Annotated in this window: 104 protein-coding genes (2 of these 104 only partly in view); 51 read left to right on the top strand and 53 right to left on the bottom strand. The window is 51.4% G+C overall.

All coding sequences use genetic code 11. From position 1 onward, the window contains the following. A protein-coding gene (gene mfd / locus ACIDF8_RS07270) for a transcription-repair coupling factor (RefSeq protein WP_412009952.1) crosses the window boundary here: on the bottom strand, positions 1-1,049 show its beginning. The gene continues 2,344 nt to the left of window position 1, outside the view; only the first 1,049 of its 3,393 coding nucleotides appear in the window; its start codon is at positions 1,047-1,049; its stop codon lies beyond the left edge, outside the window. Positions 1,050-1,206: 157 nt separating this feature from the next. Here mfd and rpiA point away from each other — a divergent pair, with 157 nt between their 5' ends. Next, positions 1,207-1,878, top strand: coding sequence for a ribose-5-phosphate isomerase RpiA (gene rpiA / locus ACIDF8_RS07265; RefSeq protein ID WP_412009951.1), 672 nt, complete (start codon positions 1,207-1,209; stop codon positions 1,876-1,878). Between the two features lie 39 nt (positions 1,879-1,917). Next, on the top strand, positions 1,918-3,396 hold the full coding sequence (gene mltF / locus ACIDF8_RS07260) for a membrane-bound lytic murein transglycosylase MltF (RefSeq protein ID WP_412009950.1): 1,479 nt from the start codon (positions 1,918-1,920) through the stop codon (positions 3,394-3,396). Positions 3,397-3,569: 173 nt separating this feature from the next. Here the strand turns inward: mltF and ACIDF8_RS07255 are convergent, their stop codons facing one another. The 7 genes from ACIDF8_RS07255 to ACIDF8_RS07225 form a co-directional block, all read right to left on the bottom strand. Beyond that, positions 3,570-4,088, bottom strand: a complete 519-nt coding sequence (locus ACIDF8_RS07255; RefSeq protein ID WP_412009949.1) for a hypothetical protein — start codon at positions 4,086-4,088, stop codon at positions 3,570-3,572. A 448-nt stretch (positions 4,089-4,536) separates the two neighbouring features. Next, positions 4,537-5,811 carry a serine--tRNA ligase gene (gene serS / locus ACIDF8_RS07250; RefSeq protein WP_412009948.1) on the bottom strand — a complete coding sequence of 425 codons (1,275 nt, stop codon included), beginning with the start codon at positions 5,809-5,811 and terminating at the stop codon, positions 4,537-4,539. 40 nt (positions 5,812-5,851) lie between these two features. Next, complete coding sequence (locus ACIDF8_RS07245) at positions 5,852-6,103, bottom strand: GxxExxY protein (RefSeq protein ID WP_412009947.1); 252 nt, start codon at positions 6,101-6,103, stop codon at positions 5,852-5,854. Further along, complete coding sequence (locus ACIDF8_RS07240) at positions 6,043-6,219, bottom strand: GxxExxY protein (RefSeq protein ID WP_412009946.1); 177 nt, start codon at positions 6,217-6,219, stop codon at positions 6,043-6,045. Before ACIDF8_RS07240 ends, ACIDF8_RS07245 begins: the two co-directional genes overlap by 61 nt. 39 nt (positions 6,220-6,258) lie before the next feature. Then, complete coding sequence (locus ACIDF8_RS07235) at positions 6,259-7,569, bottom strand: replication-associated recombination protein A (RefSeq protein ID WP_412009945.1); 1,311 nt, start codon at positions 7,567-7,569, stop codon at positions 6,259-6,261. 25 nt (positions 7,570-7,594) lie between these two features. Next, entirely contained in the window at positions 7,595-8,218 is a 624-nt protein-coding gene (gene lolA, locus ACIDF8_RS07230) for an outer membrane lipoprotein chaperone LolA (protein ID WP_412009944.1), read from the bottom strand. Then, positions 8,211-10,526 carry a DNA translocase FtsK gene (locus tag ACIDF8_RS07225; protein WP_412009943.1) on the bottom strand — a complete coding sequence of 772 codons (2,316 nt, stop codon included), beginning with the start codon at positions 10,524-10,526 and terminating at the stop codon, positions 8,211-8,213. Before ACIDF8_RS07225 ends, lolA begins: the two co-directional genes overlap by 8 nt. Before the next feature lie 109 nt (positions 10,527-10,635). Here ACIDF8_RS07225 and ACIDF8_RS07220 point away from each other — a divergent pair, with 109 nt between their 5' ends. From ACIDF8_RS07220 to ACIDF8_RS07210, 3 genes are all read left to right on the top strand, one after another. After that, entirely contained in the window at positions 10,636-11,100 is a 465-nt protein-coding gene (locus ACIDF8_RS07220) for a Dps family protein (protein WP_275356895.1), read from the top strand. Between the two features lie 153 nt (positions 11,101-11,253). Continuing rightward, entirely contained in the window at positions 11,254-12,204 is a 951-nt protein-coding gene (trxB, locus tag ACIDF8_RS07215) for a thioredoxin-disulfide reductase (RefSeq protein WP_412009942.1), read from the top strand. Between the two features lie 60 nt (positions 12,205-12,264). Further along, positions 12,265-12,810 carry a Smr/MutS family protein gene (locus tag ACIDF8_RS07210; RefSeq protein WP_412009941.1) on the top strand — a complete coding sequence of 182 codons (546 nt, stop codon included), beginning with the start codon at positions 12,265-12,267 and terminating at the stop codon, positions 12,808-12,810. 45 nt (positions 12,811-12,855) lie between these two features. On the opposite strand, the gene ACIDF8_RS07205 is transcribed toward ACIDF8_RS07210, so the two are convergent. Together ACIDF8_RS07205 and ACIDF8_RS07200 are read right to left on the bottom strand one after the other, a co-directional pair. Beyond that, positions 12,856-13,452, bottom strand: coding sequence for a glycine zipper 2TM domain-containing protein (locus tag ACIDF8_RS07205; RefSeq protein ID WP_412009940.1), 597 nt, complete (start codon positions 13,450-13,452; stop codon positions 12,856-12,858). 128 nt (positions 13,453-13,580) lie between these two features. After that, the gene (locus ACIDF8_RS07200) at positions 13,581-14,246 is read right to left on the bottom strand and encodes a Crp/Fnr family transcriptional regulator (RefSeq protein WP_412009939.1); all 666 of its coding nucleotides are present in this window, start codon (positions 14,244-14,246) and stop codon (positions 13,581-13,583) included. Positions 14,247-14,491: 245 nt separating this feature from the next. Between ACIDF8_RS07200 and ACIDF8_RS07195 the strand changes: the two genes are divergently transcribed. Genes ACIDF8_RS07195 through ACIDF8_RS07185 form a run of 3 tightly spaced genes read left to right on the top strand, consistent with a single transcriptional unit; the run spans position 14,492 to position 16,541 of the window. After that, a complete protein-coding gene (locus ACIDF8_RS07195) occupies positions 14,492-14,809 on the top strand; it encodes a metalloregulator ArsR/SmtB family transcription factor (RefSeq protein ID WP_412009938.1) in 318 nt (105 codons plus the stop codon). A gap of 38 nt (positions 14,810-14,847) precedes the next feature. Then, the gene (locus tag ACIDF8_RS07190; protein WP_412009937.1) at positions 14,848-15,279 is read left to right on the top strand and encodes a beta-lactamase hydrolase domain-containing protein; all 432 of its coding nucleotides are present in this window, start codon (positions 14,848-14,850) and stop codon (positions 15,277-15,279) included. Between the two features lie 35 nt (positions 15,280-15,314). Beyond that, the gene (locus tag ACIDF8_RS07185; protein ID WP_412009936.1) at positions 15,315-16,541 is read left to right on the top strand and encodes an NAD(P)/FAD-dependent oxidoreductase; all 1,227 of its coding nucleotides are present in this window, start codon (positions 15,315-15,317) and stop codon (positions 16,539-16,541) included. 6 nt (positions 16,542-16,547) lie between these two features. On the opposite strand, the gene ACIDF8_RS07180 is transcribed toward ACIDF8_RS07185, so the two are convergent. Then, on the bottom strand, positions 16,548-18,014 hold the full coding sequence (locus ACIDF8_RS07180; protein WP_412009935.1) for a M17 family metallopeptidase: 1,467 nt from the start codon (positions 18,012-18,014) through the stop codon (positions 16,548-16,550). A 285-nt stretch (positions 18,015-18,299) separates the two neighbouring features. Here ACIDF8_RS07180 and aceE point away from each other — a divergent pair, with 285 nt between their 5' ends. Then, positions 18,300-20,969, top strand: a complete 2,670-nt coding sequence (gene aceE, locus ACIDF8_RS07175; RefSeq protein WP_412009934.1) for a pyruvate dehydrogenase (acetyl-transferring), homodimeric type — start codon at positions 18,300-18,302, stop codon at positions 20,967-20,969. Between the two features lie 27 nt (positions 20,970-20,996). Continuing rightward, complete coding sequence (gene aceF / locus ACIDF8_RS07170; protein WP_412009933.1) at positions 20,997-22,340, top strand: dihydrolipoyllysine-residue acetyltransferase; 1,344 nt, start codon at positions 20,997-20,999, stop codon at positions 22,338-22,340. 49 nt (positions 22,341-22,389) lie between these two features. Here aceF and ACIDF8_RS07165 read toward each other — a convergent pair whose 3' ends face one another. From ACIDF8_RS07165 to ACIDF8_RS07150, 4 genes are read right to left on the bottom strand one after another with little or no spacing between them, the layout of a single operon-like run. Beyond that, the gene (locus tag ACIDF8_RS07165) at positions 22,390-22,800 is read right to left on the bottom strand and encodes a gamma-glutamylcyclotransferase family protein (protein ID WP_412009932.1); all 411 of its coding nucleotides are present in this window, start codon (positions 22,798-22,800) and stop codon (positions 22,390-22,392) included. 5 nt (positions 22,801-22,805) lie between these two features. Then, positions 22,806-23,954, bottom strand: a complete 1,149-nt coding sequence (locus tag ACIDF8_RS07160) for a PA0069 family radical SAM protein (protein ID WP_412010050.1) — start codon at positions 23,952-23,954, stop codon at positions 22,806-22,808. Next, positions 23,933-26,494 (bottom strand): glycosyltransferase, encoded by a 2,562-nt coding sequence (locus ACIDF8_RS07155; RefSeq protein ID WP_412009931.1) that lies wholly within the window; start codon positions 26,492-26,494, stop codon positions 23,933-23,935. Before ACIDF8_RS07155 ends, ACIDF8_RS07160 begins: the two co-directional genes overlap by 22 nt. 33 nt (positions 26,495-26,527) lie before the next feature. After that, positions 26,528-28,135, bottom strand: coding sequence for a hypothetical protein (locus ACIDF8_RS07150; RefSeq protein ID WP_412009930.1), 1,608 nt, complete (start codon positions 28,133-28,135; stop codon positions 26,528-26,530). A gap of 208 nt (positions 28,136-28,343) precedes the next feature. Between ACIDF8_RS07150 and ACIDF8_RS07145 the strand changes: the two genes are divergently transcribed. Together ACIDF8_RS07145 and lpdA are read left to right on the top strand one after the other, a co-directional pair. After that, entirely contained in the window at positions 28,344-28,817 is a 474-nt protein-coding gene (locus ACIDF8_RS07145) for a hypothetical protein (RefSeq protein ID WP_412009929.1), read from the top strand. 93 nt (positions 28,818-28,910) lie between these two features. Beyond that, the gene (lpdA, locus tag ACIDF8_RS07140; RefSeq protein ID WP_412009928.1) at positions 28,911-30,701 is read left to right on the top strand and encodes a dihydrolipoyl dehydrogenase; all 1,791 of its coding nucleotides are present in this window, start codon (positions 28,911-28,913) and stop codon (positions 30,699-30,701) included. Positions 30,702-30,796: 95 nt separating this feature from the next. Here the strand turns inward: lpdA and ACIDF8_RS07135 are convergent, their stop codons facing one another. From ACIDF8_RS07135 to ACIDF8_RS07125, 3 genes are read right to left on the bottom strand one after another with little or no spacing between them, the layout of a single operon-like run. Continuing rightward, positions 30,797-31,696 (bottom strand): SPOR domain-containing protein, encoded by a 900-nt coding sequence (locus ACIDF8_RS07135; protein WP_412009927.1) that lies wholly within the window; start codon positions 31,694-31,696, stop codon positions 30,797-30,799. A gap of 13 nt (positions 31,697-31,709) precedes the next feature. Then, on the bottom strand, positions 31,710-32,486 hold the full coding sequence (locus ACIDF8_RS07130) for a type III pantothenate kinase (protein WP_412009926.1): 777 nt from the start codon (positions 32,484-32,486) through the stop codon (positions 31,710-31,712). Then, a complete protein-coding gene (locus ACIDF8_RS07125) occupies positions 32,483-33,472 on the bottom strand; it encodes a biotin--[acetyl-CoA-carboxylase] ligase (protein ID WP_412009925.1) in 990 nt (329 codons plus the stop codon). The genes ACIDF8_RS07130 and ACIDF8_RS07125 overlap by 4 nt, the downstream gene beginning before the upstream one ends. Before the next feature lie 167 nt (positions 33,473-33,639). Here ACIDF8_RS07125 and ACIDF8_RS07120 point away from each other — a divergent pair, with 167 nt between their 5' ends. The 8 genes from ACIDF8_RS07120 (at position 33,640) to ACIDF8_RS07085 (ending at position 43,008) form a co-directional block, all read left to right on the top strand. Further along, the gene (locus ACIDF8_RS07120; RefSeq protein ID WP_412009924.1) at positions 33,640-35,421 is read left to right on the top strand and encodes a glutamine--tRNA ligase/YqeY domain fusion protein; all 1,782 of its coding nucleotides are present in this window, start codon (positions 33,640-33,642) and stop codon (positions 35,419-35,421) included. 172 nt (positions 35,422-35,593) lie between these two features. Next, positions 35,594-36,109, top strand: a complete 516-nt coding sequence (locus tag ACIDF8_RS07115) for an AAA family ATPase (protein WP_412009923.1) — start codon at positions 35,594-35,596, stop codon at positions 36,107-36,109. After that, positions 36,106-36,279: a hypothetical protein gene (locus ACIDF8_RS07110; RefSeq protein ID WP_412009922.1), complete on the top strand. Its 174-nt coding sequence runs from the start codon at positions 36,106-36,108 to the stop codon at positions 36,277-36,279. The genes ACIDF8_RS07115 and ACIDF8_RS07110 overlap by 4 nt, the downstream gene beginning before the upstream one ends. A gap of 69 nt (positions 36,280-36,348) precedes the next feature. Then, the gene (locus ACIDF8_RS07105; protein WP_412009920.1) at positions 36,349-37,086 is read left to right on the top strand and encodes a hypothetical protein; all 738 of its coding nucleotides are present in this window, start codon (positions 36,349-36,351) and stop codon (positions 37,084-37,086) included. Next, complete coding sequence (locus ACIDF8_RS07100; protein ID WP_412009919.1) at positions 37,086-37,643, top strand: flavin reductase family protein; 558 nt, start codon at positions 37,086-37,088, stop codon at positions 37,641-37,643. Before ACIDF8_RS07105 ends, ACIDF8_RS07100 begins: the two co-directional genes overlap by 1 nt. A 300-nt stretch (positions 37,644-37,943) precedes the next feature. Further along, on the top strand, positions 37,944-40,112 hold the full coding sequence (locus ACIDF8_RS07095) for an HAD-IIB family hydrolase (RefSeq protein WP_412009918.1): 2,169 nt from the start codon (positions 37,944-37,946) through the stop codon (positions 40,110-40,112). Positions 40,113-40,156: 44 nt separating this feature from the next. After that, positions 40,157-42,106, top strand: a complete 1,950-nt coding sequence (locus ACIDF8_RS07090) for an alpha-amylase family protein (protein WP_412009917.1) — start codon at positions 40,157-40,159, stop codon at positions 42,104-42,106. A gap of 38 nt (positions 42,107-42,144) precedes the next feature. Then, positions 42,145-43,008 carry a mechanosensitive ion channel family protein gene (locus tag ACIDF8_RS07085; RefSeq protein ID WP_412009916.1) on the top strand — a complete coding sequence of 288 codons (864 nt, stop codon included), beginning with the start codon at positions 42,145-42,147 and terminating at the stop codon, positions 43,006-43,008. A 197-nt stretch (positions 43,009-43,205) separates the two neighbouring features. Here ACIDF8_RS07085 and glmM read toward each other — a convergent pair whose 3' ends face one another. The 4 genes from glmM to rlmE form a co-directional block, all read right to left on the bottom strand. Next, positions 43,206-44,558: a phosphoglucosamine mutase gene (gene glmM / locus ACIDF8_RS07080; protein ID WP_412009915.1), complete on the bottom strand. Its 1,353-nt coding sequence runs from the start codon at positions 44,556-44,558 to the stop codon at positions 43,206-43,208. A 76-nt stretch (positions 44,559-44,634) separates the two neighbouring features. After that, on the bottom strand, positions 44,635-45,459 hold the full coding sequence (gene folP / locus ACIDF8_RS07075) for a dihydropteroate synthase (RefSeq protein ID WP_412009914.1): 825 nt from the start codon (positions 45,457-45,459) through the stop codon (positions 44,635-44,637). Between the two features lie 103 nt (positions 45,460-45,562). Then, a complete protein-coding gene (gene ftsH, locus ACIDF8_RS07070) occupies positions 45,563-47,473 on the bottom strand; it encodes an ATP-dependent zinc metalloprotease FtsH (RefSeq protein ID WP_412009913.1) in 1,911 nt (636 codons plus the stop codon). 147 nt (positions 47,474-47,620) lie between these two features. Then, complete coding sequence (gene rlmE, locus ACIDF8_RS07065; RefSeq protein ID WP_412009912.1) at positions 47,621-48,241, bottom strand: 23S rRNA (uridine(2552)-2'-O)-methyltransferase RlmE; 621 nt, start codon at positions 48,239-48,241, stop codon at positions 47,621-47,623. Between the two features lie 55 nt (positions 48,242-48,296). Here rlmE and yhbY point away from each other — a divergent pair, with 55 nt between their 5' ends. After that, entirely contained in the window at positions 48,297-48,605 is a 309-nt protein-coding gene (yhbY, locus tag ACIDF8_RS07060) for a ribosome assembly RNA-binding protein YhbY (RefSeq protein WP_412009911.1), read from the top strand. 75 nt (positions 48,606-48,680) lie between these two features. Here the strand turns inward: yhbY and ACIDF8_RS07055 are convergent, their stop codons facing one another. The 6 genes from ACIDF8_RS07055 to ACIDF8_RS07030 form a co-directional block, all read right to left on the bottom strand. Further along, positions 48,681-49,136: a DUF4149 domain-containing protein gene (locus ACIDF8_RS07055; protein WP_412009910.1), complete on the bottom strand. Its 456-nt coding sequence runs from the start codon at positions 49,134-49,136 to the stop codon at positions 48,681-48,683. 58 nt (positions 49,137-49,194) lie between these two features. After that, a complete protein-coding gene (gene greA, locus ACIDF8_RS07050; protein ID WP_412009909.1) occupies positions 49,195-49,677 on the bottom strand; it encodes a transcription elongation factor GreA in 483 nt (160 codons plus the stop codon). A gap of 93 nt (positions 49,678-49,770) precedes the next feature. After that, entirely contained in the window at positions 49,771-52,986 is a 3,216-nt protein-coding gene (gene carB, locus ACIDF8_RS07045) for a carbamoyl-phosphate synthase large subunit (RefSeq protein WP_412009908.1), read from the bottom strand. Then, positions 52,986-54,125: a glutamine-hydrolyzing carbamoyl-phosphate synthase small subunit gene (gene carA, locus ACIDF8_RS07040; RefSeq protein ID WP_412009907.1), complete on the bottom strand. Its 1,140-nt coding sequence runs from the start codon at positions 54,123-54,125 to the stop codon at positions 52,986-52,988. Before carA ends, carB begins: the two co-directional genes overlap by 1 nt. Before the next feature lie 225 nt (positions 54,126-54,350). After that, entirely contained in the window at positions 54,351-55,157 is an 807-nt protein-coding gene (gene dapB, locus ACIDF8_RS07035) for a 4-hydroxy-tetrahydrodipicolinate reductase (RefSeq protein ID WP_412009906.1), read from the bottom strand. Between the two features lie 60 nt (positions 55,158-55,217). Continuing rightward, positions 55,218-57,671 carry an outer membrane protein assembly factor BamE domain-containing protein gene (locus ACIDF8_RS07030; RefSeq protein ID WP_412009905.1) on the bottom strand — a complete coding sequence of 818 codons (2,454 nt, stop codon included), beginning with the start codon at positions 57,669-57,671 and terminating at the stop codon, positions 55,218-55,220. A 100-nt stretch (positions 57,672-57,771) separates the two neighbouring features. Between ACIDF8_RS07030 and fur the strand changes: the two genes are divergently transcribed. Together fur and ACIDF8_RS07020 are read left to right on the top strand one after the other, a co-directional pair. After that, positions 57,772-58,194, top strand: coding sequence for a ferric iron uptake transcriptional regulator (gene fur / locus ACIDF8_RS07025; RefSeq protein ID WP_412009904.1), 423 nt, complete (start codon positions 57,772-57,774; stop codon positions 58,192-58,194). 89 nt (positions 58,195-58,283) lie between these two features. Next, positions 58,284-58,820: a DNA-deoxyinosine glycosylase gene (locus ACIDF8_RS07020; protein ID WP_412009903.1), complete on the top strand. Its 537-nt coding sequence runs from the start codon at positions 58,284-58,286 to the stop codon at positions 58,818-58,820. Here the strand turns inward: ACIDF8_RS07020 and recN are convergent. Both recN and ACIDF8_RS07010 read right to left on the bottom strand, forming a co-directional pair. Further along, positions 58,768-60,426: a DNA repair protein RecN gene (gene recN, locus ACIDF8_RS07015; RefSeq protein ID WP_412009902.1), complete on the bottom strand. Its 1,659-nt coding sequence runs from the start codon at positions 60,424-60,426 to the stop codon at positions 58,768-58,770. The two genes, ACIDF8_RS07020 and recN, sit on opposite strands and share 53 nt — an antisense overlap. A gap of 18 nt (positions 60,427-60,444) precedes the next feature. Beyond that, positions 60,445-61,314, bottom strand: a complete 870-nt coding sequence (locus tag ACIDF8_RS07010) for an NAD(+) kinase (RefSeq protein ID WP_412009901.1) — start codon at positions 61,312-61,314, stop codon at positions 60,445-60,447. A 103-nt stretch (positions 61,315-61,417) separates the two neighbouring features. On the opposite strand from ACIDF8_RS07010, the gene hrcA reads away from it, so the two are divergent. The 13 genes from hrcA to ACIDF8_RS06945 all read left to right on the top strand — a co-directional run bounded on the left by hrcA (position 61,418) and on the right by ACIDF8_RS06945 (position 73,985). Next, positions 61,418-62,431: a heat-inducible transcriptional repressor HrcA gene (gene hrcA / locus ACIDF8_RS07005; protein ID WP_412009900.1), complete on the top strand. Its 1,014-nt coding sequence runs from the start codon at positions 61,418-61,420 to the stop codon at positions 62,429-62,431. 177 nt (positions 62,432-62,608) lie between these two features. After that, a complete protein-coding gene (locus tag ACIDF8_RS07000) occupies positions 62,609-63,088 on the top strand; it encodes an FxDxF family PEP-CTERM protein (protein WP_412009899.1) in 480 nt (159 codons plus the stop codon). A gap of 205 nt (positions 63,089-63,293) precedes the next feature. Then, a complete protein-coding gene (locus ACIDF8_RS06995) occupies positions 63,294-63,527 on the top strand; it encodes a glycine zipper 2TM domain-containing protein (RefSeq protein WP_412009898.1) in 234 nt (77 codons plus the stop codon). 134 nt (positions 63,528-63,661) lie between these two features. Beyond that, positions 63,662-64,768, top strand: a complete 1,107-nt coding sequence (gene hemH, locus ACIDF8_RS06990; RefSeq protein ID WP_412009897.1) for a ferrochelatase — start codon at positions 63,662-63,664, stop codon at positions 64,766-64,768. Between the two features lie 257 nt (positions 64,769-65,025). Beyond that, positions 65,026-65,337, top strand: coding sequence for a nucleotidyltransferase family protein (locus ACIDF8_RS06985; protein WP_412009896.1), 312 nt, complete (start codon positions 65,026-65,028; stop codon positions 65,335-65,337). Between the two features lie 210 nt (positions 65,338-65,547). Beyond that, positions 65,548-66,537, top strand: coding sequence for an ADP-glyceromanno-heptose 6-epimerase (rfaD, locus tag ACIDF8_RS06980; protein WP_412009895.1), 990 nt, complete (start codon positions 65,548-65,550; stop codon positions 66,535-66,537). Positions 66,538-66,571: 34 nt separating this feature from the next. Further along, positions 66,572-67,132 (top strand): SIS domain-containing protein, encoded by a 561-nt coding sequence (locus ACIDF8_RS06975; protein WP_412009894.1) that lies wholly within the window; start codon positions 66,572-66,574, stop codon positions 67,130-67,132. A 5-nt stretch (positions 67,133-67,137) separates the two neighbouring features. Further along, a complete protein-coding gene (gene hldE / locus ACIDF8_RS06970) occupies positions 67,138-68,595 on the top strand; it encodes a bifunctional D-glycero-beta-D-manno-heptose-7-phosphate kinase/D-glycero-beta-D-manno-heptose 1-phosphate adenylyltransferase HldE (RefSeq protein WP_412009893.1) in 1,458 nt (485 codons plus the stop codon). Next, positions 68,592-69,623 carry a lipopolysaccharide heptosyltransferase II gene (waaF, locus tag ACIDF8_RS06965; RefSeq protein WP_412009892.1) on the top strand — a complete coding sequence of 344 codons (1,032 nt, stop codon included), beginning with the start codon at positions 68,592-68,594 and terminating at the stop codon, positions 69,621-69,623. The genes hldE and waaF overlap by 4 nt, the downstream gene beginning before the upstream one ends. Beyond that, positions 69,620-71,155 (top strand): hypothetical protein, encoded by a 1,536-nt coding sequence (locus tag ACIDF8_RS06960; protein WP_412009891.1) that lies wholly within the window; start codon positions 69,620-69,622, stop codon positions 71,153-71,155. Before waaF ends, ACIDF8_RS06960 begins: the two co-directional genes overlap by 4 nt. A gap of 52 nt (positions 71,156-71,207) precedes the next feature. After that, positions 71,208-72,338, top strand: a complete 1,131-nt coding sequence (locus tag ACIDF8_RS06955) for a hypothetical protein (protein WP_412009890.1) — start codon at positions 71,208-71,210, stop codon at positions 72,336-72,338. A 10-nt stretch (positions 72,339-72,348) separates the two neighbouring features. After that, positions 72,349-73,299 (top strand): 6-hydroxymethylpterin diphosphokinase MptE-like protein, encoded by a 951-nt coding sequence (locus ACIDF8_RS06950; protein ID WP_412009889.1) that lies wholly within the window; start codon positions 72,349-72,351, stop codon positions 73,297-73,299. Positions 73,300-73,322: 23 nt separating this feature from the next. After that, positions 73,323-73,985, top strand: coding sequence for a CMP-N-acetylneuraminic acid synthetase (locus tag ACIDF8_RS06945; protein ID WP_412009888.1), 663 nt, complete (start codon positions 73,323-73,325; stop codon positions 73,983-73,985). A 34-nt stretch (positions 73,986-74,019) separates the two neighbouring features. Here the strand turns inward: ACIDF8_RS06945 and rfaP are convergent, their stop codons facing one another. From rfaP to ACIDF8_RS06900, 9 genes are all read right to left on the bottom strand, one after another. Then, positions 74,020-74,844: a lipopolysaccharide core heptose(I) kinase RfaP gene (gene rfaP, locus ACIDF8_RS06940; protein WP_412009887.1), complete on the bottom strand. Its 825-nt coding sequence runs from the start codon at positions 74,842-74,844 to the stop codon at positions 74,020-74,022. Continuing rightward, positions 74,841-76,718, bottom strand: coding sequence for a sulfatase-like hydrolase/transferase (locus tag ACIDF8_RS06935; protein WP_412009886.1), 1,878 nt, complete (start codon positions 76,716-76,718; stop codon positions 74,841-74,843). Before ACIDF8_RS06935 ends, rfaP begins: the two co-directional genes overlap by 4 nt. A gap of 34 nt (positions 76,719-76,752) precedes the next feature. Further along, on the bottom strand, positions 76,753-77,439 hold the full coding sequence (locus tag ACIDF8_RS06930; protein ID WP_412009885.1) for an HAD family hydrolase: 687 nt from the start codon (positions 77,437-77,439) through the stop codon (positions 76,753-76,755). Between the two features lie 80 nt (positions 77,440-77,519). Next, positions 77,520-78,149, bottom strand: a complete 630-nt coding sequence (eda, locus tag ACIDF8_RS06925; protein WP_412009884.1) for a bifunctional 4-hydroxy-2-oxoglutarate aldolase/2-dehydro-3-deoxy-phosphogluconate aldolase — start codon at positions 78,147-78,149, stop codon at positions 77,520-77,522. A gap of 153 nt (positions 78,150-78,302) precedes the next feature. Beyond that, entirely contained in the window at positions 78,303-80,117 is a 1,815-nt protein-coding gene (gene edd / locus ACIDF8_RS06920) for a phosphogluconate dehydratase (RefSeq protein ID WP_412009883.1), read from the bottom strand. A gap of 256 nt (positions 80,118-80,373) precedes the next feature. Then, positions 80,374-82,095, bottom strand: coding sequence for a carbamoyltransferase (locus ACIDF8_RS06915; RefSeq protein WP_412009882.1), 1,722 nt, complete (start codon positions 82,093-82,095; stop codon positions 80,374-80,376). Between the two features lie 33 nt (positions 82,096-82,128). Beyond that, positions 82,129-83,577: a lipopolysaccharide kinase InaA family protein gene (locus ACIDF8_RS06910; RefSeq protein WP_412009881.1), complete on the bottom strand. Its 1,449-nt coding sequence runs from the start codon at positions 83,575-83,577 to the stop codon at positions 82,129-82,131. After that, positions 83,574-84,539 carry a glycosyltransferase family 9 protein gene (locus tag ACIDF8_RS06905; protein ID WP_412009880.1) on the bottom strand — a complete coding sequence of 322 codons (966 nt, stop codon included), beginning with the start codon at positions 84,537-84,539 and terminating at the stop codon, positions 83,574-83,576. The genes ACIDF8_RS06910 and ACIDF8_RS06905 overlap by 4 nt, the downstream gene beginning before the upstream one ends. A 7-nt stretch (positions 84,540-84,546) precedes the next feature. After that, positions 84,547-85,317 (bottom strand): lipopolysaccharide kinase InaA family protein, encoded by a 771-nt coding sequence (locus ACIDF8_RS06900; protein ID WP_412009879.1) that lies wholly within the window; start codon positions 85,315-85,317, stop codon positions 84,547-84,549. A 116-nt stretch (positions 85,318-85,433) separates the two neighbouring features. On the opposite strand from ACIDF8_RS06900, the gene ACIDF8_RS06895 reads away from it, so the two are divergent. After that, positions 85,434-86,303, top strand: a complete 870-nt coding sequence (locus ACIDF8_RS06895; protein ID WP_412009878.1) for a lysophospholipid acyltransferase family protein — start codon at positions 85,434-85,436, stop codon at positions 86,301-86,303. Positions 86,304-86,322: 19 nt separating this feature from the next. Here ACIDF8_RS06895 and ACIDF8_RS06890 read toward each other — a convergent pair whose 3' ends face one another. Both ACIDF8_RS06890 and ACIDF8_RS06885 read right to left on the bottom strand, forming a co-directional pair. Beyond that, complete coding sequence (locus ACIDF8_RS06890; protein WP_412009877.1) at positions 86,323-87,027, bottom strand: type 1 glutamine amidotransferase; 705 nt, start codon at positions 87,025-87,027, stop codon at positions 86,323-86,325. Positions 87,028-87,031: 4 nt separating this feature from the next. Continuing rightward, positions 87,032-87,574: a pseudouridine synthase gene (locus tag ACIDF8_RS06885; protein WP_412009876.1), complete on the bottom strand. Its 543-nt coding sequence runs from the start codon at positions 87,572-87,574 to the stop codon at positions 87,032-87,034. 10 nt (positions 87,575-87,584) lie between these two features. Here ACIDF8_RS06885 and icd point away from each other — a divergent pair, with 10 nt between their 5' ends. Further along, entirely contained in the window at positions 87,585-88,823 is a 1,239-nt protein-coding gene (gene icd / locus ACIDF8_RS06880; protein WP_412009875.1) for an NADP-dependent isocitrate dehydrogenase, read from the top strand. Between the two features lie 84 nt (positions 88,824-88,907). On the opposite strand, the gene ACIDF8_RS06875 is transcribed toward icd, so the two are convergent. Next, complete coding sequence (locus tag ACIDF8_RS06875) at positions 88,908-89,111, bottom strand: cold-shock protein (protein ID WP_013441419.1); 204 nt, start codon at positions 89,109-89,111, stop codon at positions 88,908-88,910. A gap of 347 nt (positions 89,112-89,458) precedes the next feature. Here ACIDF8_RS06875 and pilB point away from each other — a divergent pair, with 347 nt between their 5' ends. Both pilB and ACIDF8_RS06865 read left to right on the top strand, forming a co-directional pair. Next, the gene (pilB, locus tag ACIDF8_RS06870; RefSeq protein ID WP_412009874.1) at positions 89,459-91,180 is read left to right on the top strand and encodes a type IV-A pilus assembly ATPase PilB; all 1,722 of its coding nucleotides are present in this window, start codon (positions 89,459-89,461) and stop codon (positions 91,178-91,180) included. Between the two features lie 33 nt (positions 91,181-91,213). After that, positions 91,214-92,437 carry a type II secretion system F family protein gene (locus ACIDF8_RS06865; RefSeq protein ID WP_412009873.1) on the top strand — a complete coding sequence of 408 codons (1,224 nt, stop codon included), beginning with the start codon at positions 91,214-91,216 and terminating at the stop codon, positions 92,435-92,437. Between the two features lie 95 nt (positions 92,438-92,532). Here ACIDF8_RS06865 and ACIDF8_RS06860 read toward each other — a convergent pair whose 3' ends face one another. The 6 genes from ACIDF8_RS06860 to ACIDF8_RS06835 form a co-directional block, all read right to left on the bottom strand. Beyond that, on the bottom strand, positions 92,533-93,213 hold the full coding sequence (locus tag ACIDF8_RS06860) for a DsbC family protein (protein WP_412010049.1): 681 nt from the start codon (positions 93,211-93,213) through the stop codon (positions 92,533-92,535). A gap of 93 nt (positions 93,214-93,306) precedes the next feature. After that, positions 93,307-94,515, bottom strand: coding sequence for an FAD-dependent monooxygenase (locus ACIDF8_RS06855; RefSeq protein ID WP_412009872.1), 1,209 nt, complete (start codon positions 94,513-94,515; stop codon positions 93,307-93,309). Then, positions 94,505-95,674, bottom strand: a complete 1,170-nt coding sequence (locus ACIDF8_RS06850) for an FAD-dependent monooxygenase (protein ID WP_412009871.1) — start codon at positions 95,672-95,674, stop codon at positions 94,505-94,507. Before ACIDF8_RS06850 ends, ACIDF8_RS06855 begins: the two co-directional genes overlap by 11 nt. Positions 95,675-95,755: 81 nt before the next feature. After that, positions 95,756-97,054, bottom strand: a complete 1,299-nt coding sequence (gene pepP / locus ACIDF8_RS06845; protein WP_412009870.1) for a Xaa-Pro aminopeptidase — start codon at positions 97,052-97,054, stop codon at positions 95,756-95,758. A gap of 96 nt (positions 97,055-97,150) precedes the next feature. Next, on the bottom strand, positions 97,151-97,921 hold the full coding sequence (locus tag ACIDF8_RS06840) for a DUF2927 domain-containing protein (RefSeq protein ID WP_412009869.1): 771 nt from the start codon (positions 97,919-97,921) through the stop codon (positions 97,151-97,153). 40 nt (positions 97,922-97,961) lie between these two features. Next, positions 97,962-98,192, bottom strand: coding sequence for a DUF3820 family protein (locus ACIDF8_RS06835; protein ID WP_412009868.1), 231 nt, complete (start codon positions 98,190-98,192; stop codon positions 97,962-97,964). Between the two features lie 181 nt (positions 98,193-98,373). Between ACIDF8_RS06835 and ACIDF8_RS06830 the strand changes: the two genes are divergently transcribed. Beyond that, entirely contained in the window at positions 98,374-99,402 is a 1,029-nt protein-coding gene (locus ACIDF8_RS06830) for a GGDEF domain-containing protein (RefSeq protein ID WP_412009867.1), read from the top strand. A gap of 24 nt (positions 99,403-99,426) precedes the next feature. Here the strand turns inward: ACIDF8_RS06830 and ACIDF8_RS06825 are convergent, their stop codons facing one another. The 3 genes from ACIDF8_RS06825 to ACIDF8_RS06815 are packed head-to-tail and all read right to left on the bottom strand — an operon-like array spanning position 99,427 to position 101,513. Next, the gene (locus tag ACIDF8_RS06825) at positions 99,427-99,855 is read right to left on the bottom strand and encodes a phosphate-starvation-inducible protein PsiE (protein WP_412009866.1); all 429 of its coding nucleotides are present in this window, start codon (positions 99,853-99,855) and stop codon (positions 99,427-99,429) included. Between the two features lie 21 nt (positions 99,856-99,876). Next, positions 99,877-100,542, bottom strand: a complete 666-nt coding sequence (gene murU / locus ACIDF8_RS06820; RefSeq protein WP_412009865.1) for an N-acetylmuramate alpha-1-phosphate uridylyltransferase MurU — start codon at positions 100,540-100,542, stop codon at positions 99,877-99,879. A 2-nt stretch (positions 100,543-100,544) separates the two neighbouring features. Then, complete coding sequence (locus ACIDF8_RS06815; protein WP_412009864.1) at positions 100,545-101,513, bottom strand: aminoglycoside phosphotransferase family protein; 969 nt, start codon at positions 101,511-101,513, stop codon at positions 100,545-100,547. 422 nt (positions 101,514-101,935) lie between these two features. Here ACIDF8_RS06815 and ACIDF8_RS06810 point away from each other — a divergent pair, with 422 nt between their 5' ends. The 10 genes from ACIDF8_RS06810 to nadD all read left to right on the top strand — a co-directional run bounded on the left by ACIDF8_RS06810 (position 101,936) and on the right by nadD (position 114,558). Next, complete coding sequence (locus ACIDF8_RS06810) at positions 101,936-104,281, top strand: LPS-assembly protein LptD (protein WP_412009863.1); 2,346 nt, start codon at positions 101,936-101,938, stop codon at positions 104,279-104,281. Next, a complete protein-coding gene (locus tag ACIDF8_RS06805; protein WP_412009862.1) occupies positions 104,278-105,597 on the top strand; it encodes a peptidylprolyl isomerase in 1,320 nt (439 codons plus the stop codon). The genes ACIDF8_RS06810 and ACIDF8_RS06805 overlap by 4 nt, the downstream gene beginning before the upstream one ends. Positions 105,598-105,687: 90 nt before the next feature. Then, complete coding sequence (gene pdxA / locus ACIDF8_RS06800) at positions 105,688-106,686, top strand: 4-hydroxythreonine-4-phosphate dehydrogenase PdxA (RefSeq protein WP_412009861.1); 999 nt, start codon at positions 105,688-105,690, stop codon at positions 106,684-106,686. Next, positions 106,683-107,456, top strand: coding sequence for a 16S rRNA (adenine(1518)-N(6)/adenine(1519)-N(6))-dimethyltransferase RsmA (gene rsmA / locus ACIDF8_RS06795; protein WP_412009860.1), 774 nt, complete (start codon positions 106,683-106,685; stop codon positions 107,454-107,456). Before pdxA ends, rsmA begins: the two co-directional genes overlap by 4 nt. Positions 107,457-107,542: 86 nt before the next feature. Then, entirely contained in the window at positions 107,543-108,196 is a 654-nt protein-coding gene (adk, locus tag ACIDF8_RS06790; RefSeq protein WP_412009859.1) for an adenylate kinase, read from the top strand. A gap of 124 nt (positions 108,197-108,320) precedes the next feature. Next, a complete protein-coding gene (leuS, locus tag ACIDF8_RS06785) occupies positions 108,321-110,936 on the top strand; it encodes a leucine--tRNA ligase (protein WP_412009858.1) in 2,616 nt (871 codons plus the stop codon). 35 nt (positions 110,937-110,971) lie between these two features. Then, complete coding sequence (lptE, locus tag ACIDF8_RS06780) at positions 110,972-111,490, top strand: LPS assembly lipoprotein LptE (protein ID WP_412009857.1); 519 nt, start codon at positions 110,972-110,974, stop codon at positions 111,488-111,490. A gap of 2 nt (positions 111,491-111,492) precedes the next feature. Further along, positions 111,493-112,527, top strand: a complete 1,035-nt coding sequence (holA, locus tag ACIDF8_RS06775; protein ID WP_412009856.1) for a DNA polymerase III subunit delta — start codon at positions 111,493-111,495, stop codon at positions 112,525-112,527. Positions 112,528-112,575: 48 nt separating this feature from the next. Next, positions 112,576-113,832, top strand: coding sequence for a glutamate-5-semialdehyde dehydrogenase (locus tag ACIDF8_RS06770; RefSeq protein ID WP_412009855.1), 1,257 nt, complete (start codon positions 112,576-112,578; stop codon positions 113,830-113,832). Positions 113,833-113,901: 69 nt separating this feature from the next. Further along, entirely contained in the window at positions 113,902-114,558 is a 657-nt protein-coding gene (gene nadD, locus ACIDF8_RS06765; protein WP_412009854.1) for a nicotinate-nucleotide adenylyltransferase, read from the top strand. 63 nt (positions 114,559-114,621) lie between these two features. Here nadD and ACIDF8_RS06760 read toward each other — a convergent pair whose 3' ends face one another. Beyond that, the gene (locus ACIDF8_RS06760) at positions 114,622-115,074 is read right to left on the bottom strand and encodes a YaiI/YqxD family protein (RefSeq protein ID WP_412009853.1); all 453 of its coding nucleotides are present in this window, start codon (positions 115,072-115,074) and stop codon (positions 114,622-114,624) included. Next, a protein-coding gene (locus tag ACIDF8_RS06755) for a DEAD/DEAH box helicase (RefSeq protein WP_412009852.1) crosses the window boundary here: on the bottom strand, positions 115,074-115,343 show its end. It continues 1,212 nt past the right edge of the window; the window shows 270 of its 1,482 coding nt (coding positions 1,213-1,482); its start codon lies beyond the right edge, outside the window; the stop codon is at positions 115,074-115,076. The genes ACIDF8_RS06760 and ACIDF8_RS06755 overlap by 1 nt, the downstream gene beginning before the upstream one ends.

The following is a 115,343-nucleotide window of genomic DNA, read 5'->3' as shown; positions in this document are numbered from 1 at the left end:
ACATCCACAGGCGGTAAAACGGTTTGCTGGGCAATTTGCTGCGTGACCAAGGCGAAGTCATGCGTGCGCTTAAAAAATTCATCGACTTTTTGCAGCAGTGTTTCCGGGCGCAAGATGGGCTTTTCCGCATCATTTGCCATCAGGCGGTAACGCGTACTGGCATCGGCCCAGAATGTTTGTGCGGCCTTGTCCAGGTCTCCATGCAAACACAGCACTGTTTGCGCAGGCAAATAATCAAATAACGTAGCCGTCTGCTCAAAAAACAGCGGCAAATACCATTCGACCCCGCCGCTTGGCGTGCCTTTGCTCACATCCTTGTATATTTTGGCGCGCTGCGGATCGCCCTCAAAATATTCGCGGAACTGGCTACGGAAGCGCGTAATCGCCGCTTCATCCATCGGGAACTCGCGTGCGGGCAACATGCGGATTTCGGGCACCGGATAGACGCTGCGCTGGGTGTCGATATCAAACGTGCGTATGGTTTCGATTTCGTCATCGAACAGATCGATGCGGTAGGGAAAGGCGCTGCCCATGGGAAACAAATCCACCAATCCGCCGCGTACGCTGAACTCACCCGGTGCCATCACCTGGCTCACATGGTGGTAACCGGCCTGCGCACACTGATTGCGCAAGGCTTCCACATCCAGCTTTTGGCCTTTTTTGATCATAAACGAATGCGCTGCCAGGTATGCCACTGGCGGCAGGCGCAATAATGCGGTCGCCATTGGCACAATCACTACATTGCTTTGGTTCTGGCTCAGTTGATACAAGGTTGCCAGGCGCTCGGAGGTCAAGTCAGGATGCGGGGAAAACACGTCATACGGCAGCGTTTCCCAGTCTGGCAACAGATGCACGGCAATCTCTTTGCCGAAAAATGGGATTTCATCCATCAGCCGCTGTGCTTCAAACGCACTCGCCGTTAAGACCACCAAAGGCGTGTTTGTTGCTTTTAAACCACAAGCCAGCTCGGCTAATGCCTGACTATCCAGGCCCTGACTTTGAAAAGAAAAGCGCTGCGGATGCCCGATGACGGGGAATGAAACTGCCATAAAAAATTAGACTCTTATTGCTCAGGTTAGATGAGTATTTGTTGGCGAATCTGCCGAGTTTGCTATTATAACTGCAAGCGTCGATTGGCTGTCATGCAATGACACCCTAGGCGCCCGAGCGATTAAAATGTATGACCCCAGCACGGAGATGATAAAGATGAATGACAAACAAGCCGTCGCGCTGGAAGCTGCCAGCTACGTCAAAGACGATATGATCGTAGGCCTGGGCACAGGATCTACCGCTAATTACTTTATTGAAGCATTGGCGCAACGCCAGCAGCAAGGCCTGCGCATTACCACCGTGGCCAGCTCTACGGTCAGCATGATCAAGGCGCAAAGTGCTGGCTTGACTGTGCTCGGCCTGCAACAGCTCAGCCAAATTGACTTATATGTAGATGGCGCAGATGAAATCACGCCCGACAATACCCTGCTCAAAGGCCGTGGCTACGACCTGGTGATGGAAAAACTGCTGGCCAAGGCGGCCAAACAGTTTATTGTGGTGGCAGATAAGAGCAAGCTGGTGCCGCATATTGGCCAGAATTACCCGATCCCGATTGAAGTCATGCCGTTTGCCTGGCAAACCGCCAAGCGTAGCATTGAAGCCATAGGCGGCACGGGAGAGTTACGTCAAAACGTGGCCAAAGACGGCTTGTGCATGACCAGCCATGGGAGCCTGGTGCTCGATATGCGGTTTGAGGCTGGCACAGATGCACACCAGCTCAATGCCATGCTGAATAATATTCCCGGTGTCGTAGAACACGGTATTTTTGCCAAACTGGCGACCACCATCCTGATTGCAGATCAAGGCCAGATCGCCACGCGGGTTTAATTGGCCGGCGATTTCTGATCCAGCTGCTTGTTAATCCACATGCTGCCCTCTCCTTTGGTTCGCGCCATGTGCCTGAAAGCCTTGCTGTGTGTGGCTAGCCTATGTCTGCTCTGCTTAGGCCTGACCGCCTGTAGCGACCACAGCGACACCAAACCCGCTGCACGCACCAAAACCAAACCAGACCCATACACTATCCGGTTTGTCACCATCAATAGTCCAAGCACCTATTTTATCGACAGCCAGAACAATTACGCTGGCCTCGAATACGACCTGGCCAAACGCTTTGTCGAGTTTTTAGGGCCGCCATATAAACTCGAATTCGTGGTCGTAGACAGCTTCTCCAAAGTATTCCCTACCCTACTCAAAGGCGATGCCGACATTGCCGCCGCTGACATTAGCATCACCCCTGCACGCAAACGGCAGGTGTTGTTTGGCCCCGCATTTAACCAGGTGCAGTCGATGGTGGTATTTAACCGTGACAAAAACGGCGAACCGAATCAAGCCAACGCGCTATTAAACAAACGCATTGTGCTGCCTAAAAGCACCAGCTTTGTTGAGCGCATGCGCGAGTTGCAAGCCAAACATCCAGGCCTGACCTGGAAAGAATCCGACAAGATGAGCTCGGAGCAACTGATCGAAGCGGTAGCCCGCAATGAGATCGACTTTACCGTGGCAGATAACCACCTGCTAGCGATCTTGCAATACAACTATCCGCAACTGGATGCCGGCATGATGCTAGGCCAGGCCGACAAAATTGCCTGGGCGCTCAATAAACTGCATGGCGAAGCACGGCTCAAACAAGTACAGGCTTTTTTCAAGCAGATCGAAAAAAATGGCGTATTGCGTAACCTGATAGACCGCTACCACGGTCATACCAAACGCTTAAAACCGGTCGACGTCGTCACCTTCCTCACCAAATCGCAGACCTTGCTACCAAGATATATCCGGCTGTTTAAAAATGCCCAGGAAATCACTGACATTGACTGGCGCCTGCTGGCTGCACTCAGCTACCAGGAATCGCATTGGGACAACTACAGCACCTCACCCACCAATGTGCGCGGACTCATGATGCTCACCGAGCAAACCTCCAACATGATGAACGTCACCGATCGGCTGGATCCCAAGCAAAGCGTCATGGCGGGCGCCAAGTTTTTCCTGTGGATGAAAGACCGCCTGCCTACCCGCATTCCTGAACCTGACCGTACGTTTATGACGTTGGCTGCCTACAATAACGGTGTCGGCCACCTGGAAGATGCACGCATCATCGCGCAACGCCTGGGCCTCAACCCCGACAGCTGGGCGGATGTTAAACGCGGCTACCAACTGCTCAATGACCCGAATCACTATGTCAATGCCAAACACGGCTATTGCAGCTGCGGCGCCCCGGTCATTTATACCGAGCTGGTCAGAAGTTACTACCAGATCATGCAAAAATACTTTCCGCCTTACGATCCTGGCGTAGACCCATACAAAATTGCAGACATAAAAATGCCCTGGTTGTTGGCCAGGGCATCTTAAGTTTGCGAAACTAGACGGATTACAACGCCAGCAAGGTTTTACCACCCATATACGGTTGCAGTGCTTTAGGAATATTCACCATACCATCGGGTTATTTTCAAGTGCCGTTACTAAACATGGAAACATGGTCCAGCTACTTCCTGAGAACGCTAAACAAGACCTAAGTGCTATGCCTATCCCCTTTGAAAATATTTCAGTAAATCAGGAAAAAGAATTAATGGAAAAAAGAAAGTAAAAATAATTATCGAGAATAGATATCGCGTCCAAAAAGCGTTCATATGCTTCGCCATCTCATTAGTTGTGTAACCTGGCAATGGCTGCCCATCTCTTTTAATCTCTACAACAATGTCACTTTTATTCAGTGCATTTCCAACATTTGGAGCAAAAGTCAGCTCAATCGGAGTTCTGCCATCTTCAACATTTTTAAGCTCATTATTTCTTCTGAATCCAGATTCACAGCCTATTGCAGTCATGGCCTCACATACCGCTTTACCATTAAACAAGTGATATGATCCATTGCGAGAACCTGACAGTACTAAATAACCTGTTTTTACGTATGAATGTTGCAGGTCTAACCGCACCTCAGGAACGTAGCAAAACCACAGCAAAAATATTGTCCAGATCAATTTTTGGATAATTACATTACCCTTAACATAGTTTATCAATTTTGATAAATTTGGATTTTCTTTCATCACCTATTCCAGTTTTTGAGTTTGCTCTAAGCGCCCCCTCGTTTGCAATTAACTAGCATTATCCGTGATCGTTTTCTGTGGTTTGGCATTTATTTTTAATACGGTGCGACAGTCCAAGAATCTCGAAAACTATTATCAGGTTTCTTTATTATCGGTTTACGACGATACTTTAGCGTCAGCTACTACCCAATAATGCCAATAGATTGGGTTAATTAGCAATCCTAATGACAACAAAAGATTTCATGTTAAAAATACTAATTCGTATATACCTTACAACACAATCGCTTATAGCCTATTTTCAAAAAAACTTCACGCGCCTCTGAACTAAAGCAAGCCTTACTAATAGAAACCAGATGATGATAAAAAAGGCCCGCATTTCTGCGAGCCTTTAATTTATACATCTGTTATGCCATTGTCGTTTAGGAGTGACAGATTAGCCCTCTCAAAACTAAAGACTCAGTAAAGTTTTGCCGCCCATATAAGGTTGCAGCGCTTTAGGAATATTCACTGTGCCATCGGCATTTTGGTTATTTTCCAGCACTGCCACCAAAGTACGGCCAACGGCCAGTCCAGATCCATTCAAGGTATGCAACAACTCAGGCTTGCCATTGGCATTGCGGAAGCGCGCTTGTAAGCGGCGCGCCTGGAAGGCTTCGCAGTTAGAAACAGATGAAATCTCGCGGTAGGTATTTTGTGCGGGCAGCCAGACTTCGAGGTCGTATGTTTTCGCGGCACCAAAGCCCATGTCACCAGTACATAATGAGACCACGCGGTATGGCAGTTCCAACGCTTGCAAAATCGCCTCGGCGTGGCCGACCATTTCTTCCAGCGCTTGGTAGCTGTTGTCGGGGTGGACAATCTGCACCATCTCGACTTTATCAAACTGGTGTTGACGGATCATGCCTTTGGTATCTTTACCATAAGACCCTGCTTCTGATCTGAAACAGGGCGTATGCGCTGTCAGTTTGATCGGCAGGCTGTCTTGCGCCACGATCTCGTCACGCACAGTGTTGGTCAGCGTGACTTCAGAAGTCGGGATCAAATAGAGCTTGCTGTCATTGTGTGGCGTAGAAAACAAATCTTCTTCAAACTTGGGCAATTGACCGGTCCCGACTAAGGTCTCGCGGTTGACCATGTACGGTGTATAGCACTCGGTATAACCATGTTTCTCGGTTTGCGTATCCAGCATAAATTGCGCGATGGCGCGATGCAGTTTAGCAATCTGGCCCTTCATAAAGGTAAAACGCGCACCTGAGAGTTTGGCACCAGTATCAAAATCCAGTCCTAATGGCGCACCGACATCCGCGTGGTCTTTGACGGCAAAGTCAAACTGGCGTGGCGTACCCCAGCGGCGAACCTCGATATTTTGGCTTTCATCCTGACCAACAGGCACGCTCTCGTGCGGCAGGTTCGGCACGTTTTGCATGAGCGCGAGCATGCTCGCTTGCACTTCGCTGAGTTGCGCCTCAGCCGCTTTCAGCTCATCGCCTAAACCAGCAACCTCGGCCAAAATTGCGCTGGCATCTTCGCCTTTGGATTTGGCGATGCCGATTTGCTTGGAAGCCGCATTGCGTTTGGCTTGCAGATTCTCGGTATTGGTTTGAATGGTTTTGCGCTGGGCTTCAAGCGCTTTAAATTCTTCTGCCGGAAAAGCAAATTTGCGTGCCGCCAAACGGGCAACAATATTATCCAAATCATTTCTAAGTTGTTGTATGTCTAACATAAGTTCTTTCTTAATTTTTTAGCCACAGAGGACACTGAGTTCACAGAGAAACCCGCTTAACTCCGTTGACCAGTTTAGGCTCTGCAAAATTAATCAACAGGCCACGCTTCAAGCCTGTCGATTTTAAATATGAAATCAGTTGAGCATAGGCAAAATCAGGCAGCTTTGTTTGCGCTTTCAGCTCTACCACAACCTCGCCTTGTACCAGTAAATCAAGCCGCTGGCCTTGAATCACCACATCTTTATAGCGCACATCCACTTCAACCTGACGTTGATATGCAATGCTACGCAACGCAACGCAAGCTCATAACAAAGTGCACTTTCATAAACAGACTCTAGCAACCCTACACCTAGTTCACGGTGCACCTCAATGGCCGCCCCAATAATCTGTCCCGTCAAATCGTCCATTCGATTTTCTCTGTGCCCTCAGTGTCCTCTGTGGCTAAATTATTTTTTAGCCTTTTTATCGAGTTCCTTCAAGTGCTGTAATTTTTCGCCTATTTTACCTTCCAAACCGCGTGGCGTGGGTTGGTAAAACTGTTGCGGTGCTAAATCGTCGGGGAAATAGTTTTCACCCGCGGCATAAGCCTCAGGCTCATTGTGGGCGTAACGGTATTCTTTGCCGTAATCCAGTGACTTCATGAGTTTTGTGGGGGCATTACGCAAATGTAGCGGCACGGTGCGGGACTTATCTTGCGCAACAAAGGCTTTGGCCTGGTTATAAGCCATATAGCCGGCGTTACTTTTGGCCGCCACCGCCAGGTAAATCACGGCTTGAGCCAGGGCCAGTTCACCCTCAGGGCTACCCAGGCGCTCAAATGTTAAAGCAGCATCATTGGCAATCTGCATAGCGCGTGGGTCTGCCAGGCCAATGTCTTCCCACGCCATACGGATAATACGTCTGGCTAGGTAGAGCGGTTCAGCGCCGCCATCGAGCATTCGCATGAGCCAATACAAAGCGGCATCTGGATTAGAGCCGCGTACGGATTTATGCAGCGCCGAGATCTGGTCATAAAAGGCCTCGCCGCCTTTATCAAAGCGGCGCAGCTTACTGGCCATGGTGGACTGCAAGAACGATTCATCGATGCGATCGACTTTGGCTGCGATGGCGCCGTTAAACAGGCCTTCGGCAAAATTCAGCAGGCGCCTAGCGTCGCCATCGGCGTAGGCGAGTACCTGTTCTTGCACCGTTTCGTCTATCGCAACAGCTGGGGCGACTTTTAAGCGGGCACGCTCTAGGAGTTGCGCCAGTTCTGTCTCATTTAACGCATTAAGTACAAACACCTGCGCCCGGCTCAGTAAGGCGCTATTGACTTCAAACGAGGGGTTTTCAGTGGTAGCGCCAATAAAGGTGATCAGGCCACTTTCGACATAAGGTAAAAAAGCATCCTGCTGCCCTTTGTTAAAACGGTGAACCTCATCGACAAACAGGATGGTGTTGCGCCCGGTTTGTTGCAAGGTGAGTTCAGCGCGCTCAACCGCTTCACGGATATCTTTAATGCCTGACAACACAGCAGACAACGGGACAAACTCTGCATCCGCTGTTTGCGCAATCAGCCGGGCGAGCGTGGTTTTACCGACCCCAGGTGGCCCCCATAAAATCATGGAAGGCAACTTGCCGGATTCAAACGCGCGCCGCAACGGCTTACCCTCGCCGAGCAAATGTGTTTGCCCGACCACTTCGTCCAGTGTTTTGGGGCGCAACTGCTCGGCGAGCGGGATACTGGAAGGGGTTTGTGGTTCAAACAGCGATGACATGTCGACTCATGGAAGGGGCCACTGGCTATTCGCCAACGACATCCACCCCTTTGGGAACAGTAAATAGAAACTGGCTGGCGTTGAGGTTGGGGTTCACTTCCACATTTGAAAACACGATATGCGTGCTTTGCCCGAAAGAATCAACCAGCCGCATCTCTGCCAGTTTGCCTTGGCTGAATGAAATGATCACTACCTGAAAACCGCTATCTTTTTGTATCGGCTTGGCCTGTACGCGTTGCATGCCCTCAAAGTCGAGTAAACGGCTGAGACGGAAGCTTTCTTCTACATTGGGCCCGCCTGCGAGCAAGGCTGCGGGGCTCGTGCCTAATACTTTATCGACCGTACGCACCGTGACTTGCTGCAAATCCACATCAAACAAAAATACCTGGCGGCCATCGCTGATGATTTGCTGCTCATAGGGCTTTTGATAATCCCAACGGAATTTATTGGGGCGCTGCAGCAGCATGACGCCATTCACTTCCTGCAACTTGCGGCCTTTCTGGTCGAACACGGTCTGCTTGAAGTTAGCACGCATGGCGTGCGTACTCTGGTAGAACTGTTTTAAATCCTCGACTCCATCTGCGAATGCAGTTGAAATCACACACAGGGTAAATAATGCCAGCAGCAGGCTGGTAAAGCGTTTATTCATGGTCTCCTCCGGCTTTCACGAGTACTTCACGGTTGCCATTGGTTTGCATGGCAGAGACCAGTCCGGCACGTTCCATATCTTCTATCAGGCGCGCCGCGCGGTTATAGCCAATACGCAATTGACGCTGCACCGATGAAATAGAAGCGCGGCGGGTTTTGAGTACAATCGCGACCGCTTCGTCATACAGCGGGTCTTTTTCACCGCCTGCGCTCACATCGCCCCCACCCAGGCTATCCATGTCGCCGCCTTCGGTCTCATTGGTGAGAATGCCTTCAATGTAGTTTGGTTCGCCTTGCGCTTTGAGGAAGTTAACCACATTATGCACTTCACCATCACTGACAAAGGCACCGTGAATCCGTTGCGGGTAACCGCTGCCGGGTGGCAGGTAAAGCATATCCCCTTGGCCGAGCAAGGTTTCCGCCCCCATCTGGTCAAGGATGGTACGCGAGTCGATCTTGCTTGATACCTGGAAAGCGACACGTGTCGGCACGTTGGCTTTAATCAGGCCGGTAATCACATCCACAGAAGGCCGCTGGGTCGCCAGCACCAGGTGAATCCCGGATGCACGCGCTTTTTGGGCCAGACGCGCAATCAGCTCTTCGACTTTTTTGCCTACCACCATCATCAGGTCAGCCAGCTCGTCGATGACGACGACAATCAAAGGCATTTCATCGAGCGGCTCCGGCTCATCCGGGGTTAGGCTAAACGGATGCGGAATAGAAGTCCCTTGTTTTTTCGCTTCCTGAATTTTCTGGTTATACCCGGCCAAGTTACGTACGCCCAGTGTGGACATCAGCTTGTAGCGACGCTCCATCTCGGCCACACACCAGTTCAATGCGTTGGCAGCCTGCCGCATATCAGTCACCACCGGCGCTAACAAGTGCGGAATGCCTTCATACACAGACAATTCCAGCATCTTAGGGTCAATCAGGATCATGCGGACGCGGCTGGCTTCAGACTTATACAACAAGCTCAAAATCAACGCATTAATCGCCACGGATTTACCAGAGCCGGTCGTACCAGCGACCAGCACGTGCGGCATTTTTGCCAGGTCGGCCACAATCGGTTTACCCGCAATGTCCTTGCCCATGGCAATTGCCAGCGGCGAGTTCAAATCGGCATAAGCCTGGCTACCCATGATTTCGGTGAGTGACACGATCTGCCGTTTTGGATTAGGGATCTCCAGCCCCATATAGCTCTTGCCAGGAATCGTCTCGACCACCCGCACGCTAATCACGGACAAGGCTCGCGCCAAATCTTTAGACAAGTTAGTGATCTGGCTGCCTTTGACACCGGGCGCCGGATCCAGCTCATACCGTGTAATCACCGGCCCGGGTTGCGCGGTGACCACCTTAACCTCAATGCCAAAATCCATCAGCTTGCGCTCAATCAGGCGCGAGGTGAAATCCAGTGTTTCGGCCGACTGCAACTCCACCGACTGGTTAGGGGCATCCAGCAAATGCAGCGGCGGCAGGCCTTCCTGCTCTATGACCTCAAACAACACCGCCTGTTTCTCTTTGACCACGCGCTCACTTGGCGCGATGGCAACCTCAGGCACAGTAATCTCCACCGGCTTGCGGTCTTCGATGCGTTTGCGTTCCGCCTCGACAAACTCTTCACGCGCCTGCAACACCTGGCGGCCAACTTGACGGTCTTGCCAGTCCTGATATTTCAATACGCTCCATTGATAACACTGGATCACCCACTCACCGAGCCGCTCACTCATGGTGATCAGCGACCAGCCAGTAAACAGGCTAAAGGCCGTGGCGAACAACACCAGCAACAACATGGTCGAGCCGGCAAAACCAAACATATTGCGCAGCAAATGGTCGATGCCACTGCCGATCACCCCACCCTGCTTCAGTGGAAAATCAGCAGGCAAACTCACCAGATGCCCAGACTCCAATGCTGCAGAGGCGAGCAGCATCAAGGCAAAGCCGACGGCATTGAGCCACCAATCCTGTTTTTCGGCCGCATTCTGGTGCAGGCGCTGATACATCAGCCACACCACAAAAAAGGCCAACACCACAAACCACCAGGAGGAAAATCCAAACAGAGACAGAAAAATATCAGCCATCCAAGCGCCTACTGTACCACCCGCATTATGGATACGGTCGCTCTCGCCCACCGCATGTGTCCAACCTGGATCTTCATGTGAGTAAGTGAGCAAAATCACCGCTAAAAAAACGCCGAGCGCGGCCAGCGCAATCCAGGCCACCTCACGGATGAGCTTGGCGTCACGCAGCTGTTTTTCTGTCGAGACTTTTTCCAGACGGACATTCGCGGCTTTTTTCTTATTAAAAAACAATATGTTGTCTCTTTCTCTGCAAGAGTGAACTTAAATGATTATAGCAAAATCAAATTGCAGACAGGGGAACGAGGTTCTAAAATACCCTAATCACTCACAAGGAGAGCTCATGGATATCGGAATTAACAATGAAAACCGCCAGGAAATCGCGCAAGGCTTGTCCAAGCTGCTGGCAGATACCTACACGCTATATCTCAAAACGCATTATTTTCATTGGAACGTCACCGGTCCGATGTTCAATACCTTGCATTTGATGTTTGAAACACAGTACACAGAGCTGGCATTGGCTGTCGACCTGGTCGCTGAGCGTATCCGCTCATTAGGTGTGTATGCGCCAGGTACTTACGCTCAATTCTCCAAGTTGACTTCGATTGAAGAAACCGTGGACGTGCCGAAAGCCAACGACATGATCAGTGAACTGGTCGCGGGTCACGAAGCAGTTTGCCGTACAGCACGTAGCGTCTTCCCGGCTGCCGACAAAGCCTCTGATGAAGCCACTGCTGATCTGCTGACCCAGCGCCTGCAAGTGCATGAAAAGACTGCATGGATGCTGCGTAGCTTATTAGAAAAATAATTTGAGGAGCGTGCTGGGAAAATAATCCCTAGCATTCTTTCAAACATCAGTAAAATTCTTTTAGATTTTGCTCGTGCCTGGGCGATGGCCATTTAAAAACGCATGGTCATCCCCATCTAAGTAAAAATAACTTTCCTGAATGGAATTCTCACCATGGCAACAAAACACGCCCGATTAATGATTCTTGGCTCTGGCCCGGCTGGCTACACGGCAGCTGTCTATGCGGCCCGCGCCAACCTGAACCCGGTATTAATTACCGGCCTCGCCCAAGGTGGTCAACTGATGACCACGACCGAAGTTGATAACTGGCCTGCGGATGCCAACGGCGTGATGGGGCCAGAACTGATGGCGCGTTTTCAACAGCACGCCGAACGCTTTAACACCGAGATGATCTTTGACCACATTCATACCACGCACCTCAAAGAAAAACCGATCCGGTTGGTGGGTGACAGCGGTGAATACACCTGTGACGCATTGATTATTGCCACCGGTGCTTCTGCTAAATACCTGGGCCTGCCCAGCGAGGAAGCCTTTGCCGGTAAGGGCGTCTCTGCCTGCGCCACGTGTGACGGTTTTTTCTACCGTAACCAGGAAGTGGCTGTGGTCGGCGGCGGCAATACGGCCGTGGAAGAAACGCTGTATTTAGCTAATATTGCCAGCAAGGTCACGCTGGTTCACCGCCGCGATAAATTCAAGGCCGAAGCCATTTTGGTGGATAAACTGATGGAACGCGTCAAAGAAGGCAAGGTCGTCCTGGAAACTTTCCAGACGCTGGACGAAGTGCTTGGTGACAACACGGGTGTGACGGGCATGCGCCTGAAAGACGTCAATTCTGGCACCACCAAGGACATCACCCTTAAAGGCGTGTTTATTGCCATTGGTCACCAACCGAATACGCAAATCTTTGAAGGCCAGCTGGAGATGGAAGGCGGTTATATCGTCACCCAGGCAGGCCGCCAAGGCAATTTCACGGCCACCAGCATCCCCGGTGTATTTGCCGCGGGCGATGTGCAAGACCATATTTACCGCCAGGCAGTCACCAGTGCCGGCACTGGTTGTATGGCCGCCCTGGATGCTGAGCGCTACCTGACCAGCTTGGAATAAATCCATCGCTAATCTTAAAGAAGCGCACCCCGGTGCGCTTTTTTATTTTAAAATCGGCCTATGTCGCAAGAACTCCCGGACAATGACGAAAATGACGTCTCCCTGTTTTACGAAGCAGTGAAAGGTGCGCGTCCGGTCAAAACCAACCGGGTCTCGTATTCCCCCAAAAAACCCAAACCCATTCCACGCCAACTGATCCGCGATGAAAAACAGGCGCTGATTGATTCGCTAAGCGACCATTACATCCCGGCCTACGAACTCGAAAGCGGCGAAGAATTACTGTATTTGCGCGAAGGCCAGTCCCCCATTGTGTTAAGCAAGCTGCGCCGCGGTCATTGGGTGGTGCAAGCGCATATCGACTTACATGGCCTGGTCAGTGATGAGGCCAGGGTCACAGTCTCGGAATTTATTGCCGGTTGTAAAAAGCGGGGGCTGCGTTGCGTGCGCATCGTGCATGGCAAAGGCCTGGGCTCACGCAATAAAGAACCTGTGCTTAAACACAAATTACGCAATTGGCTGATGCAAAAAGATGAAGTGATTGCCTATGCGCAAGCACGAGCCAACGATGGCGGCAGCGGCGCAGTGATTGTGCTGCTCAAAGCATAAACGCGCTGCCATTTCTGGCAACGCGTGATGGTTCTCAATCAAAAATTACCAATATTGTGGGTGGTGGCGCGGGCCATGCCCTCTCATGGCAGCCGGACTGTAGACAGCGGCTGGCATAGTCTGCACCTGTGCGATATTTGGCCTGATCAGGACGGCCACTTCCAGAGTGGGTCCGGGGTCGCGGTCCATCATCGTAGAGTACTGGCGACCCTGATATTCATAATTCACCAAATAACCTGTGGTCACGGTTTGCCATTGGTCTACCATGACACATTGTTGCACTGGTCGTGTGACTACACGTTCATTCCCATAGGGAGCCTGGTTATCCACGCGGTCACCGACAATCGCGCCCACACCTGCACCCACAGCGGCGGCAGCCACCCGACCACTGCCTTGGCCGATGGTGCTGCCCAGTAAACCACCCGCCACGCCCCCAATAATAGCGCCCGTGTTTGATCGCGCAGGGGCCTGGTAAACGCTTTCACTGATATATTCAGTGCGGCATTCCTGATGCGGTTGATTCACTTGCTGCACCTGGGGGGCAACCGATAGTACTCGCGCCCGGTCAATATACTCGGCATCGGCAAACGCAGCCTGGCTTGCCAGCAACATCACAACACTTAACCCTATCGTTTTACGCACGTTATTTCCTCTCTATCATTCACACTGCATGTGGCAGTTGATGAGATTAACGTGCAGCTTTGCGGCCACGATGACGTACTGTCGCTGTCCCGCGCGCGAAATTTTGTATCCGTGCCGATACAGAACGCTTATTGATTGCTATTGGCCAGCTTGAGCAATTCGCCGCGTTGCTGGATTTCAATCACGCCGCGGCCCATGGTCAACCAGCCTTTTTGCTCAAGGCGCTTGAGTTGGCGGCTGATCACTTCGCGTGCCGTGCCCAATTCGTCTGCGATCTGCTGGTGTGTCCGCTGTATGGTGTTATTACCCATATCCAGCAACCATTTGGCCAGGCGTGCATCCAGCGTCTGAAAGGCGACTTCATCCAGCAACACAATCAGGTCGCTGATCAACGCGCCATAGTTTTGCATGACGTATTGCCTGAATACTGGCGAATCGATCATGAGTTTATGAAAAACGGCTTCCGGGATAATCACATCCTGGATCTCATCTTCGACCACCGTAGAAGCAGGATATTGACTGTTGCCTAACAGGCAGGTCGTTGTAATGACACAGGTTTCCCCGGCACCGACCCGGTAAAGCACAATTTCACGGCCACTGGCTGACATTTTGTATACCCGTGAGCGGCCTTTTAGTCGTAACACATAGCCGCCACAATGGTCACCTTCGCGGTAACCGATCGTCCCCACTGGCGCCTCTACAATACGCGCGTATTGCGAAACCAGCTTTTTAGCAGCATCTTCCAGTGCTTCCAGTTCTGGAAACTGACTGATCCAAGCCAATGATTGCATCATCCAACTATCCCCATTCGTTCATTTTGTTTGTCCTGACTGCATAGCAGCCAGCATTTTTTATTTTGTGCGCTTCACTTTATCATAGTTTGATTTTAATGCCATTTTTAGGCTGCTGAACCGCCACATCCCTCTTCTACTGCATGCACAGATAAGTGTTAAAGCGTACACAATCTGTGACAACAGGTTTATGATTGAATTTCAACGTACAAAGAAAATAAAAAATTGATGCTTATGCAAGGGGTAATATGCAAACTTCAGAGATTGCGGTGGATCTGTTTGATCAGCTAAGGGCTTCGGCCGATCAAGCCAGTCAGTTAATGAAGGCCATGGCCAATACCGACCGATTAATGCTGCTCTGCCAACTGTCCCAGGGCGAAAAATCGGTCAGCGAATTGGAGTCTTGCCTGAATCTCAGGCAACCCAGCTTGTCACAACAATTAACCGTGTTGCGCGAAGCGCAACTGGTGAGCACCCGCCGCGAAGGTAAAAATGTGTTTTACCGCATAGGAAGCCCTGCCGCACTCGCCGTCATCCTGGTACTACACCGCGAGTTTTGCAAATAATCCGGCAGGCTGCCTGCATCATTGCCAAGGAATGAATCATGAATCTCAAACAGATCGACCAACGTTACACCATTAGCGACCAACTCACGCCTAAGGATTTAAATGCGCTAGCCGCACAGGGCACGGCACTGGTAGTCAACTTTAGGCCTGATGGCGAGGGCGGCGACGCCCAGCCCACCAGCGAGTCATTGGCGTCACATGCAGCAGCACTGGGCATGGCTTACGCGCATATTCCCGTCTTGCCCAATCAAGTCAATGCCCAGCATGTCGCACAATTGCAAGCCTTGCTGATTGCCCACCCCGGACCAGTGGTGGGATTTTGCCGTACCGGCAACCGTGCCAATACCGTCTATCAGCAGGCTTTACAATCCCCGGTAACGAATACAGCAGGCAAACCTGCGTGTTGTTGTGGCCCAGCAGAAACCAAAGAAGGATTGCTGGACAAAGTTAAAGGCTGGTTCAAAGAGTAAGCATACAAATCCATCTGGGAAGACTGTTTCATACCATGCAAAAAACCAACTTTGATATTGTGATTGTCGGTGGCGGCGCGGCGGGTTGCGCCATTGCCGCCAGCCTGAAAAAACGCGATGCCGCTTTGGCAATCGCCATCATAGAGCCCGCAGAGCACCATTATTACCAGCCTGCCTGGACCCTGGTAGGCGCGGGGGAGTTTGATGTGGCGAAGACAGTCAGACCCATGGCGGACTGTATCCCCAACGGTGTCACCTGGCTGCATGCAGCCGTGACCGGCTTTGAACCTGAACAGAAACAAGTCAGCACTGACCGCCTGGGCAAGATTCAATATCAGCAACTAGTGGTTGCCGCTGGCCTTAAACTCAATTGGGAGGGTATCAAAGGCTTACCCGAAACTTTGGGTAAACATGGCGTGACCTCCAACTACCGCTTTGACCTCGCCCCTTATACATGGCAATTGGTACAGCAACTACAGTCCGGCAAAGCCCTCTTCACCCAGCCTCCCATGCCGATCAAGTGTGCAGGAGCCCCGCAAAAAGCGCTTTATCTTTCTTGTGCCGAATGGTTAGCCCAGGGACGGCTAGGCAACATCAAAGCCTCTTTTTACAGCGCCACACCGGCTTTGTTTGGCGTGAAAGAATATGTAGAACCCCTCATGCAGTATATCCGCCGCTATCAGGTTGATTTGCATCTAAGCAGCACGCTGGTAGAGGTAGATGGCGCCAGCAAAACCGCATGGTTCAACATCAAGGATGCCGAGGGTAATGTGCAACGCATTAGCGAACAGTTTGATATGCTGCATGTAGTCCCCCCACAAACCGCCCCGGACTTTATCAAGCAAAGTCCTTTGGCGAATGCGGATGGCTGGGTGGAAGTGGATCAGCACAGCTTGCAACATGTGCGCTACCCGGAGATTTTTGGCGTGGGCGACTGCACCAGCACCCCGAATGCCAAAACCGCTGCGGCAGCCCGCAAACAAGTGGTGATTGCGGCCGAAAACTTGTTGGCAGCACGCGCAGGCGTGGGCTTGCCTTCGCGGTATGACGGTTATGGCTCATGCCCGTTGACCGTTGAGAAAGGCAAAATCATCCTTGCCGAATTTGGCTATGGAGGCAAGATCGTACCGACCTTCCCCTGGGACTCTACCCAACCCCGACGCTCAGCCTGGTGGCTCAAGAAATACCTGTTACCTCAAGTCTATTGGCACTTGATGCTCAAAGGCCGCGAATGGCTGGCGAGATGCGGGGCCTGTGGCTAGGGCTTGTTAACGTTTGGATTTGCTGGTGAGGTAGCGCTTTAACCACTGCAAGGTCAAAGCGACACCAAAGCCGTTGACCTCACTGGCTACCGCCCCCAAGCCCTCTTTGTGTGTATAAGATGACAGGTCTACGTGGCACCAGTCCACATTGTGTTCGATAAACTTGCCTAAAAAACGTGCGGCAAGGATATGGTCCGCATCACTGTCCAGAGTGCATTGCTTGATGTCAGCAATATCGCTATCCAGCTCGCTGTCATAATCCTCGGCATAAGGGAATGCGACCACACGCTCGCCACACTCAGTCCCCGCCTCAGTCATTTGCTGCGCCAGGCTGGCCTGGTTGGCAATGATGCCACTCATGCGGGAGCCCAGTGCGATTTGCATGCTACCCGTCAGTGTGGCGTAATCAAGCATGACATCCGGTTGACTACGGCTGGCCATGGTCAAAGTATCCGCCAGCACCATGCGGCCCTCGGCGTCAGTATGCACAATCTCGATGGTCATCCCATTGAGCGCCGTCACAACATCATTTTGCTTGTAAGCGTTGGGACCGATATGGTTTTGCGCCAAGGCTAGCCAGCAATCCACATTGACGGGTAATTGTTGTGCGCTGATGGCTTGTAACACCCCGACAGCGACGGCACTGCCATTCATGTCCTGATGCATGCCTTGCATGTATTTGGCCGATTTCAAATTATGGCCGCCGGTATCAAAGCAAATCCCCTTCCCTACCAGCGCCAGGGTTTTCCGCGCCTGCGGATGGCGGTAGCTCAATTTAACAATGGCCGCATCTTGCGGCTCTGAGCCTTGTGCAACAGCGACAAAAGCACCTGCGCCCATTTCCCTGAGGGTCTCTACTGAAAAAACATAATATTGCCAGCCTTTTTCACTGGCCATGGATTGCAAGCACTGCTGATATAACGCCGGTGTCAGCATATTGGGCGGCGTCATCGTCAACGCCCGGCACACAGTGTTGCCAGCGACTGTGGCCATGATTTCATCAGTCCAATCCATGGCATCCACCCCAAACAGGCCAATTTCACGTAACTTTTGGCCGGTATGCTTTTTCTTCAGCACGGGCAAGGCTTGCGCATTAATCAGTGTCACATAGGCCGCTTGCCTGGCGAGTTTATCAGCCTGCTTTTTGGCGTAGATGCCAATCGCAATCCGCGCTGGACACTCCTCCAGCAACGGTTTGACCGCAGTGCGTAACAAGCTATTGATCGCAAAATTTGAACTGCTGGCATCCACTTGCACCAGACTAACCAATTGCCCGTCCGGCCATTCCAGCGTCAGCGGTTTTTGCGCTAAATCGGCTGCGGTCAGGCCTGCCCTTGCCAGTTTGGCGCTTAACACTTCGGCAAATGGCAACGCAGAAAAGGACTTTTCTTCAAACACCAGCAAAATATGCTGCGCAAATGCTGACAACACAGTTGAATTGACTTCAGGATTTTGGGACCACTCGATGCGCATACAGTTAAAAAACACTCTTATATAAAACATTAAATAAACGTAGCAAAAGCCAGTAGACAAGCGTGTCTAGCACATGCAAAACTTGACCAAAAGCGTCAAAAAAGAGACACTTACAGCTAATTGATAGCTTGCTGAGACTCATCACTTGAGTGCAGCAACGTGATACCATAAAAGCAGTGTCCAATTTCGGAATCCCTTCTTGGTAATCAACACTTTCTCAGCTCTAGGCATTGCTCGAAGCTAGATTATACGCATAGCGACTTAAAACTCGGAGAATCCTCACGCATGGCAACGCATTCGCAAGCACACCTCAATGAAACCGACGCACAAGAAACGCAAGAATGGTTAGAAGCCCTCAGTGCTGTCATTGAGAATGAAGGGCCAGAACGTGCCCACTTCCTGCTGGAAGCAATGATTGATCAGGCCCGCCGCTCAGGCGGGCATTTGCCTTACAAAGCGACCACCGCTTATGTGAACACCATCCCCACCCATTTGCAGGCAAAACTGCAAGGTGACCCTGAGATGGAGCGCCGTATCCGTGCCTTGATCCGCTGGAATGCGATCATGACGGTGTTACGTGCCAATGAAAAATCACCAGGGATCGGCGGCCACATCGCCAGCTTCCAGTCTGCCGCGACTTTATATGACGTCGGTTTTAACCATTTTTTCCGTGCTGCGAATGAGAGTTTTGGTGGTGACTGCGTCTACTTCCAAGGCCACTCCTCACCAGGTGTGTACGCTCGCGCTTTCCTCGAAGGCCGAATCAGCGAAGAGCAAATGGATAACTTCCGCCAGGAAACGGGCGGCAATGGTCTTTCCAGCTACCCTCACCCATGGTTGATGCCAGATTTTTGGCAGTTCCCAACCGTGTCTATGGGCTTAGGCCCATTGGCCGGGATTTACCAAGCCCGCTTCCTCAAGTACCTGCACAACCGCGGTATTGCCGACACCTCTGACCGCAAAGTTTGGGTATTCTGCGGTGACGGCGAAATGGACGAGCCTGAATCACAAGGTGCGATCTCACTGGCGGCGCGTGAAGGCCTGGACAACCTGATTTTCGTCATTAACTGTAACTTGCAGCGTCTGGACGGCCCGGTGCGTGGCAATGGCAAGATCATCCAGGAACTCGAATCCAACTTCCGCGGTGCGGGCTGGAATGCAATCAAGGTCATCTGGGGTTCTTACTGGGATCCACTGCTGGCCATGGATAAAGACGGTATTTTGCGTAAACGCATGGAAGAATGCGTAGACGGCGAATACCAGAACTTTAAACAAAAAGGTGGCGCCTACACGCGTGAGCACTTCTTTGGCAAATATCCTGAGCTGCGTGAAATGGTGGCTGCAATGTCCGATGCGGATATCTGGCGCTTGAACCGTGGCGGTCATGATCCACACAAAGTATTTGCAGCCTACCAGGCAGCCGTGACGCATAAAGGCCAGCCGACTGTCATCCTGGCCAAAACCGTTAAAGGGTATGGCATGGGCGAAGCCGGTGAAGGCCAGAACACCACCCACCAGCAAAAGAGCATGGATATCGCCTCATTGAAAGCTTTCCGTGACCGTTTTGACCTGCCATTGACTGACGAGCAGGTAGAAAACCTGTCTTACTACCGTCCGGCTGAAGATAGCCCGGAAATCAAATACATGATGGAACGCCGCGCAGCATTGGGTGGCTTTGTGCCAGCCCGTCGCCGCAAAGGCAACGAGCTGACCGTGCCAGAACTGTCAGCGTTTGAAAACATGCTGGGTGCCACCGGCGACCGTGAAATTTCCACCACCATGGCGTTCGTGCGTATCCTGTCTACGCTGGTACGTGACAAGCAAGTCGGTAAATATGTAGTGCCGATTGTGCCGGACGAAGCCCGCACTTTCGGGATGGAAGGCATGTTCCGCCAACTGGGTATTTACTCTTCCGTCGGCCAGTTGTACGAGCCACAGGATTCTGACCAGGTGATGTTCTACAAAGAATCACAAAGCGGCCAGATTCTCGAAGAAGGCATCAACGAGGCCGGTTCATTTGCCAGCTGGCTGGCTGCAGCGACGTCTTACAGCGTCACCGGCACCCAGATGATTCCGTTCTACATCTACTACTCCATGTTCGGTTTCCAGCGTATTGGTGACTTTGCCTGGGCCGCTGGTGACAGCCGCGCACGTGGTTTCTTGCTGGGTGCGACCGCAGGCCGCACGACATTGAATGGTGAAGGTTTGCAACATGAAGATGGCCACAGCCATTTGATGTCTGCCACCATCCCGAACTGCATCTCATACGATCCGACCTTTGCTTACGAGCTGGCCGTGATCATTCAAGAAGGCATGCGCCGTATGGTGCAAAACCAGGAAGATGTGTACTACTACATCACTCTGATGAACGAGAACTACAGCCATCCTGCCATGCCGGAAGGCAGTGCAGAAGGCATTCTCAAAGGCATGTACAACTTCAGCAAGTCCAAAGCTAAAGGTCCGAAAGTGCAATTGATGGGCTCAGGCGTGATCCTGCGTGAAGTGATTGCTGCCGCTGAGTTGCTCGAAAAAGACTGGGGCGTGTCTGCCGACGTATGGAGTGTCACCAGCTTTACCGAACTGCGCCGCGACGGCATTGATGCAGAGCGTCACAACCTGTTGCATCCAGAAGCGAAGCCTAAATTGAGCTTTGTTGAAGCTTCCCTGCAAAAAGCCGAAGGCCCAGTGATTGCTTCCACCGACTACATGCGTAGCTTTGCTGACCAAATCCGCCCATTTGTCCCTAACCGGTTTGTGGCCTTGGGTACCGATGGTTATGGCCGTTCAGATTCACGTGAAGCCCTACGTAGCTTCTTTGAAGTTGACCGCTACTATGTTGTACTGGCTGCCCTCAAAGCACTGGTTGACGACGGTAAGTTGCCTGCTGCCAAAGCCTCTGAAGCCATTAAAAAATACAATATCGACGTTACTCGTGCCAACCCGGCCACAATTTAACGTCACGACATAAGGAATAGATACAATATGTCTATCAAAGAAGTATTGGTGCCGGATATCGGCAACTTTGACAGTGTGGATGTCATTGAAGTCCTGGTGAATGTAGGCGATACCATCGCCAAAGAAGACTCTCTGATTACGGTCGAGTCTGATAAAGCCTCTATGGACATTCCCTCATCATTGTCTGGCGTGGTCAAGGAAATCCACATCAAAGTGGGTGACAAAACCAAGCAAGGTGCACTGATTCTGACGCTGGATACCGCGGGCGAAGCCGCACCCGCAGAGAAAGTGGCGCCACAACCCACCGCAACGCCAGTCGTCGCGACGGTGACAGTGGATGAAGCCAAGGTAGCCATTCCAGAACCTACCCGCCCGGTCGCTGAGGTTCCGCAAGTGATACAGCCACAAGCGACCCCTAACCCGGTGGCGGCCAGCACGGTAGCCAGCAGTGGCAAACTGGCGCATGCCAGCCCTTCGGTACGCAAATTTGCGCGCGAGTTAGGGGTAAATCTGTCACTGGTGAAAGCCAGCGGCCCTAAAAACCGTATTCTGCAAGCCGATGTACAGGCGTATGTCAAAGGTGAGTTGTCCAAACCACGTACTGAAAGCATCAGCACTGGTGGTGGTTTAAGCACCTTGCCTATGCCTGTGATCGATTTCAGCCAGTTTGGCAGTATCGAAACCAAGCCGCTGTCACGCATCAAGAAACTGTCTGGCGCCAACCTGCACCGTAACTGGGTCACTGCACCACATGTGACACAGTTTGATGAAGCGGACATCACCGACCTCGAAGACTTCCGTAAGTCCATGCTGGCTGAGGCGGAAAAGCGTGGCGTGAAATTGACGTTGCTGGCTTTCCTGATGAAAGCTGTCGTCAATGCATTGCGTACCTACCCTAACTTTAACGCTTCCCTGTCACCTGAAGGCGATAGCCTGATCCTCAAGCAGTATTACAACATCGGCTTTGCCTGCGATACGCCAGATGGTCTGGTCGTGCCTGTGGTGCGTGATGTGAACCAGAAAGACGTGATGGACATTGCCCGCGATCTGGCTGACCTCTCAGCTAAAGCCCGTGAGCGCAAGTTGAAGGTTGAAGAAATGCAAGGCGGCTGCTTTACCATTTCCAGCTTGGGTGGGATCGGCGGCACCATGTTCACGCCTATCATCAATTGCCCTGAAGTGGCGATTCTGGGTGTTTCCCGTGCAGCCATGCAGCCGGTGTACAACAAAGACAGTGGCGGCTTCGATCCCCGCCTGATCATGCCATTGTCACTGTCATACGATCACCGCGTGATCGATGGGGCTGACGGCGCCCGCTTCACCAGCCACCTGCGTGTGATGTTGAGTGATGTGAGACGTTTGTTACTCTAATTTTTGGACGAGTAAAAACACAAAGGGCGCTGAATGCGCCCTTTGTGTTTTAAGCGATCTGCGTCGGTTGCATAAAGTCGCCAGTCACTATCCTGGCCTTATCCACGACAAGCCATTGGTAGCTGTAAATCCATACCGGCTCAAGCAGACGACCATCTACCGTAAGAATTTGTGTTTGAACCCGTTGATATTCTGCTGGCTGTGGATACCGGACACTGCATTCTTCATACTCATCAAGCTTAGCAAGTACACTATCCGCCTCATGCAAGTGATAAACCTCGCCATAAACGCGCTCCTCAGTATCGTCAGAAGCGATCACACCGGGATAGTCCCTGATCATATACATCTTGCCTTGATACCAGCCGTAGCCGATAAAGGTGGCATTTTCTGCAAGAAAATCGGCCATGGCGTTTTGATTTCCACGGCGCAAAGTGCCATATACAAATAAAAGAGTAGACATGCTGGTTAAAATAACCTCAGTTGATGGGTATCCAGTGATTGCTGCCATCTGCCAGGCACACTGAACAAATCCGTACGCAAATCCAGGCGCTCGCCTGACAGGCCCAGCTTGTGGCAGGTCAGCTTAAAACGATGCGCCAGTAAATCGGCAAAAACCCCTTCGCCACGCATACGCTGGCCAAAACCACTTTGATAGGTTTTGCCGCCACGGCTTTGTTTGATAATGCTCATGACATGGTCAGCCTTGAGGGGGAAATACTGTTGCAGCCAAGCCTGGAAAAGATCACTTAACTCATGCGGCAAGCGCAAAAAGACATAGCCTGCCTTGCGCGCGCCTGACTGATGCGCCTGCTCCAGAATTTTCTCCATATCGCAATCCGTCAGTGCAGGAATCACCGGGGCGACCATCACACCGGTAGGGATGCCTGCAGCACTCAGTCTACGCAAAGTCTCAAAGCGTCGTTCAGGTGCGGCGGCTCTCGGTTCTAATCGCCGCGCAATCTGCCGGTCCAAGGTGGTGATGCTCAAATAAATACTGGCCAGGCCTTTGGCAGCCATAGGCGCAATCAGGTCAATATCGCGCTCGATCAGTGAAGATTTAGTCACCAGGCTAAAAGGATGATTGGCCTCACTGAGTACCTGAATCAATTGCCGCGTCAGTTGATACTCGCGTTCAATCGGCTGGTAACTATCGGTATTCATGCCAATGGCAATGGGTGCGCACTGGTATTTGGGATGCGACAGTTCTTTTTTGAGTAACGCAGCAGCATCGGCTTTCATCAGCAAACGCGATTCAAAATCCAGCCCGGGTGATAACCCTAAATAAGCATGCATAGGTCGGGCATAACAGTAAATGCATCCGTGCTCACAGCCCCGGTAATGATTCAAGGTGCGGTCAAACGGCAGGTCTGGGGATTGAATGTAATTGATGACGCTTTTAGCAGCATCCAGCATGACTTCAGTCCGTAAGGCTGGCACTTCTTCATCCAGGCTGCTCCAGCCATCGTCTATGCTTTCGCGGGTGTGCGGGTCAAAGCGGCTGACTTGATTGCTACTGGCAGCACGTCCTTTGTAGACCAAGGGCTTTTCCACCCGCGCGGGCGGAAAAGCGTCCATATCAACTTGCGCGTCGTCTATTTGCGTTCCGAGATCCACTGGCATGCTACGGCACTCCAGTAAGGTAATGATTGCAACGCCAGCATAGAGACCCATAATTGCGCATCAAGGTTGCTAAAACCGCGTGCATACAACATCGCTGCTGCGCAGAGCATTAGAGAGGCAAGAATCGTTAACTCTTCTTTGATTGGCGCGATGAGCTGCCAACTGCTGAGTTTGGCTTTGGTTTTGTTGGTGACCACAAACACGCCTGCCTTATGTGTCAGGCCGCTGATGATGCCCCTGGCAATCGCATGCGATAGGCCTAAGCTAGCCAGTGACGCGCCAAAGATATCCATCCAGCTACAATGCATGGTCTTGCGGTAGAGCACTGGCCCCAAAATCGCCTTAATTACCAGGAAACACAAGATAGGGACAATCATGACCACCACAGGTAAGCTGAAGTGTTTTGGGAAGGCCAACATGGCAATCGTCCAACCAATAGATCCGAGCGTAAAGATCAGTTGCAAAGCCTCACCAAACCAGCCAAACCAACCGGTCAGGAAGTGGTAGCGCTGGCTGAAATTCAAGGTCGATTTACCAACCAGTTTAGGCATGTGATGCTTGAGAATCTGCATCGCGCCAAATGCCCAGCGGTTACGCTGCGATTTAAGCGCCTTGAAGTTAGCTGGCGTCAGGCCACGGCCAAAAGTCTCATCAATGTAGCGCAACTCCATATTATTCTCGAGTAAACGCAGGCCAAGTTCGGTGTCTTCACAAATACACCACTCTGACCAGCCGCCAAAGCCTTTTAGAGACTCTGCACGAATGAGCGTCATGGTGCCGTGCTGGATCAAGGCGTTACGTTCATGGCGGTGATGCATCCCAATGCGGAAAAAGCCCTCAAACTCCCAGTTACACATGCGGTGAAAGAAGCTATGCTCCCACTCGCGGTGTGCCTGAGGGGCCTGCACCACAGCCACTTGTGGCTCGAGGAAATGCGGTATCAGGTCAGACAGCCAGTCAGGGGTAACCACGTAATCAGCATCGACCACGCCAACCACCTGCGCATCGGGATGCGTTTTATCCAGCGCAAAATTCAGTGCCCCCGCTTTAAACCCTGGCCAGGATGGCAAATGATAGAAATGGAAGTTATCCGGCATGGTGGCCATATAAGTTTCCAATGGTTTCCATTTCGCTTCATCTTTGGTGTTGTTATCTACCACAATCACTTCATAGCGTGTGTAGTTAAGCTTGCGCAGGCTATCAATGGTGGCGATCACCATTTCTGGCGGCTCGTTATAGCACGCCAGGTGGATAGACACGAACAACTCTTGATCTGCCGGTAACGGTTTGGCGCGATTGAACAAACGGCGCCATTGCGGTTTGAACATCACTTCACTGAACTCCGCCGCGTAAATCATCAGCACCATTGAAGTCAGCGCAATGCCTAAAATCAGGCCGATGAGCACCACAAAGTCCCGGATCGTGTAATAGTAGTCACCCGGCAGGTTCCAGGCGATGGTCAACGTGGTGATACATGCCTGAAACAACACGGCCATAGAGAGCACGCCACCGATGCCCCAATGCTTGAAGCGCCAGGCAATAAACATCATGGGGATAAACGCCAGTACCGTAGACCAGGTGGCTTTGGCAATCCAGCGCGTATTCGGGGGCACCGCACCTTGCAGTGAGTATTTCTGATGACGGTCGGCGTTATACATGCCCCAATAAGCGCCCGCCCAGCCTTCGAGCGCGACCTTCCAGGGCTGGTCAAATGCTTCCATCAAGTAATAATCCAGGTCTTCAATCGAGTTTCTGGCCATAAACTCGCGGATGAACCTGGCCTGGTTAACCTCACTGGCCACCGATGCACCAATGGCGGGGCCACGGCTAGGCCAGCCCACCTCGGTAATCACGATTTTTTTACGTGGATAGGCCTGCATGAGCTGGTTGTAGCGCTCTATCGTGTATTGCACCGCTTTTTCAACGGGCACGCCTTCGTGGTAAGGCAACAGGTGAACGGCAATGTAATCGACATGCTTAACCAATTCGGGATGCTTGAGCCACACGTGCCAAGGCTCTGCGGTGGATACCGGCACATTGCTATGTTCACGGACAAAATCCAGGTAACCAATCAATGCCTGGACCGGTAAATCGTTACGCAACAGCGATTCGTTACCGACAATGACACGGTCAATATTGCTGTAGTTTTCCAGCTTTTCAAGCAGGGCAGATACTTCACGCGTGTTTTTCATGTTGTCGGTGTCTATCCAGGCACCAGCAATGACATTCATGTTACGTTTGGCTGCCAGCGGAATCACCTCGTTCAAATCCAGCGAGGAATACATACGGATATGGCGCGTATGCTTGTGCATCAAATCCAAATCTTGCGCCAGTTCAGCCGTATTTGGATAATGGCCCTCAAGCGGACTTTGATTGGCCCGGTAGCCGGTATAAGCAAAGCCATTGACTGCAGGCTTGACGCTAATCAGTGGCAACGCCCGGTTGGCCAGTGCCCATAGGCCGAAATGCAAAGCCGAAAACACGATGGCAAACGCCAACCCGGGCAATAACCTTTTAAACCATGAAACGATCACTTCTCACTCTTCCCGTTATTTTGTACGATTGTTTTAAACTGAATGATACGCCGAATCAGCCTGGCTGGATGTCAGCGGCATACCTACGTGCAAACTTCTGATGGGCAACACCAGTAAGGCGGCGCCGCACATGCCAGTCCACCACCAGGCCATGGTGTTGCCTGGTTCCATAATCGCCACTGCCACCGCACAATTAGCCGCCATCACCAGCAAAGCGGCGACCAGCCAGAAGGTCGTGTTCGCTGTCTGTAACGGGGTTGTACGACGCATCAACAAAGAAATTGTGATGGCCACCATCGGTAAGCAAACCAGAATAATCGGGAAATCCAAATAACGGCCATTGACGGCCAAGGCAGCACTGGTCAGCAAAAATGCCAGTGCCAGTAACCGTAGCGCCACCTGTTCCAGGCAAGCGTTTGGCGTCATTCCCAGCCATTGTCTGACTTGCAAGCCAAGCAATCCCCAACCTAGCACGGCCAGCCCCGCCAGCATGCTCAGCTCCAGGCCATTACGGGCAGCCATATGCACATAGTCAAGTTGCAGATACCCATGTAAGCCCAAGAGCATACCGCTTAGGGCAAGCACCGCTAATTGGCTGGCACTCCGCCGGCGATAGTATCCATAAGCCAGGCACACAATACCTATTACCAAACCGGCCAAGTAAGGTTTAAGACCATCAGCCCGCTCGGCCATCGCGCCCTGCAAACTGAATTTTTGATTCAGGTCGGTATCCAGCACGCCCCAATAGCCGCCAACGGTCCCTTCCAGTTCACGCTTCCAGGGTTGGTCCACTGCCTCAATCACATTGTATTGCCATTGACTTTGTTTGGCCACCTGCAAAAAGCCACGCATGTATTTGGCCTGGTTGATCGCGCTAGGTTTGGCCCAGAAGCGCTGACGTCCCTGGGAAGGCCAGCCGGTTTCACCAATCAGAATCGGCTTTTTAAACACGGTGCCCAAGTGACCCATGACCGAGGCGGTATGCGCCACCGCCTGCTCAATGGCAACCGGTTTATCTTCCCAATAGGGCAAGATATGCACCGTGACAAAATCCACCTCCTGCTCCAGCGTGGGATGCTTGAGCCAGAACTCCCAGACATCGGCATAGGTGACCGGCACTTTGGTATTGGCCTTGACCCACTGCAAATAACCATGCATTTTAGGTTCTGATTGCTCACCGCGTAGCAATACTTCATTGCCAACCACCATCCCCCGTACGGTTTCTGGATACTGGTTAGCCTGTTGTACTGCAAGTTTGAGCTCCGCTTGGTTCAAATCCTCCAGCCAACCTATCCAGGCCCCAAGAATCACTTTCATCCCCAGCTTTTGCGCGGCCTTGGGCACGTAGTCCATGCCCTGCCCCACTGAATAGGTGCGCACACAGCGTGTCACCTTGGACAGTGCCTGTAAGTCCTGTTCGATCTGCAGCGGATCAACAAACATATCCTTTACCAGCGGACTCATGCCAGGCTTGTAATAAGGCGAGTAGGAAATACATTGCAGCGGCAGTGCATCCGCATCGACCTCGAGCAAGGCTTGCGGTTGCTGCAGACGCCAGACGTAGTAGACAGACCCCATGAGGAACAAGGTCAGCCAGACGATGGGTGAAATTTTTGATAACAAACGCTGCAATATGGTCACCTTGTCACGGAGTTGCTAAAAATAGCGGCTATTCTCTCATAAATAGCCCCTGCTTGCGCCCTGCTTTTACAAGCCACAAGCGACAAAAACACGAAAAGAGACTTGGTAAAATATGTAATTGCAATTATGATGAAACGTATTCAAAAGTCTCGCAAAAAACCCAGACTTTTAAACCTAAACTCACGCCAAAATTTATTTCAGAAGTCATATGAACGTTAAATCCTGTTTAATCACACTCGGCCTATGCGCTGCATTTTCATCGACTGCGTTTTCAGCCACAGCGGTCTCGCCCGACTACAGCGGTGAATACCTGTGCAAAGGCAACAATATCGCGGTCGGCGATTATGAAGTTACCATTTACCTCAAAAAGAACCGCCGTAACAGCACGGCACAGGTCTCGGTCTACGAGTTGGCCACACACACTGAAAACAAGCAAAGCTACACAGGCCAGGCGATTACGCGTGGCAAACAATTAGCCATGACGTTTAAATTGTCTGATGCCAAATATGCTGAATTTTCAACTGGCATGGGCCAGTTCAGCAAGGTAGGGAAAAGCGGCTGGACCTTTAAAAACGACTATTACGAACCTGATGATACCGGCGGCAATTACGGCCACGAGACCTGCACCATGAAAGCAGCCCCTGCGGTTAAGCCCACCCTCACCACACCCGCCAAACGCTAATTTATCAGTGATAGTCACTCAAATAGACAAGCCAAAAGTGCGCTTGTTCTTTTGGTGATAAAATAGCAGAACTAACGCATAGATAAGGTTTTAATGAGTCAAATGGTTGAAATCATAGTGCCGGATATCGGCAATTTTGACAGCGTCGATGTGATTGAAGTGCTGGTCGCCGTCGGCGATACCGTGGCGAAAGAAGATTCCCTGATTACAGTGGAATCCGACAAAGCCTCCATGGATATTCCTTCCTCGCACGCAGGGGTCGTAAAGGAATTAAAAGTCAAGGTTGGTGACAAAGTTGCCAAAGGCAGCCTGATCCTGTTGCTTGAAAGTGCTGCAAGCACGACTGCCGAAACCGCATCCGCTGCAACTGCGGCCGCCCCTGCAACACCAGCCACGACTGCCACACCACTTGCGTCGAGCAATACAACCAGTGCGCCAGTTGCACCAGCAGTCGCCAGTGGCAATTCTGATATCACCTGCCAGGTGATGGTGTTGGGTTCAGGGCCTGGCGGCTACACCGCCGCCTTCCGCGCTGCTGACCTGGGCCTGAAAGTGGTTTTGGTCGAGCGCTACCCTACCCTGGGAGGCGTCTGTCTCAACGTCGGCTGCATCCCGTCCAAAGCCCTGTTACACACGGCCAAAGTAATCACCGAAGCCCAAGAAACTGAACACCATGGCTTGAGTTTTGGCAAACCGAATATTGATCTCGACAAACTGCGCAACTGGAAAGCCAACGACGTGGTCGGCAAACTCACCGGTGGTTTGGCACAGATGGCCAAAGCGCGTGGCGTCACTGTCGTCAACGGTGTGGGCAATTTCACCAGCCCTAACCAGATTGCCGTGACTGATACGGATGGCAAGGTCACCCTGGTTGGTTTTGACAATGCGATTATTGCCGCAGGCTCACAAGCGACCAAATTTCCTGGCGCTCCAGAAGATGAACGCATCATGGACTCCACAGGCGCGCTTGCGCTCGCGGATATTCCTGGCCGCATGCTGGTCATCGGCGGCGGCATTATCGGCCTCGAAATGGGCACCGTGTATGACGCACTAGGCAGTAAAGTCAGCGTGGTTGAGTTTATGGATGGCCTGATTCCAGGTGCAGACCGTGATTTGATCCGTCCCCTGCAAAAACGCATGGAGAAACGCTTTGAAAGTATTATGGTGTCGACCAAAGTCACCAAGATTGAAGCCAAAGCTGATGGCATCTATGTAGGCTTTGAAGGTGCAAATGCCCCTGCAGAAACACAAAAATATGACCGTGTACTGGTTTCTATCGGCCGTCGCCCGAATGGCAAAAATATTGGCGCCGAAAATGCCGGGGTCGCGGTAGATGACCGCGGCTTTATTGCGGTCGACAAACAAATGCGCACCAATGTACCGCATATTTTTGCCATTGGGGATATTGTGGGCCAGCCTATGCTTGCCCACAAAGCCACGCATGAAGCCAAAGTGGCTGCTGAAGTCATTGCCGGACATAAAGTGGAATTTGTCGCCAATGTCATTCCATCCGTTGCGTACACAGATCCTGAAGTGGCCTGGGTCGGCCTCACCGAAACCGAAGCCAAAGCCAAAGGCATCGAGATCGACAAAGCTAGCTTTCCGTGGGCAGCGAGCGGCCGTGCGTTATCTATCGCACGCACCGAAGGGGCAACCAAACTGATTTTTGACAAAGAGACCCACCGCGTGATCGGGGCTGGTATCGTTGGCGTCAACGCAGGTGAATTGCTCGCAGAAGCTGTGCTTGCCATTGAGATGGGGGCAGATGCGCATGATCTTGGCCTAACCATCCATGCCCACCCGACCCTGTCTGAAACAGTCTGTTTTGCAGCTGAGCTAAAAGAAGGCACTATTACCGATATGTTGCCGCCTAAAAAGCGATAAGCGAGCGTACTTCCAGAACTGCAAGAATAAGCAACAGACATTAAAAAACCCGCGAATGCGGGTTTTTTAATGTCTGTTTTCACGCCTTGTAAGCGCTAATTACAGGGCATTTCTTTGAGCACAGCATCAGGAAATTGCGAACGCGCCTTTTGCAAACTGGCAAATTGTTGTGGCGACACCTGTTGTAGTTTGATCACGGCTTGACCTCCATTACGCGTGGCTTTAATCAACAGTTTCACGCCTTTGTTTTTGAGGTCCAGCATCAGTTTATCGGCTAGCTTCTCATCGCGGAACACACCAAACGAGATGGCATTACGCCATTTGGGGTCATCTTGCACGATGAAAAAGTCTTCTACCCCAAGCTTGCGTAATTCATCCGCTTTGACTTGTGCCGCCTCGGCAGTTGGCAGCGGTGGTTTATAAATCCAGTAACGCACATTGTCTTGTGGACTGCCAATCAAATTGGTATGCGACTTGATATTCAGTTGCTGCGTCAGGCTCAGCGCTTCATTCAAGCGTGCCGTGTTAAAGCTGCTCCATTCGTAGCATGCGGCAGCCGTTGCGGCATGGGGCTCAGCAGGTTTAGCTGCTGGCGCAGTTTTTTCTGCCAGTTTGGATTCATTTGGTTTTACTTCCACAGGCTTGGATTCAGCACTCTTATTGGTCATCACCTTGTTTGGTTCAACCGGCTTGACTTCAGGGCCTGCCGTTTCAGGGCTTTTGGTTTCTGGGGCTTTGGGCTCTGCCTTTGTAAGTGGCTCACTGGCTGGAGCGCTGCTTTCAGCAGATGACTCTACTTCACCGGAAGCCTCATTTGGGCTCGACTCTGGATGACGCAGGGGGTAAGACGCTAATGCTTGCTCGGTAAGGATTTTAATTTGCTGCGGCTGCAATTCTGGCTTGAGGCTGCTGACCGCAGGTGACAGAGCATCGCGCTTAAAATAAGCAAACACCACCACATTCAGCAACAGCAATATCCAGAATATTTTTTTCATCCACGTCTACTTTTCATTTGTCTGAACACTTAGCCAGCCAGGCCAACCCCTCTAATACCAGATTATCCACAATAATCGCCTGTGCTGACAATGTATGCGGTAAATATCTGGCGATTAAATCTGCATCGCCACCACTGATATGCAATAAAGGCGCATGGTCCAGGCACTGGCACAAGCGGTCATACTGCGCAGCCACTGAGGCAGCGAGCGCCTGCACACAACCCAGCCACATGGCTTGCTGGCTATTATTGGCAAAACCACTTTCAGCCGTCTGCCCTGATGGATATGCATAATCGAGTTGCGCCGCGCCTTGTTGCAGGCTTTGCCACATCAGTCTTAAACCGGGCTGGATGCTTCCTCCAGCAAAAATGGCCTCCCCCTGCTTGACCATCAGTGCATCCATGGTCATGGCCGTACCAGCGCTGACGACCAACGCAGACTTTTCCTCACGGTGCCATACCGCCAAGAGGCTACACCAGCGGTCGCTGCCAAGTTGCGCAGGCTGGCTGTAAGTGTTTTGCAAACCCATCGCTGATTGCGTAGCGACAATACGCTGCAAACGCTGGCCCAGCTCGGGCAATCTTTGTAGCCAGCGCTCGCCCGCCACATTGCTTAAATAAACCTGGTCCGCAACAGCCATCGCGGACTGTAACGCCTGGGCAGACGCTGCCCCCTCAAACCAGTCCTGATTGTCGAATGTATTGATCTGCAACGCTGCCAACTGGAGCAAGTCGTCCGGGCACCAAGCCCATTTGGTACGGCTATTGCCTGCATCAATCAGCAGTTTCATGCCGCACTCCGCACACTGATTTCACCGGCATTAAACCGTTGAATACCGTTAGCCGTTTCAACCAGCAAACTGCCCTCTTCGGCTACGCCAACCACGCGACCGGGAACGGCCTGGCCATTAGCCAGCAACAGGTTGACGGCTTGCTGGTCAAACGCATGGTAAGCCGTCCACTCGCCTTGAAAGTAAGCAAAGCCATGTTCAGCAAATAGCGTGAGATGTTGTGCCAGCTGGCTCAGGCAACGGCCAAGCAACTGGTTAGGGTCCAGCGCTTTGCCTGCCAGCTGGTTTAATCCCATTGCTGCCTGGTCAATCTGCTGTTGTAGTGCAGACTCCAACTCCAGATTCAAGCCTATGCCTATCACCGCCGCACTCGGGCCTTCCATGTCGCCCTGCAATTCGATCAAGATGCCGCCTAGCTTGTGCCAACTCCCCGCCTGCAATACCAGCAAATCATTAGGCCACTTTAAACGCACGCTGCTCAGCCCCATGCCATGCAAGGCACGCACCAACGCCAGCCCCACGACCAGGCTGAGGCCAGACAGGCCCGCCGCACCACATTGAAATCGCCACAGCAATGAAAAAGTCAGGCTGCCACCGAGCTGAGAATGCCAGGTGCGGCCACGCCTGCCACGTCCTGCAGTCTGCACTTGTGCTGCCACACAGGTGCCATGGGCAATGCCGCGCGCACTCTCTTGCATTAAATAACGGTTGGTCGAATCCACCTGCGCCAGCACCTGCAAATGAAACCAGGGCGCATACTCGCCACAGGCCTGGGTAATCTGATCCGCATCCAGCAAGGTCACCGGCTTAGGCAAGCGGTAGCCACGGCCACGCACTGAAAACACTTGGATCCCTAGCAGCTCAGCGGATTGAATCGCGTTATACACCGTTGCCCGCGTGACGCCAAAGCGCTGCGCCAAGGCCTCACCGGAGTGAAATTTGCCATCGGCCAATACAGCCAGGATAGGAAATGCCAGCTTATTCATGACACGCTTTGATTGGCGATAATGATGCAGATCTTCATAGCCCGCAGTGTAGCATACCCGCCCCGCCAGGCCGGGCGATAAAAGCCCGAAACGCCCTGTATTAAGCGTTTTGGGTCAGGTCGCTAACCGTGTAAAATAAGCACACTTTAGCAACTTCAAGAACCGCCATGTCGACAGAAAAAGAACCCATCCCCGCCGCCTCCAATTTTATCCGTGCTATTGTTGATAGAGACCTTACCGAAGAAAAATATGCCGAAAAGAAATGGGCTGGTACGCCAGGCGATGCCGCGCATCACGCCAGCGGACAAACCGATTTTGCTAAGATTCGCACCCGTTTTCCACCCGAGCCGAATGGCTATTTGCACATCGGCCATGCCAAGTCGGTGTTTCTCAACTTTGGGTTAGCGCGTGATTATGGCGGCATCTGTCATATGCGTTTTGACGACACCAACCCGGAAAAAGAAAGCCAGGAATATGTAGATAGCATCACTGAGATGGTGCGGTGGCTGGGCTTTGACTGGGACAATACTCGCCCGGATGGCAGCAAAGAAGACAATCTCTACTTTGCCAGCGATTATTTTGACTTTATGTATGCCGCTGCCGAAGCCTTGATTCAACGCGGACAAGCCTATGTCGATGCGCAAAGCGCCGATGAAATGCGTATCAACCGCGGCACGCTGACCGAGCCAGGTAAAAACTCGCCATTCCGCGACCGCAGTGCAGAAGAAAATCTGCGCATCTTCAGAGAAATGCGTGATGGTAAACACGCCGATGGCAGCATGGTGTTACGTGCCAAAATTGACATGGCCTCGCCCAACATCAATATGCGTGACCCCGCGATTTACCGTATCCGCCGCGCCCATCACCACAACACCGGTGACAAATGGTGCATCTACCCTATGTACACCTTCGCGCATCCGATTGAGGATGCCCTGGAAACCATCACCCACTCCATCTGTACGCTAGAATTTGAAGACCAGCGCCCTTTCTACGACTGGCTGATGGACAATCTGGCCGATGCCGGGATGATTAACAAACCGGTACCTTACCAGTACGAGTTTGCGCGCCTCAACCTGACCTATGTTGTGCTCTCCAAACGCAAGCTGATTCAACTGGTCGAAGAAAAACACGTCAGTGGCTGGGACGACCCTCGCTTGCCGACGCTGGCGGGCGCGCGTCGCCGTGGCTATGCCCCTGAAGGCTTCAAACTGTTCACTGACCGCATCGGCGTATCTAAAGCCGACTCATGGATAGAGTACAGCATCCTCGAAGACTGCATGCGCGAAGTACTTAACGAATCTGCTCCACGCAAAATTGGCGTGCTCGACCCGATCAAACTAGTCATTGATAACTACCCAGAGGGCCAAGACGAAGATTGCTACGCCCCTAACCACCCGCAAAAGCCTGAACTCGGCAAACGCGTGGTCAAACTCTCCAAAGAGCTGTGGATAGAGCGCGAAGACTTTATGGAAGAGCCCTCAAAAGGCTACTTCCGCCTGTTCCCAGGCAATATGGTGCGCCTGCGTTACGGCTACGTGGTCAAATGCCTCAGCTGCGAAAAAGATGCGGCTGGCAACGTGACCACCGTGCACTGCGAATATCTGCCAGACACCAAGTCAGGCACGCCAGGTGCGGATAGCGTCAAGGTCAAAGGCAATATTCACTGGGTTAGCGCAGCGCATGCTTATGAAACTGAAATCCGCCTGTACGACCGATTGTTTAAAGACCCACATCCAGGTAGCGGCGATAAAGACTTTTTAGAAGACATTAACCCGAATTCTGTCAAAGTGATCACTGCCCAACTGGAACAAAGCGCACAAGAGGCACAACCAGGTGATAGTTACCAGTTTGAGCGTCACGGGTATTTTGTCGCCGACAGAAAAGACAGTGTGGCTGGCAAGCCAGTGTTTAATAGAACGGTGACATTGAAGGATACTTGGCAGAAATAATGGATATGAGCCACGCCGATCATTCATCTTTGACTGATAATCGGGAACTCAGCTTGAATGAGCAAGCGTGGCTAAATGTTGCTAATCAACATCTGGACGACATCCTTTACAAAAAGGTAAAAACCCTCCCAGCAGAAGTCGTTTTTGAAAGAATTGATCAACTTCTAGACCAATGAAAAAAGTCATCATGATTGCAGGTCCAAACGGCGCTGGTAAAACCACCTTTGCCCGTGAATACTTGCCTAATGAGGCCAATTGTCCAATCTTTATCAATGCCGACCTAATTGCTGCCGGGTTGGCCCCCTTCTCTCCTGAAACGGCTGCGGTAAAAGCGGCAAGACTCATGCTGAAAGAAATTGAGTCTAATGTGAAAGCTGGCAAAAGTTTTGCGATTGAAACAACGCTTTCAGGCAAAACCTATGCAAAAGATATTCTTGCATGGAAAAAACTTGGCTATCACATCACACTAACTTTCCTCAGCCTGCCTGACCCAGAAATAGCAATCGCCAGGGTTGCCGCAAGAGTTTCCGCTGGTGGGCACAATATCCCAGAAGCAACCATTAGGCGTAGATTCAAATCTGGCTTAAATAACTTTCATCAGCTTTACAGTCCCCTGGCAAACTCATGGTCTTTGTATGACAATTCTGGCAATGAACCAAAATTAATCTCACGAGGCGTAAATCTATGACTGAAAAAGAAAAGTTGATAGAGAAAGAGTTTAAGGATATTGATCAAGCACTACGTCGCGCAGCTAAAGCTGCAAAAAAACTGGCAGAGCAAACTGGTACACCTTATGTAGTTTCACTAGACACTGGTAGAAATAAGTTTAAGCAAAATATTATTACTAATAAAAAATAATTTGCTCCTGTCTCTGAATTAGTGCGCCCAAACAAGCACTTACAAATCAACTTATTTGGCATAAATAAATTGAACAATATTCTCAAAATTGGCACAAGCTTTCTACTTGGTGTTGGAGCTGGCCTTATGATACGAAATAAAGATTGGCATAACTTTATTACTTCGTATATACCTGCTTTGGCAACATTAGTTGCTGCCTATTACGGCGCTAAATTTGCATTTGAATTTCAGAATCAGAAAGAATTAGAAATTGAGAAAAAACATAATTTAATTGCCATTAATAAAGCAATTTTTACTTTATCTAGGATGGCAAATGATCTATTCGTATATCAAAGAGATTACATTAATCTTGTACGTGATGAAAAAGAAGCCTTCTTAAAATTAAGGCCAACAAGCCAATATGACAAAGAACTCTTTAAACTTGATATTGAGAGTCTAAGCTTTCTTCTGAATACTGACTTTAGAAATCTCTTGAGTGAAATAGCCATTGAAGGTGAACGTTACATTGCTGCAATTGAGGCTATTAATATGAGATCTAACATACACTTAAATGAAATTCAGCCAAAACTAGAAAACGCGGGCTTTAAAAATGGACTTTCGATAACAATCAGTGATGCAGATTTAGAGCTTATCTTGGGCAACCGCCTTTTGTCGATGCTTAAAGAAACGACTGAGCAAGTAATTACTCATGTCGATAGCACGATTGAAAGTCTAAAATTGGTCGCTGACAGACTCAAAGATAGTATGAAGACTATTTATCCTGATCAAAAAATAATCACCTTTAATTTACCTAAGAGCTCAAAATAATGCTCCATAGTGTCAACCCCTCAACTGCCTATCGTTTACTCAACCACGGTCCCACAACTTTAATAACCTCTTCTCACGCTGGTCAGCGTAATATCATGGCCGCCGCCTGGGTCTGCGCTTTAGACTTTAACCCATCCAAAGTTACCGTCGTGATAGACAGCAAAACCTACACCCGCGAGCTAATGGAAGCGGAAGGCACGTTTGCGATTAACCTGCCTTGCGTACAGCAAATCGAGATGGTGAAAAAGGTGGGCAGTATAAGCGGCCGTGATTTGCCAGGCGCAGACAAGTTTGCGGAATACGGCATCGAGACCTTTTCCGCACATGAGATCAGCGCGCCGCTGGTAAAGGATTGTGTGGCGTGGCTAGAGTGCAAGCTCATCCCCGAGCCGCATAACCAGAACACTTATGATTTATTTATTGCTGAAGTGGTGGCCGCACATGCTGATGAGCGGGTATTTAGCGATGGCAGATGGCATTTTGAGGGGCATGACGAGTTACGTACCATCCACCATATTGCTGGCGGCGTATTCTTTGCCACGGGCCAAGCCTACTAGCCTCTACCACGTGCCAAAAATCAGCCCTGCCCTGTTGGTCAGGGCTTTTTTATTGCCTGCAATCTTGTTAAAAGTTGAAACTTTTTATTTTCAATTGATGTCAATTTAATAGCCTGTAGTTGAAATAGGGGTATTACAGGCCTGATATCCCGCTTATTTCCCTTGCGGAAAACATGGATGCGAACAGCATCTTTCAATCTAATGGACGTAAAGTCCTGCAGCATTTTTCATCATAAACAGTGGCAGTTGCCAGGCCTGAGTTGCAGTTGCCTTGCTGGATGGTGAGTCAGTGGAGGTCGCATGCGTGTGAATAAAAAAGAATCCTCAGAATCTTTGTATGTGCTGTTAATCAGCGTACATGGCTTGATCCGTGGCCAGCAGCTTGAGCTGGGCGTGGATGCCGATACCGGCGGGCAATGCACTTATGTGCTGGATTTGGCGCATGCGCTGGCTGAACATCCGCAAGTGGGCAAAGTCGACCTGATGACGCGGTTGATTGATGACCCGCACGTGGCAGGCGATTATGCCCAGCCAGAAGAGACACTTAGTGATAAAGCCAGGATTATCCGTTTTCCATGCGGGCCCAAGCGTTACATGCGCAAAGAGTTGTTATGGCCGCACTTGGACCAAATGGTGGACCGTTGCCTGCATTATTTGCGCCAGCAAGGACGCTTGCCGGATGTGATCCACTCTCATTATGCCGATGCCGGCTATGTGGGCCGCCAACTCTCTATGTTATTGGGTATTCCGCTGATTCATACTGGACATTCACTGGGCAAACCTAAACAGGAGCGCTTGCTTTCGAGTGGCCGCAAGGCAGAGAAAATTGAAAAGCAGTTTAATTTTGAGCGCCGCATTGCCGAGGAGGATGCACTGATCCAGCATGCCTCATTAATTGTTACCAGTACGCGCCAAGAGGTTGAGCTGCAATATGGCATGTATGCGCAGCCCGATAGCCGCAGGTTTCGCGTGATCCCGCCGGGTACGGATACTTCACGTTTTTCGCCGCCAGGCCGCCGCGCGTTACCTGTCGCGCTGCAACAAAGTATAGACCGGTTTTTGCATGATCCGAAAAAGCCGATGATTTTATGTATTTGCCGGCCCGAGGTGCGCAAAAACATCAAAGGCTTGCTGGCCGCGTATGGCAACCACCCAGAGCTGCAAAAGAAGGCGAATCTGGTCCTGGTTGCTGGTAGCCGTGAGCGCATCCGTGACCTGGAAAAATCGCAGGCACAGGTGTTGAACGAATTGCTGCTGGATATTGACGCCTATGATTTGTGGGGCAAGGTTGCGATTCCCAAAAGCCATGCCCAGGAAGATATCCCTGAGCTGTATCGCATGGCGGCCAAAAGCCGGGGTGTGTTTATCAATGCCGCTTTTACCGAGCCGTTTGGGCTCACTTTACTGGAAGCAGCCGCTTGTGGCCTGCCGGTAATTGCGCCGGATGATGGTGGCCCGCGCGATATCCTGGCCAATTGCCATCATGGCTTGTTGGTAGACACCCTCAATAGCGATGCCATTGCCGATGCGCTGCTTTCTGCACTCACTGATAGGGCGCGCTGGCGCAAATGGGCCAAGAGCGGGGTCTTAAACGTCAAACGCCATTACACTTGGGCCGGACATGTCGATAAATATGTGAAAGAGCTGCGCCAGCTGTTGAGAAAACAACGCAAAAACCTGCGCAAGCAGCAGATTGCGCTACATAGCGGTAAATCCCCTATTCCACTGGCGAAATTTGCCTTTATCACCGACATCGACAATACCTTGCTGGGTAACCGGCAAGGGGAAGCGGACCTGGTGGAATGGCTGGTGGCGAATGTGGGTTATAACATTTTTGGCATTGCCACCGGGCGCCCACTGGAAAGCGCAATTGAGATTTTGCGTAAAAACCATATTCCTATCCCGGACGTCCTGATTACCTCTGTTGGCTCGGAAATCCATTATGGGGTTAACCGCATCCCTGATGTGGGCTGGGCCAACCATATCCGTCATTTATGGCGGCGGGATGACTTGCTCAAGGCGCTGGCAGAGCTGCCTGGGTTACGCCTGCAATCTGCGGAAAACCAGCGCGAATTCAAGATTTCTTACCTGGTTGATGCTAGCCAGATGCCTCCGGTCAAAAAAATCCGCCAGCATTTGCGCAAACAAGGGCTGCATGCGCAAATCATTTATTCGCATGGCGAGTTTTTAGATATCTTGCCGATTCGTGCCTCCAAAGGTCATGCCATCCGCTACTTGTCTTATAAATGGGACTTGCCGCTGGCCAACTTTTTGGTAGCCGGTGATTCGGGCAATGACATCGAGATGCTAATGGGCGACACCATGGCCGTCGTCGTCGGCAACCACAGTCAGGAGCTGGCCCACCTTAAAGGCATGCCGCGTATCTTTTTTGCTGAGGCTACCCATGCGCATGGCATCCTTGAAGGCATGCGTCATTACAAATTCGGCACGCCCGCGCAGGTGGTTTAGGTGACAGGCCTTAAAAAATAACAACAACCAAAGGAGTTTGATGCATGTATGAGCAAATTTCCCACTCAGTGCTTAACGAGATACTGTCGTCGTACAAACAACCGGCAGGCAAGGATTGGCAGTATTTTTACACGCGGTTGGGCGCAAACTTTTATGCCATACACTCCTTGTTTCAGCATCTGTATGGCCACCGCGAGGACTTCAAAGCCCAGCTTGGGCGGTTGGTGGAGGTGCTGGCTAAACAGTATGCGCAACGGGCACCGCATTTGCGCAAAAAGGATCTCGAGCGCGAAAAAAACCATGACTGGTTTATGCACCAGAAATGGGTGGGCATGGCGCTCTATTGCCAGGGCTTTGCCGGTAGCCTGGCAAACATGCGTGACAAGCTGACCTACCTGCAAGACCTGGGCGTCAATATGATTCATATCATGCCGATTTGTGACTGCCCGGAACATGAAAACGATGGCGGCTACGCGGTACGCGATTTCAGGAAGGTTGACGCGCGCTATGGCACCATGGACGACCTGGAGCAACTCATTAGCGCGCTGCAACAATGCGACATTTTGTTGACGCTGGATGTGGTGGTGAACCATACCTCCGATGAGCATGCCTGGGCACAACAGGCCAAACAAGGTGACCCGACTTATCAGGACTATTACTACATGTATCCTGACCGCACCGTGCCAGATTTATTTGAGCAGGCGATGCCGGAAGTGTTTCCTGAACAGGCGCCTGGCAGTTTTACCTTTAATCCGGACACTGGCAAATGGGTGATGACGGTATTCAACCATTACCAGTGGGACCTGAATTACACCAACCCCGCTGTGTTTATCGAGATGGTAGACATCATCCTGTTCTGGGCGAATAAAGGTGTCGATATCTTGCGGCTGGATGCGGTGGCTTTTTTATGGAAAAAAATCGGCAGCACCTGCCAGAACGAGCGCGAAGCCCACTTAATCTTGCAACTGCTCAAGGATTGTTGCCAGATTGCGGCGCCTGGGGTAATTTTTATTGCCGAGGCGATCGTCGCACCAACAGAAATTATCAAATATTTTGGCGAAGATGCGATTAACGCCAAAGAGTGCGAAATCGCTTATAACGCCACCTTCATGGCTTTGTTGTGGGATGCGGTGGCCACCAAGCGTACCGTCTTGTTGACCAAGGGCGTGGATGACTTGCCGGAGAAACTGGACCGTGCCACCTGGTTGAATTATGTGCGCTGCCACGATGATATTGGCCTGGGCTTTAGTGATCAGGCGATTATCGAAGCCGGCTTTGACCCGGTCTCACACCGGCGCTTTTTGGTGGATTATTACACCGGGCATTTCGCCGAATCCAACGCGCGCGGCTTTGCTTTTGGCGTCAATAAAAAAACTGGCGATGCGCGCATCTCGGGGGCGCTGGCCTCGTTGGCTGGGCTGGAGATGGCTTTACAGACCCAAGACCCGCTGGCGATTGAAAACGCCATCTACACCATTGTTTTGCTGCATAACCTGATCTTGTCATTTGGCGGGATTCCGCTGGTGTACTACGGCGATGCAGTCGGCACCCTCAATAACGACAGCTATTTGCAAGACGAAAACAAAATGCATGACAACCGCTGGGTGCACAGACCCACGCTGGACTGGGAGGTGATGGCACGCCGCCACGAGCCAGGCACGGTAGAACAACGGATTTTCAACCCGATCAAGCAACTGATTGCCATCCGTAAGGAGATTTCTGCGTTTGCCGATTTAAATAACCGTGCACTGATTGTCCAGGACAACCCACACCTGTTTGCCTTTCATCGCTATGTGCCGACCGGCATGCATGCCAATGTGGTGGTGATTGCCAACTTTGATACGCAACCACAACCGGTGCAACTACAGGCGTTTAAACAACGGGGCTTGTTTAAAGCCAAAACAGTGACAGATTTATGTAGTGGCGCAACGCTGTCCACCGAGCAGGAAAGTCTGGAAATCCCGGCGCTGACGGCTTATTGGTTATCCAGTTAATGTATTTACTTCATCAAGCGAAAGGAGCTTTTGACACAATGTCTTGGTTTACATATTTAGGAATAGAACAACCTGCAGAAATGCTGGCGCTGGTAAAAACCTTGCTGCGTATTTTTTTCATTATTGGCGTCGCTTATTTTCTTAACCGGCTGAGCAAGAGCCTGATTGTGAAACTCAGGGATAAACTCAATGCCAGACAGGCTGAAAACCTCGAAGAAATCAAACGCCTGAATACCCTCAGCATGGTACTGCGCTATATTGTCACCACCGTGATTATGGCGATTACCGTGGTTGAAATCCTGCATGAGCTTGGCATCTCCATTGCACCGGTGCTGGCGGCGGCAGGGGTGGTCGGTCTGGCAGTCGGTTTTGGCGCACAAAGCCTGGTCAAAGATTACTTTAATGGTTTTTTTCTGCTACTGGAAAACCAGATTCGTAAAGATGATGTCGTGGAAATTGCCAACAAGGCAGGCCTGGTAGAGGAAATTACGCTACGCTACATCAAGATGCGCGATTACGAAGGCAATGTACATTTTGTGCCAAATGGCCAGATCACTACGGTGACTAACCGCTCACGCGATTTTGCTTATGCCGTGATGGATATCAGGGTGGCATACGATGAAAACCTCAGCAAAGTCATGCAAATCATGCATGAGGTGGGGGCTAGTATTGTGCAGGATGCCGAGTTGGGCAGTAAGGTGCTGGATAAGCTGGAAATTGCCGGAGTGGATAACCTGGCCGAATCCGCCGTCATTATCCGCTGCCGCATCAAGGTACGGCCACTGGAGCAATGGACCGTGAAACGCGCTTATTTACAACGCATTAAAAATGCCTTTGATGCACAGCAGATAGAAATTCCGTTCCCGCAACTCACGGTCTATCAAAATCAGTTGGCCGCTTAAAGCTTCAGGCTGTCAGAGGGTCCAGATCCGCTCAACAGATCTACCGCCGTCTGGCATTTTTGCCAGACGGCGGTAGCTAATAATATGTCTGGTAATATATCTAGCGCAGCCACGCTGACCTTTTGAAGGTTAAGGCGCGCTATCCTTGTGCAGGCTACACCTGGAAATCGCACATCCGGCAATTGCCCACATTCCAATCAGGCGGCCAGTTGACGGATGACGGCGGCCAATTGCTCGGCTTGTGCTTGTACCAAGGTTTGGTTCAACCCTTCTACCATCACACGGATTTTCGGCTCAGTGCCAGAGGCGCGTAACAGCACCCTGCCCTCACCATTAAGCGCAGACTCCGCTTGTTGCACGGCAGCTTGCACAGCGTCCTGATTCAAGTCCAGTTTTTGTTTGGTGGTCACGTTAATCAATACTTGCGGATACAGCGTCAGGGCTGCGCCCAGCTGTTGCAAGGACTTACCACTCTCGCGCAAGGATTGCAGCACCTGGAGCGAGGCAATAATCGCATCGCCACTGGAGTGTTTATCCAGCGTGAGGATATGCCCGGAATTTTCACCGCCCAGTTTCCAGTTCTTTTCCTGCAAAAGCTCCAGCACATAGCGGTCGCCAACATTGGCACGGCCAAACGGAATCTGATGCTTTTGCAAGGCATGCTCCAACGCCAGATTGGTCATGAGCGTGCCAGCCACCCCGCCCTTGAGCTTGCCTTTGGCATACAGCCCCATGGCAATGATATACAGCAACTGATCGCCGTCTAGCAGGTTACCTGCACCGTCCACCATCATCACACGGTCGCCATCCCCATCAAAAGCGATGCCCAGATCGGCATGATGCTCGACCACCGCTTTTTGCAAGGCTTGTGGATGTGTAGAGCCAACATTCTCATTGATATTCAAACCATCAGGATGATTACCGATGGCGATGACTTCTGCCCCTAATTCATGGAATACAGGTGGCGCCACGTGATAGGTGGCCCCATGCGCACAATCCAAGACAATCTTGAGGCCGCGCAGGTCAAGATGGTTAGGAAATGTACTTTTACAAAATTCCACATAGCGGCCTGCGGCGTCATCGACGCGCTTGGCTTTGCCCAGTTGTGCGGAATCCATGACCTGCATGGGTTTGCCCAGCTCGGCCTCAATCGCAAACTCGATCTCATCCGGCAGTTTGGTGCCCAGGGCAGAGAAAAATTTAATGCCGTTATCGTAATACGGGTTATGCGAAGCAGAAATCACAATGCCCGCCTGTGCACGCAAGGCACGGGTCAGATAAGCCACCGCGGGCGTAGGCATGGGGCCAGTGAGCAACACATCAACGCCTGCGGCAGAGAGGCCTGCCTCTAAGGAGGCTTCCAGCATATAGCCAGAAATGCGCGTATCTTTGCCGATCAACACACTGGGCCGTTTACCGGCTGGCAAGTGTTCATGGCTCGCTAATACACGTCCGGCGGCATAGCCCAAGCGCATGACAAACTCTGGCGTAATGACAGACTCGCCTACCCGTCCGCGGATGCCATCTGTGCCAAAATATTGCTTACTCATGTATGTATCCTTTTATCCTCGTTCTGATGTACGTTCTGATTTATGTGTTCAACTAAATGGTGATCGAATCCAGCCACTATTTAAGCGCCGCAACCACCTTGAGTGCTTCAACAGTGGCTTTCACATCATGCACCCGTAGCAAATGGGCGCCTTGCATGGCGCTGATCACCGCCGCCGCGACACTGGCATGCAAGCGGGCATCCACATCATTGCCGGTCATTTGTCCCAGCACCGATTTACGTGATAGACCGACCAGCAAGGGGCAACCCAACTCAGTGAATGCAGGCAAAGCCTTCGCCAAAGCAATGTTATGCGCACGCGTTTTACCAAAACCAAACCCTGGGTCTAGCATAATCCTCTCTTGGGCGATCCCTGCTGCCAGACACGCATCACGCTGCGTCTGCAGAAACTGTTTTACTTCCGCCACCACATCCTCATAGTGTGGCGCCTGCTGCATGGTTTGTGGTGTGCCCTGCATATGCATAATACACACACCAGCATCACTGGCAGCCACCACCTCTAGCGCACCGACCTCTTGCAAGCCTCTGACATCATTCACGATGCTGGCACCGGCTTCAATCGCCGCACGCATCACCGCTGGCTTATAAGTATCAATCGAAATGGGCACTGGAATATCCCGCGCCACCAAAGCTTCAATCACCGGAATGACGCGCGCTAGCTCGTCAGTAAGTGAGACAGGCGTTGCATTTGGCCGGGTGGACTCACCACCAATATCCAGTACGGCCGCGCCTTGATCTATCAGGGACATGGCATGGCTGACTGCGGCATCAAGCTGGTTAAATTGCCCGCCATCCGAAAAGGAGTCGGGCGTGACATTGACGATCCCCATCACTTGGGGTTGATCAAAATTGAGACGGAAACGTCCGCAATGAAAGAGCATAGGTCCTTGATTTCCAAAAAACAAAGGCTGGCAAAAGCCAGCCTTGTTATTTTAACTGAAAGCCAGGCTGTCACAAACCCGGCACTCTGTATCTAAATGTGCTCTAGACTAAAGTATCAGTATCATCGCCTTTTGCGGTGGGTTGCGGTGCCGGGTTCACCAATGTGCCTGTACCGCTACCACCAGAACTAATGGTCGGGCCATTTTTCTGCTTGGGTGCACGCACAGGCAAGCCAGCCATAATGTCATTGACCTGGTCAGCATCAATGGTTTCAAACTCCATTAACGCCTTGGTCATCGCTTCCACCTTGTCGCGGTTATCTTCGAGCAATTTACGTGCGATTGCATATTGCTCGTCGAGAATACGACGGATTTCAGCATCGACCTTTTGCTGGGTCGCTTCTGAAACTGTCCGTGACGACATGCTACCCATCCATGAATCCTGCTCGCTGCCCGCATACACCATGGTACCCAGCGTATCAGACATGCCGAACTTGGTGACCATGTCACGCGCCATTTTCGTTGCACGCTCAAAGTCATTCGAAGCACCGGTAGACATCTGATGCATGAAGATTTCCTCGGCAATCCGGCCGCCGAACAGAATGGAAATATCTTCCAGCATTTTGTCTTTGTAGTTACTAATCCGGTCATGCTCCGGTAACTGCCAGGTCAAGCCCAACGCCCAGCCACGCGGCATAATCGTCACCTTGTGCACAGGATCCGCTTTAGGCAACAGCTTAGCAACCACGGCGTGACCAGACTCATGATAGGCCGTATTCAAACGTTCCTCTTCACGCATGACCATAGACTTACGTTCTGGACCCATGAAGATTTTGTCTTTGGCATCTTCAAAATCCTGCATGTCTACCGTACGTTTGTTACGGCGCGCAGCAAACAAAGCGGCTTCGTTCACCAGGTTAGCCAGGTCAGCACCACTGAAACCAGGGGTACCACGGGCCAGAATATCTGCTTTAACATCTGGATCAATCGGCACTTTGCGCATGTGCACATTAAGGATTTGCTCACGGCCCTTGATATCTGGCAAGCCAACCATTACTTGGCGGTCAAAACGGCCAGGACGTAGCAAGGCTTTATCCAGCACATCCGCACGGTTAGTCGCTGCAATCACGATGACGCCCGAATTAGCTTCAAAACCATCCATTTCGACCAGCATCTGGTTCAAGGTTTGCTCGCGCTCATCATTACCACCGCCTGTACCCGCACCCCGATGACGACCCACAGCATCAATCTCATCAATAAACACGATACAAGGTGAGTTTTTCTTGGCGGTTTCAAACATGTCACGCACACGCGCAGCACCCACACCAACAAACATTTCCACAAAGTCAGAGCCTGAAATGCTAAAGAAGGGGACTTTAGCTTCGCCGGCAATCGCACGGGCCAGCAAAGTTTTACCTGTCCCTGGCGGACCTACCATCAACACGCCACGTGGAATGCGGCCACCCAGCTTCTGAAACTTGCTAGGATCTTTCAAAAACTCCACCAGTTCTGCCACTTCTTCTTTGGCTTCGTCGCAACCGGCCACATCGGCAAAGGTAGTGCTGTTGTTAGACTCGTCCAATTGACGTGCCTTACTCTTACCAAACGAGAAGGGACCGCCACCTTTGCCACCGCCTTGCATCTGGCGCATGAAGAAAATCCAGACGCCAATCAGCAAGATCATTGGGAACCAGGAGACAAAAATGCTCATCAGCATGGACTCATGCTCTTCTGGCTTGGCTTCAACAATCACGTTATTTTTGAGCAGGTCAGACACTAACCATGGATCGGAAGGGGAGAAAGTTTCATAACTTTTGCCTTCGTTGGTGGTGACATGCAATGAGCGTCCATCAATCTGCACCTTGGCCACCCGGCCATCTTTAACCTCTTGCATGAACTGGGAGTAAACCACCTGGCCACTGCTTCTGCCCGTGCCGCTAAATTGATTAAATACCGTCATCAGCAACAAGGCAATTGCTACCCAAATCGCGATATTCTTCAGTAGATTATTCAAAGTGGTTCCTTAACTTTAAAAACGAAAGGCAGGGAAAATCCCTAAGAAAACAATGGAGGCAAAGCCCAAAATTTCAAGCCTTTAATGGCATTGTATACCCATTTTTTTGCTTGTGCGATCAAACTAAACGCTAAAAAGCATTGCAATTCAAGCTTTTCGCTGCAATCCCAGCAAATACACTTCACTGCTACGGTCCCGGGAAGCTTTCGGTTTCCGTGTGACCACTTTGCCAAATTGGCCACGCATTTGTTTTACAATTTCCTCAAAACCGCTGCCAATAAACACTTTGACCAGAAAGCTGCCGCCCGGTTTCAACCAATGCTGACAAAAATCCAAGGCGAGTTCTGTCAGATACGCCGCACCGGCCTGGTCCACATCTTTTAGTCCACTCATATTGGGCGCCATGTCAGCAATCACCAGATCAACCAGCTTGCCATTGAGCGAGGCTTCCAATTGCTGCAGCACCGCTTCTTCACGGAAGTCCCCGCAAATAAATTCCACACCAGGAATCGGATGCATTTCCAAAATATCCAGTGCGATCACCCGTCCCTGGCCTTTAATGCGCTGCACAGCAACCTGTGACCAGCTGCCCGGCGTGGATCCCAGGTCTACCACAGTCATCCCCGGCTTAATCAACTTGTCTTTATCATCGATTTCCAGCAATTTATACGCCGCGCGCGCACGGTAGCCATCTTTTTGTGCCCGTTTAACAAATTCGTCGTTCAGATGCTCTTGCATCCAGGCTTTACTGGTTTTAGAGGGTTTCATAGGGGGAATTCCTGCTTCATGCTAAAATGCGGTCTGTTTACAAGGAATATTTTGCATGCAATTAAACAGCAAACAAATCGCTTACTTACGTGGCCTGGCACATAATTTAAATCCGGTGGTCATGATCGGCAACAATGGCCTGACCGACGCAGTGTTAAAGGAAATTGACGTCAGCCTCAATGCGCACGAGCTCATCAAAGTACAAGTCGCTGGCGATGACCGCGACTTGCGCAAATCATTGCTGGAAGAGATTGCCGACAAGGCGGGTGCGATTGCCGTGCACCATATCGGCAAACAATTAGTGTTTTACCGCGCCAGTGAAACGGTAAAAGCCTCAGCCAAAATTGTGATCCCCAAGCTGTAATAGTTTACAAAACATCGGTAAAACATACCCGTGTGAATAAAAAACGCGCAATTCGTTGCGCGTTTTTTATGGTCTTCAGTTGGACTTCACCACCAACCAGACGCCAAGCAAACACTCTACCATATAAGCAATACTGGCGATGCCGTGCCAGGTTTTAAATCGGCTTGCAAAGACACTTTGCATCACATCGTTTGGTAGCGCACTGGCTTTAAGCTGGGCCAATAATGGCTGGATGCCAAACTCGCCAATCAGTACCAGGATCCACATGATAAGGATCACCCAGAACAGCCCCTGCTTGAATGCTGAAAAACCCTCATTCGCCAGCCGCTGGATGAGCAGCCACACGCCGCTCACGAGGCCAATATAGCTGACAATGCTGAATAATCTACCCGCCACATTTCCCGCCAGCATGTGGTCAGGAATGGTTTTAAACAGCACACTGGCAGTAATGGCGGTCATCCACAAAGCCCCCACCCACAGCGTGAGTAAAACCGGATTTAACCAGCCGGTGAATCCTGATTGCTTGGCCATCGCTGCTACGCTCCTATCTTCTGCTACTACCGCATCCTGAATGATTCAATCGCAAGGACTAAACGTAGAGCACCTCAATGATTTCATACTCTTTTACGCCGCCTGGTGACTGAATTTCAACCACTTCGCCCTCAGACTTGCCAATCAGGCCACGGGCAATCGGCGAACTGACCGAGATTTTGCCATTTTTGATATCGGCTTCATCTTCACCGACAATCTGGTACGTTTTGGCATCGCCAGAATCCAGGTCTTCAAACCTGACAGTGGCGCCAAATACGACCCGGCCTTCGGCATTGAGCGTGGTTGGGTCAATAATCTGCAAGTTAGACAGTTTCGCCTCAAGCTCGGCAATGCGGCCTTCGATAAAGCTCTGGCGCTCTTTGGCAGACTCATACTCTGCGTTCTCAGACAAGTCGCCCTGTGCACGCGCTTCAGCAATGGCCTGGATAATATTGGGTCTATCCACCGCGCGCAAACGTTGTAATTCTTCTTTGAGCAATTCTGCACCTTTCACGGTGACAGGAATCTGATTGACTGCCATGATGAAAATACCTTCAAAAAAATGAGTATAAAAAAAATAAACCACACCCAAATGAGCGTGGCTTATTTAAATATCAACTAAGCCTAGTGTATGTTAAGCAAGGCGTTTGTGCAAGTCTTGCACAGAGTAGACATCCATGTCCTTGCTTTGCGCCATGCCGATACAAGCCGCGCGTGCACCAGCCAATGTCGTGTAATAAGTCACCTTATTCTGCAGGGCACTGCGACGGATTTCATATGAATCAGTGATGGCTTTTTTGTCTTCCGTCACATTGACAATCAAACTGATCTCATCGTTCTTGATCATGTCGACAATATGTGGGCGGCCTTCAGCAACCTTGTTGACCGGCGTCACTTCCAGGCCTTGCTCAGACAATGCCCGTGCGGTCCCTTTGGTAGCTACCAGGGTAAATCCAAGCTTCACCAGATCTTGCGCAATATCGATCACTTTTTTATGGTCTTCGTTGCGCACGCTGATAAAGGCTTTACCACCCGTAGGCATCTTAACTGAAGCCCCCAGTTGCGACTTCACAAACGCTTCTGCAAAGGTGTTACCTACACCCATCACTTCGCCAGTGGACTTCATTTCAGGCCCCAGGATGGTATCCACGCCTGGGAACTTGATGAAGGGGAACACCGCTTCTTTAACAGAGTAATAAGGCGGAATCACTTCTTTGGTCACGCCTTGGGATTTCAGGGTCTGACCCGCCATGCAACGCGCAGCAATCTTCGCCAGTTGCAAGCCACAGGCTTTAGAAACGAACGGTACGGTACGGGATGCACGCGGGTTAACTTCCAGCACATACACCACTTCGCCCTGCTCGGTATTCTGCACGGCAAACTGTACGTTCATCAGGCCTTTAACGCCTAATGCTTTTGCCATTTGCACGGTTTGTCTGCGTAATTCATCTTGCAGGCTATCGCTGAGGCTGTAAGGTGGCAATGAACAGGCAGAGTCACCGGAGTGCACGCCCGCTTGTTCCACGTGTTGCATGATGCCGCCGATCAATACCTCTTCGCCATCGCTGAGCGCATCCACGTCGACTTCAATCGCATCATTCAGGAAGCGGTCCAGCAGAACCGGAGACTCGTTAGACACCTTCACCGCTTCACGCATGTAGCGCTCCAACTGGCTCTGCTCATGCACGATTTCCATCGCGCGGCCACCCAGTACATAGGAAGGACGCACCACTAATGGATAGCCAATTTCAGTCGCCAGGCGGATGGCTTCCTCAGGCGCGCGCGCCGTACGGTTTGGTGGCTGCTTCAAGTTCAAGCTGTGCAGCATCTGTTGGAAACGCTCGCGGTCTTCCGCACGGTCAATCGCATCAGGCGTGGTGCCGATGATAGGCACACCGGCTTTTTCCAGGTCACGCGCCAGTTTGAGTGGCGTTTGACCACCGTACTGCACGATCACACCAACCGGTTTCTCGATATTGACAATTTCCAGTACATCTTCCAACGTCACTGGCTCAAAGTACAAGCGGTCAGAAGTATCGTAGTCGGTCGACACGGTTTCCGGGTTACAGTTAACCATAATGGTTTCGTAACCGTCTTCACGCATGGCAAACGCCGCATGCACGCAGCAATAGTCAAACTCAATACCTTGGCCAATGCGGTTAGGCCCACCGCCCAACACCATGATTTTTTTCTTGTCTGACGGATTCGACTCGCACTCTTCTTCATAGGTGGAGTACATATAGGCCGTATTGGTGGCAAATTCAGCCGCACAGGTATCCACACGCTTGTAGACCGGACGAACATTCAGCGCCTGACGGAAAGCACGCACTGCATGCTGGTCTGTGCTCAGCAACTTGGCAAGACGACGATCCGAGAAGCCTTTGCGCTTGAGGCGGAACAAGGTCTCTTTGGTCAAATCCCCCAGCGACTTGCCAGATAATGACAACTCAAGCTTGATGATCTCTTCAATCTGCACCAGGAACCAGCGGTCAATTTTGGTGATGTCAAACACTTCGTCCAGGCTCATGCCCAAACGGAAGGCATCCGCCACATACCAGATACGTTCAGGGCCAGGCTCGCCCATTTCCTTGACGATACGGTCTTTGTCATTGGTGACTGAATCCAGACCATCGACCCCGACTTCCAGGCCACGTAGTGCTTTGTGGAAGGACTCCTGGAAACTACGGCCCATCGCCATGACTTCGCCTACAGATTTCATCTGGGTCGTCAAGCGGCTATCGGCCTGCGGGAATTTTTCAAAAGCAAACCGTGGTACTTTGGTCACAACGTAGTCAATCGATGGCTCGAAAGAAGCTGGCGTCTGGCCACCGGTAATTTCATTACGCAACTCGTCCAGCGTAAAGCCTACCGCCAGTTTGGCCGCCACTTTGGCAATTGGGAAACCCGTTGCCTTGGAAGCCAGCGCAGAAGAACGGGACACCCGCGGGTTCATCTCGATCACAATCATGCGGCCATCGTTCGGGTTGATGGCAAACTGTACGTTTGAACCACCGGTATCGACACCAATTTCACGTAATACCGCCAGAGAGGCGTTACGCATGATCTGATACTCTTTATCCGTCAGTGTTTGTGCTGGCGCAACGGTAATGCTGTCGCCGGTGTGCACACCCATAGGGTCCAGGTTTTCAATCGAACAGATAATGATGCAGTTGTCCGCTTTGTCACGCACCACTTCCATCTCATATTCTTTCCAACCCAACAATGACTCTTCAATCAGTAATTCATTGGTGGGTGAGGCATCCAGACCGCGCTCGCAAATGGCGATAAACTCTTCGCGGTTATAAGCAATGCCGCCGCCACTACCGCCCATGGTAAATGAAGGACGGATAATCGCCGGGTAACCAATCGTCGCCTGCACTTGCAAGGCTTCTTCCAGGCTATGCGCGATGGCAGAGCGTGCAGAGCCCAGACCAATTTTGGTCATGGCTTCTTTAAACTTCTGGCGATCTTCGGCTTTATCAATGGCCTCTTTGGTCGCGCCAATCAGTTCTACATTGTATTTTTGCAAGACACCATGTTTGTCCAAATCTAATGCGCAGTTCAATGCAGTCTGACCACCCATGGTTGGCAGCAAGGCATCAGGACGCTCTTTTTCAATAATTTTTTCGACCATCTGCCAGGTAATTGGCTCGATGTAAGTGGCATCCGCCATTTCCGGGTCGGTCATGATGGTGGCCGGGTTGGAGTTCACCAAAATGACGCGGTAACCCTCTTCACGCAAGGCTTTACAGGCTTGTGCGCCAGAGTAGTCAAACTCACAGGCCTGGCCAATGACAATCGGACCTGCACCGATGATCAGGATACTTTTAATGTCGGTTCTTTTTGCCATTAGATGGACTTTCTTTCTTGCATTAACTGGATAAAGCGGTCAAACAACACGCTCATTTCTTGCGGACCTGGGCTGGCCTCAGGGTGACCCTGGAAGCTGAAAGCAGGTTTGTCAGTGCGTGCGATGCCTTGCAGGCTGCCATCAAACAATGACACATGCGTGACTTTGACATTGGCTGGCAAGGTCGCTGGATCAGCGGCAAAACCATGGTTCTGGCTGGTGATATAGACACGCTTGCTCTCGACGTCCTGAACCGGATGGTTGGCACCATGATGCCCAAATTTCATTTTCAGGGTTTTTGCCCCACTCGCCAGGGCCAACAACTGATGACCCAGACAAATACCAAATGTGGGGATGCCTGTGTCTACCAAGGTTTTGATGGCAGTAATTGCGTAATCACATGGCTCAGGATCGCCAGGGCCGTTGGAGAGGAAAATGCCATCTGGCTGATAAGCCAGGGCTTGCTCAGCGGTCGCTTGTGCAGGCAACACGGTGACTTTACAGCCACGGGAGACCAGCATGCGCAGAATATTACGCTTCACACCGTAGTCAAACGCGACTACATGGAATTGCGCATCAGCTGTTTTGCTAAAGCCTGAGCCCAATTGCCATTCAGCTTCTGTAAACTCATACGGCTGAGTACAGCTCACGACTTTGGCCAAGTCCATGCCGGCCAGGCCAGGAAAACCATTCGCCAAGGCCAAGGCTTGTGCTTCATCGACAGACTCACCGGCCATAATACAGCCCGCCTGCGCACCCTTTTCACGCAAAATACGGGTCAACTTGCGGGTATCGATATCGGCAATCGCTACTACATTGTTGGCCTTGAGATAATCGGAGAGATTTTGTTCACTGCGGAAATTGCTTTCCAATAAGGGCAGGTCACGAATAATCAGACCCGCAGCATAGACTTTGCCTGACTCGACATCTTCGTTATTGGTCCCGTAGTTACCAATGTGCGGATAAGTCAGTGTGACAATTTGTTCGGTATAGGAAGGATCGGTAAGGATTTCCTGATAACCGGTAATGGAGGTATTGAATACCACCTCACCGACCGTATGACCGGAAGCGCCAATGCTCATGCCCTTAAAAACAGTTCCATCTGCTAACACTATAATCGCTGGAATTGTTTTTGACACCTTTAGCTCCTTAAGTTTGAATCGAAACACATCTCTTGAAGGTCGCCACCTGCCTGCAAGGCCCGTTGTAGCGGTGAGTAGATGTGCAAAACGGGAAAAGTTTTTTGGACTCTTCCCGTTCAGAATTGCGGCATTATAGCTCAGATTGGAGCCTCACTCAAGGGCGAGCTGTCGTGCGGTGAGGTTGAAACTTTGTTTTATCACGTGAAATAGATGGGGCAACAATTAGCTTTTTTCAAAACCAAGCACATCCCGCATATCAAACAAACCGGACTGTTTTGACGCCAGAAACTTGGCTGCACGCAAAGCGCCTTGTGCGAACGTCGCCCGGCTGGAAGCCTTGTGAGTCAATTCAACCCGTTCACCGGTACCGGCCAGCACGACCGTATGATCACCCACGACATCGCCACCGCGCATGGTTGCAAAACCAATGGTGCCTGCCTCGCGCTCGCCAGTGACGCCTTCGCGTGCGTAGACTGCGCAATCCTTAAGGGCCTTATCAATCCCTTTGGCAGCAGCCTCCCCTAAACGCAGGGCCGTGCCAGAAGGAGCATCAACCTTGTGCCGATGATGCATCTCAACCACCTCAATGTCATACCCTTCATTGAGCACGCGCGCGGCCTGCTCCACCAGGTTAATCAGGAGTGTGACGCCTACGCTCATATTGGGCGCAAATACGATACCAGTATTTTTGGATGCCGCTTCGATACTGGCTTTCTCAGCTTCATTGAAACCGGTGGTGCCAATCACCAATTTGACGCTTGCCTGCTGACAGGCTTGCAAATATTGCATGGAAGCTTCTGGTCGCGTGAAGTCTACTAACACATCAGCTCCACTAAGTGCGGCATGGATATCGGACGTAATTTTCACCCCACTGACCTTGCCAAACTGCTCACCAGCATCCCGGCCTATCATGGCGCTTTCAGCGCGATCCAGGGCTGCATGTAATTGCAAACCAGCGTCAGAAAAAACACCTTCCAGCAGGGCATGGCCCATACGGCCAGAAACACCTGCAATGACTACTTTCAACATAACTCGCTCAACTTATTAAGTTTATTTAATGTATTTTTTGTTTAATGATTAAACAGCACATCAAAATCCGATTGGCTCCGCCGCTTCATCTGGCTGCTCAGCGCTACCCTCCGGGGCAGTGACCTGCTGTTTCGCGGCAGGTACATCTGCAGCACTGGCAACGGTTTCGCGGACAATCAGCCAGCGTTTGCTGGCACTATCCAGCTTGAACTGCAGCCGCTTCACCATCTCGTCACGATAGGCTTTAGAGGCATATTTCTGGCTAAAGATGACCACTGCAGTATCGCCTTCACGCGCCACACTCAACTCGCCAAGTTCCAGCGTAATTTTACCCTGTTGTGGTGACAGACGCTTCTTACGCTGCGCTTCCCAGGCACTACGGCTAGGCAACCCTTCTGGCACAAATTCAGGCGAATAAGCAGCAAGATAAGTATTCACATTTTTGTTACGCCACGCCTGCGCCCATGCATCCACAGCTGCTTCAACACTCACTTCTGGGGTAGCAGCAAGCGCTTGTGTCTCTCCTTCAACTTGAGCGGCGGCAACCGGCGACGCTGTTAACTCAACTTTGGGCGTCGCCTCCACTGCGGCAGCCGCTGGAATAGAAGCCACCCGCTCGCGTGTAATTAACCAGCGCTTTTGCATAGGCTCATAACGCATTTCCAGTGTCTTATTCAACGCATCTTTATAGGCCTTGGCAGCATATTTTTGCTCGAATTGCACCGTTGCGACGCTGCCGTCACGCTGCACCTGAATATTATTCAAAACCAATGTAATCGGACCTTGACTGGGAGAAAGACGCTGTTTCCGTTGCGCTTCCCAAGCCGCTTTGTTAGGCAATGCTTCTGGCACAAAATCAGGCGCATAAGCAGCCAGGTAGGTTTTAATATTTTTGCTTCGCCATGCTTGCGCCCAATTGGCCACCGCCTGCTTGATCTCCGCGTCCGTTGATAACGCAGGAGATTCGGCTGCAGTATTGGTCAAGCTTGCCGCGGCTGACGCAACAGGTTGGGCAGGCTCTGTTTCGGCTGGCAAGGCAGGTGCGACTGGCGTCGCTGCCGGACTTTCAGCCAAAGTATCTGTTGCTGCAATCGGCGCAGCTGCGATAGCTGGCTCAGGCGTTGCGGGGGCTTGTACCACAGATTCTTTTGCTAGCGTTTCTTTTACGATAGGCTTGGCGACTGGTGGCGGTGGTGGCGGCAACTCTGGTTCGGGCTCAGGCTCAGGAAGTTGCTCAGCAATAAAAGTTGGTGCAGGTTCACTGGCAGCTTCAGCTTTTGGCGCAACGCCTTTTTCAGTCACCTGATGGGCTTGCGCATCCGTGGCAGGCACATTGGCCTCAGCCATATTGCCGTTGATCATTTCCTGCTCGGTAGGAATGACAGGTGCCTGATACTCGCCTTCTGGAATATAAGGGATCACCTCATCATCTTCAGCCATGTTAACTGTAGCAGGCGGCGAGACAGGCTTGGTCACCGGTGTGGCAGCAACGGGTTTGCTCTGAGCCTTGGCAGCAGGCGACTTTTTGCTGTTTTTTGATTTTGCTGTCGTCTCAGCTGCAGCAACCGTTGCTGTCGCAGCTGCAACCGTTGCCACCGGTACGCTGGCCGCAGGTACATTAGTTGTTGTGGCGCGACTGGTGGCCGCCACAGGGGCTGCTGGTTGTAGTGCAGGCAATTCTGCAACCGGCTCAGCCACTGCAGGCGCCACCGCATCCTGCTCAAAGACTGGTGGCGGCTCAACAGTATCTGCAATTTGGGCAGCCATGGTTTTTTCATTCACCGCTTGTGCGCTCGCGGCAACGCTGGGGGTGTTTGCCTCTGCCGGATTCGCTTGCACCATTTCTTGCGGGCTTGGAGACGCCTTGTACTCCCCTTCCGGGATGTGCGGCACGATTTCTTCTTCAGCCACGGCTGTTGGCACGGCTTGGGTTGCAACTGGAGTCACCTGGGTGGCTTCAGGCTGGTTATTGGCAGACGTGACTGGCTCAACCTTGCCTGAAGTGCCAGCAGGCACCAACGCGTTAGCACCATCGGTCTGCACCGGCGCGGCAGGCTTGGCAGCGTCATCCCCCTGCCAGAATTTCAATTTATCCGTCCACGACTCCTCTTTCTGATCCGCTTTCTGCTCTACGGTTTTTTTGGCAGGTGCTTCAGCAATTGTTTTGATCTCTGGATTCTCTTCTGATGGAATCACGTCTCCACGCACAGCCACCAGACTATCTTTATCAAAGTCCAGGATCACCCTACGTTTTTCAACCACCTGCCCCTGCTCACGCATCTCATAAAAATAATCCCAACGGTTATCCCGGAAACTATCTACGATCAACGGTGTCCCCATAATGTAGCGAACTTGCGAACGCGTCATCCCCGGCCGCAACTGCATGAGCATTTTCGAGGTCACCACATTCCCTTGTTGGATATCCATCTTGAATGGTTTCATTGATGGAAGTTTGGCGCCGCACCCACTCTCCAGAGATGCGACAACCAATACAAATAAGATAGAATTACGCATTGGATTCACTTTATAATCGGTATATTCATAACATACATAAATATACCACGTAGTTTCGCGAATCAAGTACGCCATACTACTTAACCCTCGGACAAAACTTATGCATGATCCTAAAGACCTCAAAAATGCTGGCCTCAAAGCAACACTGCCCCGTTTAAAAATCCTTGAGCTATTTGAAAAAAGCGAGCAGCGCCATCTGTCAGCCGAGGACATCTACAAGATCATGATTACCAATGGCGAAGACGTCGGCCTGGCAACGGTTTACCGCGTATTGACGCAATTTGAACAAGCCGGCTTATTGGTTCGCCACCACTTCGAGAGCGGTAAAGCCGTGTTCGAAATGAATGAAGGTAGCCACCATGACCATATTGTTTGTATCAAATGTGGGCGGGTAGAAGAGTTTTACGATGAGGAAATCGAAAAACGGCAGAAGGCTGCCGCTGAAAAATATGGCTTCAGCATGCAGGACCATTCCCTAACCATTTATGGGACTTGCACAAAACCGTCTTGTGACGAATCCTAAGGCGGGAATTGACTTTTCAGGCCTCACAACAGGCCTGGAGACCCGTTACCGCAGTGCCTGTGGGGCACATGTTAAACGCATCACATAACATGTCGATCTCTACCAGTTTCCCACCTATCGCAAGTCCCGGTGCCCGAATCCTGATCCTGGGATCCTTGCCGGGCGTGACGTCGCTCAAGCAACACCAATACTACGCCCACCCACAAAATGCGTTTTGGAAAATCATGGAAACGCTATTTGAGATTCCCAGGCACGCGCCTTATGCCGAACGTTGTGAACGGCTGCAATTGCTTAAATTAGCGCTATGGGATGTCTGCCATTCAGCCAGCAGGCCCGGCAGCCTGGATAGTGCCATAGTGGCGGAGTCGGTGATTGCGAATGATATCCCCGGTTTATTGAAAAGGATTCCATCCATTGAGTGCATTGCCTTCAACGGACAAGCCGCCGCCAAACTGTTTCAAAAGCATATTGATTTGAAGGCTATGCCAACCACGCTTCTGTTGCCTTCCACCAGCCCTGCGCATGCCAGCCAGCGCTTTGAACAAAAACTTGCGCAATGGCAAGCGCTGCAACTCAAGCTGTCACGCCCAACATCTCTTTTGCATGCTGCCGCGTCGCCTCAGTAATTTGTAAACCACCCAACATACGTGCAATTTCCTCAATCCGCTCTGGAGGATTGAGTGCGTGAATACGACTCAAAGTCACCCCATGCTGTTCGGACTTGCTGACTTGCAGGTGTTGTTGCGCCTGGGAGGCGACTTGCGCCAAGTGGGTAATGACCAGCACTTGCCTGTGCTGGCCCAGCTCCCTTAACAAGCGCCCGACCACCTCGGCAACCCCACCACCAATGCCGACATCGACTTCATCAAAAATCATGCATGGCACGGTACCAAGCGAGGCAGTAGTCACTTGCAAGGCCAGACTGATACGCGACAATTCACCGCCAGATGCGACTTTATTGAGCGGACGCGGCTCTACGCCAGCATGCCCTGCAACCAGAAACTCCACCTGCTCAAGGCCGTAGGCAGCAGGCTCCCCTGCAGTGAGGCTGACTGCAAACCGCCCGCCTTTCAATGACAGTGCTTGCATTTGTCCGGTAATCGTCGCTGACAAAGCCTTCGCAGCCTTTTGCCTGGCAGCAGACAGTTCATTCGCCTGTCTTTGATAGGCCTGCCAGGCTGCCTGCACTTGTTTGGCTAACGCCCCATCATCGGCAAAGCTTTCCAGTTCAGCCATCCGGCGTTTCTGTTGCGCTAACTGCGCTGGTAACTCATCCGGTTTCACACGGTATTTGCGGGCAGCATTATGGATGGCTTGGATACGAGATTCCACCTCGGCCAAACGCTCGGGATCAAGCTCACTCTTTTGCAGATGACGATTTAAGGCACGGCTGGCCTCTTCGAGCTGAATGACCGCTGAATCAAGTGTTTCGGCAATCGGTTGTAGCCCAGCATCTATGGCCTGCAATTCTGCCAATTTGCTTTGTACTTGCGACAATAACTCCAGCGCATTCACTTCCTCGCCTTCACTCATTAGCTGCAAGCTGGCTTCCATGCCGGTCAGCAGGCTAGCCCCGTGACTGAGCCTGACATGCTCCTGCTGCAAGGCCTGCCACTCTTCAGCCGCAAATCCCAGTTGCGATAGTTCCCGTGTGCTATCGCGTAATAAAGCCAATTCCTCCGCATACTCACTAGCATTTTTCTCGACGGCCAACTGTTGTTGGTGACACTGGAACCAGGTTTTATAGTTTTTAGCTACGGCTTTAGCCAGCGGCTCCACCTGTGCATAAGCATCCAGAATCTCGCGCTGTGTCGCAATCTTTAACAAGGAGTGATGAGCGTTCTGGCTATAAATATCAATCAGGGTCTCGCCTATCTCACGTAACTGGCTGATGGTGGCAGTCACACCATTGATAAATGCACGGCTACGACCGTCGGCATAAATCACGCGCCGCAAAATCAGCGTGTCATCGACTTCCATTTCCTGCCCACGCAACCAGTCCGCCGCCGCGGTGTTACGGGCGATATCAAAAGTGGTGGCGATTTCGGCTTTTTCAGCCCCTTTACGGGTTACATCGCCTTCATTGCGAGCACCCAGACTCAATGAAAGCGCGTCAATCAGTATCGATTTCCCGGCACCGGTCTCACCGGTTAATGCGGTATACCCTGCCGAAAACTCGAGTTCCAGGGCATCGACAATCACAAAATCTCGAATAGATAGGGCTTGTAACATAAGTGATCAGAGGGAGTATCAACCCCAGTTGAGTTTGTTGCGTAACATATCAAAATAACAATAATCTTCAGGATGGACTAGCTGGATAGACTGCTGGGCGCGCGCTATACGCACATGATCCCCTGCTGACAGTGGATACTGGCCTTGGCCATCATAACTAATCTGGGCATCAGCCGCGTGCACCACTATCACTTCGATCACACTGTCCGCCGGTACGGTAATCGGGCGGTAACTCAAGGTATGGGGGCTGATAGGCACAATCGAAATCGCTTCGAGGTCTGGATGCATGATCGGGCCGCCCGCGGATAAGCCATAAGCGGTGGTACCGGTCGGAGTGGTTAAAATCAGGCCATCCGAGCGCTGGCGCGACACGAACAGGCCATCCACATGCACCTCCAGCTCTATCAAGCGGAAAGCGCTTTTGATCACCACGTCATTCAAGGCCACAGTATTGAGTAGCAGCGTATTGTCCCGCGTCGTCTCCGAATGCAACAACATGCGGGATTCCAGCTGAAAATGTCCTTGCAGGATCTTGTCAATTTCATCCAGCATGTGCTCGGTTTGCAAATCGGTTAAAAAACCAAGCCGCCCGCGGTTAATCCCGATCAAAGGCACCGCCGTGTCACGCAAGGCGCGGCCCACGCTCAGCATGGTGCCATCTCCGCCCATCACAATCACCAAATCGGCTTTATTGCCTATCGTTTCCAGGCTGGCTTGCTCAAAACCCTCATGCTCGACAAACGCGGCAGTGTTAGACTCTACACAGACATGAAGACCTTGCGCCAGCAAATGATGTGCTAAACGTGTCAAGTCACTTCGCATTTGCTGCAAGGCAGCGGCGTCCATGTATTTGCCGACAATGGCAACAGAGCGGAATGTAGATTGCATGGCCGCATTAAAGCATAGAAGCCTTGAACTGAAAAGCACAGGGGGCTGTTATCACAAGCGCAAATGATGCAAAATCTAGCTGATTGTGATTAGGTAGTCTAAAGTGGATAAACGCGCGCAAATTTTGCTCAAGACCTTGGTGGAACATTACATCAGTGAAGGGCAACCCATCGGTTCAAGAACCCTGCTCCAGCATTCGGGGCTGGATGTCAGTCCCGCAACCATCCGCAACGTCATGAGCGACCTCGAACAATTAGGGTTTATCGCCAGCCCGCACACCTCGGCAGGCAGGATCCCCACCAAAAAAGGCTACCGCCTCTTTGTAGACTCACTGATGACTGTACAGCCCTTGGACCAGCGGGCATTGGCCCAACTCAAAACGGGGCTCTCTTCGCCGGACCCACAAGCGCTGATTAATAATGCCGCCGACATGCTGTCGCAATTAACGCAATTTGCCGGGCTGGTCATGACGCCCAAGCGTACCCGCAATGTGCTAAAACACCTGGAGTTTTTGCATATCAATGACAAAAAAATCCTGGTGATTCTGGTGACCGAAGATGGCCAGGTGCAAAACCGGATTCTGCTCACTGACCGCGCGTTTAGCGCCAGTGAGCTCACGACCGCCAGCAATTACGTCAATAGCCATTGCCAGGGATTGACCCTGGAAGAATTACAACTCAAACTCAAACAGGAACTGCAGCAAATGCAGGCGGATATCAACCGGCTGATGTCCGCAGCGTTAGATGCCGCCAGCCAACCAGACACCTCTGAAAAAGAAGCGGTAGTCATTGCAGGCGAACGCAACCTGCTAGAAGTCAATGAGCTCTCAACCAACGTCAGTAGCCTGCGAAAATTGTTTGAGATTTTTGAACGCCGCACCGCACTCATGCAATTGCTTGACCAAAGCCAACGAGCCGATGGCGTACAAATTTTTATCGGTGGCGAAAGTGGTTACCTGCCGCTGGATGAATGCAGCCTGGTCACCGCGCCTTATGAGGTCGATGGGCAGGTCGTGGGAACACTCGGCGTCATCGGCCCGACGCGGATGGCTTATGAACGGATTATTCCAATTGTGGACATCACGGCAAAACTCTTATCTAACGCCCTTTCCAATTAAGCTCATTTGGTGACCCTTACAGATTCTGACAGCAATATCAGCAAAGTCCCGATAACGTCCTACACGCGCGTTTAAACACAATCCTGACGTACATGCTTGTTTTTCTTTCAACTGTCTGGCAGTTCCTTTTCGCCTGATGACAAGCAGGTGTACTTTCAAATCACTCAGGAGCCTGTCATGAAAAAATCTGCTTTAGCCCTTACAATCGGCCTTAGTTTGTTATTTAACTCTGCTTATGGGGACACTTACGACGCCACTCGAGCGGGAGGTGGTTATGTATTTAGCAATACCTTTTCCGGCGACACCAACTTTAATGATTACATTTCGTTTAGTACAGATGGCCTGCAACAAATTCTTGCCAGTATTTCCGGCACTGGCACCACCATGAATTTTCAGGAATTTAACCTACTTGATAACAACAAAAACTGGCTGATGGCGGGCACCGTATTTAATACGGACGACCAGATTTCATTCGGTTTTGCAAAAAGTGTTCAGCAAGGCAATTACTACCTGCAGATTATTGGGCAAAGCACGGGTACAAATGCGGGCTACGCTGGCACGATCAGCTTAGCAAATGCCGTACCCGAGCCCGAAACGGCTGCACTATTACTAGCCGGCTTGGGAGTGATCGCCTTGCGTCGCAAAACACTCGTGTAGCACACAACCTTTCACGACTCTTAAATCTCCCGCATCCTTAACCTAGGTGCGGGAGATTTTATACTGTCAGATCCTTTTAAAAGCACTTCGTAGCATCCTCCCCCCGTCAGATTCTTCTGACACGCAAATCAGCTTAGATTGACTCCCTGTGTTCTATCCCAATGCTTAAAATGCAACCATGTTTAATTCCTTTGGAGAGGAAGTCATGAAAAAACCATCCCGTATCACCTTTCAAAAATCATTGGTCTGGACAGCATTACTGGTATTAACTCTAAGCACTACGGCGTGTGGCTCTATGAGTACACGTGGCAAAAACACGGCTATTGGTGCTGGTGTGGGTGCCGTAGCTGGCGCGGTTTTAACTGGTGGTAGCTCAATCGGTACGGTAGGTGGCGCAGCTGTAGGTGGCGTCATTGGTAACCAGATTCACAAAAAATAATCTCAGCTTGTAACTAGCTGATGTGGCAAATCGCGCCAATGGTTTGCCACTGATTTAAATACCGCAATAACAAACCTTGGCACTTTTCAAAGGCAGGTGAGTCATAAGGGCAGTTTTTCACTTAAAATGCACTTATGACTTACTACCAGCCAGAACCTGCTTACACCCACGGCAGCCAACCTAAAGTGGGCATCTTATTAGCCAACCTGGGCACACCTGACGCTCCCACTTCAAAAGCTTTACGGCCCTACCTCCAGCAGTTTTTGATGGACAGGCGCGTAGTCGAAATTCCGCGCTTTATCTGGTGCTGGATTCTGCATGGCATCATTCTTGTGTTCCGTCCAAAAAAATCTGCTGAGAAATACGCCAGTATCTGGCGCAAAGACGGCTCACCTTTGATGGTATATGCCCAACAGCAAAAAAGCTTACTGCAAGCCCAGCTAGCCAGCAAAATCAATTCGCCATTTGCAGTAGAGCTAGGCATGACTTACGGCAACCCCAGCATGAAAAGCGCCATTGAATCCCTCAAAGCGCAAGGCTGTGACCGCATCCTGGTATTTCCGCTCTACCCGCAATATGCTGCCAGTAGCACGGCCGCAGCGTTGGATGCTGTCTGGCGCGTTCTGCTAAAAATGCGCAACGTGCCTGCTATCCGCACCATCAAGCATTACCATGACCATCCACTTTATATTCAGGCACTGGCGACCCATATCAAAGCTTACTGGAAACAACATGGCCAGCCAGAAAAGCTCCTCATGAGTTTTCACGGCGTACCTAAATTTCATCTGCTCAAAGGCGACCCTTACCACTGTGAATGTCACAAAACCGGACGCTTGCTGGCCGAAGCATTAGGGTTGAGTAAAGAACAATATCAGGTCGCTTTTCAATCCCGCTTTGGCCGTCAGGAATGGCTGCAACCCTACCTCGCCAACACACTGGATGCTCTGGGCAAACAACAAGTCAAACGAATAGATATCGTTTGTCCCGGCTTTAGCAGCGACTGCTTGGAAACGCTGGAAGAAATTGCCATGGAAGGCAAACATTTGTTCCAGTCTGTTGGCGGTGGGGATTATCACTATATTTCAGCGCTTAACAGCGAGGCTGTGTGGATTGAAGCCATGCGTGACATTGCGCTGGAGCATTTGCAGGGGTGGGTGAGTAGTGAGTTTCACGTAGTGAAAGCAGAGGCTGAAACAACAGCGAGCCGCCAACGAGCGTTAGAGATGGGTGCAGAAAAGTAAAAAGCGACTTTCTGTGAGTCTTTTGAGGCTTCACGGACTAAAAAAATATTGCTGCCAAACACAGCTTTGATAGCGTTATATTTAATTTTGAAAAGCCCCAAAAGATTACAACCTACGGAATAGGTTGAGTAGAACAACTCTTTGCTTTTTTAAAACCGCATCCATGAAACAAAAAAATTCATGGATGCATACTGTAACCTAGGTTTCTAAATCATTGCTATCCACGCATTTGATTAGATTTAAGTTGGCATTCCAAGATGTCGATAGACCAAAAATATATTACCTCACTTCATGACTGGGCAGTATCCAAGCCGGAAATTGCAAAGCTATGGATTTTTGGAAGCCGAGCCAAAGGAACGCAACGAGCTGACTCTGATATTGATATTGGCTTTTTGATAAACCCAATTCAAGACTCAACATCACAGAGCAAATTTAGAGAAATCACAATGAGTGAATGGATAATAGAACTATCTCAACTAGTTCCCTGGCCAATTCATCTTGAGCCTGCCATTCTAGAAACCAGAACTTATATCGAAGAATGCTCTATTCTTGTTTTTTCAAGGGAGTAATCTTATTAAAGCAGAGTTCCATCAGTGCATCTAACTGCTATATATCCTGTAAGAAAAATAGCAAAGCCCCCTAATATTTTTCATATAATGTTGACGAATGCATTTCAGTCTCAATCCACAGCTGTCTTGCTGGCACCTCTCATCTATTACACTGCCAGCCGTCTCCAATTACGCGTTATAATCGCGTTTTAACGTTTTAGTCTTTCCCCTATGATCATTATCACCGGTGGTGCAGGCATGATAGGTTCTATCATGGCCTGGCATTTGAACAACAAACTGGGTCGGCAAGACCTGGTGATTGTTGACCGTATTACGCATGAAAACCAGTGGCAAAACCTGGTACACAGGCACTATGCCGAATACCTGGATAAAGACCAGCTGTTTGAATTTCTGGAAGAGAATGATGACATTACGGCGGTAATCCACATGGGTGCGATCAGCGCAACCACCGAGCGTGACTTTAACAAACTGGTAGCGGATAACATGCATTATTCGCAAGACTTGTGGTCGTGGTGTGCTGAGTATGAGGTGCCGTTCTTTTATGCCAGCTCTGCGGCAACTTACGGCGGTGGTGAGCAAGGCTATGACGATGCGAGTATTGAAAACCTGCGCCCGTTAAATGGCTATGGTTATTCCAAACACTTTTTTGACCAGTGGGTGTTACAGCAAGTCGCACAAAAGCAAGCGACCCCACCCGCTTGGGCAGGTTTCAAGTTTTTTAACGTCTACGGGCCAAACGAGTATCACAAAGAGCGCATGGCCAGCGTGGCCTATCACACCTTTAACCAGTTTAGCGAAACCGGCACCATGCGTCTGTTTAAAGGCACCAAGCCAGGCATCGAAGATGGCATGCAATTGCGTGACTTTGTGTATGTGAAAGATGTGGCAGATGTGATGGGCTTTTTCCTTGAATCAGCCCTCAAAAACAAACCGGTGACCAGCGCGATTTACAACATTGGCACGGGCCAGGCGCGTAGCTTTAAAGACCTGGCAACCAATGTGATGACCAGCATGCAGCGTGAGCCCAACATCACTTACATTGATATGCCACAAGACCTGCAAGGCAAATATCAGTACTTTACGCAAGCGGAGATGAAGAAGCTGCGCGATGCGGGTTATAAAAAGCCGTTTACCTCGCTGGAAGAAGGCGTGAAAGACTACGTACAGAACTATTTGATGCAAGACGACCCTTACGCATAAGCATCAAACAATTGAGCGATAGATTGTGAGCGATATGAACCATATTGAATACCTCAAAGGTGAACACGCCGCCCATATGGCGATGTTCCAAGCACTGGAGCCGTTGTTTCCGCTGATTAGTGATGTTGGCAACTTGTTGCGTGACTGCATTGCGCGTGGCGGCAAGATCCTGCTCTGCGGGAATGGTGGCAGTGCGGCGGATAGCCAGCATATTGCAGCAGAAATCGTCGGGCGCTTTAAAAAAGAGCGTAGAGGCTTGCCTTCTATCGCCCTGACCACAGATACCTCTATCCTGACTTCGGTGGGTAACGACTATGGCTATGACTATATTTTTGCGCGCCAGGTGGAAGCGCTGTGCCGTCCTGAGGATGTGTTGATTGGCCTCACCACCAGCGGCAATAGTGCCAATGTGGTCCGCGCCATTGAAACAGCGAATGAAATCGGTGCTACTACCATAGGCATGACCGGTGGCACAGGCGGTAAGTTAAATACCCTTTGTAAGCACAATATTGTGGTGCCTTCCAGCGTGACAGCACGCATACAGGAGGCACATATTTTTATTGGCCATAGCTTGTGCGAGATTCTGGAGTCTTAAGCCTGATGAATCCTGCATTCAGTAAAGTTGTGCAACATTTTGGTGAAAATGGTGCGCATGCCTTGGTAATCGGTGATGTCATGCTTGATCGCTATCTGATGGGCGAGGTGAACCGTATTTCGCCAGAAGCGCCTGTGCCTGTGGTTTTGATCAAGTCTGAACAACAGCGTGTCGGTGGCGCTGCCAATGTCGCAGCCAATCTGGCGTTACTGGGCATCCCCACCAAAATGATCGGTTTGATGGGCAATGACAGCGAAGGCCAGACCTTGCTCAAAGCCATGCAAGCCAATGGCATTTCAACCGAGGCCATGCTCACTAGCCAGCAGCGCCCTACCATTGCCAAAACCCGCATTTTGGGCGGGCATCAGCAAATGTTGCGCCTGGATCAGGAAGATAGTCAGAGTTTGAGCGAGAGCGAACAAACTGAGATTCTGGATAAGATTGAGGCAGCACTGGCAACACAACCTTCCTTGGTCATTTTATCTGACTACGCAAAAGGCTTGCTCACTGAAACCGTTTGCCAGCAAGTGATTCAACGCTGCCGGGCACGGCAGATCCAGGTATTGGTTGACCCTAAAGGCCGCGATTACAGCAAATACCGTGGCGCAACCGCGCTCACGCCAAATAAAAAAGAAACAGCCGAAGCCTGTGACACCAGCCAGCAAGACCCAGCGCTGATCACTAAAGCAACCGCGCTCAAGCAAAGCTTGGCACTGGAGTTTTTAGCCGTCACCCGTGGTGAAGAGGGTATTACCCTGATTGATGAGAGCACCCACCATTTGAACGCCACCGCCAAGCAGGTGTTTGATGTCTCTGGTGCAGGAGACACCGTGATTGCCACGCTGGCTGCCGGTTTGATGCACGGGTTGTCGGCGTTAGATAGCCTATCATTGGCCAATATCGCGGCTGGCGTGGTCGTCGGTAAAGTCGGCACGGTGCCGATCACCAAAGCGGAATTACTCGATGCGCTAATGACGGCCCAAGGCAGCGAACAGGCCCACAAAATTTGTGCCCTCGAAGAACTCAAGCAAAAGGTTGACCGCTGGAAACAGCAAGGCCAGAAAATTGTGTTTACCAACGGCTGCTTTGACTTGCTGCATGCAGGCCATGTGACCTACCTTGAAGCGGCCAAAAAGCGCGGCGACAAACTGGTGCTGGGGCTCAACACGGATCGCTCTGTGTCAGCATTAAAGGGCCCCACCCGTCCCGTGGTCAATGAGAACGACCGTGCGCGCGTGCTAGCCGCCCTTGAGTCAGTAGACGCTGTCATCCTGTTCGACGAAGACACGCCCTTAAACTTGATCATGGCAATACAACCTGACGTCATCGCCAAAGGCAGTGACTACACCGCAGCACAGGTGGTCGGTGGCAAAGAGGTGGTTTCGTGGGGCGGTGAAATTGCCTTGATTGACCTGGTGGAAGGCCGTAGTACCACCAACCTGATTAAAAAAATGCATGCATGAGTAGTGCCGACAAGATTCTGGTCATCGGCCCTTCATGGGTAGGCGACATGGTCCTGGCACAAAGCTTGTTCAAGCAACTCAAGTCAGTGCAACCAGCTTGCCAGATCGACGTGGCCGCGCCTGCCTGGACCTTGCCTTTGCTGGCACGGATGCCGGAAGTCTCGCAAGCTATTGCCCTGCCCTTTAAACATGGCCAATTGGCTTTGAGAGAACGCTGGCAGTTTGGCCGGAGCTTGATGGCGCAGCACTACACGCAAGCCATCTTGCTTACCAACAGCCTGAAATCAGCGATCTTGCCCTGGGCCGCCGGGATTCCGTTACGCACAGGATTTAAAGGCGAGTTGCGCTACGGCCTGGTCAATGACATGCGTCCCCTGGATAAAAGCCAGCTCAAGCAAACAGTAGAGCGTTTTGTCGCACTGGGTTTAAAACCGCGAACAGCGCTTCCCACGGTGCTGCCGCAACCTGCATTGGTGGCAGAGGCGGCCAACGCCAAACGCTTGCAGCACGCCTTTAAACTTGATGCATTCAAACCGATTCTAGGCCTTTGTCCAGGGGCAGAGTATGGTGAGGCTAAACGTTGGCCGGCCGAATATTACGCTCAGGTTGCCAATCAAGCGTTAGAGACAGGTTGGCAAGTGCTCCTGTTCGGCTCAGAAAAAGATAAACCAGTGACGGCATCCATCCAACAGCTTACGCAACAGCGTTGTGTAGACTTGGCTGGACAAACCAGTCTTGGGGATGCCATTGACCTGATGTCGATGTGCCAACGGGTGATCAGCAACGACTCAGGCCTGATGCATGTGGCTGCCGCATTGAATAAAAAATTGGTGGCTATTTACGGCTCCTCTGATCCTAAACACACGCCACCAATGCACCCGGACGCAGTGATTGCATATTTGGGACTCACATGTAGTCCGTGTTTCAAGCGTGTCTGCCCGCTAGGACATTTGAATTGCTTGCGGCAACTCACTCCTGATCAAGTCTTGCCATCCCTCGCCTTGTCAAGCATCAAGCCTGCACCATGAAGCTGAATACTTACCTGCAAAACATAACCCAACCCCAGTGGTTAAAATTGTACCTGCTGGCGGCATTGCTGATTGTCAGCAAAATCATGTATAACCAGCACGGCTGGGTCAACAATGACTCCCTGTTATATTTTGAACAGGCCAGACTGATTGCTGCCGGACATTGGCAAGATGCGTACAGCCGGTTTTCGGGGCCACTCTACGCAAGCCTACTCGCACTGATTCATAACAGCACAGGCCTGGAAATACACAGTGCAGCCATTGGTCTGAATGTGCTGTGCTTTGTCATGTTTATCGCGGGCTTTCAACAATTGCTACTGGAGGCTGGCGCCAAACTGCGCACCCTACACTGGGGTCATGGCCTGTTATTTTCCACACAATACCTGGTTGGCAGTGTGCTGGGAATGTTACTGCGCGATGAAAGCTTTTGGGCAGCTTATACCTGGGGGCTGGTATATTGGCTGCGCAGCCTGAAAAATCAGCGCTGGAGAGACTTGCTGGCTTTCCAGGCAATGATGGTGATTGCCACTTTATTCCGCATAGAAGCCGTTGTTTACTTGCTTGCCTTACCTTTATGCCTGCTCGTCTACCCCAGCCTGACGCTTTCAGAACGGATCAAATTATGGTTGCGCGCTAACAGTCTCAGCTTATGCACAGCGTTGCTGTTGGGCATCGCGATCTTTGCTGGCAGCATAGAGGTGCAACAACTAGGACGGTTGCAAGAAATCGTCACCCAGGTCACGCGCCTGTTTGGCGAGCGTATCAGCTTTATTCAACAAAAAGCAGCGATTATCAGTAATCAGGTATTAGGTGAGGATCTAGATGAATATGGCTTGTTTAGCCTGTGGGTGGCGCTCATCCTCATTGCAATTAGCAAAACATTAAAAACGGCAGGTCTGCCTGCCTTAATCGCCCTCTGCTGGCCCAAACAAAGCTGGTGGTCAAGGTTGTCGGCACCGGCCAAACATCTTGCACTGGCAACCCTTGCGATCAGCTTTGTAGTCAGTTTGGTGATCTTGTTAAATGCATTTGTGCTTTCCAGCCGTTATGTGATTGCCAGCGGCATTGTGTTTATTTTTCTGGCGGCCTTTGCCATGGCAGACTGGCAAAGCAGATGGCCCAAAACCGCAAGTCGTATCTTTGCCGGGCTACTTGTGGCGATGCTGGCGTATTCCTTATGGGACAAAAATCCGATTGATCTTGACCGGCAAGCAGTGAACTTTATCCAAACCATTAATCCGCAGCATCAACCAGTTTTTTACGATACGGAAAATGCACGGTTTTATGCCCACCAACCATATCAACATCGACTACTTGGCCACGTATTGTTCTCTGAACTGGTAAAACAGCAGTCGATTCCACAGTATGACTACTATATGATCACCATCAGCAAGGATGAAGTAGATATTGCTTATGAAAAGCTCGCCCTACAAACCTTGCATGATGCCAATTTCAAACTGGTCAAAACCTTTTACGGTTGGCGCGGTAAATCAAAAGTCATGATTTTTAGCAAACAGGCCGTGACACCCTGATGCAATCCGTTAAAATTCATAAAAATAATTCACTACTTGTTCAGGCCTCCTCATGATTCATTCGCTGACCCAAAAATTTCCCATACTTAACCTCTGGCAACCTCCTTTCAAACATTTGCTGCGTTTAAGCATTCTTTGGGTGATTCTGGTCGCCTGTACCGCTAACGTTTGCAACAGCTTTTTTATTAAATGGGGCTTCCGCGATGACTCCCGTTATGCCTCGCTGATTGGGGTCATTGATGGGACGGCCTATCAGCCTTATGTTTACCGCTCAACGGTCCCGCGTCTGGCTGACCTGGCGGTGCAGCAGATTCCGGAAAAGAAACAGGAAAAGCTGTTTGAACGCATCATCTCGTCCGACAAACTGAAAAACCATTTCTTTCACGATGTACCTGCCGAGCAATGGACGCCTCGCGTGGCGCTGGACTACCACCTGATGTATGGCCTGACTTTGCTCAGTTTTCTGCTGACGCTGATTTACCTGCGCAAAATTTTTCTGCACTTTTCTGACAACTACTCGGCCTCTATCCTCGCCGTGGTGCTGTTTAGCCTGATCTACCCGCTGACTTTCAAGCGTGGCGGCTATTTTTATGATTTCTTTGAACTGCTTGGTATCACAGTCAGCACCTATTACTTTCTCACTGACCGCAAGTTTCTGGCGTCCATCTTGCTCATGCTCACGGCATTTAACAAAGAAACCGCCTTCGTTGCCGCATTCGGTTTTTTCTTCTTACATGCCAAAGACTACCCCATGCAAAAGCGCGTGGCTTACTTTGCGCTGCAATTCATTGCCTGCTTCCTGATCCGGCAATGGATCATCGCACCGTATACCGGGAACACGGATTCTGCGCTGCATTTTCACTTGCTTGATAACGCAAAATTCTGGCTCAATCCGGTCAATTACTTCAAATTGAGTGATTTTTATACACTGGGATTGTTCTCGCCCACGTTGCAGCACGTCTTGCTGTTTCCATGGCTGGCCTACTGGATACGCGCTGGCTGGCAACAAATGGATGACATGCTCAAACGGTATACATTGGGGATTTTTATTCCTAACCTGCTGCTGTTCCTGAACTTTACCACCAAGGATGAGTTCAGAAACTTCTCGCTGAGCATGATCGCCTTGTACATCATCCTGATTCATGGGTTTTCAAACTTCAGGCAGTGGCTGGACCAGAAGTGATTACGCACGCATGAGATTCGTAGATAAATTGCGCATGGGTTACCGGCGCTGGCAATTGGGTGACGCCTTCAAGCATCAATACAACTGCCACCCGGACTTTGACCTGATACGCGGGGAAAACAGCTGTACGGTGCTGTGGAAAAAACAGCCACTGGCCAGCATCCCCTTTGCGCACACCTTGAGTCATCAGTACCAAGGGCCCTGTTGGATCGTGGCCTCGGGCCCCTCGCTGGCCGATATTGACCTGCAAAAAGTCGCGCAATATCCTACGATCAGCCTGAATTGTGCGATCAAAAAATTTAGCGCGGCCAAGCTTCATCCAAGCTATTGCATTATCGTTGACCACCGCGTATTTGAACGCCAATGGGATTGTGTCGTTGAATCGGTGCGCTCGGGTGCCCGCTGTTTTTTTAACTTTGAAGGACTTAGTATCATTGCGGAGCGGGCGCCCGAGCTGTTTAAGCATGACAACATCTACCTGATTGAATCGGTCAGCCGAAAATATGGCGTCGCCAGGGGCAGTGCCAAGCAATACTTAGAGGCATTTACGCAATCCCAGGATATTCTGCTCGCCCCGGACTTATTGCCTTACTGCCGCTCGATTGGCTTCAGCCATGACTTACAACAAGGCGTGTTTGCCGGAAAAACAGTCGCCACCTGGGCAGTACAACTGGCCTTTGGCCTGGGTTATGAGGCGATTTATATTCTAGGCATGGATTTGGGTGGCACGGGTAAAGCCCATTTTTATGCAGATCAGCACAATCCTCACCCGGATTTTCTGCGTTATTACGAGCCGCATATCCGGGGCTGTTTTGAGCTAGCTCGCCAAGCCAGTGAAAAAACCGGGGTTAAGCTATATAATCTGTCGCTACAAAGCGCCTTGCCTGCCGAGATTATTCCAAAAATGTCGTTTGCTGAGGCTTTGCAACAAATTGCCGAGACGGCATCCACCAAGAAGTGACTGCCAATAAGTGACTTAAAGTTATGAAAATTATTATTCCGCTGCAAACTTGTTCCACGCGTATTCCGCACAAAAACATTCGTCCTTTTTACCAGGACGACTCACTGTTTGACATCAAAGCCAAACAAATCCTGACCTTTGAATCGCCTGAGAATGTCTATGTGTCGTCTGAAAGTGTGGAACTGGTCAAACCCTTGTGTGACAAGTATGGTTTTAACTTCATGGCGCGCGATGCCTCTTTGACCGGTAATAAGATTTACCAGCCCGACTTGGTCAAGGCGCTCACCGATCCATTACCGGGCGATGATGATATTATGTGGATTCAGGTCACATCCCCCTTGTTTAACCAGTTCAAGGAAGCTTTGGCCGTCTGGAAAGACGTGCGCAACGATTACGACTCGCTGGTGGCGGTCAAACCATTTAAAGGACACTTGCTGGATGCCAAAGGCAATCCGGTCAATTACGGGTTTGGCTACTGGCACAAGGTCTCACAAGACCTGCCTAAGTTATATTCGGTGTTGTGGAGCCTGTTTATTCTCAAACGCGAGACGGTCAACCGCTTTCACTACCATATCGGCGTCAATCCCTACCTGTTTGAAACCAACCATATGGTGGTTGACATTGACTACCATGAGGACTTTGAGCTGGCTGGCATGATTTACACCAAGCTGCACGGCACGATTTAATCAATATTAACCCGCGCTTTATTAGACGCCGCGCTTACATGGCGATGCCAGCGCGGCGTTTGCGTTGAAACTTGGCGTAAAGCTTAATTGCACGTTGCCGCACCGCATGATAAAACGCCGAATCCCCTCGCCATTGTTGCCGGTTCTCTCCGGCATAATGCTGCAGAAAGGTGATTAAATCCCCTCGTGACAATTGGATATCCATGGCTGAAAAATAGAGTGCTGCCAAGTCTTTCAATTGCATACGCTTCGAAGGTTGCGGCCTGATATCGGCTCTGTGGAGATCAAGCACATGCAACTGAGGCGGCATCTGCGTTAACTCTGCGGCTTTAAAACAGAAATGGCAGATATAAAAATCACGGTGGTAGAGTGGATACGCATGCATCTGGCGCGCAATCTCTGCCACCCGGCGAATCAATGCGCGCTTGACCCGTAACCTAGGCGGCGTGTGCTGCCATTGCAATGCCAAATCCTCCAGCGTCACAATCTCACCTAAATCTTCCGTGACCACAAACGAGCGCTGGCTGGCAGGGTACCTGCCTTGTATGCCATGCGCGACATAGGGCGTGGTCAGGATATTCAACTGCTGTAAAGCGGCAATCGCGGCGACCTCATTGCGTGCGCTCACTACCGGGCGCTTGAAGCTGAGCCAATTTTTGAATAACTCGGCCCAGCCCACACCAAAATGCCTTTTGATAAAAAAACTTTTGCCCGCTAGCGTGATCCGCAAGGTCTCGCGCTCGGCAACCTTGCGGAAGCTTTTGCCCGGCAACTGCATGAAAAAGTCAAAGACATCTGGCCGCTGCCGGATTTCGGCTGGCAGTGGACTGGGTTCTTTAAACTTTACGCCCTGACTCATGAGGCCTTGTCTTTGTGCAAAGCCAGAAAGCGGCTGCAATTCTGGATCGCCTGCAGTAACAACGGTTGATATTTAGCCATTAGGGTTTCTTGTGCACTGGCGGCTAGCGGTTCGTCATGCGCCCCGGTTGGCACAAAATGGTCGACACCATGATGCAAATACGGAATACGATACTTCATGTCCGTAGTTTGTACACTGATGGAATGCCAGTCACTGACCACAATAAACGGGCGTGACTGCGTAGTCAGCAAGGAGAGGCCCAATGAATAAGTGCTGCTATCCTCAGGTGCGCCCAGCGCCTGCAATAGGGTAGGTGAAATATCCAAGTGGCTGGTCATGCGCTCAATCTCCGCATGCGCATGCTGCGGCATCCACACGACCATGGGGGTATGTGTTTGCTCCTCAACAAAGCTGGAGTTATGCCCCCAGAATCCTTTTTCCAGGAACTCTTCACCATGGTCGCCAGTGATGATGACGATGGTATTGTCTAATACGCCCTGCGCACGCAACTCATCAATCACCCTTCCCATTTGCTGATCCACCCAATGGGCCGCATTGGTATAACGGTTCTTGAACTCACCGATCTTGGGCTTGAGGGACTCGCGGCTCATGCCCCAGTAATTTACATCTTTCAGATAGGGAGACGCAATGACTGCCTGGTCAGGAAAGTCATAACGCGCATGCGTAGACTCAAAGAAGAAAAAGCTCATGAATGGTCGTTGCCTATCCCGCTGACGCAAAAAGGCAATTTGCTCTGTCGCGTTTTGTTGGTCACGCCGCCAGGGCGTTAACTTCTCTTCCGCCTCGTGCAGCTTTGCAAGTGGTACGCTGGCGAATAAGGTTTTATTAAACTCAGGGTAAGAAAATAATGCGCTGGTCCGCAGGTCAAGTTGATAGTTCAGGGCCTGCACACGTTGCATCAGCAAGGGCGGCTGTTGCGCGTGCAGAAAGCTTGACCAGTAAGAGCCATACAAACCGTAAAACATGCCAAACAGGCCTTCACGCGTGCCGTTGCCGCTAGAATAATGGTTTTTAAAGTAGAGGCCTTGTTGGGCAAATTGCCAGACATTCGGCATGATCTCAGGCGTCAAACGGTCCCAACGTAAAGACTCAGCCACCAGAATCACAATATTCGGCGGCTGTTTCACTTCACTGTACCGCACAGGCGATAACGGATACTGGATTCTGGAAGTATCAACATTCAGGTGATTGCTGCTATGACGGACAGTTTGCACCCCCATTTTTTCGGCCCAGCTACGGAAAGTAATCCGTTTGTAGAAGGGATATACCGTCGCCGAATCAAGAATCGCCCCGTTATTTTTAACATCACTGATGCCATATAGAACAGCCTGCGCTACAAAGGCCAGCAGCACCATCAGGTATAAAGGGCGCGTCAGTAATACCGCGGGCCTGAATGACTGCATGCGCATACTCAACCACCAGGCGAACAGCTGGATCAGGATCACAATCAGGACAGAGATGCCTATCGCGACATAGGTCTCGTCGCTGGTGCCCAGCGAGGCCAGACCGCCTTTGGTCGTGACCAGGTTCCAGATAAAGCCATTGAAATGGAAGTTATACAGGTCATAAATCATCAAGTCTGATCTGACCAGTAAAATGCCTAGCACTGAAAAGAGGATTGCCAACAGCGCGGTATAGCGATTGATCTTGCGTGCCAGCAAGGCTTGCAACCAGGCCGGCACCAGGGTCACAATCGCGTAGGCGAAGCTGTAAAACAACCAGGCACAGACATGGAACCAAAAGGCCGCTCCGGTGCTTCCCTGGGCGCCGATGCTGAAGAAGCCCCAGCAAGCGGCCAGCATGTGTAAGGTCGTCAGGCCTAAAAACAGTTTAAGCGGTGAAATTTTTTTCATGGAGAGCTCAGGTCTTTATACAGGCGGACGGCTATTATTCGGCACAAAAAGAGGTCACCGGCGACAATTCAAGTTGATGGCACACCGTCACGCCATGTGTCTGGCAATAAGTTTGCCAGTCAGGCATATCTGTCCAGTCTGCGACAAAAATGAAATCGAGCCCGGCGCCAGTCGAAGCCTGATGGTCAAACCGGCTATCGCCGATAAACAAGGCTGGAAACTGCAGGGTACCATCGGCAATCATGCGGGCCAGATGTTCATTCTTTTTGGTGGGTCCGCCGTAGATGCCCAATTCAAATAAATGATCTAATCCTCGACGGGGGAAAATTTGCCGCAATTCTTCTTGGTCACCCCCCGACATCAGCATCCACTTGGCCTGCGCGGTCTCTTTTTTCAAATCCATCAATGCAGGTGCGACCTCGCATTGCATCAGGGTTTCATCCAGGATCTCGGTAAACGTATCCATAAAGGCCTGAAACAGTTCAGGCGTTAATGGTTGTTTGATAATTTCGGTAATGTAATAACGGATTTTGTCATTACGCGGAATGCTGCCCAGCTGGATATGGTAATCCACAAACGCCTGCGCTTGCGCATCTGTGCCTCCCATGCGTTTTGCCGTGTTGTAATAGGCATCCACTTTGGTCTGGTTGCTATTGAGCACAACACCATCACAATCGAGCACAATGGTTTTATACGAGGAGAGGTCTGGTCTTTGCGGCATGGCAGGAGATAAGCTTGGCTAATAAAAAAGGCTTGTATCACTACAAGCCTTCATTATAGACGATTTGCCTGGTGCTACACTTATTTGGCCGCTACGATCGCAGAAGCCTCTTTCGCCAACTTGGTGATATGTGCCCAGTCTTTATTGGCCACAGCATCAGCAGGTGTCAACCAGGTACCGCCACAAACGACCACGTTAGGCAACGCCAGGAACTGCGGTGCACTTTCGACGCTCACGCCACCGGTTGGGCAGAACTTCACGTCTGCAAATGGGCCGGCAAAGCCTTTGAGCAAGTTGATCCCACCCACCGCCACCGCTGGGAACAGTTTGAGGAAATAGTAATCATCGGCGTTGGCCATCATGATTTCTGAACCCGTAGACACACCAGGTAACAGTGGCAAGCCGATTTCACGGGCATATTTACCTAACTCGCTGGTGTAGCCTGGGCTGACTGCAAACTGGCAGCCGACATCCTTAGAGTTTTTCGCATCTTTCAGGTTGCGCACAGTACCAGAACCCAAAATTGCGTCAGGGACATGCTTGGCAATTTGCTCCATGGCTTGCAGGGCAACGGGGGAACGCAATGTAACCTCCAGCACCTTCACACCGCCTTCCAGCAAGGCTTCTGCCATAGGCACGGCATCTTCCACTTTGTTGATGACAATGACCGGAATCACCGGGCCATGATTAGCTAACTCTAATGTGCTCATGTTATGAATATTGACCTAAAAAATAAAAAATTGTTTTTTAATCGTTTGCTTTATGTAAATGAAGATTGCTAAGCAAGACTAGGCGCAGGAGCGCATACAGTACAAAGAGTACGGCAAGCGAACTGCAACAAAGTATTGCGACGCAATGTTCATTTACAACCAGGTGACCGCGCCTTCTTCGGCCGACAATACATTCCGGCGCATGCCGCCAAACAACTCACGGCCCAAGCCATGTGCGTTGTAATGACGTTTGGCATCGCTCAACTCTTCAACCTCGCGCTCAGCCCAGGTGTCTTCATCCACCAGCACATTCAACTGACCGACGGTGCCATTGAGACGGATGATGTCGCCGTTGCGAATTTTGGCAATCGGGCCGCCGGCACTGGCTTCTGGACTCAAGTGAATCGCTGCCGGGATCTTGCCAGAAGCGCCACTCATGCGGCCATCTGTGACGATGGCGACGCGGAAGCCTTTATTTTGCAACACAGCCAATGGCGGTGTCAGTTTGTGTAGCTCCGGCATGCCATTGGCTTTAGGGCCTTGGAAGCGCACCACAGCCACAAAGTCACGTTCCAACTCACCACGGTCAAACGCAGCCAGCAACTCCTCTTGTGCGTCAAACACAATCGCAGGGGCTTCAATAATGTGGCGGTCTTCTGGCACGGCAGAAATCTTGATCACGCTACGGCCCAGGTTACCTTTAAGCAGGCGCAAGCCGCCGGACTCATTGAATGGATGATCCGCAGTACGGACTATCGTTTCATCCCCACTCTCAGCCGGGTAATCTTTCCAGACCAGTTTATCGCCTTCTTTTTCTGGTTTTTTGCCATAGTCACGCATGCCACCACCACTCACGGTGTAGACATCCGGGTACATATAACCGCCTTCGATAAGTTCGCGAATCACAAAACCAGGACCGCCAGCGTTTTGGAATTCGTTCACGTCTGCTTTACCGTTTGGATAAACACTGGCCAGCAGTGGCGTCCCTTTAGCCAGGTAATGGAAATCTGTCCAGTCAATGATGATCCCCGCAGCACGCGCAACCGCTACCCAGTGAATCAAATGGTTGGTAGAACCCCCTGTGGCCAGCAAGGCAACCATGGCGTTGACGATCACATGCTCGTCCACCAAACGGCCGATCGGTACAAATTTTTCTTTTTTGGTATTCTGGATCACCAGCCGCACCGCTGCACGTGTCAAATCTTCACGCATGCCATCGTGCGGATGAATAAATGCAGCGCCTGGAACATGCAGGCCCATGGCTTCGAGCAACATCTGGTTACTGTTGGCCGTACCGTAGAAGGTACAGGTACCGGCACCATGGTAAGCCGCAGATTCACTGGCAAGCAATTCGTCCCGGTCACACAGGCCTTGCGCATACTTTTCGCGCACTTTGGATTTTGAAGTGTTATCAATGCCGGTGCTCATCGGGCCGGCAGGCACAAACACACAGGGCAAATGGCCAAAATGCAAGGCACCAATCAACAGGCCAGGCACAATCTTGTCACATACGCCCAGCAATAATGCCGCATCAAACACATCGTGCGATAAAGCGACTGCAGTACTCATGGCAATCGTGTCGCGGCTGAACAAGCTCAATTCCATGCCTGGTTCGCCCTGGGTAATGCCATCACACATGGCCGGTACACCGCCTGCCACTTGAACGGTGGCACCATGCTTACGTGCTTCATCACGAATAATATCGGGATAATTTACATAAGGCTGATGCGCGGACAACATTTCGTTATACGCAGTGACGATGCCGACATGGGTGGGCTTCTCAGCGTAAATCTTGAATTTGTCGTTTTGCGGCATGGCAGCAAAGGCGTGGGCCACGTTGGCACAGCCCAGACGGTCCGGGCCCTTTTCACGCTTCAGGTAATCATCAATACGCTGCAAATACGCCTTACGGGTCGGACGGCTACGCTCGATGATGCGTTCTGTTACTTCAATGTGAGATTGTTTCATTGACTATCGCTCAACTGTGTTTTAACTACCTGATGAACTATCCTGACGAACTGCTTTGAACTTGCGATTGCGTCACAGTATTTAGGTGGAGATATATGAATCCAAACAGGCTCCCTACCCCTGATTATCTCCAAACTGCCGCACTACGTCAAATTGAATTACCTGCATCCGTCATTTTTTCAGATGATTCAATGACTTAAAACAATATAAATCTTTTTTCAGCAGTGCACTGGCAGCGAGGGGAAATCGCCTTGGATTAAGCCGATTTGGTGACCAGGATATCTTCGAGCATCAGATATTCAAGGTCGCATCCATAAAACATATTCAAGGCATCAGTTGGGCTGCAGATCATGGGTTCGCCCCGGCGGTTAAGCGAAGTGTTCAGCACCACACCGTTGCCTCGCAGTTGCTCCAAATGCTCAATCAGCGCGTAGTAACGCGGGTTGGTGGCTTTGGTGACAATTTGCGCACGCGCCGTGCCATCTTCATGCACCACCTCAGGAATCCGGTTTTTCCAGGCCGGATTCACGTCAAAGGTAAACGTCATATAAGGCGCAGGATGGTCCGTCTGCAGAATATCTTCCGCCACCCGGTCCAGCATGCTGGGGCAGAACGGCCGCCAGCGTTCACGGTATTTAATCTGCGCATTGATACGGTCAGCCACCCCAGGGAAGCTCGGGTCGCCCAGGATACTGCGGCAACCCAGCGCACGCGGGCCAAATTCCATACGGCCCTGAAACCAGGCCAGTGGATTCCCTGCCGCCAATAACTCGGCCGCCTTACGCGGGCCATCTGCAACCCGGGTAAAAATAGGCTTGGCTGGATGCGCTTCACAAGCAGCGATACACTCTTCATTGGTGTAAGACGGCCCCAGGTAAGCATGCTCCATTTTATGGATAGATTCGCCTGCCAAATGGGCAGCATAGGTGGCTGCACCCAGGCTGCTGCCATTATCGCCAGACGCAGGCTGCACAAACAATTCTTTCACGTGCGGCAAGGCGATAATGCGCTGATTCAACTTCACATTAAGCGCCACCCCGCCCGCCATCACAATCTTGCCAGTTTCACGCAGAATATCACCAAGGTAATACTCAATCATCTGCAAGGCCAGGTCCTCTAACAGCTTCTGTATGCTGGCGGCGTAATGGATATACGGATCGTCAATCTCGTCGCCTTCGCGCTTGGGCCCCAGCCATTCAATCAGTTTTGGCGTGAAATAATAGCCCTTGCCATTTTCCTTGTACCGGCGCAACCCGACGACGTTGACATAGTCAGTGTTGATAACCAACTCACCGTTTTCAAACTTGGCCAGGCGGCTTAAGTCATATTTGTTCGGGTCGCCGTAAGGCGCCATGCCCATCACTTTGAACTCGCCGTCGAGCATTTCAAAACCCAGGTATTCGGTGATGGCGCCGTACAAGCCGCCCAGCGAATCCGGATCATAGAATTCTTTTATTTTGTGAATCTTGCCATTTTCGCCATAGCCAAAAAACGTGGTGGCATATTCTCCTTTGCCATCAATGCCCACAATAGCGGTTTTTTCTTTAAAGCCGCTCAGATGGTAAGCACTGGAGGCGTGGGCCAGGTGGTGTTCCACAGGGACATATTTGGCTTTATTCAAGCCCAGTTCTGCCATTAATTTAAGCGACTTGTCGCGGTTGCGGCGGAAGCGGCGGTTACCGTTAAAAATGGCATCCAGTGCACGGTCAGGTGCGTACCAGTAGCGTTTGGCATAATGCCAGCGCGCAGCCGAAGTCAGCGGAATCTCACCATAGGGAAACGCCACAATATCGACTTGCTCAGGGGTAACCCCTGCCTGCTTCAGGCAAAATTTGGCCGCTTCGTAAGGCCAGTGATTTTTGGCGTGCTTGTCGCGGATAAAGCGCTCTTCTTCGGCCGCAGCCACAATCTTGCCATCTACCAGAATGGCAGCAGAAGCATCATGCCCCAAGGCACCGGATAAACCTAACACAATCATGCAGAAACTCGCGTAACGATCAAATCGAATGGATTAAAGGGAAATGCCCGCCAGCTTGAGTGGCGTATGGTCTGGATAAACCGTTTTAAATTTATCCACCAGCGCATTATACAGTGAACTATCCGGTTTCCAATTTTGCAGCAGCCGACGCAAGTCTCTGGCATGCGCGCGCAAAGCAGCCTGCTTGCAATGATGCTGCCGCATGCTATCCAGGTCGATCACGACAATCTGACCTTGATCCGTCACCTGCAAATTGCTGCCTTTAAGGTCACCATGTGAAATCTTGAGTAAATACCACTGGTAACACAACATGACCAGTTGCTCGATAGCCTTTGACTGTACTGCGGGGGGATGAAACTGCTGAAAAAAAGTGAGTACGTCTGGCCACGGACTGTAGGCAGCGACAAAATACGCGCGGCCACGCAACCCACAATAACGACGCTCATACATCAGCATCGGTTGCGGCGTCAGCATGCCATAATATTGCAAGCGGTGTGCATTTTGCCAGGACGCAGCCGCCCGGCTCGGCCGCCAGGCGCGGCTCAACGCATGCAGCCAGTGCTTGATGTTATACCGCTTGATCACCACAGGCTGATCTTGTAACTGGGTATGCACAACCGTGCAGGTATTGCCCGCCTTTAACCCCTGCCCGACATGCATGGCCACCTCCAGCGCTGGCATGTCAGTGGCATGCAAGCCGCTGGCAACACTGACTGCCTGTACACTTTGCGCCGTCTGCTGCCAGGTGACATCGCTACACGTGCGGAAGATTTTGCGTGTGACATAGTGTTCGACCTCGCGCGTTTTCATCTGCTGCGCCCAGGCTAACACTTGTGTAGCCGGGAGGCTGGACTTCCAGCCACGCGCGCCTAGATAGACCTCAAGCAGTGTTTCTGTCCACGCGATCTGATCCAGCACCTGCAATTTTGAAATCAATTCGGCGAGCTGAAGATACGCCTGTTTGCGGCTCAGTGTTTGTGGCCGTATACCATCGCCATCAATGGCCCACACTTCGCCTCTTGCCAATAAAAAGTTTTTTAAATGCAAATCAGTTTGGCACAACCCCGCAGCATGCTGGGCCGCTAATGCCTGTACCAGCAATCCCAGCAAGTCACGGCGGGCTTCTCCAGTGCTAAGTGTATAAGCCTCGGCAGCATTGACCGCATCGGGCACGGCGGCATAAAGCAATACTTCCAGCGGCTGGTTCTCCGCCTCCCCACGGCCTTGCCATAACAAGGCAGGCGTACGGATGCCCGCAGCCAGCATCCGACGCGCGCCTTCCGCATCCCGTTTTGCATAGCGCTTAGCCTCTTTACCAGCGAACAGTTTGGCATACACGGCCTGGCCAGCCCAAGTGCCCCTTAGCACCCAGCGTCGACCTTTGAGCAGCCTAACCAGGGCATCCAGTTGCAACTCGGGCTGACCGGCCAGTGGCAAACAAAGGCTGACAGATCCGGGAGATGTCAGTTGAGCCAGCGTCATGCCTGGGATGCACGCCCCAACAGCATTAGGGCTTGTTGCAAGACCTCTTGCGGACGAATGTCAGCCATGCTGTCTTTTTTAATCAACTGACGGTTGGCGCGTTGGGGATAAGGCCCGGTGAGCAAGTGATTGGTTGGGCCAAACAGCCCTAGCATGGGCATGTGGGCCGAGGCTGCCACATGAAATACCCCGCAATCATGCGAAATAAACAGATTGGAGCGTTCCATTAATTGACGCAAATCTGCCACTGTCGTTTTACCTGCAAGATTAATACTGTTGGGCACCGCTTTGGCGAATTTTTTAGCCAGAAACGCTTCATTGCTGGTGCCGGTTATTACCAGCCGTACCCCTGGGATGGCTTGCACCAGCAATTGGCCTAATTCTATATAGGCATCAATGGACCATAGTTTTTTATCGTCGGCACGCCTGGCGTAAAAAAACTTCCAGCCATGGAGTAATGTGGTGCCGCATCCCAGGTGAATATTGATTACAGTATCCGTAGGCTGTACATCAAAGCTGGTCAGCAAGCTTACCTGGCCAGGTGCGCTAAAGATGGCATAGGCGCGATCTTCATCTGTAATTTCAACCTGGTGTTGTAATTGCTGGCTCAACCATTGCTGGCAAAAAACCAGTAATTGTTCGGCATAATGCACATCTGCCTTGTCTATACTGGCCAGCTGCAAACGCGGATCGTTAATAGGTAATTTTTTGAGCGCATTTTTATTGAATGCCAGCACGGCATCATAGTCTTGCGCCAGCTTGTTCACACGGCGCGCACTGCTGGTCACCCACAGTTTGTGAATAGCAGGGTTATGCTCAAACACCTGCGCACTCAAGGCATTGAGCGCGACCACATCGATACACACCTGTGGCAAATGCTTATGCAAAAAGCGGATAGCCGGCGTACAGAAGATATTGTTGCCGGTACTACTGGATGTCAGTATTAATAGTGAATTAACCATCTTAAATTTATCTCTTGTTCAATCGCTTTAATCCCCAGCGCAGCCACCACCACCCACAGCGGTGATACAACTTGCCCTGCCCGCTCATGTAGGCGGCATATAACTGGTACAACAGGCTGTCCGGCCAGTCCTGTAAACGGCTCATGAACTGCCGTAAATCCCGCAACCGCTGCCAGGCTGGCAGCCACATATGCTTGGCTTTTTCGAGATCAATAAATGCGATCTCATACGTATCATGCTCCCGGCGGACAAACAAGTGCTTGGGGTACAGTGCGCGGTGCTGTATGCCTGCAGCATGCAGCGCTTGTAAGGCATGGGCCACAGCGGCTAGCAGGTCTGGCTCGGCGGCCATATTGTCCGCTGTGCAATAAGGGGTCAACTCCACATAGCCTTGCAATGCCTGCGTCGCCAAAATGGCCTGCCTGCCTGCCTGCACATCGCGCACGCCCGCATACACCACATCGGGCACTCTCACCCCCTGCCTCCGCAAATGCTTGAGCATGTCATACTCAACCATAAAGGTTGGTAAGCCGCGCCACGGATATCTTAAACTCCAGCGCGTGTGATTCTGCTGCCGTTTCACGTAGAGTTCAACCGTTGAATTGTCTGCGCAACGCAGTTGCCAGCGCCCGACACCACTCCAGCCACCCCGCTCGAGATTAGGCGGCTCCAGCCAGGCAATCGCCAGTTGCCACCAGGCATCAAAGTGATCCATGTGCTGTGCAATCAGGGCATCACGTATAAGGTCATCTTCGGTTTGGATTGCACTTATTTTCAAAATTAATCAGCGAATAGACAGGTTAGCAAACGGCGATTTGTTAATATGGCAGGGTTAGGGGGTGGATTTTAACAGAATGCACCCTGAGTGCGATTTTCCACAAGGCAGATTTTTTGATGTTGGTGTTTTTTTGCAAATGGCTTTCCAAGTTACCGCTAAGCTGGATTCACCGCCTGGGTGCGGTGATGGGCCTGGTAAGTTGGCGCACGGATCAGAAAAGTACGGGCATCGCCATCGAAAATATCCAGCAGAGCGGCCTGTGCAAAACCCGGCCAGAGGTTGAGCAATTAGCCAGAGATAGCCGGATAGAAGCGGGCAAATCCTTGATGGAAAGCTTGTTTATCTGGGGGGCTCCACAAAGCCGCTTGCTACCGCTGGTGAAGGCCACCACAGGTTGGCACCTGGTAGAAGAAGCACAACGCGCAGGCAAAGGTTTAATTTTCCTCACGCCACATCTGGGTTGCTTTGAGATCACCTCTATTTATTATGGCAGCCAGCAGCCCATTACCGTGCTCTATCGACCGCCCAAACTGGCCTGGTTAGAAGGCCTGTTACAACATGGCAGGCAAAAAGGACTGGTCTCACTCGCCGCGGCCAACGCGGCCGGCGTCAAAAAACTGTTACAAGCCCTCAAGCGCGGCGAAGCCATCGGGATTTTGCCAGACCAGATTCCGAGAGCAGGCGAAGGCGAATGGGCAGACTTTTTTGGCAAACCTGCTTACACCATGGGCTTGGCCAGCAAACTGGCGGTTAAATCAGGTGCAGCCGTGATTATGGCGTTTGGTGAACGGTTGCCCGCAGGCGAGGGATTTCATATCCACCTGTCCAAAGTGGACGATATCCATACCCCCACCTTACTGAATCAGGCAATCGAACGCCAAGTCTCACAATGTCCGGTACAGTACCTCTGGCAATATAACCGTTATAAACAAAGGCGTTATGCCATGCATAAGCTTCAGCATAACCAAAACAAAGAAGCTGATTAACCCACGGATGCAGGCTTGGTTATACCAAGCCCTGAATCCAGCGGCTATATACCCTATCGGCCACAGTGTGTAGCACATCACAATCCGCGTTCACGGTGGCCAGCATGGTATCTGCCGGTTGCACAGCCGGACTGGCAGCAGAGGCGGCAATATCGTTTTTCCATTGCTCGGTCCAAACCTTAACCATATCCGGGGTCATTTCAATATGGCATTGCAAGCCGATATGCTTGCCCATAACATAGGCCTGGTTTGTGCAATAAGGGCTAGAGAGAATATGCGTGGCGCCTTCAGGCACGGTAAACGTCTCGCCATGCCAGTGAAAACTGTTGAAGCCAGCTAAATCACCAAACCATTCTTTAGCGAGCGGATGATCCGCAACCTGCACCTGCCCCCAACCGATCTCCTTGACTGGGTTTTTGCTCACCACGCCACCCAGGGCCTTGCTGATCAGCTGCCCGCCCAGGCAATGACCAAGCAAAGGCACATCCTGTGCAACCGACTGGCGGATCAACGTTAGCAAAGGCGGAATCCATGGCAAATCATCATTGACACTCATGGGCCCACCCATCAGCACAATGCCACTGTAGGGCTCGACTGACGCGGGGACCGCCTCGCCTTTATCAATCCGCACCTCGCACCACGGAATGGCATGCCGCGCCAAAAAAGTGCCCAAATACCCAGCACCTTCGCAGCAAGCCTGCCTGAATATCACCACCGGTTTCATGCAATTACCTTTTTAAACTGACTTCTTGATACTGTCCAAGCAAGATTCCGTCCAAGGTATAAGGCCCAATCGCATAACGGATCAGGCGCAAGGTCGGAAAGCCTACATGCGCGGTCATCCGGCGTACCTGACGGTTTTTACCCTCACTGATTTTAATCTCCAGCCAGGTGGTCGGAATCTGTTTACGCTCGCGGATGGGCGGGTCACGCTGCCACAAATGGTCAGGTTCGGCGATGATTTTGACCTGTGCGGGCTGCGTGACAAAATCACCCAAATCCACTCCGCGTAGCAATGGCATCAAATCTGCTTGTGTAGGAGCGCCTTCCACTTGCGCCCAGTAGGTTTTGACCTGTTTGTGCTTGGGATGGCTCAAACGATGTTGTAATGCGCCGTCATCGGTTAGAATAAGCAATCCCTCAGAATCGGTATCTAACCGCCCGGCGGCATACACGTTGGGAATCGGAATATAGTCCTTGAGCGTCGCGTGTTTTTCATGCGCAGTAAACTGGCATACGACGTTAAAGGGTTTGTTAAACAGTAATAACATGGAAAGTGCTATGTCTAAAATCAAGGTGCCTGCCACTGGCAGCAAAATCACCGTCAATGCTGATAATACCCTAAATGTTCCCGACCAACCTATTATCCCGTTTATCGAAGGCGATGGTATTGGTGTGGACATTACGCCACCCATGATCAAAGTGGTCGACACTGCGGTTGAAAAAGCGTATGGCGGCAAACGCAAGATTTCCTGGATGGAAGTCTATGCCGGCGAAAAATCCACGACTATGTATCACAAAGATACCTGGTTATCGGATGAAACCATGGCAGCCTTAAAAGACTATGTGATCTCCATCAAAGGCCCACTGACCACCCCGGTTGGCGGTGGTATCCGTTCGTTAAACGTGACTTTGCGCCAGGAGCTGGACCTCTACGTGTGCCTGCGCCCTATCCAATATTTCACAGGCGTTCCTAGCCCGGTCAAACATCCTGAGAAAACCGATATGGTGATTTTCCGTGAAAACACAGAAGACATTTATGCGGGCATCGAATGGGCTGCGGGCACCGAAGAAGTGAAGAAAGTGATCAATTTCTTGAGTGACATGGGGGTGCGCAAGAAAATCCGCTTCCCGGAAGCGTCTTCCATTGGCATCAAGCCAGTGTCTATCGACGGTAGCAAACGCCTGATCCGCAAAGCCATTCAATATGCGATTGATAACAACCGTAAATCGGTCACCATCACGCACAAGGGCAACATCATGAAGTTCACCGAAGGTGGCTTCCGTGACTGGGGTTACCAGTTGGCGAAAGAAGAGTTTGGTGCAGAACTGATTGATGGTGGCCCATGGTGCAAATTGCCAAACGGCATAGTGATCAAAGACTGTATCGCGGACGCCTTCCTGCAAGAAATTCTGTTGCATCCGGAAGATTACGACGTGGTGGCTGCATTGAACCTGAACGGCGACTATATGAGCGATGCACTGGCCGCACAAGTCGGCGGTATCGGCATTGCGCCAGGCGCCAACCTGAGTGACACCGTGGCCATGTTTGAAGCCACCCATGGCACCGCGCCTAAAATTGCCGGTAAAAACCTGGCCAACCCAAGCTCACTGATTTTGTCAGCTGAAATGATGTTGCGTCATATGGGCTGGGTTGAAGCAGCAGACCTGGTGCTCAATGGTGTAGCCAAAGCGATTGCCAGCAAGCGCGTCACTGGTGACTTTAGCAGCCAGATGGAAGGCGCAACGCAAGTCGGCACTGCTGAGTTTGGCGATGAAATCATCAAGCAAATGTCTTAACTGATCGCCATCTAAACCGGTATCAGGCAATAAAAAACGGCTCGCATATGCGAGCCGTTTGCATTTGGTGCCCCTAAACAATCATTATGCTTTTTGAATGTTGCTTGCTTGCTTGCCTTTTGGACCTTCAGTCACATCGAAAGACACGCGTTGGCCCTCTTTGAGGCTCTTGTAACCGGATTCTACAATCGCGGAAAAGTGTGCGAACAAATCATCACCACCATCATCCGGAGTAATGAATCCAAAGCCCTTAGAGTCGTTAAACCACTTTACGGTACCTGTTGCCATTTTACTTCCTTACTTTTTTACTTAACAGGGAGGCGCCCCCAAAAGTTTGTCTCAAGTACTCCAGTCGCAATAAACAAGCTTTGCTTTACTTAAAGACGGCCATCTCAAACCTGAACCCAAACGCCTTAAGGATTTATAAGTGAGCATTATTTAAATGTCAAGCCCATTTTTGTATCTTTTGAGTTAAGTCAATAAATCCATTCAAAATTTGCACAAAAGCCGCATCAGAATGGGTCTTTTCCGCGATTTGAATCTGTGAACTGCCCTCTATACTGAAGTGAAAAGTATTGTTGTATCCGTCGAATAAACGACGTGCTCAAGGACTCCGAAGACAGACTAAAACCGCTATGGCGACATTGGAAAGTACAAAAAAACTGGGTGGTATGGCACGCATGTTGGTGCAATCTTCACTCATGAGTGAGGAAGAGGCTGCCGCTTTACAAGAAAAATGTCATGCGCAAAAAGCCAGCTTTCTTGCAGCAACGCTGGCACAAAAGAAAATCTCGCCCAAAGAAATTGCCCTTTCTGCTTCACAAGCTTTTGGCTTTCCCTTTTTTGACCTCGACGCCCTTGAGCAAAACGTGTTGCCGGATAAAGGCATCGATATCAAGCTGATGCAGTCGCATCGCGTGTTGCTGCTGCAGCAAAAGGGGAATGTGGCTTATATTGCCCTATCTGACCCGACTAATCTGCATGCACTTGACACCATCCAGTTTCAAATGGGCGCAACCCTATTCCCGATTGTGGTGGAAGATGACAAGCTGGGCAAATGGATAGACAAGATCGTCGAATCCAAAGATACCAGCATGTCAGCACTCAATGCGGGTGGGGATGATTTTGATCTGGGCCTGGAAGAAAACAAGGAAGAGCCTGAAGCCGATATCGTCCAGGAAGTGGACGATGCCCCTGTGGTCAAGTTTCTACAGAAAATCCTGATGGACGCCATCAATATGGGGGCCTCGGACTTACACTTTGAACCATATGAAAAATTTTACCGCATCCGCTTCCGGGTGGATGGCGTGTTAAGGGATATCTCTCAACCGCCACTGGCAATCAAGGAAAAACTGGCCTCACGCATCAAGGTGATTTCCAACCTGGATATTTCGGAAAAAAGAATTCCGCAAGATGGCCGCATGAAGTTGATCCTGTCGAAAACACGTGCGATTGATTTCCGTGTCAGCACCTTGCCCCTAATTCATGGCGAAAAAATTGTGATGCGGATTTTGGACCCTACCAGTGCCACGCTAGGGATTGAAGCCCTAGGCTACGAGGCACCACAACAGGAAGCATTACTCAAAGCGATTCATCGGCCTTATGGCCTGGTGTTGGTTACCGGGCCCACCGGTTCGGGTAAAACCGTCTCGCTCTATACCTGTTTAAATTTACTCAATGATCCCGGCGTCAACATCTCGACCGCAGAAGATCCTGCCGAGATTCCACTGGCGGGGATTAACCAAGTCAACGTCAATGACAAACAAGGGCTGACCTTCGCCGCCGCCTTGAAGTCTTTTTTACGCCAGGACCCGGACATCATCATGATCGGCGAGATCCGCGACCTGGAAACAGCGGATATGGCGATCAAGGCCGCCTCTACCGGGCACATGGTGCTGTCTACCCTGCATACCAACGATGCGCCCACCACACTCTCCCGTTTACTAAATATGGGAGTCGCCCCCTTCAATATTGCCTCTGCCGTGACGTTAATTACAGCACAACGTCTGGCCAGGCGGCTGTGCAAGCACTGCAAAGTGCCGCTCAATGTCCCCAAAGAAGCGCTATTAAAAGTGGGCTTTCAAGAGGCAGACCTGGATGGCAGCTGGCAACTCTACGGCGCCAAAGAAGGCGGTTGCGAGCATTGCAACAATGGCTACAAGGGACGGGTGGGGATTTATCAGGTGATGCCCATTACGGAAGAAATCGCACGCATTATTATGTCTAACGGCAATGCCATGGACATCGCCGCACAGGCCAAACGCGAAGGCGTGAAAGACCTGCGCGAGTCAGGCTTGCTCAAGGTGAAACAGGGACTGACCTCAATTGAGGAAGTCGAAGCCGTCACCAATGAGTAAACCTGCGAAGAATTAACTTTTTAAGAAGACATTATGGCAGCTGGCAATATCAAACAATCTGTGTATTTGTGGGAAGGCAAAGACCGCAAAGGCAAGCTGGTCAAGGGCGAGATGCGCGCCAACGGCGAAGCAGTGGTCAATGCCACCTTGCGCCGGCAGGGCATTAGTGTCAGCAAAGTGAAAAAACAAAGTTCACTGGCCGCCAAAGGCAAAGTCACAGAAAAAGATGTGACCTTGTTCACCCGCCAACTGGCGACCATGATGAGAGCTGGCGTCCCCTTGTTGCAAGCCTTTGATATTGTCGGCAAGGGTCATCACAACCCGGCAGTCTCCAAGCTGTTAGGCGATATCAAGGCTGATGTTGAAACAGGCAGCAGCCTGAGTGCGGCTTTCAGAAAATACCCTCTCTATTTTGACCAGTTATTTTGCAACTTGGTCGGTGCTGGCGAACAGGCCGGGATTCTGGATGCCTTGCTGGAACGCCTGGCAACTTACAAGGAAAAAATTCTCGCGATTAAAAGCAAGATCAAATCCGCCCTGGTTTACCCAACCTCCATTATTGTGGTGGCTTTTATCATCACGGCAGTGATCATGATTTTTGTCGTGCCGTCATTCAAAGAGCTGTTTAGCAGTTTTGGCGCAGACTTGCCTGGGCCCACGGTGGTGGTCATTAATTTGTCCGACCTTTTTGTCAAATGGTGGTGGGCTATTTTTGGCAGCCTGGGCGGCGGACTCTGGTTCTTTTTTTACACCTGGAAACGGTCTGAAAAAATGCAGGCCACCATGGACCGCCTGATGTTACGCCTGCCGATATTTGGTGAACTGATCCGCAAAGCAACCATTGCGCGGTTTGCGCGTACGCTCTCAACCATGTTTGCAGCGGGTGTACCATTGGTAGAAGCGCTGGACTCCGTGGCAGGTGCCTCAGGTAACAAAGTTTATTTCGATGCCACTAAAAAGATTCAAAGTGAAGTCAGCACCGGGACCAGCTTGACGGTAGCGATGCAAAATACCAATGTCTTCCCGAATATGGTGATCCAGATGACCGCCATTGGTGAAGAATCGGGCTCGCTGGATGGGATGTTGACCAAGGTGGCAGACTTCTACGAGGGGGAAGTCGATGATGCGGTTGCGGCAATTTCCAGCCTGATGGAGCCAGTGATCATGGTGGTACTCGGCGTGCTGATTGGAGGGCTGGTGGTGGCCATGTACATGCCAATCTTCAAGATGGGTAAAGTGGTCAGTGGTGGTGGCTAGGCCAATACCCGCGCCTGCGTGATAAAACAACCGGGTAAAAAACAAGGGGCTGCACGCCCCTTGTTTGTTTTTAACTCAGCTGATATTCAATCTGCTTACATGGTTTTCTTGCTGGCGGCCTGCAAGGACTTTTCAATCTCATCATAAGGCTGCGCGCCTAACATGCGCTTGCCATTCTCAAAGAACATGGTCGGCGTGCTGTTGACGCCAACTTTATGCGCAAGTTCGCCCACTTTTTCCAGTGGCACATCACATTTAGCCGTCGTAGTCGGCAGCTTGTTGTTGATGATCCAGTCTTGCCAGGCTTTCACACGGTTGCTTGCACACCAGATACTGCGCGATTTATTCGCTGCATCCGGATGTAGCTGTTCGATCGGATACAAGAAAGTGTAAATGGTCACATCGTTAATGTTGGTGAGTTCTTTTTGCTCAAGACGCTTGCAGAATGGACAATCCACGTCTGAGAACACCACCAGCTTGCGGCTGCCATTGCCTTTAACCACTTTGATGGCCTGATCCAGAGGCAGCGTATTGAAATCAATTTTGGTCAGCTCGTCCATACGCTCACCAGTCAGGTCTTTTTTGGTTTTTGGGTCAACCAGACGGCCTTCAGCAATCAAAAAGTTGAACTTATCATCGGTATAGATGATCTGGCCTCCCATGTACACTTCGTACAACCCGGCGTAAGGCGTTTTGGTTACGCTATCTACCTTAAACTTTGGATAGGCAGCCTCGATCTGTTTTTTTAGACTGGCTTCATCTGCCACACTGCCCATGGACCACAGTAGACAGAGGGCGCCCAAGCCCTTGATGACAGCGGTTGCGTTGTATTTTTTCATACCAACTCTTTCTCGAACATGCACCAGGCGCTACGCTTGCGTCGCGGTGCGAATTAAAAAACGTTTCAGCATAGCACTGTTTTCGACCCCACGTAAGCCAAGCAAGGCGGCATGAGTCCATACCGCCTGTGGGCGCGCAAACAGGAAATCCAATCCGCGCGTCAGGGCATGCATGCTGCGGATATCACGTTGACGGCCCCGCATGACGTGCCGCAACACATTGATGTCCCCTAAGGGTTTAATCCCCGGCAAACTTGCCACTTGCGCACATAAGGCCTGTACATCCTCAAATCCCAGGTTGACGCCCTGGCCCGCCATAGGATGCACTTGATGCGCGGCATCCCCAAGCAACAGGATGTTAGGTAACGCCATGGTTGCCGCCGTATTTTGCTTGAGCGGAAATGCCAGCACCGGACCATTCGGAGCCAGCGGCCCCAACACCTGCCCACAACGGCGCTCCACCGCAGCCGCCACTTCAGCGGCAGACAGCGTCTGCATGCGCTGCGCTTCAGCCTGGGGTAGCGCCCACACCAATGAAACCTGCTGTTCGGGCATCGGCAACAAAGCCAGTGTTTCGTGGGCACCAAACCATTGCCTGGCGACGTGTTGATGCGGTGCTGCTGCAATATAATTGGTCACCAGTGCTGTCTGCGCAAAATCGACTTGCTCTACCGCAACACCGCACTGCGTACGTACCCAGGAACTCGCACCGTCAGCGCCTATCAATAATTGCGCCTCTATGGTTCGCTGCGGCAATGCTACACGGATTTGATGACCAAATTGTTGCAATGATTGTGCCGGGGCGTCGGTGATCACTGTCACGTCTGTGGCCGCCAACACGGTCCAGCAGGCCTGCATCAATGCCTGGCTCTCGACGATACAGCCCATTTCGGTTAAATGCGCCTCGTTGGCTGTCAGGCGTAAACTAGGCTGGGCATGCTGCTGCGTGGGCGACCATAAATGCATGGCCTTGACAGGGTTGATACGGTTTGCAGGCACATGCTCCCAGACGCCAATGCTGCATAACCAGTCCATGGTTTGATTGGTCAAGGCATAGATGCGGCTGTCCCAATGCAGCGTATCTTCTGCCCAGCTTGCAGGAAGATTGAAAGCGGGTTTGGCATCGGTCAGGATGACCTGCTTCCCCAGCCGGAACAAAGCGATGGCAGCGGTCAGGCCAACCAGCCCGGCGCCGACAATGACCACGTCTGTCTGCAACAAATGGTTTTCAGCGTCCATAACTCATTTTTTCCACCAGAACACGCCGGGCCATTGGTAGCATGCTGAGCGCTGCCAAGCCGGCACCGCGCAACATCCCTACCCCGATCAAATCATTTGAAAACACATTCACCAGAAAATCCGTAAACTGCAAGCCGCGGCCGGTATCACGCTGCCGGGCATCGCGGTAGGCAAGCAAACGGTGAGCTGCGCCCCATTCTTGTGGCGCAGTGGCTGCAACATTTTCGGCTAGTGCAACCGCATCACGGATGCCGACATTAAACCCCTGCCCCGCAACCGGATGCATGGTTTGCGCCGCATTGCCAATCACCACACAATGCGCCGTAAAAGTCTGTTCCAGCTTGCTTAATTTAAGCGGGAACCTGAATCTTTTACCCGCATGCAGAAAACGTCCCACGCGGTCGCCAAAGGCGGCATGCAAGGCCTCTAAAAAGGCAGCATCATCCAGCGCGGCAATTTGGTCGATATAGGCTTGCTCGCCGGTCCATACCAAGGAAAACTGGTCGCCATTAGGCAGCAGTGCCATCGGGCCACGCGGCGTAAAGCGCTCGTAGGCAATCTGCTGGTGCGGCAATTCAGTTTGTACCAGGCCCACCAGCGCATCATGCCCATAGTGCTTGGTGTCGCGCTGTAAACCCGGAATCGCCTCCAGACTGCGGCCACCGTCGGCCACCACAGCCAATGGCGTAGACGCTGTGTGAAGTTGCCCATCCGCCGTCGTATAGGTGATGTCGGCAGCATGGGCATGCACTTGCAAGTCCGTCACCGGGGCTTCGTACTGCACAGTAACGCCAGTGGTCAATTGCGCCAGGCGCGCATCCAGCGCGCGCATCAATACACCATAAGACACCACATACCCTAAGGCCGGCAGTTGGTGCTCTTGCGCCTTGAGCACGGTACGGCCCAGGCCTTTTTGCTGAGAGACATGGATCGTTTCAATCGCTGTTGCCGCATCGGCCATCAGCGGCCATACTTGCAATTGCTCCAGTACCTGGCGCGTGCCAAAAGACAAGGCCAAGGCACGGCCATCGCTGTACATGGCGCCTTGTGCCTGTGCTTCAAGCACAGTTACCGGCACGCCCGCTTGCTGCAAAGACATAGCCAGTACCAGCCCCACCGGACCGCCACCAATCACGACTGGATGTTCAATCATTTGCATGCTTCAACCATTTGGATGACAAAAATACACTCAAAAAATACGTTTTTAGAAGACTCTTTTAAACCTGCCCACTGAAAAGGATTAGCTTTGCGCCATCAGCGCTTCGATGTCGGCAACGGTTTTGACAGCTGCTGCGGTCAGTACCTCATGGCCGTGACCGGTGACCAGTACATCATCTTCGATACGGATACCGATGTTCCAGAAATGCGCCGGCACATTGTCAGCAGGACGCACATAGCAACCAGGCTCAACGGTGAGCACATAACCAGGCTCAAGCATCACCCACTCGCCGCCTGCGGTTTTATATTCACCGGCATCATGCACATCCAGGCCCAGCCAGTGCCCGGTGCGGTGCATGTAAAACTGGCGGTAGCTGCCAGTTTCCAGCACCGCATCGCGGCTGCCCTGGCACAAGCCATAATGGATAAAGCCATCCACCAACACCTCCAGCGCGGCTTCATGCGGCGCATTCCAGTGATGTTGGGCATTCACTGTTTGCAGGGCGGCTGCTTGTGCCGCCAGCACCAATTCATACAAGTCTTTTTGCGGACCGCTAAACCTGCCATTCACCGGGAAGGTACGCGTAATGTCCGAAGCATACCCATCCAGCTCGCAACCTGCATCAATCAACAGCAAATCACCGTCTTTAAGCTGGGCATTATTAAAGTTGTAGTGCAACGTGCAGGCATTGGCGCCGCCAGCCACAATACTGGTATACGCGGGTGCCTGCGCACCATGGCGATAAAACGTATGCAAAAACTCAGCTTCAATCTCATACTCCCATTGCCCAGGGCGGGTCTGTTGCATGGCACGGTTATGGGCAGTGGCGGCAATCTGGGCAGACCGGCGCATGACGTCGATTTCAGCAGGTGATTTAAGCAGACGCATTGCATCCAGCGCTTGACGCACATCAAGCAGCTTGGCGGGGGCCTGCATCCCCGAACGCGTTTGCGCTTTGACCGCATTGAGCCAGCCGGTGACCTTGCTATCCCAGGCCGCGTCTGCGCCCAGGCTAAAATACAGGCTAGGTTGATTCGCCATCAATTTAGGTAATTCTGTGTCCAGTTGCGAGATTGAATACGCCGCATCAAAGCCGAATTCAGTTTTCGCAGCCTCGGGGCCGTAACGGAAACCATCCCAGATTTCCCGGTCCAGGTCTTTATCGCGGCAAAACAAAATACTTTTGGGCTGTGGTCCAGCGATCAGCACCAATACCGCTTCGGGCTCTTTAAAGCCAGTCAGGTAATAAAAATAGCTATCAAAACGGTAGGGATAGTGACTGTCGCGGTTGCGTGTCACTTCGGGCGCGGTAGGAATAATCGCAATACCGGCCTGCATATGGGTCATCAACTGCCGGCGGCGACGGGAAAACTCTTGCATGGAAACACTCAAAGCAAATCCTGGATGGTTGGGCATTGTAGCCTATTTGGTCGGCGATTGCTGGAATGGTTCCCCCTGCAAACCAGCCGCACACTATCAAAACCCCATCATCTCATAGAGTGGCGATCGCCTGACCGATTGCTCTGCCTGTGCAATCGTGCCATCTTGCTGCCATTGTTGCAATTGGCGCGCCAGGATAGGCCTTACCTGTGCGGCGTGCATGCCAGGCTTGATCGCGGGCAGATACAGCATTTTGAGTAACAGCGCGTCGAGGCCGGTAAGCAAAGCCTCAGGCGTTTTATCATTAAATACCGAGGGGAACACACGCTCGGAATCATTTGGCAGGCCCATGGCCTGGGTGATCTCCTCGACAATGCACGAAACCAGCGACCGGTGCGCTTGCGCATGATCGACAGGAATAACCACCCAAGCCCGCGTGAATGCCTGCTTGGCATCAGTCGTCGCGCCGAACATGCAAACCGCATCCGCTGGCGGCTGCATATGCGGATTGCCGCTCACCTGCACTAAGTCCTGTTGCCACTGTACCGCTTCACTAAAAACAACGATCATATTGGCTTCAGCTGCACTGCTGGCAAAGCTGACCGGATGGCCGGTAATTTGAGCAAGATGCTGCAGGTGATAGCGCGTGAGCGTCGTATGCTTTTCCTCTTCATCTGCGTGATGCACCAACCAGACCTTGACGGGCTTTAACCATTTACGCACGCCTAACTCGCCTGGCCGGTATTCGTTGTGCAACGCCACTTCTGAAAACGCAAGTTGCAGGTATTCTGGTGACTGCCAGGCTTCCTCGGCTTGCGTCATCTGCGACCATAATAGCCCGAGCAGCAGACCAATCCATTTAATCATGCCAAGCCCCAACCATGAGACGACCTAATCATGGAAAAACCTAATCATGGAAAGAACGGCCACTTTCGCGTAAAGGAGTGAGCAAGGCAGACAAGCCATTGTGATCAATCTCCTGCATCAGTTGCAGTAAGCGGCCAAGCTCCCCCCGCGGGAAGCCCTCACGGGCAAACCAGTTTAAATAATGGCCGGGTAAATCTGCAATCAAGCGTCCCTGGTATTTGCCATACGGCATTTTGACGCTGACCAGCTGTAATAAATCTTCGTTTTTCATGGGGCTAATGCCTGTGGAGCCAAAGTGGAATCATCGTGACTATTCTACGCAAAAAATCAGGCAATCTTCGCGCAATAAGGGCCAGGCCTCAAGAATTCCTTACAAGCGCCGATAAGCTATCCAGTATGCCCCAATAATGAATAAAGATTACCTAGTGTTGAACTAAACATCGCGGAAAACCATGATGCAATACGAAGTCACCAAAGAAAAAAGTGCAGAACATCTGCGGCAGGCCATCCATCACATGGCGATGCAGGATGCCGCATTCCATCCGGTCAGCTATGCCGTCTGGTATGAATACTCGTCTGGCGAACATGCGCGCCTGATTGAGGAAGTCAACGCATTGATTGAAAAAGAAAAAAAACTCAATGAAAAAAGTACGGCCCATATGTTTAATAAGCATATTGCCGGCATTGATGCCGATAATGCAAAAAAACTGGTAGACCGCTTTAGCGAGGTGGTCACCGATATGCGCAGCTCAACCGAAAAAGCTGGCATGCAAACCACGCAATATACGCAAACGCTGGATGCCTGGTCGAACGAGATCCAGCAGAAGGAACCGCAACTGGCCTTGCAACTGGATTCCTTGTTATCTGAAACCTTGCTTATGAAAAACAGCATGCAACACTTGCAAGGTAAATTGAGCTCCAGCCTGGAAGAAATTGATGGGCTTAAAAACGAAATGATCAAGGCCAGGCAAGAAGCCTTGCAAGATGGCCTGACCGGGCTGATGAACCGCAAAGGGTTTGATGTGGTTCTACACGACTGTCTGCAGCAACATGTTGTGGATACCAGCCTGATTATCGCCGACATTGATCACTTCAAGAAAGTGAACGACAGTTACGGCCACTTGTTTGGCGATAAGGTGATCCAGGCGGTCGCCAATATCTTCAAAACCGTCGCAGGCAATCACTATAGTGCGGCGCGTTATGGTGGTGAGGAGTTTGTGTTACTGCTGCCGAATACACGACTGGAAACGGCGCATGAGGTTGCCGAACAGATCCGGCATAAGGTCGCCGCAATCAACATCAAGAATACGATCACCCAGCATATGATTTCCAATATCACGATCTCACTTGGCGTGGCCGCTTACCAGGCAGGCGAACAAGCGGATGACCTGATCAGCCGCGCCGATCAAGCGTTGTACACGGCCAAAGCCAATGGCCGCAACCGTGCGGTCTTGTCTACCGAAGCGTTTGCTGCAGCTTAATTGGGCCAATTAAGGTCCACTAGCCTACAGCAGGTCACGTTTTTGCTCGGGAATATCCTCGTAGGGATAACGGGCGTGACCAAAACGCATTACTAGAACTGAAACAGCCAGGATCAGGATCGCGGCAGACACTGCCAGCATGTGCGTCTCAGACATTTCTTTCATGTCCAGCAACAAATATCGCGCCAATGCCACCATGGCAATATAAATCGGGTAGCGCATCGGCAGTTTTCCAGAACCAAAATAGCTGTTGATCATGGAAAAGACTTCCAGATACAGAAACAGCTGCAATAAATCCCCCAGGCCGACCATGCCGGCATTCCACATACGCGACAGTTCATGCGCCAGTGAAAAAAAGGTGGCCAGCGTCACCAGCCCCAGGCCCAATCGCTCTATCCACATTAAGGCCTGGTGCGCCAGCTTGTCTGTTTTATGCTCGTATGGTGGTTTCATGATGCTCCCTTTTTTTAATGCTTATAATGATGTCAACCAGTCATCCAGTTGCTTTAATCGTTCCGGCGTCCCAATGTCATGCCAGACCCCGGCATGGTGCTGCCCGCTGACTTGTTGCTGCCGCATGGCGGCTTTTAATAACGGCGCCAGTTTGGCTGGCTGCCCGCGCGTCACCGTTACAAACAAGTCTGGATGATAAACCCCCACACCTGAGAACGTCAGCTTATGGCTGGCGTCTTCTTGCAGCAGGCCATTGACCAGGCCAAAATCTCCGGCCGGATGTTGTGGCGGATTATCCACCATGACTAAGTGTGCCAGCATCCCAGCAGGCAAAGCCAGGCTGGCATAGTCAATATCGGTGTACACATCGCCATTCACCACCAAAAAAGGCTGTGTGCCTAATAAGGGCAGCGCATAAGCAATGCCGCCTGCGGTTTCCAGTGCGGTCGCTTCCGCACTATACTGGAGCTGGACCTGCCAGCGTCCGCCATCGCCCAGCGCCGCTTCAATCTGTGCGCCGAGATGCGCATGATTGATGACGATCTCTGTTACACCCGCTTGTGCCAAGCGCTCAATATGCCAGACAATCAACGGCTTGCCACCAACCTCCAGTAAGGGCTTGGGCGTATGATCGGTCAGCGGCCGCATGCGCTCGCCTCGCCCTGCGGCCAAAATCATGGCGCGCATATTCATTCAGCCTCTAGCGTCTTGAGTAACTTGAGGAAAGGCCGTAACTCCACATAACGCTCACACGCCGCTTGCAGGTACTGCATCACCAGAGGCATATCTTTAAGATACCCGGCTTTGCCATCGCGGTGATACAGGCGCGCAAAAATCCCTAAGACTTTAATGTGGCGCTGGGCGCCCATCCATTCAAAATCGCGGTAAAACTCACCAAAGTCTGCACTCATGGCTAAGCCCGCCTGTTTGGCAGACTGCCAGTAGCGGACTACCCAGTCCATCATGATTTCCTCATCCCAGCGGATATAAGCATCCTTGAACAAGGAAACCAGGTCATAGGTAATCGCCCCGATCACTGCATCCTGAAAATCCAGCACGCCTGGATTGTTCTCCGCAGTCACCATCAAGTTGCGAGAATGGTAATCCCGGTGCACGGTTACTTGCGGCTGCTGCAGAATATTGTTAATGAGCAAGGCAAACGTCTTATCGATCACCGCCTGCTGTTCTGCGGTCAGCGTCTTGCCCAAATGTTTGCCCACATACCATTCCGGGAACAACTGCAATTCACGCATGAGCAAGGCAGCATCGTAAGGTGGCAAGGCCGCAGGTTTGGTTGCCAGTTGCATCTTAATGAGCGCCTGGCATGCATCACCGTACAAGGCTTTGGCATTCCCTGCATTGAGCTGTGACAAATAAGTGTCATTACCCAGGTCACTGAGCAGCAAAAACCCTTGTTCCAGGTCTTGCGCAAGAATCTTGGGCACATTCAACCCGGCTGCCAGCAACTGCTCAGCCACGTTTACAAAAGGGCGGCAATCTTCCTGGGGCGGGGGGGCATCCATCGCAATCAAAGTCTCGGTAGCCAGATGCACACGGAAATAGCGGCGGAAACTGGCATCTGCCGACGCGGTGCTCAGGGTGTAAGGTTGATCAAGTACTTGCGTCAGCCATTGCTGAAGTTGCTGTGTTCTATCCACAAAATATCCCAACTATTGAACGGGCCCGCTACTCGGGCGAGAAAAATGCGGCTGCCATTTTAACCCAGATTTTGCATGAGGACTTGAAACGGCAACGCTGGCCGACGTGAGGGGTTATTTATACACATTTGCCGTCAATAGTCGTTCACTTCACCGACAATTTACACTACTCTTAAAGATGCACTCATTGAGAAAGTGAACGTTTAACCAGATTGAAATCACCGCATGGAAAATCCTGGTTGCAGCTAAAAATGACTTTTTAAGCATTTTCATGAATAATATAGCGCAATTGAAACTGGGTATCTGCTTTATTGCCTCCCAGCGTGAGTCACAATAATTAAGCGGCCAATGGCAGGCTTGACCGAAACGATCATTCTTTGAATAACTTGCAAGTTCACTCATCTACTTTTCAGGAACGCGGTATGCGCCTGATTCTGGCATTGATCGCCATAGGCACACTCTCGCCTGAGCACTTGCGCGCCGACGAAAGTGCTGCGCCTGAAAAAATTCAGCTGGCTGAGGCTGCCACTTTGCCGGGTGCCATTGAAATTGAAGGCGATACCCTGCAATTACGTATGGACCGCCAAATGCGCGCGACTGGCAATGCCGTCATGCGTAAAGATGGGCAACAAGTGACTGGCGATGATATCCGCTACGATATCCAGAACGATGAGTTGCAAGTAGAAGGCAATGCGGTGATTACCGCGGGTCAGACCAAGATTACCGGACCCATGCTGCGCATGCGCCTGAGTGAAAATATCGGTGAAATGCGTGATGTGTCTATCGAATTCAAAAGCAGTCCGCCCCCGCCTAACGATGAGGGGGGCAGCCCTCTGCTGAACGACCAGGCCATTCTGCTCAGCGACCCGAAAAATTATGTCGATGACAACCAGTCATACAGCACGCAAGATAATAGTAAGAAAAGTGCATTTGACAATATTCGTGCCACCGCCAAACAAGTGCTGTTTGAAGGCCAAAATATCAAGCGACTGAAAGGTGCCAGCTATACTTCTTGCGCCGCCGATGTGGATGATTGGTATATCAAAACCAATTCGCTAGACCTCAACGACTACACCAGAACCGGCGTGGCAACCAATGCCTATGTTGAATTTAAAGGCGTGCCTATTCTCTACACGCCCTGGATGAGTTTCTCTTATAACAATCAGCGTAAAAGCGGGTTTTTGGCCCCGTTATGGGGAACGACCTCCCGCAGCGGCTTCCAGCTGTTGACGCCTTACTATATCAATATCAGCCCGGACATGGATGCCACCATAGGCACCAATGTGTTTAGTAAACGCGGGGTGCAACTGCAAGGTGAGTTCCGCTACCTGGGGGAAACCTATTCCGGCGTCAATAATCTTGAGTACTTGGATAAAGACAGTATGACGGGACAAACCCGTTACTATGCCAGACTCACGCACTTGCAAAGCTTTGGTCCTAACTGGTCAGGCGGATACAGCTTTGAAAAGGTTTCGGATGATACTTATTTCTCAGACTTAGCCACTCGGATTCAGGTGACTTCTCGCGTGAACTTGCAGCAGGCGGTGTTTGCCAATTACAACAGCGAACATTTAACGTTTAATGGCATGATTCAACGTTATCAAAACTTGGATAACGTGTCTTTTGTTTACCAGCGCTTACCGCAACTGACGTTGACTTATAACGATGACTACAAAGGTTTCCACGTTCAATCGGGGGCCCAATACGTCAACTTTCAAACCATGGATGGGATGTTAGACAAACCCAGCGGTAGCCGCATGAGTGTCTACCCTTCGATTTCCTACCCGTTCAAAAATTCTTATGGGTATGTAACACCAAAAATTGGTGTTCAGAGCACGCAATACAGCCTGAATAACAATATTCCAGTGGGATATTCTCAAGAATATAACCAGCTCAACCGTACGCTGCCCATCATGAGTCTGGATTCTGGATTGTATTTTGACCGTCAGACCAATTTGTTTGACACTTCGTACACGCATACACTGGAACCAAGGGCATACTATGTGTATATCCCGTATAAAGACCAGAGCAAGCTGCCGATTTTCGATACCTCGGTTAACACATTGAACCAAAACTCGATTTTTTATGAAAACCAGTTTAGTGGCGATGACCGTGTTAACAATGCCAACCAGATGACACTGGCGCTTACCAGCCGCCTGATTGATAGCGATACCGGCATTGAACGCTTGAGCGGCACGCTGGCACAACGCTACTATTTTGAAGACCAGAAAGTCACGCTGCCCAATACCACCGCGACGATCAGTAAATCCTCTGACATTCTGGCAGGCTTCACCGCAAGACTGTCCAGCCGCTTGAATCTGGATACTTTCTGGCAATACGACTTAGAACACAGCAATATGCAGCGCAATAACTATTTGCTGCGTTACAATCCAGAACCAGGCAAGTCGTTTACTTTTGGCTACCGCTACACAGCAAATGTGTTGGAGCAAATCGACACCTCTGCCCAATGGCCTTTAGGCTCAGGCTGGTATGGAATCAGTCGTTTGAACTACTCGATCCGTGATGCCAACGCCGTGCAATTCTTAGGCGGGCTCGAATATGATGCCGGTTGCTGGCAAGCACGTGCGGTCATGCAACGTGTACAGACGGCCACCGCCAATGCGAACTACGGCATGTTTTTTCAACTCGAACTGGGGGGGCTAACCTCCATTGGTGCCAACCCGCTGAATGTAATCAAGCGCAATATCCCAACCTACATGCGCACTTATGATATCCCGGCAATTTACAGAGACCAGAACTCGCAATGATGAAACATTTATTGAATTTAATCGCAACCCTGAGTGCCGCGCTGCTGGTCAGCGGGCAATCCTCTGCATTGTTTGCGGCAGAAAAAAAACCGATCGAAAAAATGGACCGCATTATCGCCGTCGTTGATCAATCCGTGATCACAGAACGTGAAATGCTTAACCGCATGGAATACGTCAAAGCGCAAATGATTAAAAAAGGGGTGGACGTTCCTCCAGATGAAGTATTAGAAAAGCAAATTCTGGAACGGTTGATTGTGGATAGCTTGCAACTGCAATTGGCGTCACAAACTGGGATCAAGGTCGACGATGCACAGTTGGACAAAACCATAGACCGGATTGCCGAACAAAACAACCTCACCTTACCGGCCTTTAAAAAAGCGCTCGAAGAAGACGGCACCAACTTCTACAAATTCCGTGAAGATATCCGCAATGACATTATCATCGCCCGCCTGCGTGAACGCGATGTTGATAACAAAGTGAATATTTCTGAGGCTGAAATTGATAACTACCTGACCACACAGGAAAAAGAAGGCGAGCTCGACGAGTTTAACCTCTCACAGATATTGATCCGCTTACCAGAAGACAGTGGTCCGGAAGACATTCAAAAAGCCAAGGCACGTACCGAACAAGTCATGAAGGCCCTGGCCGACGGCATGAGTTTTGAAAAAGCCTCGGCTAACTTCTCAGATGCACCCAATGCGCTGGATGGCGGTAGCATGGGATGGCGCAGTGGCCAGCAAATGCCCCCCCAATTCTTCGAGCTGGTTAAAAGCATGCAAGCAGGCGGGATTTCCCGCCCTATCCGCAGTGCGAGCGGCGTACATATCCTGAAACTTAACGATAGACGTGCCGGTGCTAGTACGCTCATCGTCGACCAGACGCATGTGCGCCACATTCTGCTCAAACCCAATGAAGTCTTGTCTGACAAGGAAGCCAAACAGAAAATCGAAGGCATCAAAGAACGCATAGACCATGGCACCCCTTTCCAGGATATGGCGCGCCAATACTCGGACGATGGCAGTGCTTCCAATGGCGGCGACCTTGGCTGGATCAACCCTGGAGACACCGTGCCAGTGTTTGAGAAAACCATGGGAGAGCTGGCAATCAATGAAGTCAGTGCCCCGGTGCGCAGCCAGTTTGGCTGGCACCTGATTCAGGTGCTGAAGCGCCGCAAACAGGATATGTCCAAAGAATCCAAGCGCTTGAAAGCCCGCCAGGAAATCCGCGCGCGCAAGGCCGAAGAAGCCTACAACGATTGGATCCATGAATTGCGCGACAAGGCCTTTGTCGAAATGCGTCTGGAAGACAAATTCTAAAGCGCCCAATTATCAAAAGATAAATTTTGCTTAAATGCATCACTGTACCCTAGTTAATTGCAACGAACCCGAAACGGCTACCCCTGCGCCATGAGCACCTTGCCACACATTGCCATCACTTCGGGGGAACCTGCCGGGATCGGCCTGGATGTCTGCGTCAAGCTCGCGCATACGGCGTTGCCGGCAAGCGTGGTGGTGCTGGCAGACCCTACGGCATTACAAGCGCGGGCCGCGCAACTGGGATTGCCAGTCGAGATTCAAGCTTATACCGAAGCCCGTATCCCGCATGCAGGAGAGGGGCAGTTAACGGTACTGCCCGTACATACCGTTGCCCCCGTCCTGGCAGGCCAGCTGGACGCCAACAATAGCCGCACTGTATTAGCCATGCTGGACCGCGCACTGGCAGGCTGCCAGTCTGGCGAATTTGACGCCATGGTGACAGCGCCTGTGCACAAAGGCGTGATTAACGACGCCGGCATTGCCTTTACCGGTCATACCGAATACCTGGCAGAAAAAACCAACACCTCGCAAGTGGTCATGATGCTGGTCGGTGGTGGCATGCGTGTGGCCCTGGCCACTACTCATCTGCCGTTAACCGAGGTCAGTGCTGCGATCACGCCTGCAGCACTCACCACCACCCTGCGCATTTTGCATGACGATCTGGTACACAAATTTGGCATCGCCCAGCCACGCATCTATGTGGCAGGACTAAACCCGCATGCGGGCGAAGACGGTTATCTGGGCATGGAAGAAATTAACACCATTAACCCTGTCCTTGACCAGTTGCGCGCAGAAGGCATGCAATTGTTTGGCGCCCTGCCCGCTGACACCATGTTTTCACAGAAAAACCTGGCGCAGGCCGATGCGTTTCTCGCCATGTATCATGACCAAGGCCTGACCGTACTCAAACATGCCAGCTTTGGCCAAGGCGTGAATGTGACGCTCGGTTTGCCGATTATCCGCACCTCGGTAGACCATGGCACGGCACTGGATATTGCCGGTAGTGGCCAAGCCGATATCGGTAGCATGCTCAGTGCCATCCAACTCGCCATCGCGCTTTCCAAATCCCGCACGCCCGCCCTCTCATGAAACATATCGCCAAGAAAAAATTTGGTCAGAACTTCCTGATCGACCAAAGTATTATCCAAAGCCTGATCAATGCCATTCGTCCACAAGCAGAAGACCTGATGGTGGAAATCGGCCCGGGACTGGGGGCAATGACACAACCCTTGCTCAAACAGTTGAATCATTTGCATGTGGTCGAAATTGACCGTGACATCATTCAGTGGATGCAAGGCTTTTATCCGGCGCAAAAAATCACCATCCATAATTCAGATGTGCTCAAATTTGATTTCGGCACCATTGGTGAGCGTATCCGTGTGGTCGGCAACCTGCCGTATAACATTTCCAGCCCTATCCTGTTCAAGCTGCTCGAAAACACGGCGCAGATTATAGACATGCACTTTATGCTGCAAAAAGAAGTGGTGGAACGGATGGTGGCTGAGCCATCGAGCCCGGAATATGGCCGCCTGTCAGTCATGCTGCAATACCGCTTGCAGATGGAATACCTGGTGACAGTGCCCCCCGAAGCGTTTGATCCAGCACCCAAGGTAGAATCCGCCTTTGTACGCTGTGTGCCTTATGCAACACTGCCCTGTCCGGCCAAGGATGAAGCCTTATTTGCCAAAGTCGTCAGCGCCGCGTTTGGTCAACGCCGTAAAACCCTGCGCAATACCCTTAAAGGGCTGCTTGATGACGCTGGCTTTACTGCATTGAATATAGACTCTCAACGCCGCGCCGAGAATCTGGGCGTGACTGAGTTTGTTGCCATCAGCAATTACTTGACTGACAACGTTTAAAGCCAATCTGCGCCAGCTTAACCTGATTTAAAGTTTAGCCTGATATAATCCTGCTTTTATTAAAACCCAAACTTTTGGAGCATGTTATGCGTTTGATTCTGCTGGGCGCCCCTGGTGCCGGTAAAGGGACACAAGCCACCTTTATTAAAGAAAAATTCAATATTCCGCAAATTTCCACTGGCGATATGTTGCGCGCAGCAGTCAAGGCAGGCACCCAATTAGGTCTGGAAGCCAAAAAATTCATGGATGCTGGCGGCCTGGTGCCCGATGAAGTGATTATCGGCCTGGTGAAAGAGCGGATTAAAGATGCAGACTGCGCCAATGGCTTCTTGTTCGACGGTTTCCCACGCACCATTCCACAAGCTGAAGCAATGAAGCAAGCGGGCGTAGGCATTGATTACGTGGTTGAGATCGACGTGCCAGATGCAGCCATTGTTGAGCGCATGAGTGGCCGCCGCAGCCACCCTGCCTCCGGTCGCACCTACCATGTCAAATTCAACCCGCCAAAAGCAGAAGGCAAAGACGATGTGACCGGTGAAGACCTGGTGCAACGTGATGACGACAAGGAAGAAGTGGTATTGAAGCGCCTAGAGGTCTACCACAACCAGACCGAACAACTGATTGGTTACTACTCTGACTGGGCCAAATCTGGCGTCAGCGGTGCACCGCAATACGTCAAGGTCAACGGCCTGGGCGAATTGAATACGATTAAAGAAGAAATTTTTGCCGCATTGAAGTAAGTGCATCATCCGTCTCAAAAGGCCCGCAACTGCGGGCTTTTTTGTGTCTTTAAGCTGACCGGCTAGCAGTCATTTAAAGCGCTTCAAGGTATAATCATCTTTTTATCATTCCATTGCCGCCAACATGCAACAGCAGTATCCATTCAAAGAAGTCGAACAACAGGCACAACAACACTGGGACAGCAAGCTGAGCTTCCAGGCCAAGGCCGAAAGCAGCAAGCCCAAATACTATTGCTTGTCGATGTTCCCCTACCCAAGTGGCAAGTTGCATATGGGGCATGTGCGTAACTACACCATCGGCGACGTGCTAAGCCGTTACCACCACATGAAAGGCTTTAATGTGCTACAGCCTATGGGCTGGGACGCGTTTGGCTTGCCTGCCGAAAACGCAGCCATCCAGAACAGCGTGCCGCCCGCGCAATGGACATATGACAACATTGCCTACATGCGCAAACAGTTGAAATCATTAGGCTTTGCCATCGACTGGAGCCGCGAACTGGCGACTTGCCAGCCTGAGTATTACAAGTGGAACCAGTGGCTGTTTTTACGCATGCTCGAAAAAGGCATCGCCTATAAAAAAACCCAGGTGGTGAACTGGGATCCGGTCGACCAGACCGTACTCGCTAACGAACAGGTGATTGATGGCCGCGGCTGGCGCACCGGCGCCCTGGTTGAGAAGCGCGAAATCCCTGGCTACTACCTCAATATCACTGGCTATGCCCAGCAATTGCTGGATGACCTGGACAAACTGCCAGGCTGGCCAGAGCGTGTTAAAACCATGCAAGCCAACTGGATAGGCAAGAGCGTGGGTGTGCGCTTTGCCTTTACGCATGGCATTACAAACAATGATGGCCAATTGATTGATGACGGCAAGCTGTGGGTGTTCACGACCCGTGCCGACACCATCATGGGCGTGACTTTCTGTGCCGTTGCCGCTGAGCATCCGCTCGCCACCCATGCGGCGCAAAACAACCCAGCATTGCAAGCTTTTATCGAGAAATGCAAGCAAGGCTCAGTCATGGAAGCCGACATGGCGACCATGGAAAAAGAAGGCATGGATACCGGCCTGACCGTAGCGCACCCGATCACTGGCGAACAAGTGCCGGTGTGGGTGGGCAACTATGTGCTGATGACCTACGGCGAAGGCGCCGTCATGGCCGTGCCTGCGCATGATGAGCGTGACTTTGGCTTTGCCAAAAAATATAACTTGCCGATCAAACAAGTGATTAGTGTGGTCGGCCAGGAGTTTGATCTCGCTGCCTGGCAAGAATGGTATGGTGACAAAGCCAAAGGCGTCTGCATCCACTCTGGCAAATACAATGACCTGGGCTATGCGGCAGCCATAGACGCGGTGGCAGCTGACCTGGCAGACAAAAACCTGGGCGGCAAACAAACCAACTGGCGCCTGCGTGACTGGGGCGTTTCGCGCCAGCGTTACTGGGGCTGCCCAATTCCGATTATCCACTGCGACAGCTGTGGTGACGTGCCTGTGCCCGACGACCAGCTGCCGGTGAAATTACCGGAAGATTGTGTGCCAGATGGCTCAGGCAATCCGCTCAACAAGCGCGAAGACTTTTTAAATTGCACCTGCCCCAAATGCGGTCAACCTGCCAAGCGTGAAACTGACACCATGGATACTTTTGTGGATTCCAGCTGGTATTACGCACGCTATGCCTCCGGTTTTAGCAATGTAGCCATGGTGGATGCACAAACCAACCATTGGATGCCGGTCGACCAGTATATTGGTGGTATTGAGCACGCCATTTTGCACCTGCTCTACTCACGCTTCTGGAGTAAGGTCATGCGCGACCTGGGGCTGGTCAATTATGACGAGCCGTTCGCCAACCTGCTGACGCAAGGCATGGTGTTGAATCACATTTTCTCGCGCCGCACGGCTAAAGGCGGCATTGAATATTTTGCGCCGGAGGAAGTGGAACTGGTGCATGACAACAACGGTAAAGTGACCGGCGCCAAATTAATCAAGGATGGCTCGGCGATTGATTACCAGGGCATAGGCACCATGTCCAAGTCCAAGCGTAATGGCGTAGACCCGCAATCACTGATCGAGCAATATGGCGCGGATACCGCCCGTTTCTTCATGATGTTTGCGGCCCCCCCAGAACAAACTTTAGAGTGGTCAGACAGCGGGGTAGAAGGTTCGCACCGCTTCCTGAAGCGGGTATGGAACTTTGGCCATGCCTTGTCTCAACAAACGCCTGCTGACCTGCCGAACAAACTGACTGGCGAACTGGCCAACCATAGACGGGAAGTACACAGCGTGCTCAAGCAAGCCAATGTCGACCTGGCCAAACTGCAATTCAACACGGTGGCTTCTGCTTGCATGAAGATCCTCAATACGCTGGAGAAAGTGCAAAAAGAAGCCGAGAAAGACTGGGTTGCCGTCGCGTTTGAAGGGTACAGCATCCTCTTGCGCCTGCTGTCACCAATTGCGCCGCATATCACGCAAGTGATGTGGCAATCGCTCAAACTGGGCGAAGACATTCTGACGGCCAAATGGCCAGAACCCGCCAACGCTGCCCTGGTACAGGACGAGGTGGAATATGTGGTGCAGGTCAACGGCAAACTGCGTGGCAGCATCAGCATCCCCAAGAGCATGGCAAAAGAACAGATTGAGGCAACGGCTGTCAATCAGGATTTCGTCCAAAAATTCCTGAACGAAGGCAGCGTGAAAAAAATCATTGTCGTGCCTAACAAGCTGATTAATATTGTGGTGGCCTAAGAGATTTATTCTTAGCCCGTTTACTCAAGGAGCGCATGGTGCAGCAGACTTTCTCTACACGGTGGATATACGCGATCACCCTTTGGTGCAGCATCGCCGTGCTGACCGCGCTGCTGCCTGCTTGCGGTTTTCACCTGCGCCAACCATCGCCGATTGCTTTTAAAACCATTTTTATCAAGGGTTCAACGCAGATCAACATTGCGCTTAAAAAAGCCTTGGCCGAACAAGGGGTGAAAGTCGTCAATGACGCCGAAGAGGCTGAGTTGCAACTGGAATTGCTGAAGGAAGAAAGTGAGCAACGCATTCTGTCCTTGAGCGGTACCGGGGTGGTGCGTGAATACGAACTCTACTACCGCGTGCAATACCGTACCAAAATCGCCAGCGAGCCGACCTGGGCCCTGCCTTTGGTGATGGAAGGCCGTCGTGACTACACCTATAACGACGCCAACCTGCTGGCCAAACAAGCCGAGCAAAAAATGCTCAACGACAGCATGCAGCTGGATGTCATCAATGGCATTATGCGGCGACTGTCTGCGCTTAAAAAAGCCGATTAAGCATGCGCATTCAGGCGGCGCAACTGACGCAATATTTGCCTCCCAAGCAGCATTTGTTTGTGCTGGCAGGCGATGAGCCGCTCTCTATCACCGAGGCAATAGATCAAATCCGCGCCGCTGCGCGTCAGCATGGTGCGCAAGAGCGCGCCAGTTTTACGGTAGAGCGCTACTTCAACTGGGGGCAAGTCAGCCAGTTTTTGCAGAGCTTTTCGCTATTTGCCGAACAACGCATCCTCGAAATTAATATCCCCACTGGCAAGCCTGGCGTCGAAGGCGCCAAGGTATTACAGCAACTGGCCGAGCAGCCTGCGGCGGATACCACCATTATCCTGACCCTGCCCGCGCCAGACCGGGACATGACCAGTAGCGCCTGGTATGAAGCCCTGTCGCAACATGGGGTGCTGCTGGTGTTGAATCAGGTCCCGCTGGCGCAATTGCCTGAGTGGATTGCACAGCGATTGGCTAGGCAACAGCAAACAGCGGATGAAGCTTCCCGCCGCTTTATTGCCGAACAGGTGGAAGGGAATTTATTAGCCGCGCACCAGGAGATCCAAAAACTGGGCTTGCTATACCCGCCCGGCCCGCTCAGTGAAGAAGCGATCCGTCAGTGCGTGCTCAATGTGGCCCGCTTTGACGTCTCGCAATTGGGTGAAGCCATGCTGCAAGGCGACCCGCAACGCGTGATGCGCATGCTGGAAGGCCTGCGCGAAGAAGGGGAAACTGCGGTGGCGGTGATGAACCCACTCATCTGGCTGTTCCGGCCACTGTTACAAGTCAGGCTAGCCATGCAGCAAGGCATTGCCATGCAAGCAGCCTTGAGCCAGGCCAGGTTATTTGGTGACCGCCAGCAATTAGTCAGGCGTGCACTGGAATTTTTACCGCAAAAACATATCGAAGCTGCTTTGCAAAAACTGTCTGACATAGACCGGATGGCAAAAGGCGTGGGCGATGGTGATGCCTGGCTGGAGCTGTCACGGTTATGTACCGGGATTGCCAGAATGGCAGCCAATAAATCAGCCAGGGTAAGCGCACGTTAAAACGCCAGCAATTTGGACGGCATCGGGTTTAGGATAGAATAAGAAGTTATGGACATTCAACACTACATGAAGCAACTGGGTGAGCAGGCACGTGCCGCCTCCCGTTTGATGGCAAAAGCCGACACCAACACCAAGAATCAGGCCCTGCGCAATATTGCAGCACTGATCCGTCAGCATGAAAAAGCTTTGCTCGCGGCCAATCAGCAAGATCTGCAAGCCGCCCAAGCCAATGGCATGGAAGCCGCCATGCTGGACCGCCTGACCTTGAGTGAAAAATCGGTGGCTACCATGGCAGAAGGCCTGGAACAAATCGCTAGCCTGCCAGACCCGATCGGCGAAATGAGCAATTTCAAATACCGCCCTTCCGGCATCCAGATCGGCCAAATGCGTGTGCCGCTCGGCGTCATCGGCATTATTTACGAGGCCCGTCCAAACGTGACGGTCGATGCGGCTGGCTTGTGCATTAAATCTGGCAACGCCTGTATTTTGCGCGGAGGTTCTGAGGCGATTCACTGCAACCAGGCCCTGGCTAAACTCGTACATCAAGGCCTGCAACAGGCGGGCTTGCCACAAGCCGCCGTATTGGTGGTCGAGACGACTGACCGTGCCGCGGTGGGTGAGCTCATCACCATGAAACAATATGTCGATGTGATTGTGCCACGCGGTGGCAAAGGCCTGATTGAACGCATCAGCAACGATGCCCGTATTCCAGTGATCAAGCACTTAGACGGCAACTGCCATGTCTATGTGGATGACGAAGCTGACCTGACCAAAGCCGTACGTATTCTTGAGAACGCCAAAACCCAGCGCCTGGGCACTTGTAACACGGCGGAATCCTTGCTGGTCGCACGTAGTATTGCCAGCACCGCGCTGCCGAAATTGGCAGAGATGCTGATCAGCAAAGGCATTGAAATCCGCGGCTGTGAAGAAACCCGCGCCATCGTGCCACAAGCCAAAGCGGCCACTGAAGAAGACTACTACACCGAATACCTGGCCGCGATTATCTCGTGCAAGGTGGTCAGTGGTGTGGATGAAGCGATTGAGCATATCAACAAGTATTCCAGCCAGCACACCGAAGCGATTGTGACCGAGAACTACACCAAAGCACGCCAGTTTTTGCGTGAGGTAGACTCCAGCAGCGTGATGGTCAATGCCTCTACCCGCTTTGCCGATGGCTTTGAATATGGCTTTGGCGCAGAAATCGGTATTTCTACTGACAAGCTGCATGCGCGCGGCCCGGTCGGCCTCGAGGGGTTAACATCGTTGAAATATGTGGTTCTGGGTGACGGCCACGTCCGCGCGTAACCACATTTGCAGCCGTTTGGCGGATGTTACTCCAGACGCGCGATGCCTCCATAAGGCCAAAGAATCTTAATGATGGAACTGATAGGCATTTTCGGCGGCACCTTTAATCCCATCCACAACGGGCATTTGGCCCTGGCCCAGAGCGTGCTGGAGACGCTGCAGTGCACGCAAATCCGCTTTGTGCCCGCCGCCCTGCCCCCGCATAAAACTGCCCCGGCAGTCACTGCCCAGCATCGCGCAGCCATGGTCAAGCTGGCGATTCAGGGCCATCACCAATTCGTGCTGGATACCTGTGAACTGGATCGCCAAGGCCCTTCTTATACCATAGAGACGCTGCACCTGCTCCGCCAGCGCTTCCCCCACCAATCATTGTGCCTGCTCATGGGCCAGGATAGCTACCAGAAACTGCCGACCTGGCACCGTTGGACGGCACTGCTGGATTACGCTCACCTGTTGGTCATTCACCGCGCTGAAGCAGAGAAAACCTTATCCTTGCATGCAGGGCATAGGGGTAAGCTGATCAATATTGAGGATGCACCCACGGCGTTCTCAACGCAAGCACATGGGCTGATCAGCTATTTAACGCAGACGCCGCCAGCGATTTCTTCCACCGGATTAAGAGCCAGTCTGGCACAACACGCCTTAAACACGATCACAGATATGCCTGCAGCCGTACTGCAATACATCCAGCAACACCATTTATACCAGCATCCCGCGCGCGAGTGATGCAGCCAACGCCCAAAGCGCCATAAGCCCAAGCATGAGCACCCAAATGCTAGCGCCAAACGGCTAGGGCCGGCGCGCACGCGCCAAAAACTGGTCTAGTTGCCGCGCAAATGCATGGCGGTCAGACGCCTGCATCGCGTTGGGGCCCTGCGTTTCGACGCCGCTGGCACGCAGTGACTCCATAAAGTCACGCATGGCTAGCCGTTCACGGATATTTTCTGCCGAATAAAACTCGCCGCGCGGATTCAGCGCATGGCCCTGCTTTTCAATCACTTGCGCCGCCAGCGGAATATCTGCCGTAATCACCAAGTCGCCCACTTCCAGCATCGCCACGATCTCGTTATCTGCCACATCAAAGCCTTTGGCCACTTGCATGGCACGCAAATAAGCCGAAGGCGGTACATAAAGCAGCTTGTTGGCAACAAAGGTAGTCATGACCTGGCTACGCTCCGCCGCGCGGAACAAAATTTCCTTGATCACGCCAGGGCAAGCATCGGCATCCACCCAAATCCGCATTAACCGGCTTTCGGCACCGGTCTGGCGCTAAATAACGCACCACCCTGCGGTTTGTGGCCGCCAGGCTGCCGCGCAGATTTTTGCTGACCAGGCGCATGTCCTGACGCACTCGCCGGTTTTTTTTGCCCCGTTTGCTGACTAGCACGCGGGTTAGTTGCGGCAGAATGGGCTTGGCCTGGTTTAGACTGATGTTGTCTGGGCTGGCCTGGTTTCTGACTACGCGACGCGTCACGGGGTGCCTGCGCTGATTTAGGTGCAGACCGTTGTCC

The organism is Methylophilus sp. 3sh_L (assembly GCF_046766015.1).
Classification (GTDB): Bacteria; Pseudomonadota; Gammaproteobacteria; order Burkholderiales; family Methylophilaceae; genus Methylophilus.
This window is presented reverse-complemented; position numbering and strand designations above follow the sequence as displayed.

Coding starts and splice junctions, on each gene's coding strand:
- glmM (WP_412009915.1), bottom strand. CDS start 44,558: ATGAGTAAGCAATATTTTGGCACAGATGGCATCCGCGGACGGGTAGGC.
- ACIDF8_RS06760 (WP_412009853.1), bottom strand. CDS start 115,074: ATGCGGATTTGGGTGGATGCCGATGCTTGCCCTGGCGTGATCAAGGAA.
- ACIDF8_RS06770 (WP_412009855.1), top strand. CDS start 112,576: ATGGACATTCAACACTACATGAAGCAACTGGGTGAGCAGGCACGTGCC.
- ACIDF8_RS06985 (WP_412009896.1), top strand. CDS start 65,026: ATGTCGATAGACCAAAAATATATTACCTCACTTCATGACTGGGCAGTA.
- ACIDF8_RS06830 (WP_412009867.1), top strand. CDS start 98,374: ATGATGCAATACGAAGTCACCAAAGAAAAAAGTGCAGAACATCTGCGG.
- adk (WP_412009859.1), top strand. CDS start 107,543: ATGCGTTTGATTCTGCTGGGCGCCCCTGGTGCCGGTAAAGGGACACAA.
- edd (WP_412009883.1), bottom strand. CDS start 80,117: ATGAAACAATCTCACATTGAAGTAACAGAACGCATCATCGAGCGTAGC.
- ACIDF8_RS06945 (WP_412009888.1), top strand. CDS start 73,323: ATGAAAATTATTATTCCGCTGCAAACTTGTTCCACGCGTATTCCGCAC.
- ACIDF8_RS06885 (WP_412009876.1), bottom strand. CDS start 87,574: ATGTTATTACTGTTTAACAAACCCTTTAACGTCGTATGCCAGTTTACT.
- ACIDF8_RS07110 (WP_412009922.1), top strand. CDS start 36,106: ATGACTGAAAAAGAAAAGTTGATAGAGAAAGAGTTTAAGGATATTGAT.
- aceF (WP_412009933.1), top strand. CDS start 20,997: ATGTCTATCAAAGAAGTATTGGTGCCGGATATCGGCAACTTTGACAGT.
- ACIDF8_RS07135 (WP_412009927.1), bottom strand. CDS start 31,696: ATGAAAAAAATATTCTGGATATTGCTGTTGCTGAATGTGGTGGTGTTT.
- ACIDF8_RS06995 (WP_412009898.1), top strand. CDS start 63,294: ATGAAAAAACCATCCCGTATCACCTTTCAAAAATCATTGGTCTGGACA.
- ACIDF8_RS06975 (WP_412009894.1), top strand. CDS start 66,572: ATGAACCATATTGAATACCTCAAAGGTGAACACGCCGCCCATATGGCG.
- trxB (WP_412009942.1), top strand. CDS start 11,254: ATGGCAACAAAACACGCCCGATTAATGATTCTTGGCTCTGGCCCGGCT.
- holA (WP_412009856.1), top strand. CDS start 111,493: ATGCGCATTCAGGCGGCGCAACTGACGCAATATTTGCCTCCCAAGCAG.
- ACIDF8_RS07240 (WP_412009946.1), bottom strand. CDS start 6,219: ATGGACGATTTGACGGGACAGATTATTGGGGCGGCCATTGAGGTGCAC.
- ACIDF8_RS07255 (WP_412009949.1), bottom strand. CDS start 4,088: ATGAAAGAAAATCCAAATTTATCAAAATTGATAAACTATGTTAAGGGT.
- ACIDF8_RS07180 (WP_412009935.1), bottom strand. CDS start 18,014: ATGCGCATCGAGTGGTCCCAAAATCCTGAAGTCAATTCAACTGTGTTG.
- greA (WP_412009909.1), bottom strand. CDS start 49,677: ATGGCAGTCAATCAGATTCCTGTCACCGTGAAAGGTGCAGAATTGCTC.
- ACIDF8_RS06860 (WP_412010049.1), bottom strand. CDS start 93,213: ATGGGCAGTGTGGCAGATGAAGCCAGTCTAAAAAAACAGATCGAGGCT.
- ACIDF8_RS06935 (WP_412009886.1), bottom strand. CDS start 76,718: ATGAAAAAAATTTCACCGCTTAAACTGTTTTTAGGCCTGACGACCTTA.
- waaF (WP_412009892.1), top strand. CDS start 68,592: ATGAGTAGTGCCGACAAGATTCTGGTCATCGGCCCTTCATGGGTAGGC.
- ACIDF8_RS07235 (WP_412009945.1), bottom strand. CDS start 7,569: ATGTCATCGCTGTTTGAACCACAAACCCCTTCCAGTATCCCGCTCGCC.
- ACIDF8_RS06905 (WP_412009880.1), bottom strand. CDS start 84,539: ATGGTTAATTCACTATTAATACTGACATCCAGTAGTACCGGCAACAAT.
- ACIDF8_RS07020 (WP_412009903.1), top strand. CDS start 58,284: ATGTCGATCTCTACCAGTTTCCCACCTATCGCAAGTCCCGGTGCCCGA.
- recN (WP_412009902.1), bottom strand. CDS start 60,426: ATGTTACAAGCCCTATCTATTCGAGATTTTGTGATTGTCGATGCCCTG.
- aceE (WP_412009934.1), top strand. CDS start 18,300: ATGGCAACGCATTCGCAAGCACACCTCAATGAAACCGACGCACAAGAA.
- hldE (WP_412009893.1), top strand. CDS start 67,138: ATGAATCCTGCATTCAGTAAAGTTGTGCAACATTTTGGTGAAAATGGT.
- ACIDF8_RS07010 (WP_412009901.1), bottom strand. CDS start 61,314: ATGCAATCTACATTCCGCTCTGTTGCCATTGTCGGCAAATACATGGAC.
- ACIDF8_RS07030 (WP_412009905.1), bottom strand. CDS start 57,671: ATGCGTAATTCTATCTTATTTGTATTGGTTGTCGCATCTCTGGAGAGT.
- pdxA (WP_412009861.1), top strand. CDS start 105,688: ATGAGCACCTTGCCACACATTGCCATCACTTCGGGGGAACCTGCCGGG.
- serS (WP_412009948.1), bottom strand. CDS start 5,811: ATGTTAGACATACAACAACTTAGAAATGATTTGGATAATATTGTTGCC.
- ACIDF8_RS06890 (WP_412009877.1), bottom strand. CDS start 87,027: ATGAAACCGGTGGTGATATTCAGGCAGGCTTGCTGCGAAGGTGCTGGG.
- mltF (WP_412009950.1), top strand. CDS start 1,918: ATGCTGCCCTCTCCTTTGGTTCGCGCCATGTGCCTGAAAGCCTTGCTG.
- ACIDF8_RS06875 (WP_013441419.1), bottom strand. CDS start 89,111: ATGGCAACAGGTACCGTAAAGTGGTTTAACGACTCTAAGGGCTTTGGA.
- ACIDF8_RS07120 (WP_412009924.1), top strand. CDS start 33,640: ATGTCGACAGAAAAAGAACCCATCCCCGCCGCCTCCAATTTTATCCGT.
- lpdA (WP_412009928.1), top strand. CDS start 28,911: ATGAGTCAAATGGTTGAAATCATAGTGCCGGATATCGGCAATTTTGAC.
- lolA (WP_412009944.1), bottom strand. CDS start 8,218: ATGAATAAACGCTTTACCAGCCTGCTGCTGGCATTATTTACCCTGTGT.
- ACIDF8_RS07085 (WP_412009916.1), top strand. CDS start 42,145: ATGTCTTGGTTTACATATTTAGGAATAGAACAACCTGCAGAAATGCTG.
- ACIDF8_RS06930 (WP_412009885.1), bottom strand. CDS start 77,439: ATGCCGCAAAGACCAGACCTCTCCTCGTATAAAACCATTGTGCTCGAT.
- ACIDF8_RS06895 (WP_412009878.1), top strand. CDS start 85,434: ATGTTGGTGTTTTTTTGCAAATGGCTTTCCAAGTTACCGCTAAGCTGG.
- rlmE (WP_412009912.1), bottom strand. CDS start 48,241: ATGAAACCCTCTAAAACCAGTAAAGCCTGGATGCAAGAGCATCTGAAC.
- ACIDF8_RS06910 (WP_412009881.1), bottom strand. CDS start 83,577: ATGACGCTGGCTCAACTGACATCTCCCGGATCTGTCAGCCTTTGTTTG.
- ACIDF8_RS06835 (WP_412009868.1), bottom strand. CDS start 98,192: ATGAAAAACGAAGATTTATTACAGCTGGTCAGCGTCAAAATGCCGTAT.
- ACIDF8_RS07095 (WP_412009918.1), top strand. CDS start 37,944: ATGCGTGTGAATAAAAAAGAATCCTCAGAATCTTTGTATGTGCTGTTA.
- ACIDF8_RS06805 (WP_412009862.1), top strand. CDS start 104,278: ATGATGAAACATTTATTGAATTTAATCGCAACCCTGAGTGCCGCGCTG.
- lptE (WP_412009857.1), top strand. CDS start 110,972: ATGGTGCAGCAGACTTTCTCTACACGGTGGATATACGCGATCACCCTT.
- rfaD (WP_412009895.1), top strand. CDS start 65,548: ATGATCATTATCACCGGTGGTGCAGGCATGATAGGTTCTATCATGGCC.
- icd (WP_412009875.1), top strand. CDS start 87,585: ATGTCTAAAATCAAGGTGCCTGCCACTGGCAGCAAAATCACCGTCAAT.
- yhbY (WP_412009911.1), top strand. CDS start 48,297: ATGCAATTAAACAGCAAACAAATCGCTTACTTACGTGGCCTGGCACAT.
- ACIDF8_RS07090 (WP_412009917.1), top strand. CDS start 40,157: ATGTATGAGCAAATTTCCCACTCAGTGCTTAACGAGATACTGTCGTCG.
- ACIDF8_RS07115 (WP_412009923.1), top strand. CDS start 35,594: ATGAAAAAAGTCATCATGATTGCAGGTCCAAACGGCGCTGGTAAAACC.
- ACIDF8_RS07190 (WP_412009937.1), top strand. CDS start 14,848: ATGAATCTCAAACAGATCGACCAACGTTACACCATTAGCGACCAACTC.
- ACIDF8_RS07130 (WP_412009926.1), bottom strand. CDS start 32,486: ATGAAACTGCTGATTGATGCAGGCAATAGCCGTACCAAATGGGCTTGG.
- ACIDF8_RS06915 (WP_412009882.1), bottom strand. CDS start 82,095: ATGATTGTGTTAGGTTTATCCGGTGCCTTGGGGCATGATGCTTCTGCT.
- ACIDF8_RS07195 (WP_412009938.1), top strand. CDS start 14,492: ATGCAAACTTCAGAGATTGCGGTGGATCTGTTTGATCAGCTAAGGGCT.
- ACIDF8_RS06840 (WP_412009869.1), bottom strand. CDS start 97,921: ATGATTAAATGGATTGGTCTGCTGCTCGGGCTATTATGGTCGCAGATG.
- carB (WP_412009908.1), bottom strand. CDS start 52,986: ATGGCAAAAAGAACCGACATTAAAAGTATCCTGATCATCGGTGCAGGT.
- ACIDF8_RS07145 (WP_412009929.1), top strand. CDS start 28,344: ATGAACGTTAAATCCTGTTTAATCACACTCGGCCTATGCGCTGCATTT.
- nadD (WP_412009854.1), top strand. CDS start 113,902: ATGATGGAACTGATAGGCATTTTCGGCGGCACCTTTAATCCCATCCAC.
- ACIDF8_RS07125 (WP_412009925.1), bottom strand. CDS start 33,472: ATGAATAAGCTGGCATTTCCTATCCTGGCTGTATTGGCCGATGGCAAA.
- ACIDF8_RS07200 (WP_412009939.1), bottom strand. CDS start 14,246: ATGATGCAATCATTGGCTTGGATCAGTCAGTTTCCAGAACTGGAAGCA.
- ACIDF8_RS06950 (WP_412009889.1), top strand. CDS start 72,349: ATGAGATTCGTAGATAAATTGCGCATGGGTTACCGGCGCTGGCAATTG.
- ACIDF8_RS07100 (WP_412009919.1), top strand. CDS start 37,086: ATGCTCCATAGTGTCAACCCCTCAACTGCCTATCGTTTACTCAACCAC.
- ACIDF8_RS06960 (WP_412009891.1), top strand. CDS start 69,620: ATGAAGCTGAATACTTACCTGCAAAACATAACCCAACCCCAGTGGTTA.
- ACIDF8_RS07185 (WP_412009936.1), top strand. CDS start 15,315: ATGCAAAAAACCAACTTTGATATTGTGATTGTCGGTGGCGGCGCGGCG.
- fur (WP_412009904.1), top strand. CDS start 57,772: ATGCATGATCCTAAAGACCTCAAAAATGCTGGCCTCAAAGCAACACTG.
- folP (WP_412009914.1), bottom strand. CDS start 45,459: ATGCTCTTTCATTGCGGACGTTTCCGTCTCAATTTTGATCAACCCCAA.
- rpiA (WP_412009951.1), top strand. CDS start 1,207: ATGAATGACAAACAAGCCGTCGCGCTGGAAGCTGCCAGCTACGTCAAA.
- ACIDF8_RS06865 (WP_412009873.1), top strand. CDS start 91,214: ATGGCAGCTGGCAATATCAAACAATCTGTGTATTTGTGGGAAGGCAAA.
- ACIDF8_RS07055 (WP_412009910.1), bottom strand. CDS start 49,136: ATGGCCAAGCAATCAGGATTCACCGGCTGGTTAAATCCGGTTTTACTC.
- dapB (WP_412009906.1), bottom strand. CDS start 55,157: ATGTTGAAAGTAGTCATTGCAGGTGTTTCTGGCCGTATGGGCCATGCC.
- eda (WP_412009884.1), bottom strand. CDS start 78,149: ATGAGCACATTAGAGTTAGCTAATCATGGCCCGGTGATTCCGGTCATT.
- ACIDF8_RS07165 (WP_412009932.1), bottom strand. CDS start 22,800: ATGTCTACTCTTTTATTTGTATATGGCACTTTGCGCCGTGGAAATCAA.
- rfaP (WP_412009887.1), bottom strand. CDS start 74,844: ATGAGTCAGGGCGTAAAGTTTAAAGAACCCAGTCCACTGCCAGCCGAA.
- hemH (WP_412009897.1), top strand. CDS start 63,662: ATGACTTACTACCAGCCAGAACCTGCTTACACCCACGGCAGCCAACCT.
- pepP (WP_412009870.1), bottom strand. CDS start 97,054: ATGCAAGAGTTTTCCCGTCGCCGCCGGCAGTTGATGACCCATATGCAG.
- ACIDF8_RS06855 (WP_412009872.1), bottom strand. CDS start 94,515: ATGGACGCTGAAAACCATTTGTTGCAGACAGACGTGGTCATTGTCGGC.
- leuS (WP_412009858.1), top strand. CDS start 108,321: ATGCAACAGCAGTATCCATTCAAAGAAGTCGAACAACAGGCACAACAA.
- pilB (WP_412009874.1), top strand. CDS start 89,459: ATGGCGACATTGGAAAGTACAAAAAAACTGGGTGGTATGGCACGCATG.
- ACIDF8_RS07210 (WP_412009941.1), top strand. CDS start 12,265: ATGTCGCAAGAACTCCCGGACAATGACGAAAATGACGTCTCCCTGTTT.
- ACIDF8_RS06850 (WP_412009871.1), bottom strand. CDS start 95,674: ATGCAAATGATTGAACATCCAGTCGTGATTGGTGGCGGTCCGGTGGGG.
- rsmA (WP_412009860.1), top strand. CDS start 106,683: ATGAAACATATCGCCAAGAAAAAATTTGGTCAGAACTTCCTGATCGAC.
- ACIDF8_RS06955 (WP_412009890.1), top strand. CDS start 71,208: ATGATTCATTCGCTGACCCAAAAATTTCCCATACTTAACCTCTGGCAA.
- murU (WP_412009865.1), bottom strand. CDS start 100,542: ATGCGCGCCATGATTTTGGCCGCAGGGCGAGGCGAGCGCATGCGGCCG.
- ACIDF8_RS06825 (WP_412009866.1), bottom strand. CDS start 99,855: ATGAAACCACCATACGAGCATAAAACAGACAAGCTGGCGCACCAGGCC.
- ACIDF8_RS06810 (WP_412009863.1), top strand. CDS start 101,936: ATGCGCCTGATTCTGGCATTGATCGCCATAGGCACACTCTCGCCTGAG.
- ACIDF8_RS07000 (WP_412009899.1), top strand. CDS start 62,609: ATGAAAAAATCTGCTTTAGCCCTTACAATCGGCCTTAGTTTGTTATTT.
- ACIDF8_RS07220 (WP_275356895.1), top strand. CDS start 10,636: ATGGATATCGGAATTAACAATGAAAACCGCCAGGAAATCGCGCAAGGC.